We start from the raw sequence: 114756 nt of genomic DNA, 5'->3' as shown, positions 1-114756 counted from the left end.
GGCGTGGCTCAGGCCGCTGTGATCGCAGAGCCTCCCGGCGGTGATCGACGCGAACTCGGCGTAGACCTCGGCCGCGGAGCCGTAGGCGAACTGCTTGGAAAACCCCAGCCGGCGGCCCAGCTCCGCGAAGATCGCCCAGTCGGGGCGGGCCTCGCCGGGGGCCTGCCGGAAGGCATGCGACAAGGTGACCCGGCGCTCCGAGTTGGTCATCACGCCCTCTTTTTCGCTCCACTGGGCAGCCGGCAGCACCAGATGGGCCATCGCTTCGGTTTCGGTGCCCGCGTAGGCCTCGCTCAGCACCACCAGGGGGCATTGGGCCACGGCCTGACGCACCCGATCCAGCGACGGCAGGCTCACCAGCGGGTTGGTGGCTGCCACCCACCACAGGCCCAGTTCGCCGCGCTCCATCGCTTCGATCTGCTCCCACACCGAGAGCCCATCGCGCGCTGAGATCGCGCCGGGGGGAAAGCCCCAGTGCTGCTCGATCGCGGCCCGGTGGCTGGCCTCGTGGATCGAGCGGTAGCCGGGCAGCAGCGCAGCCAGGCCTCCGGCTTCCCGCCCGCCCATGGCATTGGGCTGGCCGGTGAGGGAGAACGGGCCGGCTCCGGGCTTGCCGATCTGGCCCGTGACCAGATGCAGGTTGATGATCCCCGCCACTGTGGCGGTGCCCTCCACGCTCTGATTCACCCCCATCGACCAGAGGCTGAGCACGCCGGAGCTGGCGGCCCAGAGTGCCGCCAGGCGCCGCAGCGCCTCCTCCTCGATGCCGCAGAGGGCGCAAACCCGCTCCGGCGTCCAGCCCGCCCAGAGGGCCGCCAGCTCAGCGAATCCATCCGCGCAGGCCGCCACCCGCTCCGGATCCACCGCCCCCAGCTGCAGCAACAGATGACCCACGCCATGCAGCAGGACCAGATCCGTGCCCGGACGAATGGCCAGATGCAGGTCGGCCGCTGCGCTGGTGGCGGTGGCCCTGGGGTCGACCACGATGATCTGCAGCGCCTCCTTCTGGTGCCGCTTGCGCTTGAGCAGCCGCTGAAAGAGCACCGGGTGGCAGTCGGCGGTGTTGGTGCCGATCAGCAGCACCGTGCCTGCTAGGTCGAGGTCGTCGTAGCAGCAGGGGGGGCCATCGGAGCCCAGGCTGAGCTTGTAGCCCGACACGGCCGAGCTCATGCACAGCCGCGAATTGGCATCGAAATTGTTGGTGCCGAGGGCCCCTTTGATCAGCTTGTTGGCGACGTAATAGTCCTCGGTGAGAAACTGGCCCGAGCCATACATCGCGATCGCGCCCGATCCACGCTCCGCCTGAATCACCTGGATCCGCTCCACCAGGATCGTGAAGGCCCGCTCCCAGCTGATCGCCTCAAAGGGTTGGTCGCGCTGCTCGCGCCACAACGGTGTGCTCAGGCGGTTGCGATCGAGGGTCTCGGCCACCGTGGCTCCCTTCACGCACACCTGGCCGAGGGAGGAAGGGTGCAGCCGGTCTCCGCGCACCGTCCAGGAATCAGCGCTGTAGGCAGTGGCGTCAAGAGCCGCCGCCGCCGGCTTGAGCTCCAGCCCACAACCCACCCCACAGTAGGGGCATTGGGCACGGGCAGAAGACAGCACGGAAGAAGGTTCGAACACCACAGCGACGGCCAACGGCTCCGTCGGAGCGCTCACCAATCGTGCCGGATGATCCTAACCAAGCCGTGCGATCACCAGGTGCCGGTGTCGGCGGAGTGGACGCCGAGAGGGTGTGGGTATGCAAGGTAAGAGGATGCTCCGCCTGATCACCTTGCGCCTGGACCATGGCGCTGTGGATTCCGTCAGAGGGTCAAGCCCACGCGCGATGCAGCAGCCCCTGCGCATGGCCGGCAGGCCAGCGAAAGAAGCCAGCCCTGCGGCGATAGCGGTGATCACTATCAAAGGTGTGGCTGCTGAGCAGCTGGTGACGGCAGCCACCAGGAGAGCCCATCAACGCGCAAGCTGCATCAGGGAGTGCCTCAGCATGGAAACCATGCGCAATTCATTCCACTTTCTCTGACCTTCTATAGGCTCGCTGTTTGGTGGCCAGCTGGCGATTGCCGGTTTGATTCGCAGCCTCTGATCGAGCAGAGTGCGACCATTCATGCGGTCATGGCTGCAGCTCACTAGCTGAATACATCAGTCTGTGCAGTTTGCCCCGCGCCATTTCCAGGGTGGGAATCGAGCGAGCTAGCCGTTGATCGGTGGCTGCTATTCCAAGTGGCTTGACGGGGCGCTGGCCGGCGAAAGCGGTTCGATCCAATAGTGAAACCATCGATCTTGAAAACTTCCTGCATCATCTGCATGCCATGATTTGCTCTTGCCCATGAAATGAATAATCCCATCGAAAAAGCTGGCATCGGCTATGCCTTTCGATGTGTTCCACTTCGGATCGAGCGTCAGCCAATCGCCTGCCAAGGCCATAGTCAGAGCATTCTGGTCCATTGGGTCAAGCACGTCTTGGTTGTCTTGAGCAATGTTTAGAGCATTGACCTGGATCTGGCGAAGTCGCCAGGCGTCCAAGTTCATCACGATGACTCCTGAATGAAGGTAGTGGAGAGGATCTTTCTTCTTTAGGTTTCAGCGGAGGCGTTGCTACTGTTCTGGGCTTGCGATGCCGCCGTCAGTAGCACAAGCGCTGTATTTACCTTCTAGATCCAGGATCTGCAAGTCGTTCAAGTCTGAGCAAGCGATCAAATCCGTATCCAGGTTAATGCAGCGGGGCACCCCGGCCAAGAGCCCGGAAATAAAGCAACGGGCATGGGTAGAGTTGCTCTTGACGGGTAGAGTGGTTCGAAAGTCATGGACTTTCACAAGATCAAAATCAATGAACTTGATGGTGCCTCAGTTCGAAGGTTGTCAAGAAGCGCAGAGTTGCTGCTTGTCTGCTGAAGATAAATCGACGCTGATGGCATAGATGTTGAGGGTTGTGCTGCAGGCTTCCAAGGCTGAGCGCACGGTGACCGCTGCTCCCCAGAGATCGTTGGCCGTTGCCGCAATGACAATCGTGGCCATTGCGCCTCCCATTGCACCTCAGGGCACCGCATGATGAAAACGTAGCTCGCCCTCTTGATTCAGCTCGTTACCATCGCGAACTGGCCACACGGTCTTGCATGGCTCCTGGCATTCCTTCGCGGTGCCCTGATTTCATGTGGCAGGCGTTCCAGGCAATCATCGTGTCGTGATCTGAACGCTGTTCGGCTGCCTTTGTGTTTCTGAGGCGGTGGGCCATGCGTTCGGGCGGGCGCTCAGGTGTCGGTAGCCATGGTCTGGCTGTGGGGCAGCCGCCTGTACGTTCAAAGTCGTCACCTTGAACGCGCCAACCGTGCCGATGCCGATGCCGCACCGCGCTTTGCGGTGGCGTGTTGCCCGCGCCACTGAAGAGGCTCGCCGGTCACGGGGCCTTTTGCCCGGAATGGGGCGCGGGATGGTGGTCGTCCTGGTGGCTGTGATCACGGCACCGGCGCTGGCCGCGTCCACCGGTGCCGGCGCCTTGATCAGCCAGCGGCCCCCCACCGACAGCAGCACGCGGCGGCCTTCATCACCGGCCTCGCTCGGACCTCTCCCCGCCAGTTGGCAGGGGGTTCTTCCCGGCGCGGGCGGCCCGGTCCGCTGGCACCTCGATCTGGCTGCCGATGGCACGTATCAACTGCGGCAGACGTTGCTGAGCCGGCCGAAGCCCCAGGCGTTTGATGCCATCGGCCGCTGGCGGCTGGAGCCCGGCACGGGGCGGTTGGAGCTCAGCCGTGGCTGCGAGCCCCCGCTGCTCCTGCAGCTGCTTGCCGCCGGGGCGGCGCTGCGCCAGCTCGACCCCCAGGTGGGTGCGGCCTCTGCCAACGCCAACGACCGGCTGACGCGCCTGCCCCAAGCCGCGCCCATCGACCCGCGCCTGCAGCTCACGGGTCTGTTCTCCTACATGGCCGATGCGGCCAGCATCCGCCTGTGCGCCACCGGCCAGCGCTTGCCCGTGGCGATGGAGGCCGGCTACCTGGCCCTGGAGCGTGCCTACCTGGCGGCCCGCCCGGCAGACCGACCGGGCCAGCCGCTGCTGGTGAGCCTGGAGGGACTGATCACCCAGCGGCCGTCGATGGAGCAGGGCCAGCCGCCACGCCGCACCCTGGTGGTGGAGAGCTTCTCGGCCCTCACCCCCGGCCGGGGTTGCCTCAGGGAGGCGCCCCCGCTGCGGGGCACCACCTGGCGGCTGGAGGGCCTTGGCGGCCAGAAGCTGGCTACGCCGCCTGGCGCTCAGCCGATCGAGCTGCAGCTCTCGGCCGAGCGCCTGCAGCTGGCCGGCAGTGGCGGTTGCAATCGCCTGATGGGCGGTTTCAGCCTGGAGGGGACAGCGATCCGCTTCCCCCAGCTGGCGAGCACGCGCATGGGCTGCAGCCCGCCGGTGATGGAGCTTGAGCAGCGCTACAGCGATGCCCTGGAGCGGGTGCGCCGCTGGCGCATCGATCAGCGCCATCTGCTGCTGCAGGACGCCAGCGGAACAACCTTGCTGCGCTTCCGCCCGGCTCCGCAGGAGGGGTGATCAGGGGCAGGAGTGACGGTCAAGCGGGGGAATCAGGCGGAGGGGCGATAGGCGAAAGGACAATCGGGGGCTGGTCGGATCTGGCGGGGGTGTTCAGCTCAGGCCGCTCAGAACAGTGCGATCAGAGCCTCGCGCCCCGATCCACGAGCAAGACCTCTCAAGCTGTCCCCCGATCAATGACCCCCCAGTCAGTGGAGCCCCAAGTGAATGACGCCCCAATCAATGCAATAAGGTCTGCCTATCTATAGGCAATTGACCGATAAGTTGGCGCCCCATAGGCTGCGATCCATTCGGTCAAGGTTCATGCAGGACACGCTCGCCAGCCCAACAAGCCCGACAAGCCCAATCACCGAGCAAGGCCGCGGTTCGCCCGACAGCACCCCACCTGCGGCCCCACCCCCGGCCACCCCTGCAGCCGCCACGATCACTGCCACCGGCAGCGTTCCCTGGCATCAGCTGTTCCGGCGCGTGCAGATCGTGCAGACCCTGGAGGCGGTGCAGGACCTGATTGCGGTGGCGCTGTGTGTGGGCCTGTTCTGGGTGATGGTGCTGCAGATGCGGGAGATCTACTCCACGCTGATGACCACGCCGCGCTTTCACGCCATCACAGCCGACATCCTGTTCATCCTCATCCTGGTGGAGTTGTTCCGGCTGCTGATCATCTATCTGCAGGAGCAGCGTGTGTCGATCGGGGTGTCGGTGGAGATCGCGATCGTGTCGGTGTTGCGAGAGGTGATCGTGAAGGGCGTGCTCGAAACCGACTGGCACCAGATCCTGGCCGTGTGTCTGTTCCTGATCACCATGGCGGTGCTGATGGTGGTGCGCGTGTGGCTGCCGCCCACCTTTGCCGGGGTGAATCCAGAAGCGCGGATGTCGGCGCGGGTCAGACTGGACCATCACTCCCCCTGAGCGTCTCCCTGGCCCCCCTCGGTGTGCTGTTGCTGCATGGATTCGCGGGGAGCCTGGATTCCGTGCGCGTGCTCGTGGCCCCGCTGAAAGCGCTCGGTGTACCCCTGGCTCTGCCCACCCTGCCGGGCCATGGCGGTGCCAGCCCCGAGGCGCTGCGGGGCGTGACCTGGCCCGCTTGGATGGCGGCAGCCAACGCTGCCATGGAGGAGCTGTGCACCCGGGCCGAGCGGGTGATCGTGGTGGGCAACAGCATGGGCGGGCTGATCGCCCTGCAGCTCGCCGCCGACCACCCGACCCTGATCGACAGCGTGGTGCTGGCTTCGGCGCCGATCCAGCTCGCGTCCCCGCTGGCCCCCGGTGGGGCCCTGGCCCCGCTCACGCCCCTGATCCTGGCTGTGCTGCCGCGCTGGCCGCTGCGCAAGCGCTACGCCGATCCGGCCCTGGCCGCCGGCGACACCAGCTACGTGTGGGCGCCGATCGGGGCGATCGCCACCTTGCTCGATTTCATCCGCCACACCCGCACCCGCCTCACGGCGGTGCGGGCCCCGGTGCTGATCCTGCAGGGCCGCCGCGACCCGGTGGTGGCGCCGGCGTCGGTGGCGATCCTGCTGCAGGAACTGGGCAGCCCGGCTGAGCAACGGCAGGTGGTGTGGTTCGAGCGCAGCCTGCACGAGCTGTTCCGTGATGGCGAGCGGGAGGCCGCCGCCGCCTGCGTGGCAGGCTTCGTGCAGCAGCGACTGGCCCTGGTGCCCCCCCCTGCATGAGCACAGCACCGCTGCGCTGCTGTCTGCTGAGCGGGGGGGGCAGCCGGCGCATGGGCACTGACAAGGCGCTGCTGCCCCATCCCGAGGGCGGCACCTGGCTGGAGCGCAGCCTGCGGCTGCTGCTGAGCCTGGAGCGGCCCGTCTGCCTGCTCAGCCGCCACCGCGCCCATCGCCTGCTGGCCCCGGCGCCGGTGGAGGTGATCGATGAGCCGCCCCCCTGGGAGGGGCCGCTCACAGCTCTCGCCCGCCTGATGGACCGCTACCCCGGCGACCGCCTGCTGCTCTGCCCGGTGGACATGCCCTGGCTCGATCGGCCCACCCTGGAGGCCCTGATCGCGGCCGGCACGGGGACAGGTGGCACGGAGGCAGCTGGCACGGGGGCAGGCGGGGCGGCCGTTCCCGCCGGCACCCTGCTCACCGCCCATGACGGCCGCCGGGATCAGCCCTTGCTGGGGATCTATCCGGCCACGGCGGCCAACCGTGCCGCCCTGCGGCTGTATCTGGCGGCCGGTGACCGGCGCCTGCTGGGCTGGCTGCAGCGGCGTGGGCACCGGCCCGTGCTGCTGCCGGCGGCGGCGTTGCGGAACTGCAACCGACCGGCGGCCTGGCCCGGCCCCTGGCTCGTCAGTTCCCAGAGCATTCCGCCAGGGTGAGCCGATGACCGGGCCCTCCTCGCCGTTGCCGCCTGCCTCAGCGGGCGCCCCACCCCTGCGCGACCGGCTGGGCCGCCCCCCCGGGGTGCTGCGCCTCTCGCTCACGGCCCGCTGCAACCTGGCCTGCCCCTACTGCTGCCCGGACGCCCAGGATCCGCCGGAGCTGCTCACCCTCGAAGAGCGGGTGCTGCTGGTGCGCGAGGCGGCGGCGCTCGGCTTCCGCACCCTGCGGCTCACCGGCGGCGAGCCGCTGCTGCACCCCGGCGTGGAAGCCCTGGTGGCGGCGCTGCGGCCGTTGCGAGAGGCGGCGGGCGCAACGCGGCTCGAGGCGATCGCTCTCACCACCAACGGTCTGCTGCTCACGGCGGAGCGGGCCCAGCGGCTGCGGCAGGCCGGCCTTGACCGGCTCACGGTGAGCCTGGATGGCACCGACGGCGCCAGCGTGGCCCGCATGGGCGGGCTGCGGGGCGGCGCGGCGGCCGGCGATCGGGCCCTGGCCACGATCCTGGCGGCCCTCGATCACGCCCGGGCGGCGGGCTTCGATCCGGCGGCGGGGGCGCTGAAGCTCAATGCCGTGATCACCCGCGGCCGCAACGACGACCAGCTGCTGCCCCTGGCGGCCCTGGCGCGGCAGCGCGGCATCGAGCTGCGGCTGATCGAATACATGGATGTGGGCAACCGCAACGGCTGGGCGCCCGAGCAGGTGCTGCCGGCCCAGGAGATGGTGCAGCGGATCGGCGAACGCTGGCCCCTGGAGCCGGTGGGCCGCAGCGCCCATGGCACCGCTGCCCGCTGGCGCTACCGCGATGGCGGTGGCAGCGGCGGCCCGGGTGGCAGCCACCTGGCGGTGGTGGCCTCGATCTCGGCGCCGTTCTGCGGCGACTGCAACCGCCTGCGTGTCACCGCCGACGGGGTGGCCTACAGCTGCCTGTTCGCCGCCACTGGCCTCGATCTCAAGCCCTGGCTGCGGCCCGGCCCGGATCCGGCCGGCCTGGGCGCCGCACTCAGCGGCCAGTGGCGGGCGCGCCGCGACCGCTACAGCGAGGAGCGTCAGGAGCAGACGCTGGAGGCCGCGCAGCGCCCCCATGCCGAAATGGCCTATCTGGGGGGGTGAGCGCCCTGTCGAGGGCGCAGGGATTGCGGAGCTTGAAGCTGGTGCTGCTCCAGCGGTTGAGCGTCACATCGACCACAAGCAGCTTGCGGTTCTGGCGCTTGTTCAGCTCGCTCATCACGATGGCCATGCCGGTCTCTGCCGCCTCGCGTCAGCGAGCCGATGCCTGCCGCCCAGCAGCCAGTCAGTGCAGGGCGGCAAGGATGGAATCAGCGTCGCGACCAGTCATGGCATGCCACGCCACGTGCGAAACGAAAGACTGAGAACGAAAGGAATCCTGAGCATATGTCCAGGACGATGTGCTCGGTTGCTGCCTTGCCCGGGGCTCATCTTTGGGGTGGCCCATCTCCCTCTTCCAGTTCGATTTCTGCACCAGGTGATAGCCAATACAGCCACACGAGCAAGGACATCGCTTCCAGTTAGGGCATGGCTTGCAGCAAGGAAATGGCTTGCAAGTATTGGCTTCAGGCGGATACGGCGATGAATTCCGTCACCGTGCACAGCCTCCCGTAGCCGCGGAAGCAGCTCAGCGCCGCTCGGTGGCGCTCGGCCGATTCGGCCATGCAGGCGTCGATCAGGCAGGTCACGGTGTAGCCGCGATCCGCCGCATCTTTCACGGTGTGGTCGATGCACTGATCCGTGAGCAGGCCCGCCACCACCAGTTCGGTGATGCCGATGTTGCGCAGCAGGTAATCGAGGTTGGTGGAGTTGAACGGCGACGAGGAGCTTTTGGGCAGCACCAGCTCATCGGCCAGCGGTGCCAGCGGGGCGATCACCTGGGCCTCCCAGCTGCCCGGCGCGAAACCCAGGCCCGAGCGCTTGTAGTCGAGGCTGCGGTCGCGGCCATCGGCGGTGAGGTTGGCGATCACGGTGTGGATCACCTCCAGGCCGCTGCGGCGGGCGTGGTCCAGCGCCTGCTCCAGTCGAGGCAGGACCGCCGCCTGGAAGTGGGCGTTGAAGCCGGGCGGCCGGGGAGATGGGGAAAGCTGGCTGGTTTCAGCGCTGCCCGCACGACCAGCCGCCGGCCCACAGGTGCCGTTCTGGACATCGACCAGGAGCAGGGCTGCGGGAGCCAAGGAAGCCGGGGCTGTGGCCACCACGATGGCCTGTGGCGCCGAATCGGGCAATGATTTCCGGGCCCGTGGCTGCCATGCCGTGCCGGACCTCCCCCCTCCCATCGCCAGTCGTGACGTGGCAGACGACCGTGCCGCTCTGCAGATGGCCGAGCTGCTGGAGCGCGGCCTGCGACGGTTGGCGATCACCTTTGTGAACCACGCCGGCTCGGTGCTGGTGAAGGGGGTGCCGTTGGAGCGGCTGGTGCTGGTGGCCAACCAGGGAGTGGGCTTTTCACCAGTGGCTGATGCCTTCGGGGCCACGGGCTTGATCGATCCGCAGCAGAGCCTGGCCCGGCCAGATGGTGACCTGCGCCTGAAGCCCGATCTCACGGCCCTGCGCCCCCTCGATCCGTCCTCCGGCTGGGCCTGGGCTCCCGGCGTGCGGCACGACCGCAGCGGTGGGATCAATGCCCTCGACCAGCGCGGCTTCTGTGCCCGGCAGCAGGCGTCTTTTGCCGCGGCCGGCCTGAGCGCCCTGGCTGGCTTCGAGATCGAGTGGATGGTGGGACTGCCCCAACCGGGCGGGGAGGCCGGCGGCTGGACCCCGGCGGTGATGGGCGGTCCCTACGGCGCCGATCGCCTGGTGCAGGGGCTCGATTACCTCACGGCCGTGGCCGAGGCTCTCGATGCGGCCGAGCTGCCCTGGCTGCAGCTGCATCCGGAGTACGGCGCCGGCCAGTTTGAACTGTCGCTGGCGGCGGCGACCCCGCTCGAGGCCGCTGATCGCCTCGTGGCGGCACGTCTGGTGATCCAGCAGGTGAGCCGCCGCTTCGGCTGGATCTCCAGCTTTGCCCCTGTGGTGACATCTGATCTGGTGGGCAACGGCGGCCACCTGCATCTGAGCGTGGCGGACCAGGGCGTGCCGCTCCTCGGTGGCGGTCCGGGCACCGCCGGCCTCACGGCACGGGGGGAGGCGCTGCTGGCGGGTCTGCTGGAGCAGTTGCCTGCCCTGATGCCCCTGGCCTGCGGCCTGGCGGTGTCGTATGTGCGGCTGGCGCCGGGCCGCTGGGCGGCACCGTTTCAGGTGTGGGGGGTGGAGAACCGGGAGGCGGCCCTGCGGCTGGTGCCGGCCGACGGGGGCGAGCCCGGCCACCTGGAACTCAAGGTGGCCGACCTAAGCGCCAACCCCTATCTGCTGATGGGCGCGGTGCTTGGGGTGGCGCAGGACGCCCTGCGGCACCCCCGGGTCCTGCGCCCGCCGCTCAGCGGCGATCCCGCCTCGGTGCCCCCAGCCGAAGCGCCGCGGCTGCCCAAGTCGCTCTCGGAGGCGCTGCTGGCGTTGGAGGCCAGTCAGGTGTTGCGGGAGGTCATGGGGGAGGTTCTGCTGCGTACCGTGGCGGAGTCACGCCAGGCGGAGGTGCGCCGCAGCGAAGCCCTTTCCGACGAGGCCTTGATCGCCTCCACCCGCGCTTGGCCCCTCACTGGACTCTGAGCATGAATGAATCGAGCGCCATGCCCCCCCATTGAGACCCACGCCCATGGACCCCCTTCAGGCCTCAGCAGTGCTTGAGCAGCGCAGCTTCGCCAGGAGCTATCACCTGGCGAAGCTGCTGCGGTCAAGCGGAATCCTGGCTGGCTTCGGTGAACAGCGCCTCCCCCCCCATGACGACGGTCCGCCCTTCGCGCTGCGCGGTGTCAACGGGGTAGCGCCGCCCGGTTTCGGCGGGCATCCACGCGATGCCCGCGGCGGTGACGGCATTGCGCCCGCTGCCCTGTGTGGTGGATCGACGGGGTGGGCCCTGCCGGAGCACCCGCTGATGTGGCGCCTGGCGCCATCGTCGGCCTAACCGGTGGCGACAGGCCCGCTGCGCACCAGCACCGGCACCCGCTTGAAGGCTGGCGTGCCGCTGCGGTGATCGATGGCGGCGCGGAAGATCGCGTTCACCTCCGGGTAGAACATCAAGCCGGCGCCGGCGCGGATCTCGCCGGGAATCACTTCCACGTCGCTGAGGGCGCCGGCTTCGCCCTGCACGGTCACGCGCTGGTGGGCGCGCAGGCCGCAGCGGGCCAGATCGCCCCGGTTCATCATGATCGTGTTGCGGTGCGGCATGCCGCGGTAGGCATCGCCCGGCTTGTACACCACGGTGTTGTGCTGGGAGTAGCTGCGGGCGGTGATCAGGGCCAGCACCAGGCCCGCTTCCCCCGGCGCCAGGCCGCCGAAATGGGCCGGCTCAGGCAGCGTCAGCGCCGGCAGGGGTGTGGGCTCCATCCGTGCTTTCCCCGACGGCGTGGGGAAGCTGGGCTGCTCGAACACCCGCCCCGCCACGCTGAACTCACGCTTGGTGGCATCGATCGTGGCGATCGCGCCGTAGCCCGGCACGGTGCGGGCGATCAGCTCTCGCACGTAGACGGGGTCCTGCAGGCGGCCCCAGTCGATTGGATCGCTGCCCAGCCGCCGCCGGGCCAGCTCGGCCAGGAAGCCCAGCTCGCTGATCAGGTCGGCGTGCTTCAGGTGTGAGCGGCCCGGATCGTTGAAGCGCACGAAGTTGTTGCCCGATTCGGTGGTGGTGGCGTGCGGCGTTTCGAAGCGGTTGAACACCGGCAGCACCAGGGTGCGGCGGCGCCCCAGCCCGTGGAAGTGCCCCTGGTTGGGCTTGGTGGCCAGGTAGAAGATCGTGTCGATGCGGCCGAGCGCCTGCTTCGCTTCGCTGGAATCCGGGTTGGCGCCCCAGAGGTTGCCGCCGAGGCACAGCAGGGTGTCCACCGCACCGGCGCCGGCGGCCGCGATCAGGGCGCGGGTGTCGTAGCCGGGCACGCGGCTGAGCGGGCGGCCCAGCAGCCGCTCCAGCGCCTGCTGCATCTCGGCCCGCAGCTTCACCGTGACGCCCATCGAGCCGAAGCCCTGCACGTTGGAGTGGCCGCGGATCGGCATGGTGCCGGCCCCGGGCTTGCCGGCGTTGCCGCTCAGCAGCGCCGTGTTGGCGATCGCGTGCACGTTGGTGGTGCCGTTGCTGTGGTGGGTGATGCCCATCGCCCAGGCGAACACCACGCCCTTGGCCCGGCCGATCACCGCAGCGGTGTGGCTGAGCTCCTCGCGGCTGAGGCCGCAGCAGGCAGTGATCGCCTCCCATGGGGTGGCGCGCAGCTGCTCCAGCACCGCCTCGGAGCCTTCGGTGTGGTCGCGCAGGAAGTCGTGGCGCACCTGGCCCGCTTCCAGCAGCGCCTTCTGCAGGCCCAGGAACACGGCCGTATCGCTGCCGGGCACCGGCTGCAGGAACAGCGTGGCGATCTCCGAGCCCCGCAGCATCGACTTGATCGGAAAGGCCGGCGAGCCGAACTTCAGCAGCCCCACCTCCAGCACCGGGTTGATCACGATCACGCTGCCGCCGCGTTCACGCAGGCGGATCAGCTCGTTCATCAGCCGCGGGTGGTTGGCGGGGGCATTGGAGCCCACCAGCACCACGCAGTCGGCCTGCTGCAGGCTTTCGAGGCTCACCATCGAGGTGCCCGAGCCGAACACCTCGCCCAGCCCCACGGTGGAGGGGGCGTGGCAGAGATCGGAGCAGTCGGCCAGGTTGTTGGAGCCCATCGCCCGCAGCAACAGCTGCAGCAGGTAGGCGGCCTCGTTGGAGGAACGGCCGGAGCTGTAGGAGGCCACCCGCTCCGCTGGGCGGCGGAAGGCGGCGTCGGCCAGCTCGAACACGTCGTCCCAGCCGAGGCGCTCGTAATGGCTGCGGCCCTCGCGCAGGATCAGCGGATGGCTGAGGCGGCCGAGCCGGTCGGCCTCGAGCGAACTGAGCTGCTGCAGCATCGCCAGGCTGCGCTCGGCGAACACCCCCTCCGGCACCGCCGGCTGCAGTTCCGCCGCGATCGCCTCCACGCTCTTGAGGCAGCGCTGCAGCGGCTCGCCCAGCTCATCGACGAAGCCACCGTTCTGACCGCCCGTGCCCCAGGCGCAGGAGAGACAGGCGCTCTTGTGCAGGAGGGTCTGCCAGAGCAGGGGGCCACGGGGCGAGAGGGTGGCCTTGGCCCAGCCGTCGATCACCGGCCAGCCGCCGCCGATCGTCGGGGTGGCTGCATTCGCTGCAGAAGAGTCGTTGCCGGGCTCCATGCCAAGCCGCCGCCTGAGGAATGTCCACTCTGGCGGGTGTGGCGGCGGCCGTGCTGGCATGGAGCCCCGGCGGCCTCAGGGCCGCGTTGGCTCTTCGCGCCTGGTTGGCTGCCCGCGGGCTCTTCCGGCTGTCCTGAGCTGTGGGTTCCCGCCCGCTCGAAGGTCTGAACGATGGGCCTGTCCCTGGTCATTGCCTAAGGCACCAACGGGGACATTCCCCCGATGCTGGCCCTGGCCAGCGCCTGGCTGAGAGTCAGCGCAGCGGTAGTGACGCCGCAAGAACAAACAATGGGAAACCATGGTATAAAGATTATAAGAAGGTGCGCTTATGTTCCGGGCGTTCCAGCTTTGTCATCATCTCGGCGTGAAGAAGGGCTGCAACTGCGTGCAGTGCCGCAGGCCTCTGTGTCTCTCATGGCCGCCAGTTGTCGGTGGTTCTGATGGTTGAGCATCGCGCGTGGCAGTCGCAGGGTGTTGCTGAATCTTGCCGACCTGGCATCACACTGGAGCCTGCTATGCAGGGGTTGAGATCATTGACCTCAGAGGGGCTGTCTGCCGGTACTGCTCGACGGGTTCTGGTCTATGGGCATTGTTCTGCGGGCATTGCTCGAGTGGCATTCTTCTGCCCGCTTTGCGCAGATGGGCTTGGCCAGATCGTCTTCCGTGCTGGCGACAGCTCTGGTGTGATCCGACGTCTCATGGATCAGATTGTGCCTTGATCGGTCCTTTTCTGCTTCTTGATTGCTCTGCCATCCACTTCAGCCTGGATTCTGCTCGGTGCCTGCTTTCTGCTGATTTCCATGGTTTCAGGCCGGGTCGGGGCGAGCAGCTCTGGCCATGGCTGCCTGCCTCGTTCAGTGTTGGCATCGATCTGGATCGGTGGCTAAGGGTGGTTGCAGAGCTCTGATGCGTTCTGCTTCCGCTTCGCGTCTGTTGTCGTCTGAGCACCACTGAACCCTTGATTCACCCCTGCGGATCGCCCCAAACGACAGGCCCACATCGCGATGGAGCATCCCGCCGGGCCACAGCCCGGCAGCTCCCAGCCGCACCGGTTGTGCTGAAACAGCTCGCCTCCACCCAGTTCGCGTCTTGCAAGCTCGCGTCTCCACAGTTCGCGCCGCCGGCCGCAACGCCACAGCACCCCGTCCAGCAGACCGCTGCCGCCGCCACCCGGCTGGAGCGCTCGGCGCAGCCGGGCGCTTCCGAGCGACCCCTCTACCTGCTGCTGATCAGCCTGCATGGCTTGATCCGCGGCCAGCAGCTCGAGCTGGGGCGTGATGCGGACACCGGTGGGCAAACCAAGTATGTGGTCGAGCTGGCCAAGGCACTGGCGCAGCAGCCGCATGTGGAGCAGGTGGATCTGGTCACGCGGCTGGTGGTGGATGCCGCCGTGAGCGACGACTATGCGCAGCCCATCGAGCCCCTGGGGGAGCACTGCCGGATCGTGCGCCTGCCGGCGGGGCCAGAGGCTTACATCGCCAAGGAGCAGTTGTGGCCCTATCTCGGCAACTTCGCCGATACCCTCCATGCCTGGCTGAAGCAGCAGCCGCGCTGGCCCGATCTGATCCATACCCATTACGCCGATGCGGGATATGTGGGCGTGCGGCTCGCCAACCTCACCGGCCTGCCGCTGGTGCACACAGGCCATTCACTCGGGCGTGATAAGACCCGCCGCCTGCTGGCTGTGGGCATGGCGATTGAACAGATCGAAGCCCGCTATCACATGATTGAGCGCATCAGCGCCGAGGAAGATACCCTCAGCCACGCGAGCCTGGTGATCACGAGCACGCGGAATGAGATTGAAAGCCAATACGAACTTTACGATTACTACACGCCTGAGAAGATGGCGGTGATTCCGCCCGGCACCGATCTCCAGCAATTCTTTCCGCCCAGCCCGGAGCCTGCCGCCGCCGATCCGTCGCCTATCCAGCAGGAGATCAACAAGTTTCTTGCCGATCCCACCAAGCCGATGATCCTGGCGCTCTCCCGGGCGGATGAGCGCAAGAACATCATTGCCCTGCTGGAGGCCTTCGGCCAAGAGCCGCGTTTGAAGGCGATGGCCAATCTGGTGATCGTGATGGGCAACCGCGACGACATCCGGGAACTCCATGAAGGGGCCCAGCATGTGCTCACGGAGATCCTGCTGGTGATCGATGCGCTCGATCTCTATGGAGTCGTGGCGCTGCCCAAGCACCATCAATCCTCGGAGGTGCCGGCGATCTATCGATCGGCCACGGCCTCAAGGGGCGTGTTCGTGAACCCGGCGCTCACCGAACCCTTCGGCCTCACCTTGCTGGAGGCCGCCGCCAGCGGGCTGCCCCTGGTGGCCACGGATAATGGCGGCCCTGTGGACATCCTCGGCAACTGCCGCAATGGCTTGCTCGTGGATCCCACCGATCGCGCCGCGATTGCCTCAGCGCTGCTGGCGATTCTTGCGGATCCCCAGCTCTGGGCCCGCTATTCCCAGCAGGGGCTGATCAACATCGCCCGGTACTACTCCTGGGAGGCGCATGCCAGCCGTTACCTCACGGCGATCCGACCGATCATTGAGCAGCACCGTCCACCGGAGCGCCCCCCTGCCAGCGGCAGGATCCGCCAATCGTTTGATCGCGCCATCTTCACCGCGGTGGATAACACCCTGCTCGGCGATGACGAGGGACTCGAGGCACTAGTGAAGGTGATCACGGCGCACCGCCGTGCCTTCATGTTCGGCGTCGCCACGGGGCGACGACTGGATTCAGTGCTGATGCTGCTGAAGCGAAAGGCCATCCCAGCTCCCGACATTCTGATCACCAGCCTGGGGACGGAGATCTATTACACCGGCCAGTTGTTCACCGATGTGGCCTGGAACCGGCACATCAACCATGCCTGGACTCCCCAGGTGCTCAAGCGGGTGATGGATGAAATTCCCGGCCTCACACTGCAGCCCAAGAGTGAGCAGAGCCGCTACAAGCTTTCTTATTACTACGACGCCGCCCACGCTCCTCCCATTGAAGACATTCATGGCCTGCTGCATCAGCAGGAGCTTTCCGTGAATGCCACTTATTCCTTCGGGCAATACCTCGACATCGTGCCGGCACGGGCGTCCAAGGGACAGGCTTTGCGCTACGTGGCCAGCCAGTATGAGATTCCCCTGGAGCAGATCCTCGTGACCGGTGGCTCCGGTGGCGATGAGGACATGCTGCGAGGCAACACGCTGGGGGTGGTGGTGGCCAACCGGCACCAGGAGGAGCTCGCCAACCTCAGCGAATGGCAGCAGGTGTATTTCGCCGCCGGCGCCCATTCCTGGGGCATCCTTGATGCGATCCATCACTACAACTTCTTTCAGCGCATGAGCTGCTCCGTGGCGTGAGGTCTGTCGCGCCCTTGGCGCGGTTGCTGATCGCCACCGATCTTGACCGCACCCTGCTGCCCAACGGAGCTGCCGAGGAATCGCCTCTGGCGCGCCCTCTCTTCGCACGGCTGGCGGCGCGCGCGGAGGTCACGCTGGCGTATGTCACCGGCCGTCATCGGGCCCTGGTGGAGGAGGCGATCACCACCTATGCGCTCCCTGAACCCCAGTGGGTGATCAGTGATGTGGGCAGCCGCCTCGACCAGCTTGATCGTGGCCATTGGCAGCCCTGCGCGGCATGGCAGCAGCACATCCGCCGCGATTGGCCTGGCTGTGTGTCTGCTGATCTGCAGGCTTTGTTTGTGGATCTTCCCCAGCTTGTGCTGCAGGAGAGTGATCGCCAGAGTGCCTGCAAGCTCAGCTTTTATGTGCCTTTGGGTGTCGACCTGGAGGCGTTGAAGCTGCTGATGCTGGAGCGCCTGGCCGGCCACGGCGCCGCCTGCAGCTGGATCTACAGCGTGGATGAAGCGAAGGGCACGGGGCTGCTGGATGTGTGTCCTGCCAGTGCCACCAAATGGCACGCCCTGGAGTTTCTGATGCAGCGCACCGGCTTCGATCTCAGCGACACGGTGTTTGCCGGCGACAGCGGCAATGACCTGCCGCTTCTGGTCAGCGCGGTGCCGGCCGTGCTGGTGGCCAATGCCCACCCCGCGGTGATCGCGGAGGCCACGGCAGCCGCGGGCCGCAGCGGCCATCCCGAGGCGCTGTATCTCGCCCGCGGTGGCTTCATGGGCATGAACGGTCACTACAGCGCCGGCCTTCTGGAAGGTGTGGCTCACTTCCATCCCGGCGTGGCCCACTGGCTGCAGCAGTCGTGAGCCGCCCAGGCCTTTCGGCTGGATGCCGTCTGCCGCCGCTGGCGCCAACGCTGCTTTTTGTGGTGCCCAGGCTGCTCCGGCCTGGCGGCCGATCAGCTGTGACGGCTTCCCCTTGGTCGCGCTGCTCTAGCGTTCATCCAGGCAACGATGCACTGCGCTCAGCCAACTGCTGCTACCAGCAGGCTGCCTCCCATCTGACAGCACCGAGGGTGATTCGGTTGCTGTCACGTTCTGTTCTTTCGCCAGGCCAACGAACCCCCAGCTCCTGCGGCCCTGCCCAGCGCTGCTGCTCCGGCTCATGACCGCACGGCCGGCACAGCTTCGCTTTCGCCAGCGCCCGGCACTGATGCCGTCCTGTTTCGCTGCCTCTCGTTTCGCTGCTTCTTGTTTCGGCCATGTATGAACAGATTTCCCATTCGCTTCTCAATGCGATCCTCGATGATCTGAAGCCGGAGATTCGTCGCCAGGATCTGCGGCACTTCTATACACGGCTGGGGGCTAACTTCTTTGCGATCCACTCGCTCTTCTCCACGCTTTACGGCCATCGCGACGACTTCGCTGATCAGATGTTGAAGCTGGTTGAAACGATGGCGATGGGCTATGTCGACCGGTCACCTGAATCTGAACGGTTGGACATCAATCGGGAAACCGATCATAACTGGTTCCTGTCTCAGCGCTGGGTGGGCATGGCGCTCTATACCAACGGTTTTGCTGATGATCTGGCTGATCTGAGCCAGAAGGTTGGTTATTTCCAGGAGCTTGGCATTAACATGGTGCACGTGATGCCAATTCTGGAATGTCCCGTGGGCAAGAGCGACGGCGGTTATGCGGTCAGCAATTTTCGCAGAATCGATGGCCGTGTGGGGGATCTGGCCGATTTCCAGGCGTTGTCGGAGCAGTTCCGTGCCAATGGCATCCTGTTGGTGCTGGATATCGTTCTGAACCACACCTCGGATGAGCACGTCTGGGCCTTGATGGCCAAGCAGGGTGATCTCGAGCATCAGGAGTATTACTACACGTTCGCAGATCGGCGTATCCCCGATCTGTTTGAGCAGAGCATGCCGGAAATCTTTCCTGAAACCGATCCAGGCAACTTCACCTGGAACGAGGAGATGCAGCGCTGGGTGATGACCGTGTTCCACAACTATCAGTGGGATCTAAACTACAGCCATCCGGCTGTGTTCATCGCCATGCTGGATATCGTGCTCTTCTGGGCCAATCAGGGCGTGGATGTGCTGCGGCTCGATGCGGTGGCGTTCCTGTGGAAAAAAATAGGGTCTTCCTGTCAGAACGAGCACAAGGCCCACCTGATCCTGCAGCTGCTGAAGGATTGCTGCCAGGTGACGGCCCCTGGGGTGCTGTTCATCGCCGAGGCCATCGTGGCGCCGGTGGAGGTGGCCAAGTATTTCGGAGAAGATGCCATCGTGGCCAAGGAATGCGAGATCGCCTACAACGCCACGCTGATGGCCCTGCTCTGGGATGGCATCGCCACCAAGAACACCCGGTTGCTACGGGAAGGGATCAAGAGCCTGCCCAGCAAGCTCGATCGTGCCACCTGGCTCAATTATGTGCGCTGCCATGATGATATCGGCTTCGGTTTCGATGACAGCGACATCAGGGCAGCGGGTTACGACCCCTCAGCACATCGCAGGTTCCTGGTGGATTATTTCACCGGCCACTACGACGACAGCGCCCGGGGCCTGGTCTTCATGCGCAACGAGGCCACCGGCGATGCGCGCATCTGTGGCTCGCTGGCTTCGTTGGTGGGGCTCGAAGCCGCTCTGGAGCGGCAGGATGCGCGACTGACCCGGCAGGCCATTGATCGCATCCTGCTGCTGCATGGGGTGATCCTCTCCTTCGGCGGCATCCCCCTCATCTACAACGGTGACGCTCTTGGTGTGCTCAACGATTACAGCTTCCGCGACGACCCCGACAAGCACGAAGACAGCCGCTGGGTGCACCGTCCGAAGATCAACTGGCAGCAGGCCGAGCAGCGCAAGCAGCCGGGCACGGTGGAGTTCGAGATCTTCACGGCCATGCAGCGCATGATCGCCATCCGCAAGCAGACCAGCGCCTTCGCCGACTTCAACAACCGCGAACTGCTGCCCGTGGCCAATGATCACGTGCTCTGTTATGCGCGCTCAGATGGTCAGCAGGGCGCCAACAGCGTGGTGGTGCTGGCCAACTTCGATGCCAGCCCACAGCAGGTGGAGCTGAGCGATCTGTGCCGCCATGGCATGCAGCAGGGCCTCAGCCATGGCGCCAATCCAGGCTTCAACAGCCACTGCACTCTCACCGATCTCTACACCGGTGCCGCCCCCACCCAGTTCGACGGCGGCATCGTGCTGAGCGGCTATCAGTTCTATTGGCTGTGCCAGCAAGGCTGACGATCCTCTCGGCTCAGCCCGCGCCCCCCTCCAGCAGTGTGATCGGGTCGCCTACCGCCACCGGCCCCGGGGTCAGCACTGACAGGCGGATGCCGGCGATCACCTTGTTGTGGCGTGCTGTGGCCCGCAGGATCTCGATGTCTTCCGGCAGGCCGCACTGGGCCAGGGTGGTGATCACGCAGCGAGGGCAGGCCGTGTCCACCTGCAGCAACGCCCGCTTACCGATCCGCAGGCGGTGGCCTAACCAGGCCTCCTCCACGAACCCCTCGTCGCCCTCCAGTGGCGCCATCAGCAGGTTGGGACGGAAGCGCTCCACGGCGAAATCGAGGTCGGGCTCCAGCTGCCGCAGGCGGTCGAGCGTGGCGGTGCTGATCGCATGGATCGGGCAGGAATCGAAGAAGGTGCCGGCGGGCAGCACCAGCTCATTCACCACGTCCTGAAACTCCCGCTCCTGCACCGGCGGCCAGTACTGATCCAGGCTGGCGCCCTCCTGGGGCCGATCCAGCAGGCTCACCTGCCGGCCCAGCCACGCCGACAACTGGGCGCCCGCCTCCGGATCACTGGTGAGCAAGGGCGCCGCCTCCGTACCGGCCGCCCGATCAGCCGCGGCGCTGATCGCGGCGGCTGGCAGCGCCTGACCCGGCAGCGGTGGCGCCATGAACTGAGCCTGGTACTGGAGCAGAGAGCGCCACAGGCGCGGATTCTTGGCGCTGGCCACCCGGCCGGTGGCATGGTCCCAGAGGGCATAGGCGCGGTCGCCGCAGATTCCCCCTTCGCCCACCTCCACCTGGGGCAGGCACTCGCCCAGCATCGATTTCACCGGATAGCGCCAGAGCGCTTCCACCCGTCCCACCAGCCTGCCGTTCATGGGATCCGCCCAACGGCCTCATCCAAGCGTTCAGCGGCGCCGAATGCCGTTCAGGGCGTACCGCCGGTGCCGGAGTTACTGGCGGAGCTCGTGCCGGTGCCGCTGTTGCTGGTGCTGGTGCTGGCCGCCGGGCTCCAGGCCGGGGTGTGGGGGTCCTCGCGCAGCCGCGGCAGCAGCTGCACCAGGTTGCAGGGCCGGGTGGCGGGGTTCAGCTGGGCGCTGATCAGCCGGTCCCAGGCGGTGCTCACCGCATCGAGCGAGCCGGGCAGCACGAAGATCACCGTGCCGTTGGCCACCCCCGCCAGGCAGCGGCTCTGCAAGGTGCTGGTGCCGATCGTCTCGAAGGAGAGCTGGCGGAACAGCTCGCCGAAGCCCTCGATCGTCTTGTCGAGCAGGGGCGCGACCGCTTCCGGTGACCCATCGCGGCCGGTGAGCCCGGTGCCCCCGCAGCTGATCACCACCTGCACCGCCGCTGTGGCGATCCAGCGGCTCACCACCGCCCGGATCGCGTAGCGGTCGTCGGGTACGCACAACCGCTCCACCAGCTGGTGGCCTTCGCGCTCCAGGCGATCGCGCAGCGCATCGCCGGAGGGATCGTCGGCGCTGGGGTCGGCGCTGCGCCGGTCGGACACCGTGAGCAGGGCGATGGCGAGACTCACAAGGCAACGCGCGGCGACGGCCTGAGGCTAGGCAGCGCGGCGCCTGGGGCCCCCGACCCGCGCTCGGCAGGCCTGGGGCCAGGCCCATAGCCTGGGCGGATGGCACTGAGCGCGGCACCGAGCGAAAGCTTTGAACTGATCGTCGTCGGCGGCGGCCATGCGGGCTGCGAGGCGGCGCTCGCGGCGGCGCGGCTGGGCATCGACACCGCCCTGTTCAGCCTCAACATCGACCGCATCGCCTGGCAGCCCTGCAACCCGGCGGTGGGTGGGCCGGCCAAGAGCCAGCTGGTGCATGAAGTGGATGCGCTCGGCGGCGTGATCGGGCGGCTGGCCGATGCCACCGCTCTGCAGAAGCGGGTGCTCAACGCCAGCCGGGGGCCGGCAGTGTGGGCCCTGCGCGCCCAGACCGACAAGCGCGCCTATGCCCGCCAGATGCTGCAGCTGCTGCAGCACACGCCGCACCTGCATCTGCGCGAGGCGATGGTCACCGGCCTGGAGGTGGCTGACGACCGGGTGATCGGCGTGCGCACCTATTTCGGCAGCGTGTACGCCGCCGGCGCCGTGGTGCTCACCACCGGCACCTTTCTGGGCGGTACGATCTGGGTGGGCAACCGCTCCATGCCCGCCGGCCGCGCCGGCGAAGCCCGCGCCGAAGGGCTCACCGAGGCGCTGCAGGCGCTGGGCTTCCGCACCGACCGCCTCAAGACCGGCACGCCGGCCCGGGTCGATCGACGCAGCGTGCGCCTCGATCAGCTGGAGGAACAACCCAGCGACGCTGCCGATCGCTTCTTCTCCTTCGATCCGGCCGCCTGGGTGAGCGGGGAGCAGATGGCCTGCCACATCACCCGCACCACCGCGGCCACCCACCAGCTGATCCGCGACAACCTCCATCTCACGCCGATCTACGGCGGCTTCATCGACAGCAAGGGGCCGCGCTACTGCCCCTCGATCGAAGACAAGATCGTGCGCTTCGCTGACAAGGACTCCCACCAGATCTTCCTGGAGCCGGAGGGTCGCGACACGCCCGAGCTCTACATCCAGGGGTTCTCCACCGGCCTGCCCGAACGGCTGCAGCTCGAGCTGCTGCGCACGCTGCCGGGGCTGGAGCAGTGCGTGATGCTGCGGCCCGCCTATGCGGTCGACTACGACATCCTGCCTGCCACCCAGCTGTTGCCCTCGCTGATGACCAAGCGGGTGGAGGGGCTGTTCAGCGCCGGCCAGCTCAACGGCACCACCGGTTATGAGGAGGCGGCGGCGCAGGGGCTGGTGGCGGGGCTGAATGCGGCGCGGCTGCTGCGCGGCCAGAGCCCCGTGCACTTTCCGCGCGAGGGCAGCTACATCGGCACCTTGATCGACGATCTGGTCACCAAAGACCTCAAGGAGCCCTACCGGGTGCTCACCAGCCGCAGCGAATACCGGCTGGTGCTGCGGGGCGACAACGCCGATCGGCGCCTGACGCCGCTGGGCCATGAGCTGGGATTGGTGGATGGCCGCCGCTGGCAGATCTTCGAGGCCAAGCAGGCGGCGATCGCGGCCGAGCAGCGCCGCCTCGACAGCGTGCGGCTGAAGGCGTCTGATCCTGCCGCCGCCGCTATCGAAGCGGAAACGGGCGCGCCGATCCGCGGCTCGATCACCCTGGCCGATCTGCTGCGCCGCTCCGGGGTGCATGCCACCGATCTGGTGCGCCACGGTCTCTGCGATCCGCAGCTGCCGGCCGATGTGCGCGACAGCGCCGAGATCGATGTGAAATACAGCGGCTATCTGGCCCGCCAGCAGCAGGAAATCGAGCGGGTGCGCAAGCAGGATCACCGGCCGATTCCAGACGGCATTGATTACGCCGCCATCGCCACCCTCTCGAAGGAGGCGCGTGAGCGCCTGGCCGCCGTGCGGCCGCTGAATCTGGGCCAGGCCGCACGCACGCCCGGCGTCAGCCCCGCCGATGCGAATGCCCTGCTGCTGTGGCTGGAGCTGAACCGGCGGCAGGAAGCCGCAAAACGGACGTCAGTGCCTTAAGCTCGCGCGTCACTCACGCCTGGGCCTGCGCTTTCATGGCGACCCCCCCTTCAGTCCCCACCTCCAGAGCCTTCTGGGATCTCAAGGCCGAGCAGGTGGTGCACCGGGTGTTTGCCAATGGAGCCAACCGCACCAGTGTTGGCCTGCTCGACCATACGCCGATCGATGTGGTGGTGAGCGAGGCCCCCCCGCGCGCTCCGGCTCCGCCTCCACCTTCACGGGCTACCCGCACAGCCACCACAGCCCTCTGGCACCGCCCCTGGCTACCGATTCTCGCGGCCCTTGCCCTGGTGGGGATCACCTCCTCGCTGCTGCTGTGGCGCAACTGGCAGGTGGCCAACCGCGCGCTTGATCAGGAACGCAATCTCAAGCTGCTGGAGCGGCTGCGAGATCTGGTGCCCGCCGCCGCTGAACCGGCAGCGTTGCCTGCTGGTCAGATTGCAGGAGCTGCCCCCACCCTTGATCCCAGCCTGCCGCCGCCGCCGCTGGAAGAGCCGTGGGTTCAGGAGCTGGCGCCCCTCTCTGGTGGCACCGCCGGCCAGGCCTCCACCGCGCGGCCGCTGCGGGTGCCCGTTAGCGGCACCATCACCCGCCCAGCCCCCGCCGCTGCTGCTGCTGGTGGCAACGGCTGGGCGGTGGGCGACACCGTGGGTGCCTCCGCCACCCCCAGGGTCGCTGCTCCCCCGTCGCCGGCTGGTGCAAGCGCGGGCCCTGCCCCCGAGCTGATGGGAGTGGTGCAGGTGCAGGGCCGATCCAGCGCAGCGATCTTCCAGGTGGGCGGCACAAGCACGAACGTGTCGGTGGGAGAGCCGATCGGCGCCAGCGGCTGGCGTCTGCAATCCGCCAGTGGCGATTCGGTGGTGATTGAACGCCAGGGCAAGCAGCGCCAGGTGAGCATCAGCAACGATGGCCTCTGAGCTGATGTGACTGCTCAGCCAGTTCCCCCGCTCTCATTGCCCAGGCTGGCTTCGTAGCCTGAACCACCGGTGCTCAGCCCGATGAGCGGCTCACTCTGCTCGACCCCTGCCCGATCGCGCGAGGAGCCAATCCCCGGCGACGACGGCTCCCCCTTCCCCTCACCGCATGCCCTGTGGTCGGCGTCGCGGGCGGCCATGGAGGCCGGCTGCACGGCGGCGGGCCTCAGCGGTGCCTGGCAATTGCTGCTGCTGGGTGATGGCAGCCCCACCCGCCACCTGCAGCTGCTCACCGGCGCTCCGGTGGAGGTGGAGCTGATCGCCATGGCATGCGATGCGGGGGATGGCAAGCGGGTGCCTGCAGAAGTGGGTGGTCTGGCCTCGCCCTTGCTGCGGCGTCAGGTGTGGCTTCGCTGTCACGGAGAGCCGCTGGCCTGGGCCGAAAGCTGGTGGAACCAGTCGCAGGCCGAAGAAAATCTCCGCGACCGCCAGCTGCCGATCTGGCAAAGCCTGACGGCGGATCGCGCCGAACTGTTCCGTGAAGTGGATGGGTTGGCCCAGGTGACAGAACCTTGGCTGGAACAGGGTTTTGGCTGCAGCGGTCCGTTCTGGAGCCGCCACTACCGCTTCTTTCGCGGCGGGCGTCAGCTCACGGTGATCCGCGAGGTCTTCTCCCCGGCACTGGAGCGTTGGCTGGGCCCCAGTCAGCGCTGTGAAGAATCATCAACATTGTTGCCAGCCGTCACACGGACGCATTGACAAGTTGCGAGTTGCCCCAGCCCGGGCACCATGTTGATGTTCCACGTCGGTTCGCCCGATGGCCCCGTCCACGTCCTGGCTCAGCCTCACCGATCTGGGCCGCCTCTACGGCATCTCCGCCATCTACTGCGGCCGCCTGCTGTGCGAGGTCGGTCTGCGCGACCACGACGGACGCCCCAGCGCCGAGGCTCTGGCCAGCGGCTTAGCCCAGGTGGCCTGCTCCAGCCACCGCAATGTGGACACGCTCTGGCATGAAGAAGGCTGCCGCGCCGCACTGGAAGCTCGAGGCCAAGTGCCCCTTGCGCAGCGCACGCTTGTGGAGCAGTGGGCCGAGCTGCTCTGGGCGATGAAGCAAGGATCAGCGGCGATCAGCACCTCTGCCGAGCAGATGGCCGAAGATCTCCCCGGTGAGCTGGTGGAGCCTGTCAACCAACAACTGCGTGTGAACGGCTGGGACTTCCAGGTGCCCCGCACCCACCACAGCGGTGGCGGTGCCGGCGCCGGTGAAGGCCATGCCAATGGCACCCCCCGCGCCCGCAACCATCCTGATGACCTGGCCCGTCGCCGCCGCAAAGCGGCTAGCTGAAAGCCTGCCGGGTTCAGCCGAGCCGCAGGGCTTCAGCCTGTTGGCGGGTCTTCTCGAGCAGCTCGCGCAGCCGGTCTTCGTCGGTGTGGCTGAGGCTGGTGCGCAGCAGCTTGGCGTGGGGGGCGAAGCTGCGCAGGCGCTCCACCACCCGGTCAGGGGTGGCTTCACGCACCAGCAGGCAGAGGGCGGCGCTGCCCTTCGGCAGGGTTTCGCCCACCTCACGCAGGAAGCCGTCGCTGATGCCCAGATCGCTGAGCGCGCCCGAGGCGGCACCGACACCGGCGCCCAGGGCAGCACCCAGCAGCGGGTTGAGGAACAGCAGCCCCACCAGCGAGCCCCAGAAGCCACCGCCCAGCGCGCCGGCGGCGGTGAGGTTGATCGCCTGACGCAGATGCACCTCCCCGGCGGCATCGTGCTCGACCACCACCGCATCTTCCAGTGAGATCAGATGCTCCTGCTGGATATTGACAAGCTCGCGACGTACGGCGTCAGCGTCCTCGGTTTTCGGAAATCCCACCACGATCAGGTTGCTCATGGACGCAGATCCTTGGAAGCGGTTGATCACCATTGAATGTAGGTGGCATGCGGTGGCGCTCCGCTGGTGGACTGCGTTGAGGATTCGCGGCTGCCCCGCTCAATCCCGCCGGCGGCTGGAGCGGGGCAGGGGGCGCTGGGGCGTGCGTGCCGGCGGCAACGACGGCGGGGTCTCGCTCCCAGCGGCTGCCCCGCTGGGGCGCTGCCAGCGGGGCAGGCGGAAGTTGTCGTCCTCGGGCCAATCGTTGGTGTCGGGCGCGGGTGGCAGCAGCGGGGCGCTGCGACGGGAGATCGCCTCCAGTGGCCGCCGCCCGCCACTGGCGGTGGGGCCAGCCGGTGTTGCGGCCGGGCCGCTTCCCCTGTCCCACTCCCTGGCCGGCTCAGGCGCTCTGCCCATGGGGCTGCGGCTGGCGGGTTCCCGGCTGGCGGTGCGGAAACGCTCGTCGGTGGGAAGGTCGCTGCGGCGGCGGGGTGGTGGGGTCTGCGCCTCCCGCTCCTGGGGGGAGGGGCGTTCCTGCCAGGGTTCGGGCCAGTCGTCGTCGCCTTCGAGGAACCAGTCGAAGCGTTCGCCCACCCAGCGACCCAGACCATCCAGGCCCGGTCGTGCACCGGTGCGGCCCCCGGCTCCACGCGCCTGGCCACGCGAGCCCGGGCGAGCCCCGGACACGCCGTTCACCAGCTGCCGCCCCGCCACCATCCATTGATCGAAGGTTCCGCCCGCCGTGGGCGATCCCTGGCGGCGTCTGCCGCGGCGGGAAGGGTCACCGGAACCGTTCATGGCTCTGTCCTGTGTCCGTCCTGATGGGCCCGGCTCTTCCCTAAGAACCGTTTCGCCTTGACCCTAACGGCTGAGGCGCAGGGCCCAGCGGCGGCGCAGCCAGCGTTCGCGGCCCAGGCCCACCACGGCGATCGCCAGGCCGCCGCATTGCAGCACCCCCAGGAACAGTTCCATGCCAAGGGCGCGATCCATCGGCGAACCCTAGGCGCCACCGGGTTCGAACAGGAGCTGGCAGCTGGCATGCCACTGGCCGCCGTGCAGCCGGTCGCAGCAGAGGCGGCAGGCCACGCCCCGCACCCGCCGCCGGTAGGGCGCCGTGACACCGCAGCTGGGGCAGCGGGCGATCCAGCGCACCGCACTGACCGGCACCGGGTAAGAGTGGCGCAGGCTCACCTCGAACGCCGACTGGGCGGCGTTGATGCGGGCCATGCGGGCGCGGAAGTGGGGGCCGTGCACCTCGCGCACCCCCAGCACCCGGTCGATCCAGGCGTGGATCATTTCGTGGCAGAGGGTGCCGAGCGTGGCCTCGCGGGGCAGCGGTTCGAGCACCGGCCGCGACAGCACGATCTCGCACAGCGGGGTGCCGTCGCGCTGCCGGCCGCTGCGGTAGAGCCCGGCGGTGCGGTTCATGCGGGCATCGCTCCAGCGCACCGCCACCAGGCTGCGGCCCTGCGGCGCCAGGGTGCCGTCGAAGTGCTCCCGGTTGAGGCGGTGGAACAGCGGAAGCAAGGACTCCAGGGGCATGCCGCTTCAGGGCGTTGTCACCAGGCCGGCAGTCTGGCGGGGCCGTCGGTCAGACTCCAGGCTCAGGATGCGCGCTTTCGCCATGGATTGGGGTCTGGCACAGACGATCGGCACCAAGGCCCTGTTGGCCGGTGCCGGGGCCCTGCTTCTCTACTGGACCTACACGGCCGTGAAGCTGGTGATCAGCGCCCGCGGCATCAACCCGCTGCTCAAGCAGTTCTTCACCCAGGTGGCCTCGGGCCAGATCGATGGCGCCTATCTGCTCACCACCAAGAACTACCGCTCCCACGTGAACCGGCAGCAGTTCATCCGCTTCCTGGCGGGCCTGCAGCTCAACAAGTACCGCAACCTCAAATCCGGCCGGCCCCGCATCCAGGACGGCCAGATCATCCTCACGGTGAAGCTGAAGTCGGAGGCAAAGGACGAACTGCCGCTCGATTTCACCTTCGTGAAGGTGGAGGAAGCCTGGCGGGTGGACCGCATCAACAGACTCGCCGCTGCCTGACGCTCCATCCCGCCGCTCCTTGCCAGCGCCGCCTCCCATGCCCGACGCATCGCCTGAGGATCGGGCCGAGGAATTGCGCCGCCTGCTGCAGCGCGCGGCGCACGCCTACTACGTGCTCGATGCCCCGGAGCTGGAGGACCCGGTCTATGACCGGCTTTATCGCGAGCTGCTGGAGCTGGAGGCGGCCCACCCCGAACTGGTGCGTCCCGATAGCCCCACGCAGAGGGTGGGCGGCGCTCCCGCCGAAGGCTTTCGCACGGTGGAGCACCGCGTCGGACTGCTGAGCCTCGACAACGCCTTCGGCTTGGAGGACCTGGAGGCCTGGTATGGCCGCCTGCTGCGCGCGATCGATCGCTTGCCCGAGGTCGGTGCACCGCTGCCCGCCCTGCCGATGGTGGGCGAGCTCAAGATCGACGGCAACGCCCTCGCTCTCAGCTACGCCAACGGGGTGCTGGTGCGGGCCGCCACCCGCGGTGACGGGGCGTGGGGCGAGGAGATCACCGCCAACGTGCGCACGATCCAGAGCGTGCCGCTGCGGCTGCAGCTGGATCACCCCCCGGCCTGGGTGGAGGTGCGCGGTGAGGCCTTCATCCCCGACGCCACCTTCAGCGCCATCAATACCGAGCGCGAAGCCCGCGGCGAACCGCCGTTCGCCAACCCCCGCAATGCCTGCGCGGGCACCCTGCGGCAGCTCGATCCGAAGGTGGTGGCCGCACGGCGTCTCGATTTCTTCGCCTACACCCTCCATCTCCCTGAGGAGTGGGATCCGGTCGGCGCCGGCGGGACCAGTGATCCGGCCCGGCCCACCAGCCAGTGGGCCTCGCTGGAGTGGCTGCACTCCGCCGGCTTCCGGGTCAATCCCAATGCCGAACTCCTGCCCGACCTGGCCGCGGTGGAGGGTTTCTTCAGCGCCTGGGAGGAGACACGGCGCTCCCTGCCCTACGCCACCGACGGGGTGGTGGTGAAGCTCAACGACCTGCGACTCCAGGCCGAGGCCGGCTTCACCCAGAAGGCGCCGCGCTGGGCGATCGCCCTCAAGTACGCCGCCGAGGAGGCCCCCAGCCGGCTGCTGCGCTTGGTGGCCCAGGTGGGCCGCACCGGGGTCGTGACGCCGGTGGCGGAGTTCGAGCCGGTGGCGCTCGCCGGCACCAGCGTCAGCCGCGCCACCCTCCATAACGCCGACCGGCTGGCCGAGCTCGATCTCCACGCCGGCGACACGATCGTGGTGCGCAAGGCGGGTGAGATCATCCCAGAGGTGGTGCGGGTGCTGGTCGAACTGCGGCCGGCAGGGGCAACGCCGCTGGCCCTGCCCCAGGCCTGCCCGGAGTGCGGCTCTGAGCTGGTGCGCGAGACGGGGGAGGCGGCCACGCGTTGCGTCAACAGCAGCTGCCCGGCGATCCTGCGCGGCTCGCTGCGCCACTGGGTGAGCAAGGCGGCCCTCGACGTGGATGGCCTCGGCAGCAAGCTGATCGAGCAGCTGGTGGACCGAGGGCTGGTGCGCTCGATCGCCGATCTCTACCGGCTCGACGCCGCGCTGCTGGCCAGCCTGGAGCGGATGGGGGAGAAGTCGGCGTCGAATCTGGCGGCGGCGCTGGAGGCCTCCAAGGCCAAGCCTTGGCATCGCCAGCTCTATGGCCTTGGGATTCACCACGTGGGCGAGGTGAACTCCAAGGCGCTGGCCAGGGTGTTCCCCTCGGCCGCTACTCTCGCCACGGCGGCATTCGAGGCCCCGGAGGCGATCACCGCAGTCCATGGCATTGGCGTCGAGATCGTTCAGTCGCTGCAGCAGTGGTTTGCCATCCCCGCGAACGAGCGCCTGCTCAACGACCTGGCGCAGCTGGGTCTGACGCTGGCCAGCACCGGCGCCGTTCCTGACGGAGGCGGCAGGTCCCAGTCCCAGCCTCTAGCAGGAAAGACACTGGTGCTCACGGGCACGTTGCCCAGCCTGACCCGGCACCGTGCCCAGGAGCTGATCGAGGCCGCCGGTGGCAAGGTGACAGGCTCGGTGAGCCGGAAGACGAGCTTTGTGGTGGCTGGCGAGGAGGCGGGAAGCAAGCTCGGCAAGGCCGAGAGCCTGGGTGTGGCCGTGATCGACGAAGCAGGCCTGCAGGCCCTGCTCGCTGCAGAGCCACCACGGTCCTCCGAGTCGGACTGAGCGTCTCACCGGTCTCCTCAAGCCTTCGGGGCAGGCGACAGGCGCGTCAGCAGCTTCGCTGCGACGGTCACGGCCGTTGCTGTGCGTGACCAGGCTGGCAGGCGCACCGCCCTCCGCTGGACAGGGCGGATGACGCCACAACCTCGCTGACGCAGGGGGACGTTCTCACCCTGTGCCGACATAAGAGTTTTCTTGCCAATTTCCTTCCGTCCTCTTACCGCCGAACTTTTACTGTTCATTCAGTTCAGCCATTCAAGCTGAACAGGCGGACAGATGACCCATCTGTTGACTGCACGGCTAATCATGCAGTACAGGCAGAGGCGTCGACTGACCATCATTATCCCCGTCCCAAATTCTAACCAGTCAAAGGAGAACACCATGGCAACTGAATCTTCGACCAATGCAGCCCTGTTGGGTCTGAATCTGCTGTCAGGGGCAGATAGCTTCCTCACTGATCTCACCCCAGAGGATGAGGCCTCCATTTCAGGTGGCAATGGCAGGCGCCGCCGCAGCCGCCGCAGCCGCGCCAGCCGTCCCACCCGCGCCAGCCGTCCCAGCCGCATGAGCGGATTGTCCTGACGTTCCCCTAGGCCGATGATCCAGGGCTTGCAACCCCTGTTGGGGAAACCGACAGTGGCGCATCCCTGAGAACAACTTTGGGACCTGTCGAGGTTTCGAGATTGTCAAGTGGCATTCTCGAAATCTCGACTTGGAGCAAGTCTCAGTCCATGGTGGAAGTGCTTGGAATGATGAATGCCTGACGATGCCTCTACGCCTGGAATCTTCTACCATCCTTGATTACTTGGTTCAGCAAGGCCTTTGCGGCCCTGATGATGAAGTGCTGAGTGTCAAGGCACTCTCAGGCAAAAATCTCAATCTCCTGGTGCAGCTCTCCACAGGCGGCAGCCACCATGGGATGACAACCAGCCTATTGGTCAAGCAAGCACCGTTTCGGGATGAGGAAGGACCCAAGCAGAGTTTTCTCGAAGAGTGGCGCATCTATCAATTGCTTGATACCGATGATCAGCTCCGCGAGCTGCAGCCCATCATGTCCGAAGGGGTGAATTATGATGCCGTCAATGGCATCCTGATTCTCCGATTTTTAGAAAAGTATTGGGATCTTGGCAAGTTCTACTCGGGCTCCCAGCAGTTTCCCCTGCGCGTCGCCACCGCACTCGGAATCGGCCTGGCTACGCTCCACCAGGCAACATTTCAACGTCGGGACTATCAGCTCCAACTCGCTCCGGAATACACCCGTATGGAGGGGGACAGGGGCAATGGGCCTGACTTCTGTGGTGAATTGGAGAATCTGACGCCTGGTCTCTTTCGGCGAGTGTCGCTGGATGGCCTCATGTTCTACAAGCTTTACCAGCGCTCTGCCCACCTTTCGGAAGCGCTCTCTCGTCTGCAAGCAGATTACACACCATGCTGCCTGATTCATAACGACCTCAAGTTTGGAAACATCCTGGTTCACCAGGATTGGCCTCGGTGGGAGCCCTCGCCCCTGCCCACCTCCTTGGCGGCTCTGCACCTCCCTGATCAGCAAGGAGTCATCCGGGTGATTGATTGGGAGCAGTGGGCATGGGGCGATCCGGCATTCGATGTAGGGGCGATAATCACTGAGTATCTGAGAATCTGGCTTCAGAGTCTTGCCCTCAGCAGGGATATTGATCTTGCTGTCTCGCTGCAATTGGCGGCAGTGCCGTTGCAGACACTTCAGCCCTCACTGGCCGCCTTGATCAAGGCCTATCTGGCACAGTTCCCTGCAATTCTTGAGGTTTTTCCTGACTTTCAGGAACGGGTGCTGCGGTTTGCTGGCCTGGGGTTGATCGAGGTGATTCAGGAACGGTTGTTTTACCGAGAACCATTTGGCAATCTGGAGATTTCCATATTGCAGGTTGCAAGGTCGCTGTTGTGTCATCCTGAAGCCGCCATGTCAACGGTGTTTGGTGACCTCGGTTCGCACTTCTCAGGCATCGAGCCTCCAGATTCCCCTCCTAGTGAGATGGTTCACGTTGCCTTTAGCAAAGCCCATTGCACCAACAGCCATCCAGCTTCGCACTCAGAGGTGTTCTTGCCCCGTTGGCTGCAGCACTATTCCCTCGATGCAGCGCTGACCGATTTGACTGAGAATGTTCGTATCGATCCTCCTCTGATTGAACATCCGTCTTACGCACTGCTCGATGTCACTCAAGTGCGAGGCAGTGCCGCCTCTGAAACGGAGGCAGAACGGTACAATGCTTTGCCAGATGAGCTAAAGCAGGCGGATCTATTGCGTCAGCTCAGGAATTATCTGTATGACATCTACTTCAGCGGGGAGCAAGAATCGCGATTGTCAATGCCTACGCTTAACACAGAGTACAAGAACAGCACCTATGCAGGCTTGGATCTTGATTTCATTGGCCAGATCCAGGCGGCCAATAGCGGCACAGGGTGCGTCGACCCCAACTGGGTCGTGACCCGAGTGGAGGGAAGCCGTTACCAGGTTCAGAAAGATGGTCTGCATCTTTGGATTGATCCCACTGCCGATCTGGCGTTGGGTTCGTCCGAGGGATCTGTTGGCACTCGATTGTCCTTGCGTCTGCCCAATTCTTCTTTCGTTGGGGAGTACTACATGGCGGTTGGCAATGGTGGACAACCTGCCACTGATCAGGCTTCTTTTCACCTCTTCTTCCATGTCACCGTGGAGGGGGCGATCCTGCTGATGGAAATCTTGAGCTGCGAGCTCAATCGCGAATCCTGTCCATTTACTTTGAAGGTCCTCGCCGAGCCTTTGTCCTATGGGCGCTTTGATGCTGCAATTCTGACTCTGGAATCCAGGCACTATGTGAATCTACGGGCCGTCTTGCAGCATCACTACCCCAGGCTCCGCCCTCACTTACAAGATCCGATCCCTCTCTTCACCGCGCCACTTGCCCCTGGCATCGGACTCGCCGAAGCCCCTGGAGATGCACAAGGTTTTGGCCTGGGCCGCTGCAAGATCCTGGCGCGGGCACTGCTGGCTGCTGAGCCCTTCCCCAGGCCTCGGCAGTGGGCCATCCAGCAACACTTCGCTGAGCACAGTCTGGATTGGCAGCGTCCCCATCTCAATCCGGGATCCCGTGCTTCCTATCCACCACTGGATCTCCGTGACTGTGATGAGGTGGCCGCTGCGAGCGATGCTCTGTGCCACCCTCACTGACCCCATCACGCTCTCACGGCCTTCCACTGGAAAGTGGCCCAGGCTTTGTGTCGTGGAAGCTCTGGAGATCAGGCTGCAGTGCCGTTTCTACGCTGAGGACAGCATGAAGGATCATCTCGCGGCGGTACCATGACGGTTAGCCCATGCACGCCTTTCTGTTGCCATGACTCAGTGGAGGTTCTTTGCCGATCTGCTATGCGCGTGTTAGTAGTTGAAGACGATGCAGGTATCTCCAGGTTCATTCATCAAGGGCTGGGGGAAGCGGGATACGCCGTTGATCTTGCCTTGAATGGCCGCGATGGCGTGAACTATGCAATGGCAGCTGATTACGATGCTGTTGTTCTCGACGTCATGCTTCCTGTACTGGACGGCCTGAGCGTCCTTAGGGAGCTGCGGAGACAGGGATTAAAAACACCAGTTCTGTTGTTGACGGCGTTGGACACCGTCCAGGATCGTGTGCTGGGTTTGGATGCTGGCGCAGATGATTATTTGATCAAGCCGTTTGACTTCACGGAGCTGCTGGCCCGGTTGCGAGCTCTATTGAGGCGGCCTCCCCTTCAGACAGACGTGTTGCTCAAGGTTGGGACCCTTGAGATGGATACCGCCCAACGGGTGGTGAAGCGTGGCAATCGGCTCATTGATCTGAGTCCGCGGGAGTTTTCTCTCTTGGAGTACTTGATGCGTCACTCCAACCAGGTGTTGAGTCGGACGCAAATTGCCCAGCACGTCTGGAATTTTGACTATTATGGAGACTTCAAGGTTATTGATGTCTATATTGGCTATCTCCGGCGAAAGCTTGATCAGAATGAGCCATTCTCTTTGATTCAGACTGCTAGGGGAGTGGGTTACTGCATCAGGGCTGATGGTGAGGCTCAGCTTTCCGACCCATAGCCCCAACGTTTAAACCGCCATGAAGCTTTGGAAACCCTGGCACAATCTCAGGTTTCGCCTGGTCGCCTGGTACAGCCTTCTGGCGGGTCTAACTATGCTGGGCTCCGATCGCTTGATCTATCACGAGTTTCAGCGAACGCTGCTTGAGCAGGTTGATGGCGCCTTGAAGGTGAATGCCATCCAAGCCTTGAAGTCCCTTGATGACGAAGTTAACACCTTGGTGTTCGATCCACGTAAGGATGCGCCGATCATTGCGTCATTGTTGAGTGATGCTGGTGTTGTGATTTTGTTGCTTGGGAATGATGGCGCTGTGAAGGAGCGTTTCGGCGATTCGTCCATGCTTCCGGCTCACCAAGTCGTAAAACCTGGCTTTGAGACCGTGCTGACTGGGGAAGGGCGCTGGCGAATGTATACAAAGGAAATCCTTACGAGTCGTGGAAGGCCATCGGGATGGCTGAAGGTGGCTCGTTCTCTTCAGCCCATCGACACCACCTTGCAGAACCTCTCGAATCGCTATCTGCTCAAGCTTCCTATTCTTCTTGGAGTGGTGGGCTTGGGAGGTTACTTCCTGGCGAGCCGTGCGCTTAAGCCGGTTGTGCAGATTACGCAGATATCGAAGCAGATCAGGGTTAGCGGAAATCTGGCTCAGCGCATTCATTACCGTGGAACTTCTAATGATGAACTGGCTCGCCTGGCCATGATGTTTGATGAGATGATGGATTCACTGCAGTCGGCTTTTGAGTTCGAAAGGCGGTTTCTGATGGACGCTTCTCATGAGCTTCGAACACCGCTGACGGCTCTTAAGGGCCGGCTGCAAGTGACGCTGCGTCAACCCCGCACCGTCGCAGACTATCAAGAATCTCTCCACTTGATTGATCATGATGTTGATCGTCTGATTCGTCTTAGCAGTGATCTTCTGCTGCTATCTCGGCTGGAACAGGGCCACCGGTATGCTGATCAGGATCTCATTGACTTGAGCGATCTGCTGGCTGCAGTTGCTGTGCAGGCTCAACCTTTGGCTGATCTTGCGGGCCTTTCTTTCCGCACATTCATCGTCCCCAATCTGTTGATCCAAGGCAGCCCAGATCATCTGATTCGTCTCTTTCTTAATCTTATTGAAAATGCCATTAAGTATATACCTGCTCCGGGCCGCGTCAGCGTGGTTGCTGCCATTCAGCAAGGCTGCATTCGTGTTGACATCAGTGACACTGGGGTTGGAATCGCGCCGGAACATCTACCCCATCTGTTTGAACGTTTCTACCGTGTCGAGAAGTCGCGCTCGCGTGCGACGGGTGGCACAGGCCTCGGGTTGTCCATCGCCCAGGAAATTGTCCATCACCATCACGGCACGATCACAGTCCAAAGCCAACCTGGCCATGGCACCACCTTCACGGTCAGTTTTCCCCTCGACGTCAAACGGGATGGTTTGGCATCAGCCTGATGGATGACCTCGGCGGTTCGCTGGATCTGTCGATCCAGATGCATCCCTTGCCTTCCAGTCGGTCCGATGGGATGCAATGGCTGCGGCAAGCTGGCTTGCACTGTCAAGATTCTGATCGGTGTGATCGAGCTGTGGCCGGCTATCGATCCGCGGCTGGTGTGGGACACCGAGATGGTCTACTGGCGCCCCAGCACTTCCTTCGGTAGCAGCTTCCTGCACGCACTGGAGCCGAGGCTTCCAGGTTTGCTCCACGTTGCTGATGGTGGAGATGACTGCCCAGCTCCTTCATGCCGCGGTGCCCACGCTCGCACGTCTGTGGCACCAGCTGGTCTACAGCTTCCATGCGCAGAGGCTCTCGTCAGGACGGACTCAACGGCTGGCGATCGGTGGCTGCAGAGCGGCCACCGGCTCACCCGCAAGGCATGGAGCGAGCGGAAGGCCAGGACCCCGGTAGGGGAGTGCAGGCCGGGCGCTACGGGCAGCGCCCTCGCAGGAAGGCCATGGCCGCTGGGTCCGTGGTGAGGGCGATGGCCCGCCCATAGCTCTCCCGCGCCTCGGGCCAGCGGCCGAGCCGGCTGAGCAGCTCGGCCCGCAGCGCCCACCAGGGTTGATAGGCGGCCGCCGCGGGCACGGCGGCGCCGAGCGCTTCCAGTGGCACCAGCCCTGCGGCTGGACCGCGCAGCTCGGCCAGCACCGCCAGCCGGCTCACCTGCGCCCCCAGGCTGGGGGCCAGGCGGATCAGGCCGTCATAGAGGTGCAGCAGCGCCGGCCAGTCGACCCGGCCGTGCACGGCCCGCTGGGCATGCACCGACTGGATCGCCGCCTCCAGCTGGAAACGCCCCATCCGCCCCTGGGCCGCCGCCAGCCGCAGCTCCGCCTCGGCCTCCGCCTGCAGCGGCCGCGACCAGAGCCGCATGTCCTGCTCCTGGAGCGGCACGTAGGCGCCATGGCGGTCGCGCCGGGCCGGACGGCGCGCCTGGGCATGCAGCAGCAGTGCCAGCAGCCCCCGCCCCTCCGGTTCCTGCGGCAGCAGCTCAACGCAGAGCCGCGCCAGCTGGACGGCCTCCTCTGCGAGCCCGTCGCTGCCGCCGCCCGCTGCGCCGGGTTCCTCCCAGCCCGTGCCGAAGGCCGCGTAGATCGCCTGATGCACCGCCGCCGCCCGTGCCGGCAGGGCGTGGGCGGGGGGCAGCACGAAGGGAATGCGGGCCTCCCGGATCTTCGCCTTGGCACGCACCAGCCGTTGCCCCATGGCGGCGGGAGCCACCAGGAAGGCGGCCCCGATCCGGGCGGCATTGAGGCCCAGCACCGTCTGCAGCATCAGCGGCGCCTGGATGGCCGGATCGATGGCGGGGTGGGCGCAGAGAAACAGCAGCCGCAGGCGGTCGTCGGGGATGGCCGCCGCTTCGCCCGCGCCGGCACTCGGATCGGTGGGCATGGTGAACGCCTCCTCGAGGAGGAGCGGCAGCAGGCGCTCCTGGGTGCGGGTCCGCCGGTGGCCATCGAGCCAGCGCCGCCGGGCGGTGACCAGCAGCCAGGCCTCCGGACTGCGGGGCACCCCCTGGCGGGGCCAGTCGGCCAGGGCCGCCAGGAAGGCCTCGCTCAGGGCGTCCTCCGCCGCGGCGGGATCGCCGCAGCGGGCCGTGAGCCAGGCCACCAGCTTCCCGTAGGAGCGGCGGGCGGCCTGCTCGGCGCTGCGCGCCGCCTCCACTCAGCTCCCCTCCATCGCCAGCACGGGCCGCACCTCCACGGCGCAGCGGCCGGCGGCGGGACAGCGCGCCGCCCAGGCCAGGGCGGCATCGAGATCGGGAACATCGATCAGGAAGAAGCCGCCCAGTTGCTCCTTGGTGTCGGGGAAGGGACCGTCCTGCACCTGGGCGGTGCCGCCCTGCAGCCGCACGGTGGTGGCGGTGTGGGTGGGGTGGAGGCATTCGCCACCGCGATGGGCGCCGGCCTCCGCCAACGCCTGGGCGTAGGCGGCATAGGCGGGCATCAGGCTGGGGCGATCGGCGACATCCTGCTCGGTTTCGTAGATGAGGACCGCGTAGTTCATGGGACGCGAAAAGAAGGGGATGGCCCCGGGTCGGGGTTCACCTCCATGACGGACGGCGGCGCCCCATTTCGACAGGGTGGGAGGGATGGATGCGGGATAGGGAGTGACGGAGCAGGTTGGGGTGGGGTAGGGGACGGGTGATCCGTTGCCTTCACACGTAGGTTGTCGGCGATCCTTCCGCTGTTTCGTGATGGCCCCGCGCCGCTCCAGTTTCCTGGCCGATTTTCAGGCCTTCATCAACAAGGGCAATGTGGTCGATCTCGCCGTGGCGGTGGTGATCGGTGGCGCCTTCGGCAAGGTGGTGGATGCGGTGGTGAGCCTGGTGATGGGCAGCCTGCTCACGCCTGCCCTGAAGGCGGCCAACGTCGATTCGATCAATGCCTGGCCGGCTGGCGCCGTGATCGTGGCGCTGATCAACTTCCTGGTGATCGCCTTCGTGGTGTTCCTGATCGTCAAGGCCATCGAGGCCACCAAGCGCAAGGAGGAGGCCAAGGCCGAGGCGGCCGCCGTCCCCGATGTGCAGGCCCAGCTGGCCTCAGCGGTGACCCGCCTGGCGGACGCGCTCGATCGCAAGGGGCTCTAGGCCTGCGAGACCACGCTGGTTGGGCGCGGCATGCCCTCGCCCTCGCCCTTCACGGCCAACGTCCTGGCTCAGCCCTGTGGCTCCCCGGCACTCCCGGCTTCAGCCACCCAGTTCTCGAGAACGAGGCCTGGATAGAGCTGGAAATCGGCCAGGTTGTTGGTCACCAGCGTGACGCCCAGCGCGAGGGCATGGGCGGCGATCAGTTTGTCGAGCGCATCGCGGCGCCGTTCGCGGCTGGCCAGGCGAATGGGACCATAGGCGCCGGCGGCGCGGCCATCGAAAGGGGCGACCGGCACCTCCAGCAGAAACTGCTGCAGGGCCAGGCGGTTGCGCTCCACCTGGTCCCCCGAGGCGATCACGCCGTACTCAAGCTCTGCGGCGGTAATGGCCGAGATCAGCACCTCTCCCACGCGGCAGCGAGCAAAGCGCTCTGCCACCTGGGGGGGCTGGTGTTTCATCAGGTAGATGCAGATGTTGGTGTCCAGCAGGTAGAGGGGGCGAAGGCTCATGGCTGGCTGATCAAGCGCCCCTCACAGCTGCTTCCCTCAAAGCTGCTCTGCTCCCAGCTGCTCTGCTCACAGCCGTGCGCGTCACAGCTGTTCCCGCTCCGCCTGCTCCTGATCCCCGCGGCCTGCTGCCAGGAAATCCGGCGAAAAGCTTGCCAGGGCCGACAGAGCTCCGGTGATCGGCTTGCCCGCAGGGCGGATGCGCAATTCATCCCCGACCCGCTCGATTTCGAGCTCCAGGTCGCTGCGTGCATAGGCCAGCTCAGCAGGGATGCGCACGGCCTGGGAATGGCCGTTGCGAAACAGGCGGGTGGTGGCCATGGCCAGCATGGATGTACCTGTGCATCCTAGGCGGTTCCGGCTCAGTCCAGATCCGCCAGCCGCTGCCAGACGACTTCCGGTGGCCAGCCTTTCCGCCACGGAATCCCGCAAGCGGCTGAATGCCCTCAACGACGAGGTGACCTCCTCCCACGAGCCCGTGCAGATCACAGGCAAGCGCGGTAATGCCGTGCTGCTCTCGGAATCGGATTGGCAGCCCGTCCAGGAGACCCTCCATCTGGTTTCGATTTCGGGGATGCGCGAATCCATCCTCGAGGGCCTGGCTGTGTCGGCGGAAGAGCTCAGCGATCAGCCGGGCTGGAGCGTTCGCTTCACACGGCAAGCCCAGAAAGACGCCCACAAGCTTGCCGCTGCATCTCCTGGGCCTTGAAGGCCAAGACCCAGGAGATGCCCCTTCTGCTGACAGATGATCCCTTCCGCCAACCTCCGCCCATTGAGGCGTTGGTGGGTGATCTACGCTGGGCTTTCTCCCACCGTATCAACATTCAGCACCGGCTCGTGTACCAAGTGCTGCGTGAAGAACGCATGGTCAAGATGTTGCGGTTGTGGACCCACTACGGATGAGGGTGAAAGGACTGGGAATTCAAGCCAGCCGTCCGCTCAGGGGATACAAACCAGCCGTCCGTTCAGGAATCGATGTCCTTGTCATGACGAGCTCTCGGGCTCTGTCTTGTGCCAGTCGATCAGGGAATCTGAGATTGGCAGGGAATAAGTCAAGTCGCCCGTAGAGAGAATGGGACGACAGAAGAAGTGACTTCACTGGGTCGTATTCATGTTGGAGGTATTGCTTCAGGTTGTGCGATGGCAGCGGTGGCAGTGGGTTGAGAAAGCTCGGGACGACCGCTTGAATAGAGATAGCTAGAAAGCAAGCAAGTCCGATCAGCAGCACACTGGATCGGCCACGAAGGAGAAAGTGATTCGTCCGCATCGGCGTTACCAGCACTCGGTTGAATGCCATTAGCCGAGTGCTGAATAACCCCTTGAAGCTCCTGGAGTTTTGACTTGGCCAACGCGTCGTGGTTGCATGCAGCGATGTGGGCGTAGAGAAGGGTGCAGAGCCAGAGAAGATCTTGGGTTAGGTAGTCGGGCAGCTGGCGGTTATGACTGCTCTCGCTGAATGCAGGCATGTTTTCGGATTCGAGCCTCTCGCCTAGCTGGGCTGAGGTGGACTCATCATTCAGCGCTTCTCGAATTAGCGCCGGAATCCCATTTGCCTCGCTTCTCCAGCGCGTTTTGTAATAGGTTGAGAGCGTTCCAGATGCTTCGCAATTGCCTGATGTTCTTTGGTATTTATCGATGTCAATAGTTCCGCCTAAATACGTACCAATTCCTTTGGGTGAGCGAGCATACTGATTGTAGTCAATGCGTTCTAATTTGCATCGATCAAGTGACCCCCGATTTGGACGCGTGTGATCGCGCTCAATCTGCTCTTTCATCAGAGCTGCCGGGATCATGTTCTCAATCTCCTTGCAAGGCAGCACGATGAAGCGTTCGTTGAGCTGCTGGGCAAAGAACAGCTCGCGATCAGCCTTTCCCTTGACATCCCCATCCGCGAGAACGATGGCTGTTGCGCACAAACTAGGCACATTTGTAGCTCTATCTGCATTGGCTTGATCTTGATCTTGATCTTGATCTTGATCTTTCTCAGAGGCATCCGAGAAAAAACTGAAGTGCGTGAGATTTCCACCGCTATACTCAACAAAGGCGTAGTGGCGATCTTCCTTGTATTGCCCTAGCCGCGCGGCAAGACTTTTGCAATCCTCATCGCCACGCGTTTGTAAATACTGAATAAATGCCTCCATGTACGCCCTCAGATATGCGCAGTCACTGATTCCCTCCACCCAGATGGTGGCATTGGCAAGGAAGGTGGCCGAAGGTCGTACTCCAAGCTCCAGCAAGGTCTGGCGATCCCTCAGGTTGGAGGCACGAATCCTGAACCTGGGTACTGACGGAGTGGAATTCACGGCAGCATTGCTGGTGGACTGGCCAGAATCAGGCAATGACCCGCTTTCGATTTGTGAAAAGCTGAAGATGCTTACCAACTCGTTTTCTTCCAGCAGATCAAGCAGGTGATTGGAATGGGTGGTGAGAAAAAATTGGTGCCCTTTCATGCGGTGGTAGGTCTTGAGCACCTCCAGGAAGGTGCGCTGCAGGGAAGGGTGCATGCAAAGATCAGGCTCTTCTAGAAAGAACAGGCTGCCTTGTTCGGTTTCAGTGATGATCGGATAGGTGCAGATGATCAAGCTCTGCATCCCGTCGCCGAGATCATGAATAGGATACTCTTGGTTGTTTCCAATCTTGATATGCACCACATCGTTTTTGCCCTCCTCAACGGGTATCAGTGTTGTATCCTGGCCAGCAAAGAAGTTCTTGGAGAGAAAACGCTCATACTCTCTAACAGAATCTCTTTTCACCTGTGTTTTTGCTAGAAGGCGTTCGCGTAGATCGTTAAAGAGACTGAGGCCCGTGAAGATCTGTTGATCGCCAAAGCCTCTGCGCTTCTGCAAATCCCCGCTTGCTGAAAAATAATCGTGAATAGTGCGCTGGCGATACCAATCATTATCAGCCATATTGATCAGATCAGCTATCTCTGGCTTCAAGGGTGGGCGCATTCCACGCAGTATCGGCACATAGCACCGCTTGACATTCTCAAGGCCTGCTAGTTCTTCCTTTATTCCGCAGCAGCGAATTTTCTGCTTCAAATCTTGAAGCATGCAAAGCTCATTAGGCCTCAACTGGCGACCACGACGCGTTCCTGTGCTTATTAGATTGTCAAGCAATTGAACATGGCCTCGTAGGATCGTCTCATTTCGCAGAATCCATCCATTCTTTGGTATTTGATCTGCCGCGTTTTCTTTGCCCGTTATAGTTTGGATCCAGGTTGCTATGTCAACTCCAAGTTCAACCTTGACATCTTGGCAGTCTTTGGTGGTTGCTTTGAACTTAGCTGATGTCTGGCTCTTAAACAACTCTCGCATTAATCGAGACTTGCCTGAATTGTTGGCGCCCACAAGGATCGTAATCGGCGCCAGTTCATCCAGTTCCAAGGTGCCAAGGGTCGTGATGGCCTGTTGCTCCTGATCCTTGCCACAATCCATCACGTATTGCCCCACTACCTCCCCCTCTAGGCAGATGCCGCTGAACCACGGCACATGCACGACCTGCCTGTTCCCCTCAACCACGGCCCATCGGCAGCAAGTCCCCAGTCTGCCGGTGCCTCAGAGCTAAACCTCCTCCTGAGGGGGATTAAGGAGTGCCCAGCACCGATCCAGCCGTAAGCGCTGGAGACCCAGGGCATGCCAGAAAGAGAGGGAACCTGCAGCTCCAATCCAGTGCAGCCACCTGGGCATCACCATCCTCAAGCTTCATCAGAAGCAAGAAGCTGCTGCACGTGGGCGACAGCGGGCACAGAATCCGCTATCAGCAGCCCGGCAACAGGATGGTGAGCAGGAGCAGCAAGGGAACGAGCGGCAAGGGCAAGGGCAGGGGCAGGGCGCTCAGCGGCAGCAGCGAATCCGCCTTCCAGGTGCCCGGCACCACGGTGTTCGTGGGCCGTCAGCGGCGCGAGCAGGCCAGCATCGACATCATCACGTTCAGCGCCGAGACGATCCAGGAATGGCACCAGGCGGACTTGGACACCTGTAACGCCTGCCACGCCGGTCCGACGATCAGCTGGATCAACGTGAACGGCATCCACGACACCGCTCTGATCGAGCAACTGGGCGATGCCTTCGATCTGCACCCCCTGACCCGCGAGGACATCGCCAACACCTCCCAACGGCCGAAGTGGGAGGAGTTCGATGGCTATGCCTTCCTGGCGATGAAGATGCTCGACGACGCTGGAGCCGACCGGGGGGTGACGGTCGAGCACGTGAGCCTGATCCTCGGTCCCACCTGGGTGCTCTCGTTCCTAGAGGACGAGGGTGATGTGTTCGAAAGTGTGCGCCAGCGGCTGCGCACGGCCAGCGGTCGCGTGCGCACGATGCCGGCCGACTACCTGGCCTTCTGCCTGATGGACGCTGTGGTGGACCACTACTTCCTGGCAGTGGAGCGGATCGGCGAGGGGGTGGAACTGATCGATGAGCAGGTGATCAGCCATCCCGATCCAGGCGACATCAAGAAGATCCACCGCCTCAAACAGCAGATGCTCACCTTGCGACGTGCCGTGTGGCCGCTGCGGGAGGTGGTGGGGGCGATCGTGCGCAGCGAATCGGATCTGCTGGGCAAGCGCACCAACGTGTTCTGGCGCGATCTCTACGACCACACCGTGCAGGTGATCGACATGGTGGAGACCTCACGCGATTCTCTGGCCAGCCTGCATGACACCTACCTCTCCAGCCTCAGCAACCGCATGAATGAGGTGATGAAGGTGCTCACCGTGATCTCCACGATCTTCATCCCCCTCACCTTCCTTGCTGGTGTGTACGGCATGAACTTCGAGCACATGCCCGAGCTCAAGTGGAAGGAGGGCTATTTCGTGGTCTGGGCGGTGATGGTGTCGACCGGTGTGCTGCTGCTCATGTATTTCCGGAAGCGCCGCTGGATCTGAGCCAGGCCCAGCTTCGCCGCGCAGCTCATCGGGCCAGATCGGCCAGTCGCTTCTGGGCCAGCTGCTTCTGGGCTTCCTCCTCCGCTATGGACGCGGAATTGTGCCACCACCTCGGGAGGCTTCTTGCCGGCGAAGATAGGGCTTGCCAGGTGCGCGCTGAGGTCCTTGATCTCCGCGTCGGCCTTGGCGATATGGTTCCCCAGTTGGTCGTGCATGGCCCCGAGACCCACAAGGCCCTCGATCCCCAGCAGCACCTGCCGCTCGCCGCTCACCGCCCCAATCCACCGAGTGGTCGAGCCGCCCCAGCTGGTCCACGATCGTGCTGCCACCCCCATGCCACAGGGCTGGCGTCCCTGGCCGGGGCCCGCCCGGAGCTGACATTGATGCTGGACGGTTCAGCCCGATCGAGTGATGCTCGGCTTCGGCGGCAGCCGAGGGCCCCTGACAAAAAAGGCCCCTCACAGGAGGGGCCGAGGGCTGGGCTCGCGACGGGCCGATGGGATCAGATCACCGGGTCGGTCTGGACGATCAGATCGATCTGGCCCCCTTCCACCAGGTAGCCGGAACCGTTGATGTTGCCTCCACCGAGGCTGTGGGCCTGGACGTTGGCCAGGAAGACAGTGCCGGGTGCGGCGCCGTAGATCGACGAGACATCGATGATCCCCGAGGATTCCCAGTTGCCGACACCGCTGCTGCTGGGGTCTGTGACCACACCGGGTTGGCTCTGGCCGTAGGCCGTGGGGACGGCGGTGCGGTCGATCTGGGCCCACCGCTCCGAGGGCACGCCCGTGACCGGATCGACAGGCCCGCTGGGGTTCAGCTTCCAGATCGAGGCCTCTTCGGTGCCGAAGTTGCCGTTGGCGATGTCGAGTCCACCGCCGTTGGCACGATCCTCCTGCAGGTAGAGGGAACCATCAGCGCTCCAGGTGAGGTTGTCGGGGTTCCGCAGGCCCGTTGTGGGGTCAGCGAGGCGATCGGCGTCATAGATCACCCGCAGGCTGCTGGAACCGCTGCTGGCCAGGCGGCCATCGGCGGTGAAGGCATCGGCGAAGCTCAGGGTGTAGACGTTGCCGTACAGGTCGCCGCTGCTGAAGTCCTTCGTGCCCGTGGAGACGAAGGCCACCTGCTGTCCGTTGAGGGGGTTGACCTCCCCGTCCTCGATGCGGCTGAGCTGCAGGGCCCCGAGGTCGGTGGCCAGGGTGCGGATCTCGGCATCGGTGAGGTCGGCGTAGCTGGCCTTACCCGCCGGCTTCTCGATCTTGACCCAGCTGCCGGCCAGGGGAGCCCCAAGGGCCAGGGCCTTGAGGTCATCCGAATCGGGACCGGCGGTGGCGTCGATACCGGATTCCGCCAGGCCCGTGGGCACGAAGGTGTAGAGGGCGCCGTTGGCTTCCGCCAGGCCGTTGCGCTCCAGGAAGCCACCGGCCGTCTTCTCGCCGACCCAGAGTCGCAGGGGAGCCTTGGCGTCATCGAGGAGCAGCACGGCGACCGTGTTGGCGTTGCCGGTGTCGATCAAGGTGGCGGATTCCCAGGTGCCTTTGCCGAAGGCATTCACCTGAATGAGGTCGTTGCTGGCCGTATCGAGGGCATAGAAGGCGCCGCCGCCACCGCCGAACACCTCCTCACCGGTGAGGAAGATCCGATCAGCGAAACCGCGGCCGGCGCCGAAGCTGTTGGCCTCCACCAGGTTGGCGGAGCAGAAGCGATCGAAGCCGTTGGTATCGGTGCCGATCACCCTGTCATAGGCGAGGCCACCGCTGAGGATCCGTGACTGGAAGCCGTTGGCGGCGTTGTCGTCGGCATCGATGTCAACGATGAAGCGGCTGATGCGGGCACCGTTGACGGAGGAGTTCAGGCCTTCGGCGGTGTAGGCGTAGCCCGCGCTGGCGCCGAGTTCGTGGTTGACGAGCAGGGTGTAGGTGCCATCGCCATTGCTGTAGGCGCCCTGTCCATCGAAGATGCCCGGCGGCACATAGACGCTGCTGCCCGGCGCGGTGCCGTTGGTGAACTCGCCGTTGGTGATCAGGCTGGAGATCGTCAGCTCCGCCCCACCGGCCACGTCCTTGAGCATGGTGGAGGTGAAGCTGCCGGCGCCGGCCACCGGGGGCGCGGCGATCAGGGCGCCGAGATCGAGGATGTTCAAGGTGTTGGACACCTCGTTGGAGACCACCAGCAGGTCCCGCCTGGTGGGGCTGTCCTTCGCGTCGATCACGAGCAGGCCCTCGGGGGACACGCTGCCGGCCAGCACGGTGCTGGTGACGAAGCTGGCCTGGGCTGGGTCGGTGATATCGAACACCGCCAGCAGGCTGCTGGTGCCGCGTTCGGCACTGACGATCGCGTAGGTGCGGCCGTTCAGCTTCGTGACCACGACACCTTCGGGCTCGACGCCCTTGTCGTCGCTGCGGGTGTCGTCGTAGACGCCGGCGGCGATGGCGACGGTCTGCAGGGTGTTGCCGCTGTCCCAGACGAGGGCACCGGTGGTGGCATCGAAGATGCTGACGCTGCGGCTGCCGAAGGCGGTGAAGGGAGCGGTGGTGTCTTCACTGAGAGTCTTGAGTCGACCCAGGCGCCGGGTTTCGTCGAGGTAGAAGCCGGGGGTTCCGGCGGTGCCGTACTCACGGCCATCCCCCTCATTGGCGGTGATGAAGTAATCCTTTCCCCTGGTGCTGAAGGCGGCCAGCCCGTCCGCCATCCTCAAGCCCACCACGTTGTTGCCGAGAACGGGGTTGATCAGGGGCGTTCCGGTGCTGCTGCCAGCGGGAGGGGGACCGTCCCGATCGCTGATGTCAACGAGCTGGGTGCTGAAGTCGACGCTGCCGAGGGCGAAGATCGCCTCGATCGTGTTGGTCCTGAGGTTGACCTTGGCGACGCCGTTGTTCTCCTGCAGGGTCACGTAGGCGGTGTTCCCCAGGATCGAGACGTACTCAGGCTCGATGTCGGTGGCCTGGGTGGTGCCGGCTGGCCCGGAGATGCGGATCCCGCTGGGCAGGGTCAACCCGGCGAAGCTCAAGTCGGTGTAGCTGAAGGTCTCCTTGCCGGGCCTGCCCTTGATGTCGATGATGCCGATGCTGCCGGGGCGGTCAATCGCGTAGTTCGCGATCGGCTCACCCTCGTTGGCGATCACCAGCTTCTTGCCGTCCTTGCTGAAGGCGATGCCATCGGGCAGGTAGCCCACCTCCACGTCCTTCACCAGGGTGAGGGTGCCGGATCTGTCGATCCGGTAGAAGCGCACCAGCCCCTTGCCGGCACTGGTGGCGTAGTCGTTGGGGGAGAGGGCGACTGCCACGAGGTCGTCGTAGGTCGCCACCGACTGGCTGATGTAAGCGCCGAGGGACACCCGCTGGAGTAACCCCGGTGCCAGGGGGTTGCTGGCATCGGTGACCTGCAGGGTGCTGCCGCCACCGGAGGAGAGCAGGAAGAGCTTGCCGCCCAGCCTCACGTAGGCGGAGATTTCCGTCTGGAACTGCTCAGTTGGTGCGGCGCCTGGGGCCGGAGGCGTCGGCGAAAGGTTGAGGCTGGCCAGAAGGGGATCGGCCGGTGCCGGGGGCCTGCCGCGCCCGCCACGCTCGCCGTCACGACCACGACTACTGCTACTGCTACTGCTGCTACTGCTGCTGCTGAGGCGATCGTCATCGCCGACGTCATCCTGCACATCGTTGAAGCGGGGCTGCCGGGAGGCGGCGAACCCTGCCGGGGACTCGGCGGGAACCTTGGGCTCCTCCTGCGTCGGGAACGGCGTCAGGGAGGGAAGCTCCGGGCTGGAGGAGCGCTGGGAGTAGTCGGATTCCTCCAGGAAGGGGAACTCGGACCGGGTCGCGGCGGTAGACACGAACGTGATCGGCAAGGGGATCCCTAGAACCCTCAGCCAGCCACGGCCCCGGCTCGTTAACGACGGCTTATGAGGGCATTAGCACGTGCATCAGGCTCCAAGATCCGCCAGCCGCTGCCGCGCCAGGGCGGCCTGGGCTTCAGCTTCCGCCAAGTTGGCCTGGCACTCGGCCACTACCTCCGGCGGCGCCTTGCCGGCGAAGTTGGGGTTGGCCAGGCGGCCGGCCAGGCCCTTGATCTCCTTCTCGGCCTTGGCGATGTCTTTCTCCAGCCGGCCGCGCAGGGCGTCGAGATCCACCAGGCCCTCGATCGGCAGCAGCACCTGAAGCTCGCCGCTCACCGCCGCCAGGCAGCGAGCGCTGGCACCACCGCTGGTGTCGCGCACCTCCACCGACGCCGCCCGGGTGAGGGCGGTGATGTCGCCGCTGCCGGCGCGCAGCACGGCGGCCAGCTCCGGCCGGCCGGTCACGAACACCACGGGTGCGGCCTGCGAGGGCTTGAGCCCGGCCACGGCGCGTAGGTTGCGCACCACCCGGATCGCCTCGATCAGTTCCGCGAACTGGGCTTCCAGGGGGGCGTCGAGGGCGGCGGCGTCCACCACCGGCCAGGCCTGCAGCGCCAGGAAGGTGCCCTCGGGGGCGCCGGTGAGGCCGTGCCAGAGCTCCTCGCTCAGGTGCGGCATGAGCGGATGCAGCAGCACCAGCAGCTCGTTCAGCACCTTGGCCAGCACCTGGCGGGCCACGCGCTGATCCGCCAGCACCTCAGCGCTGAGCGGCTCGCCCTCAACGGCGGGGCGGGGGTTGAGGCGCCGCTTGAGCAGTTCGATCGTCCAGTCGCACACCTCGTTCCAGGCGAACTCGTAGAGGCCCTTGGCGGCCTCGCCCAGGGCGTAGCTGCCGTAGCGCTCTGCCGTTTCGCCGTTCACACGCGCCAGCCGCGACAGGATCCATCGGTCAGCCAGGGTCAACGCGGCCGGATCAGGCTCTCCAAGGCTGGCGGGCGTTTCGCCGCCCAGGTTGATCAGGGCGAAGCGGGTGGCGTTCCAGAGCTTGTTGGCGAAGTTGCGCGCCCCTTCCACCGTGGCCGAATTGCCGCTGGCGCGGTCGTAGTCGAGGCGGATGTCCTGGCCGGCGCCGGCCACTTCGCGCACCAGGGCGAAACGCAGGGCATCGGCGCCGTAGCGCTCGATCAACGGCAGCGGATCGATGCCGTTGCCGGCGCTCTTGCTCATCTTGCGGTTGTTCTCATCCCGCACCAAGCCGTGGATCATCACGTCGCGGAAGGGGATCCAGGTGTCGCGGCCGCCCACCGGCACGCCGTCCTCCTGCAGGAAGGCGCCGGCCAGCATCGTCATGCGCGCCACCCAGAAAAAGATGATGTCGAAGCCGGTGACCAGCACGCTGGTGGGATACCAGGTGGCCAGATCGGCGGCGTTCGCATCGGGCCAGCCCAGGGTGGAGAAGGGCCAGAGGCCGCTGGAGAACCAGGTGTCGAGCACGTCGGGGTCCTGCTCGAGCTGCAGCGGGCGGCCTGCCGCCCGGCTGGCGGCGCCGAACTGCGCCTCGGCCTTGGCCTGGGCCTCCTCGGCGTCGCGGGCCACCACGTAGGGGGTGGCGTCGCTGATCACGCCGCCGGTTTCACTCACCACGAACCAGGCGGGAATGCGGTGACCCCACCAGAGCTGGCGGCTGATGCACCAGTCGCGGATGTCGGTGAGCCAGTCTCGGTAGACCTTCTCCCAGCGCTGCGGCACGAAGCGGGGTTCGCCTTGATCGAGCGCTGCGCGGCAGCGGGCGGCCAGCGGCTCGGCCCGCGCGAACCACTGGGTGGAGAGCAGCGGCTCCACCGGCACCTTGCCCCGATCGGAGAAAGGCACGCTGTGGCGGTGCGGCTCCACCTTCACCAGGAACCCTTCCGCTTCCATTGCCGCCACCACCGCCGCGCGCGCCTCGAAGCGATCCAGCCCGGCGAAGCGGCCGGCGGCGGCGTTCATCGAGCCGTCCTTGGCCATCACCGTGATCAGCGGCAGGCCGTGGCGGGCGCCGATCGCGAAGTCGTTGGGGTCGTGGGCGGGCGTCACCTTGACGCAACCGGTGCCGAAGGCCGGATCCACGTGCGCATCGGCCACGATCGGGATCTGACGCCCCACCAGCGGCAGGGTGATCGTGCGGCCCACCAGGGCGGCGTAGCGGGGGTCGTCCGGGTGCACGGCCACGCCGGTGTCGCCCAGCAGGGTTTCGGGCCGGGTGGTGGCCACCACCAGATGATCCAGGCCGGCGGCGTCACCGGCGGCCTCACCCGCGGGGCCCTCGCTGAGCGGGTAGCGGAAGTGCCAGAGGTGCCCGTCGAGCTCCTTCATCTCCACCTCCAGATCGCTCACCGCCGATCCCGAGGCCGGGCACCAGTTCACCAGGTATTCGCCCCGGTAGATCAGCCCCTGCTCGTGCAGGCGCACGAAGGCCTCCACCACTGCTTTGTTGAGGCCGGGATCGAGCGTGAAGCGCTCGCGCCGCCAATCCACCGAATAGCCGAGCCGGCGCAGCTGGCCCACGATCGTGCCGCCGCTCTCGGCCTTCCAGGCCCAGGCGCGCTCGAGGAAGGCATCGCGGCCCAGGTCGTCCTTGCTGCCGCCTTCCGCCTTGATCTGCTTCTCCAGGATCGACTGCACCGCGATCGAGGCGTGGTCGGTGCCGGGCAGGCACAGCACGTTGCGACCGCGCAGGCGCTGGAAGCGCACGATCGTGTCGATCAGGGCCGTCTCGAAGCCGTGACCCATGTGCAGGCTGCCGGTCACGTTCGGCGGCGGGATCACCACAGAAAACGGTTCGCCGGGAGCGTTGGGGTCGGGGTGAAAGGCGCCCGCCGCCTCCCAGGCCGCCTGCCAGCGGGCTTCCGTGCCGCTTGGGTCGTAGGTCTTAGGCAGGGCCTCGGCGGCAGCGGCGCCATCAGGGCTGGGGGCGGCGGAGGCCTCGGTCACAGCTGGGGTCAGGGAGATCCGTCCATGCTCTCAAAGGATGGCGAGCCAAGCGGCGGGGGCGCCCGGTACGCGAGCGAGCACGCTTCCAGCCCACCGGATCTGGGGGATTGCGGCGCCGGAACTGCGAGAAAGTTGCCTGCACGCAGCCGATTCCATGCAAGAAGTCCGCCATTATGGACATTTGCTCTGAAGAATGTCCATAATGGCGAAATGCCAAGCAAGTCCCCGGTCGTCTTCCCGCAGGAGCAAAGGCTGCTTTCCCAGTTGGGCGAGCGGCTGAGGCTCGCACGCCTGCGGCGCAAGCTGAGCAACGCCGTCGTGGCGCAGAGGGCCGGCATCTCCAGAACGTCGCTCTACAAAGTGGAGGCGGGCGACCCGGGAGCCACCTTGGGCACTTACCTGCGCGTGATGGCGGTCCTCGGCCTTGAAGCCGACTTCAATGCTTTGGCGGCAGACGACAAGGTGGGCCGCAGGTTGCAAGACCTGGTCTTCAAACCGCCCGCATCACTGGCGCGGCGCAGACAAGCCTCCGCCGATGCACCCAAGGCTCCTGGCGGCCGCGCGAACGGCACGGGGAACGCATCATGAGCGGCCAGGACAACGCCGTAGAGGTGTGGCTCGACTGTGACCTGGGGCCGCCATGCCGGGTCGGCACCCTGGCGCATGACCGTGGGCAGATCCGCTTCCAATACGAACCAGCGTGGCTAAACGACGCCCGCGCGTTCTCGATCGACCCGGACCTGTCGCTGGACAACGCACCGTTCTTTCCCAATCCCGAGTTGGGCAACTTCGGCATCTTTCTGGACTCATCGCCGGACCGTTGGGGGCAGACATTGATGAAGCGTCGCGAGGCCCTGCAAGCGAAGGACGAGAAACGTCCTCCGCGGACGCTGTACTCGTGGGACTTCCTGCTCGGAGTCCAGGACTTCACCCGGCAAGGCGGCCTGCGCTTTCGGGAGGTCGGAACGCAGGAGTTCCTGGGCAACGAGACGATGGCCGCACCGCCCGTCACCACGCTGCGGGATCTGGAGGCGGTCGCGTATCAGCTCAGCGACCGGCGCATCGACGACCTGGACGCGCTGCGCAAGTGGTTGGCCGTGCTGGTTGCACCGGGTGCGTCCTTGGGTGGTGCACGCCCGAAAGCCAACTTTAAGGACGCAGACGGTTCGCTTTGGATCGGCAAGTTCCCAGCGCGAAACGACGACCGGGACGTCGGCGCCTGGGAACACGTCGTGCACGGCTTGGCGCAGAAAGCCGGCGTGGACGTGCCAGAAGCCAAGGTCGTGCGGTTGAGCAACGCGTTCCATACGTTCTGCGTGCAGCGCTTCGACCGCGCCAAGGGCATGCGGCGCTTCTATGCCTCCGCGATGACCTTGCTTCGCAAGGAGCAGAGCGAGGGCGCAAGCTATCTGGAACTGGCCCAGCTCCTTCGGACGCGAGGCGATGGTGCGCATACGAGTGCTGACCTGGAGCAGTTGTTCCGCCGCGTCGCATTCAATGTGGCGATCGGCAATCGCGACGACCATCTGCGCAACCACGGATTTGTGCTGGCCGATAACGGCTGGCGTCTCGCACCTGCATTCGACGTGAACCCCAACGTCGATAAGGCAGAACACGTCCTCAACATCGACGACTCGGACAACCGGCCGAGTCTCACAACGGTGCTATCCACCGCGCTGTTCTATGGGCTGGATGAAGAACGCGGAGGGCAGATTGTTGAGGATGTTGTGAGTGCCATCGATGGATGGAAGCTCGCGGCAAAGAAGGCCGGCATCGCGCGTAGCGATATCGAACTCACCGGCAGCGCGTTCTCTGTGCATGCGGAGTACAGGTCAGGCTCTGCAGCTTGACGCGTCAGCCGATCGCTTGCCATCACCTGGCCGGAAGGAGGCCTTGGGGCATCCAAGGCCTCCTTTGGAGATCTATCCCATCTGTGAGCGCCTGGTGGGGGAGCCCTTCTTTGCGGCCATGGCCGCCCGCTGCGCGAGCGAACACGCTTCCCCTTCACCGGATCTGGGGGATTTCGGCGGCGAGCTGCCGGCCTTTCTGCGCGCCTTCACCCCAAATGGCACCGGGTGTTCAACGCCCCCGATGAGACCGGCCTCGACCTCACGGCCCTCTCCCGCGTGCCTCCAGAGCAGTGGGAGCACCTGGTGTTCCAGCTGCCTCAAGCCAGTGCGCTGCTGGCCTCGGCCTATCCGGTAGACCTGATCTGGGCCGCCAACCAGCCAGACGCCACGGATTCCAAACCGATTGATCTGGATCAGGGCGGCGCGACCCTCCTCATCTGGAGAGATGGCGTGGACACGCGCATGGAGCGGCTTGACGCTGAAGCGTGGCAGCTGTTGCAGGGTTTTGCCGCCCGAACGAGCTTTGGCAAACTCTGCTGTGGGCTGGATTCAGGGAGCAACTCGCTGAAGGCGGATGGACAGGGGCTCATGGATGCCGCTGTGTTGCTGCCGATGGTGGTGGCGCGGGGTTGGGTGAGTGGGTTTGAGGTGGGCTGCAGCTGACGTCCCGTAGGTGGGGAGCTGCAGGAGGTCGTGGTCTGAATGGGTATCCCGTGCCCAGCAGGTTGATGGGTGGGGGTGAACACAGGGCAGACGCTGCACGTCAAGCTCAAGGCCAGCTGGAAGGCTCTGCTCGCTTTGATGAGCCAGCGGGCCTGGGCGGTCCGACCTTGCGAACCGGATGCAGAGCGTCTTTAAGTTCCCGCTGAGTAGGGGCAAGGGGATTGCGGGCTTAAAGCTAGATGCTTAGGGTGCTTCTTTGGTTGATCCAACGCCCCGCACCACCTGCTGGCGGAAGCGGGCGAAGCTCGCTGTAGCCGGTCTGGTGGATGTGGATGTTATGCGGCATCTTTGTTAACGCAGCCACTGATTATCTGCTTTCGCTCCTAATAGGATACAGCGAGCGCATTGCTAGGCAACCGCTTCGCACCCGACAGGCTACACGCTACGTCACCACCTTGGAATCCACGCTCCTGTGCAATGACGTGGTGAGTGTGGTCAACTAAAGATAGAGCTAACTGCACCGCTCACCTACCAGCGCAAGGCCTCCTTCGCAGCCCGCGCATCCGCAGCTTCACCCTCTCTAAACCACATGTCGGCAATGGCAGAAAGCATGTTGGCTGTGCGAGGAAACTCCGGTATGCCACGCGCCCAGCGTTTCGCTTGGTCGGCGAGCATCCGCTCTTGCTGGCCTCCCTCATCAATAGTCTTGATGTAGGTGCCCCGCATATTGAACTGCTCGATGCGACAAGCCTGCTCGACTTCGTCGGAAGAAAGGTCCTCGAAGAGCTGCCGCACAGCTCTGTGCGGCCAAGTTTGGTCGTCTGGGTCCGCCGGCGCGTGGGCCAACAGGTGGCCGATGCGAGCGTCTGTGATGGCGCTTCGGTCAGCTAGGGTCGCCCGTTGGCGTACCTCATCAGACCAAGCCTTCAGCGTCTCGAAGTCAACTCTGTCGTCAACCTGACCGGGCAAGACGTTCAAGCCGTTAAGGAGTTCATAGGCTGCGGTAGCCATCTTCTGTTCCTGCTCCGAAACGATTGGTGCTTCACTGTTAGCAGGCTTGAACACAGTGCAGATTATCGAGACAAAGAACTCTGGGCTCTCGACTAGCATCTTGTGAAGTGTTAATGGCTGCTTTCTTCTATGGAAAAAGGGCAAGTAGGCAAACTCCATCCGTGCTAGGTCTTCCCGTGATACATCATGCCGTTTTTCCAGCTCTTCGAAAAGGTGTTCTACATAGTATCCAAGCATCACCCCGCCGCCTCCTGTAATCGCATTGATTTCAGGTATGGCCGCTTCAAGCAAGTTCACCATCGAGGTGGAAGCTATATCCTGCAACCGCTCATGGGTCGCTTCAATCGCCGCGATTGTACGTCCGCAAGCACGGTATCGGGCGATGGCATACTCCATCTCTTCGGATGTTCCACGAAAGCCGAAAGCACGCTTTAGGCGCCAGTACGCATTGTCCACATCAGCACCGAAGGACGCAACCATGTCCCAGGTTGGCTTTCCGTCCTCCAGTGCAATGAAGAGGCGTGCTGTCTCTTCTGCCGAGAGGCTGAGTTCAGTTATTAGTCGGTCAAGGGCCTTCATCCACGTAGGACCCAAGGACGAAAAGGTTTGGGCCACTACTACCGAAGCCAGGGACTTTGCCTCTCCTGTCAGTGCTAGGAGCTGCCTCACCAGTGATGAAGCATCCTCCTCCCCGAGGGCAAGCATGGCCAGTGACTCAGCCATCTGTTGTGGCAGCTTGACTCTCGCTGCCAGTTTGGTCAGGCCTGGAACCCCCTGAGCCGCCCAAATCCCATTTAGTGCCTCCAATCGAGCGGCCTGAATTGCTGAATGTGGGTCGTCTTTATCATGAGATCCCAATACGTCAGGCATCCAATCGTCGAAGAGCCAGGTTGTAGAAAGAAGAGGGTCGTTCGGTTGAAATTTCGAAACCAGAGCATCCAAACGGCCGAGGCTCTCGTCCTGTATAGCCCAGTCAACGCCTCTGTAGGCACGCTGCCGATTCACCTCTTTGCGCAGCGCATCCCACGTGGCGAAGCGTTCGTCGGCACTTTGTCTGTCAAGACAGTCCTCCAGCCCCCTTACGACATGCTCAAAGCTATTGGGCCGAAGTTGGCCAAGAACGCCAATCAATGTCTGCCACCGCTCAGGCACCAGCTGTGCATGCTCGACTGCTAAATCAACCACGGCAGCTTGTGTCGCCCAGACGATGCCGTAGGTGAGCGTCTCTTGTCCTCCCGGTGAGGCTTCGGCGAACTTTGGCTTCTGCGTAGGACTCACGCTGCCGTGAGCCTGTGGCAGTAACTTAACAAGAAGAGGCCAACCAATAGATGGCACTTTTCGAACGACGTGAGACAGAACTCCGATACGCTGCTTGTGTCCCGCATTCGTGTGCGGCGACCAAGAAAGCAAAACGTCACGAAGACTGTTCAATGGACGATTGGTAAGCTTGCCGCCTGGGTCAATCGCTGCGAGCTTGGCCAAGCACATCGCTGCGCGAAGAAGATGGCCTTCATCCCAGGCAAGAAGTTCCAGGGCCCAAAGAACTCCGGTATGAGCGCTCGCGGGCGCGAAGAAGTCGTCGCGCTCGGCGAAGATGGGCCTGATTCTCTCGGCGTCGCCCTCAAGCAGACGCTCGAGGGCCTCAAAGAAAGGGATAGGAGCAGCCTCCGCGAGCAGCGGGAGTTGGCCTCGCAGGCTTTCAAGCAAACGGTGGTCAGTAGACAGGTTCGGCAGGCCGCGCACTATGTCGTCAACGAAACGCTGAGGCGACGACCCTGTTACGACAAACCCTGCTTCCTCATGGAGCGCAGCCATATGGAGCAAAGTAGTCATCAGCCCATCGCGGAGCCATCGACTATGCGCGTCACGTTGAGGCTGCGTGAGACTAAAGACTTCGTCAGCTTTGGGAGGCTCAACCACACGGGAGAACACAATCTTGGCTTGTTCGGCAAATCGAGCCAGATGTTCTCCACCAATAAGTTGCCCTAGATTCACGAATGCGTCTACAGATGACCTCATGGCCCACACGTCATCGACCCGGTCTACGGGCGGGTCTTTTAGTCTTGTCAGGCCCCTCAATGGCGCCTCAACCTCCTCATAGGTAGCCTTTCCGCCTAGCGTCACTAGCACGTCTGTGTCAGCTTGTACTGATGGTTGCCATGCGCCGGCAAGTAGCGCAGGTATCAGCGCCTCCGCAGCCTGCAGCCATTCCGGTCGCTCCGCCGTTCCGCTGGGCTTCTGACGGGCCAGCACTGCCAGGCTCCTACCGCATCGACGAGCCAACTCATAGCCTTCAGCCTCAGTGATCCCCATCGAGACGAAGGCCTTCGCCAATTCGGAATTCGTGGGCCTAGCGAGAACATCATGCTGGCCTCGTTGTTCATCTGCACCGGCACTAATTACCGTCGGGCCTGCCTGCGCTAACAACCCGACAAGTTGCCGCGCTTGGCCTCTCGGCATGAAGATCAAGCCCTTCTTTGAGGCCAGTTGTCGAGCAGCCTCGACACTATCGACGACCATGGCTCTGCCTTCCAAGAAGGACCGGGTCTCTGGGGCGGCTCGTCGAATAGCGGCAATTACGAATGCAATGACCTCGTCGGCGGAGTCTGCGGCAAATGCCAACCGACTGCCACCCTCCGACATTCGAAGAAGGAGCTCTGATGCTTGTGCTTCTCGGCCGGCAAGCACAACTTCATCGGTCAGAGTCGGCGAGAAGCGCGTGGAAAACTCGTCCCAGAACTCGCATGAACTACACGCACCGGTAGTAGGCGCAAGGCCAAGCTCATACCTTGCATAGCGTGCAGCGACAGCAGGGTGTCTATCCAGCCAGTGCTCTAGGGCAACGCCATCGAAGAACTCAACGCCCTTCCACTGCTCAAGAGCCCGCTTCTCACTAAGCCAATCCGAAATATGTTTGTTGGGGCGATCCCAGGTCCTCGGTGTCGCAAATACAAATGTTGTGTTCGCTCTGACAGCCGCGCCGACGTCCTCAGTTCTTTTTTCAAAGTCGTCGTCAGCCTTCGCCACCACATCGGCCGTGACGCCAAACTCCCAGATTGAAGCCCCGTCAGGAACGAAGGGAGGAAAGCCTGTGGCCTCAAGAACCCCATCAAAGCCTCGTACCTGCCCCTTGTCACGATTTGGGAACCGATACTCGGTGATGTTCGTAGCGGATGCGCTGATCAAGTCAGCAATGAGGCCAGGAAACGTCGTTCGAGCAGTAATCCTGTTTGACCATTCTTGAAGGTCTTGCGCAGAGATCCACCTCATACCTACCTCAGTTTGATCAGCAGGGCGATTGTCAGCTCATCTTACTGAATGGAGCGATTCGGACAAAAACTGGCGAATCACCACAGCCCATTAGTTGTTGGACGACCATGGTCTAGGCAATGGAACGGCGCAAAGAAAGAGCCCTGCACAAAAACTGACTTTGCTGCGCAGTAGGACACTTGGCCGCTCCTCGCTGATAGGCCGTCTCTATAGGGCCAATCCCACGTGGAGTTTAATGCCGCATAACGCTCATCATCGCCCGCCTGCACACGCTTTGGCTGCTGAGCAGGAGTTGAGTGGCGGCTCAGGTGAATGATGATGTTAGACCTCACTCTATAAGCCTCTGAAAGGCAGCTTGGATCCCCTCTTTGGGAAACAGCGCATCCATGCTCCCTTCTGTGGGAAGCAGGTTGGTCACGAACTCGCGAAGACCTGTAGTTGTAACAACTTCGACGTGCGAGATGCTGACCGTGGCACTCGCCAGCTTCGTGCCGATTCGGTAGCTCTTACCTACGTAGCATGAGCAACGGTTTACCCTTTTCGGTTCGGCGGTTCGGTTTCCATCGTGATCATACTCGACCGACCAAAGACGGCCGTCTGGAACCACGACGAACGCCAGAACTGCAGATAGATATCGAGGATTACCTGGCTCGCCGTCGCCGTCCCAGTAGATGCGTTCGGCTAACTCTTGGCTTGAACTCAAGCACTGGCCCCATTTTTCATAGATTTCCGAGTCGTTTGAGGAGATCGATCCATCGAGGGATCGCCCAATCTGAGCCGTACTCTTCCCAACCGGTTCATTGGGTCTGTAGAAAGCATGTGCGTATTCGATTCGAAGGGTCCGTGCACGCGAACGGTACATGCCTAGGTCTAGACCCCGTGGGCCAGAGGGCGGTTCTGAGACCACAGCGATGTCGTTATAGCTCTCGGACTCATGCCGTGGTACGCAGGAAATGAGAACAGGGAAATTGTCGCGAATGTTCTTGCATTCCACAGCGAGCCTGACTTTATAGTGCCCATTTACATGGACTGCACGGATATCGAACTCTCTTGTCTTCGATGTAGCGGGATCCTCATACAGACCCCCATGCTCGCACTCAAGTCCCGACGACCTAAGCAGATTCAGTATGGTCAACTCGAAACTGAAGTCAGAGTAGCCCGAGAGATATTCGAGAAAGTCGCTAGCTTGTACTGGGTCAGACTTCAGTTTAGCCATAGTTGCAAGCGGGGCATTTTACGTTGTTGCGAGGCCTAGCGTTTGCCGTCACCACGCCGCAAGGAGATTGAGGGTTCTATGGGCTTAATGCGGTGGCGGATCTGGTGCATGGTGATGTCAGGCATTTGGCAGTCGAGCTAAAGGCCCACGCCAATGAATGTAGTCTTTGCCTTTGGGAGTGATCTCTATCAGGCTGTTATCTATTGTGATCAACCGATGGGCTTGCAGGGCGTTGATAATGTTCTGGCGTTCCTCCATGCTTGGAATAGCGGGCAGCCAGAGCGTATCAAAGAACGAAAGCGAGGGTCGTGTAGTCAGTGACGCAAACCAGTCAAGAACTTGCTGAGTCCGAAAAGCAAGAAAATAGTTGAGATATCGATACTCCCATAAATAAGACTGAGCGCGTTCGGCCTCTAGGAGTTCGCTTATCTCTTTGATTTGGTGCTGGCTAAGATCTCTAGGCAATTGCAGGTTAGAGGACTCTTGAGCCGGTGCTTTCAAAGGTGGCTTGGCTTCTGATGAGGCCTCAAGCCTTGCGGTCTGAGAGGTACTTAATTCAATGCCACCTGGAAACCTGATTTTGGCAATACGCTGAAATAGAGCCTTCAGATCATTCCGAAATACTACTACAAAGATTATAGTGACGCCACCAGCTACTGCCTGTGGCGAGAGAAAGATCCTTAGAAACTCTAAAGCAAGTTGAAGCATGGTCAAAGAATACTATGCCTATAGACTAACGCCTAATCTGTCCTGGCTGTGGAGTACGGGGGGAGGATGTTGATTGGGCAGAGGACTGCAGGCTTGGAAGGCATCATTGTTGAATCGGCTGTCTCGGCGGCTGGCACTTGATTACCATTTCTTCACTTCATTATGGTGCCAAAGTCTGCTTCGCCTTGGTTGATATAAGAACACAATGTTCCATTTCCGCGATTTTCCGCTATATTAAGTGGAATGTCATAAAGATCAAGAATCAACTGTTCGATATACTTTGTCATGCGATTCTCCATGAGAGTAAAAGTGAAGCAAGTGATCTCGTCCTGAATAAGCCGCTTCCTCTTCGAATGCTCCCAGATGCGCGCCTTCACTGCACCTTTGCCGATATACAATGCCTTGCCATGATAAAGCTCATGGATTGTACAGTAATCGCCCTTCTCCCAAAGCATGTAGATGCCTGACTCGTTGCTCATCTGCCAGTCATGAAAACAAGGGTCTGGAAAGCCGACAAACCAACCAATATTCGAGTGTGCAATGTGGCGCATTGTGATACTAAAGTTTGTCTCTGACGCGACCATCTGGTCAAATCGTCTGCCTTCTGTGCCGCAAGAGCAAGTGCAGACTTCGAAGCATGCGGGGCTCATTTTGGTATGCCTAACGCTCAAGATCAGCGGCGGACGGAATTCGTGTGAATGCAGATGCTACTCATCCCGCCCGCTGCATCTTGATGTTAGCCCGCTGTGCGGGATGCGAGCTATTGGCTTCAGACAAGAATCTTCTTCTCGACCAAGTATCCGTACAGGCCATCACAAATAGAAGAAATAGCATTGCCTTGACCGTGTAGGACCCCATAGTCGTGAAAGAGGGTGTTTCGTACTCTGTATAACCGCTCTGCGAACGTAGAATCGGGCTCATTTATGCCAAGAGCCATGAGCAACGTGTCTGCTGCAGCGAGGGTTGTAGGGCACTCTGGTGTTAGGACTTTTTTTATCCGGGCCTTCTCGCGAGTTGCATCCTGAAATTTCTCCAGAATCTCTCGAAGTTCCACCTTAGATGGATTTGCGTTGCCTAGGAAATTTGTTCGGACCTCGGCAACGCGAGTATCGAAGTCTTCTCCCATCAAATGCTCTACAACCTGATAGAGATAGAAGAATCTGAGGAACGGATTATTACAATAAGGAACCAGCGTCCCCAGAATCGTGATTACGTAGTCCGGTAGGTCCTTTGTGTCCCTCAGTTTTAGTGTCGACCCGTCTGTGGGTGGTGTCGATATGAGTTCAGTCGGAAGTTCTTCCGACGAGGGGAACACAAGACCGTGAGCGCATAATGAGATGGCGTAGTCCCTTGCAAAGGTACTTGGAGAAGAGATGTACTTGTTCCAAGTGATCAGGTAAAGAACGTCCTGCCTGAAGATTCCGTCTCTTGAAGTCGCAACCAGCCGTTTCTCGCTTGTGAGCTCATAGTGGCCCTCGAAAGATGCGCGACAAACAGTATCAGCTATCAATAGGTTATATGCACAGTATGCCGGATTACTGCTATTTGGGTTTTCCGGGGAAAGAATGGCTGAGCCTGGGATCACAAAGCCACAGGTTGGCCCTCGCCCAAGCGCAATCGTACAGAACTCGGCCTCGGCCGGCTCGCGGTCTGACACGACAACGTGAACCGAATATTCTGACCGCAGAATTTTCCCAACCAGATCTTGATTCCAGTGGTTAGGGACGTGAATATCCACGAGCTCGGCATCAGGCCTGCGAAACGTCAGGAATTTGGCGCGAGTAACCTTCACCTCTGACATCGCGCTCAAATGCCGATTCGAGTGGCGCTTTTAAATCCCTCATTTAATGCGCGCGCCATATTCAAGTAAGCACCCGACTCTTCCCAAAATAGCATCTTAAAGAATTGTCGAAAGAACAAGCGCTGGGCGTTGCCAATTCTCTTCGCTCGGCTGTTGAGGGTCTGCATGAGTTCGTTGAACTCAAGCATAAATTCTTCATGGTCCATGCCAACTACTAGGTTGTCAATATCTAGTGTGCCGAACGATGTTGTTTCGTCCTCGTCTCTAAGCATCCCTATGGCAGCGCCAAATCCGGATATTGCCTGAGCTCTTTTGAAAACCTGAACACCTGAAGTTCCCCAAACCTTGGCACTCGTTGGCTCGTCAGGATCGTCGACGGGTTGTTCGGTTGGATGCTTCAAGTCAAAAGACGTGATCTTTTGAATAAGCTGATTCCACGTCGTGAGGAAATCTGTAAAGACATCGTAGCGATCGTTCTCCTTGGCGAGGCTTTCAAGGCTAGATATGTTGTCAAGGATGTCGCCGCGATCTAGAGGCGATTCGCTTCTCTCAAGGTACGAATTCAGGCCTTCGATAACGTCGCGGAAGTTGTAACAGTTCGGCTGCCGGGCTCTTCTGGCGTCAGCTTCGCGAAGCAGTGTGATTCCTTCAATCTGAACGTCCAGATAGTCTTGATACATGATCTCAATCTGATGCCGCACCGACATCGGCGTCTGGCCAGTATTTAGGGTGAGCATTCGATAGAGAATTCCGATTTTATTGATGCCTTCATAGATCTCGCAACGCATTGTTCGATCTAGGAATGCCTGTTGAACGTCGGGCTGTCCTGCGGTCTCTGATTCAACGTCCATGAGCGTGAGGCTTCGCTGTAGACCGTCTAGAAGAACAAAGTGATCGCTATCGTTGCGAATGGCATCATGGAGACTTGCTTCGAGTGTTCCCGCAGGCTTTGTGTACGCGAGCACCACAGGTGGTATTACGCACCCTTGCAGCATGTCAGTCTTGAGAAGGGAGTAGACGGTTTTCGAGCTCCGTACCCTGCGGCGTTGAAAGTTGTTCTTGCGATAGATCTTCTTTGCAAGCTCCAAATAGTCGCGGATCGACAACTCGATGAGCACGCTCTTCGCCGAGACCTTCTTGTCTTCGAGGATGGATTTGATCTGCATGCGGTTGTCAGCGTTGTTCGATGGAAGCGACTAGGATCGGGATTCTCGCATGCGCGTAAGCGACCGCTATGGCGTTTGAGTGCTGCGGCGATAGCCGGACCTGGCCTTCAGCGGGCTAACGCTGAATGGGCGGGTCCGGTATCCACGCCACGCTTGGACTTTTGACAGTATATGCACCATTGCATTCTCTGCCTCTTGTCATTGAACCAACTGTGGTGCAACGATCCAGCCCTTTGAAGCAAATGCGTGATGGGATCTTATGCGGATCCGTTAACCATTTATTCGCCTTCGTGCGTCTCGAACGCTTTACCCTGAACCTCCTTGGTTCGCTCCATGCCGAGAATCTGATCGGAAGTGCACAGTTCGACTGACACCGGGGTCGAAGGCTTGGGGCAATTGGGTCTCACTACTCCCCCACCCATGCCAACGCCTCCCCATCCCCCAGCCCCTCAGCCAGCCGCAAGCCGAGCGATGTAATCCTCCCGCCTTCCGGCGTTGATCCAGCCCGTAGCGATGGTTTTGGTGTGCTCGTGGCTCACCCGGCCGCGGTGGATGTGTGAGATGCCCGCAGGGAAGATCGCCAGGGTGCCTTTCACGGCTTCCACGTGGTGGTCTTGCCAGTGGAATTCGGTGCCGCCATCGGGCACGTCGTTGCAGGTGAGGATCCAGGCCAGCAGGCGGCGGTCCGGCTCGGTGGCCTCGTCGCTGGTGGTCCAGTCGCAGTGCCAGGCGTGGAAGGCTTCGCCGGGGGCGTAGCGCTGCAGGTTGAAGATCCGCAGCACGAACAGCGACTCGCTGCGGTCGATCGCCACCAGGCTGATGTCGGTCGACACCTTGGCGGGCGCTGCAGGTCGGTGCGGCGCTCGAAGTAGGCGCAGATGCCCTCGGCGAGGGTCTCGGCGGACCCGTCGGGGATGGGGACAGGGCAATCAGCCCGTGGCCGCAAAGGGACTCAACTCAGCAGGGCCAGCTCCTCCGGGAACGGGGTCGCCGCCAGCAGCTCGACCAGCCCGAGCTGCTGACGCCAGGCGGCGATCGGCAGCGCCCAGCCTTCTTCCCAGCGCATCGCCAGCAGGGTGGGCCCCAGCCGGGCCACCTCCAGGCCGAAGCGAATGCCATTCCAGAGGCGCTCGTTCTCCTCGGGCACCTCGAAGCCGTGGAAGATCCAGGCCGTCAACACGGCGGCAGAGGCAGGCTGGCGCAGGGCCGAGGCGTAGTACGCCGAACCTGCGGCCTCCCCGGGCACGTCCACGGGAATGGCCAGCACGGTGTGATGAATGTCATGGGTGAAGCGCAGCCGCTGTTGCAGGTAGGCGCCGGGGCCGTCCATGCCGGAGGTGTCCGGTGGTGGTGGCGCATGCAGCCCGAGCCGATCGAACCGCGCCTGATAGAGCTGGCCGAGGCTGCCGTTCGGCAGGGAACGCAACTCCGCGGCCGAGGGCCAGGGACCCCAGTAGCGCTCAGCGGCGAGGGCGCTGAGGGCGGGATCCTCCAGCAACTGGGCCCGGCCCAGATCCCCCAGAGCCGAGCTGCCGAGGGCATCCAGCAGGGGCACCGCATGGGGGAACACATGCTCCGGATCATGGGCCGTTTCGAGCAGGGCGATGGCGGCCCGCAGGGTGCGGCGGCGGAGGTCGGGATCGATCTTCATCGTGCGAATGGAGCAGGGGCAGGGGACGACGCCAGCGGCCCCAGGTCATCCTCTCGCCGGCCGGCGTTGATCAAGCCGGTGGCGAAGGCCTCTGGATCGCTGTGGGCGATGGCCACCAGGCTGATTGAGGTAAAGCAACCCTTTGAACTCAGCCGCGCCGCGAAGCGGCGTTGGCTGGAGTGAATTGTTGGCACCTTCACGCCGATTCAATCAGCGTCTTCAGCTGAGCCAGCTCCTTGTCCACAAGGGCTACCTGCTCCTCAAAGAACTCTCGTGAGAAGGAAGGCGGCTGAAAGAAGGTGATCATGAACTCACAGCCACTACCGTTGGCGACCAAGCGTGCTGGAACCGTCCAGCTTGCATCGGGAGAGTTGAAGTCATGATCGAGGGTGCCGAAGTCCGCATTGGGGCGGATACGCAACTTGGCCATGCCAGCGGGGGTCTCCATGTCCCACCACGGGCCATCTGAGGGTTTCACAGACTTCACGTTGACGATGGCCCATCTCGGCCAGTTGGCGGCATCTGCGAGGAAGGCGAAGACCTGCTCCTGTGGCGCGTCTATCGAAACGGTTTTCGTAATGGCGTATGCAATCATTGGTGAACCATACGTGGATCCGTCGTTACAGCCTAACGCTCGGCATTGGCTGATGCTTCAATGTGCCGACCGCCGCAAGACGTTGTCAGGCGTCGTCAGCGCCCAAACTCCCGTTCTGGCTTGTTGACGCTTGTGCCGAGTGCTTGTCGCCTCGAGGCCCTGCCTTGGCTCCTTCAAAGTCGCTCTCCAGGTCATCCAGGGCGTCTATCACTTTGCGGAACTTGTTTCCGAATTCGGTAAGGGTGTATTCAACTCGCGGCGGCATCTCCGGGTACGACTGCTTGTCCAAGACATTGAACTCGACGAGTCGACGCAGGCAGTCGTTGAGCACCTTCGCCGAGAGCCCTTCGATGCTGCGCTCCATCTCGCCTGGGCGGTTCACTCCGAGCACCACGAGCTGCAGCACCGTTAGCGACCATTTGCAGCCGATGACAGTTTCAACCATCCTGCCAACGTGGCGAGGGGCCACGCGACGAGGCAGTTTCTTATCGCCTGATTTCATCGCCTGATTTCAACGTATGACACCACTTTGTTCCCACCCTACCAAATTGTGCCTGCTTGCTGGATGACGGCGTGGGCATCAGAGTTTTGCCAGCCAACATCCTTTTCACAATGAGCGATGCAGTGATGGACTTCTCAGGCAAGAAGCTCTTGGTCATCGGGGGAACGAGTGGTATTGGGAAGAAGGTCGCTCAGCTCGTTCTGCAGCGAGGGGGATCGGTGGTTGTGGTTGGGCACAGAGAGGATCACATCGATGCGGTCGTCAAGGAACTCGGCCCATTCGGGGTGATCAACACAGAAAAGGCCGATCTCACCAACGTTGCTGAAACGGACGACCTGCGCTCCCGGATCGAGAGCAAGCATGCAGACACGGACCTCCTTGTGAATGCTGCCGGGGTGTTCCTCCCCAGGACATTCCTTGAACACTCAGAAGCCGACTATGACAGCTACTTCAGCATCAATAAGTCGCTGTTCTTTATCACGCAGACAGTTGCGAAGACCATGGTGGTACGGAACCTCGGCGGCAGCATTGTGAACATTGGATCAATGTGGGCCAAACAGGCCATAGCCGCAACTCCATCCTCGGCCTACTCCATGGCAAAAGCTGGCCTTCACTCGCTGACCCAGCATCTCGCCATGGAGCTGGCTGGTGCTCATATCAGGGTCAATGCGGTGTCCCCCGCCGTTGTTGAGACAGCCATCTACGAGGCGTTCATTGACAAGGAGAAGGTCCACTCGACGCTTCAGGGGTTCAACGACTTCCACCCAATCGGACGTATCGGTAGTCCGAAGGACGTCGCTGAAACCATCTGCTTCCTGCTATCCGATCGAGCCTCTTGGGTGACAGGCGCGATCTGGGATGTGGACGGTGGAGTGATGGCCGGGAGAAATTCCTATCAGTGAGCCTGGTGGTGTCCGTTATGACGAAAGCCCCTGGCGGCGAACGGTTGTGAGTGGCACGCAGCCTCGCTCAAGAAGCAGCCGCCTAACGTTCCAGATCAGCGGCGGGCCATGACTTTTGCATAGCCGGCATCATTCGATCCCGTCTTCTGTATCTTGATGTTAGGCCCCCTTCGCATCGCCAGTAGAGTGAGCTTCGACATAATCCTTAAGCACAGCATCCATGCGAGCTTGCCAGCCAGCTCCTGAGGCTCTGAAATAGTCAATAACCTCAGGACTATATCGGATTGAAACAAGCTTCTTTTTATTCGCCAACTTTGGACGACCGCGCAGCACCCGAATAGGGACCATCGCGCTCATCTGCTCGTCTGTAAGCGGAAGGGCGTCAGGATCTGACTCCGCTGCCGCTGTAATCAACTTATCTTCCTCAAGTGTCGGCATCTTCAGGCTGATCTTCTTTAATGGCTTTGACATAGTGGCGGACCTCGCGGCGATTAGCTCTGCGTAGACTAATGATTCTCCTTGCCGGCTCGCGATCTACAAAGGCTACAAAAAAGAGTATGTCTCCAATTGGAGCCAAGGCAATCATCCTTGCTTCACCATAGTCAGCCCGATTATCAATCCAGACGAGTGCTGCATCCCAGTCGAGCTCAGCTGCGGCCGCCAAGGAGAGGCCGTGCTTGCTCAGATTGGTCGCGTCCTTGCCAGGGTCGAAATCAAACCGCACGCTTTATCGTAGCTACGAAAACACTACCCGTCAACTTTGGCTCAACGGGCGGCCTTCAGGCGGGCCTCATCCTGAATGGGAGGGTCCGGTATCCACGACAAAGCCTTCCCATCCCCCAGCCCCTCAGCCAGCCGCAAGCCGAGCGATGTAATCCTCCCGTTTACCGGCGTTGATCCAGCCGGTGGCGATCGTCTTGCTGTGCTCATGACTCACCCGGCCGCGGTGGATGTGGGAGATGCCCGCCGGGAAGATCGCCAGGGTGCCTTTCACGGCTTCCACGTGGTGGTCCTGCCAGTGGAATTCGGTGCCGCCGTCGGGCACGTCGTTGCAGTAGAGGATCCAGGCCAGCAGGCGGCGGATCGGCTCGGTGGCCTCGTCGCTGGTGGTCCAGTCGCAGTGCCAGGCGTGGAAGGCTTCGCCGGGGGCGTAGCGCTGCAGGTTGAAGATCGGCAGCACGAACAGCGCCTGCTCCGGCGCGCACTGGCGCAGCAGCGGACGCTCCTGCAGGTAACGCTCCAGCCCGGCGTTCACGCCGCGCACGATCACCTCGGCCAGGGCGAAGGCCTCCGGATCGCTGCGGTCGATCGCCACCAGGCTGATGTCGGTCGACACCTTGGCGGGTGTGGCGGCAGCACTGATGGCAGCGGCAGCATCGGCGCCGGCCTGCGGTTCGCCGAAGGCCACGCCGCGCCGTTGCAGGTCGGTGCGGCGCTCGTAGAAGGCGCAGATGCCGTCGGCGAGAGCCGCATAGCCGGCGTTGCGGTAGGTGCCGATCAGGTTCATGAGTGGACAGCCTCGCTGGCTTGGGCCCAGGGCACGGCCACCAGGCCGTCCAGCTGCTGCCAGCCGGCTGGATCCGCCACCACCAGCTCGCTGAGCCCCACGCGGGCCAGCGCCTCGGCCACCCGCTCGGGCGGCAGCGCGCCAGCGCCGGGCAGGGGCAGCAGCACCACCTGCGGGTCGGCCGGATCGGCCAGCAGGCGCAGCTCCAGGTCCTCGAGCGTGCGCTCGAAGAACGTCTGCCGCAGCGTGCGGGCCAGGGCGGGCCCCAGCGACGCCGCGAACTGGCGCAGGCCCTCGTCGTCGCCGCTGCAGCCGCAGTTGAGTGCCAGCCAGATCATCAGCTTGGCCCAGCTTTCGGTGGTCCACAGCGGCGGAAAGCTGCTGCGGTGCTGGCGCACCAGCTCGCCGATGGCGAAGTGAAACAGCGCCGCCTGCAGCTGTTCAGGGGCGGATGCCGTGGGAGGGGCTGACATTCAGGGTGCAGCGTGGCCTGCCGCCAACACTGCCACCGCCAGCGGCCGGCTCGCCTGGTACACCTCCTGGCCGAACACGTTCTGCACCACGAACAGCAGCACGAAACCGATCACCGCCGCGATCAGGGGCGTGGTGATCCAGCCGGAGGCGATGCCGCCCAGCACACCCCAGCGGATCTGGCGCACCCCCTTCATGCCCTGCAGCAGGCCGATGCCAAGCACCGAGCCGATCACCGCCTGCGAGCCCGACACCGGCAGCAGCGGAATCGTGGGCAGCCCCCAGCCCTGCAGCAGGCTCTCCAGCGCCGTGGAGGAAAACAGAAACAGCACCAGCGAATGCGACACCACCACCACCAGCGCCGCCAGCGGGGAGAGGGTGAGCAGGCTGTCGCCCACGGTCATCATCACGCGGCGGGAATAGGTGTACACACCCACCGCCACGGCGATGGCGCCGATCAGAAACAACTGCTCCACCGACGACACCTCCAGCGGCCCCAGCCGCAGCTCACGGAACGGTGAGGCCTCCACGAAGAAGCCCATCACATTGCCGATGCCGTTGGCGCCGATTGCATAGGAGCCGAAGATCCCCGCCAGCAGCAGGCCGCTGCGGGTGTTGCGATCGAGCGAGAGCAGGTGGGGCTTGGTGAGGCTGATCCACGCCACCAGCAGCTTGTACATCACCATCGCGAAGATCGCCCCGAGCACCGGCGACACCACCCAGGTGGCCGCGATCCGGCCCAGCGTGCCCAGGTCGGTGGGGGAGCCGCTGAACAGGTTCCAGCCGATGATCGACCCCACCACCGCCTGGCCGGTGGAGGCCGGCAGCCCCACGGCGCTCATCCAGGCCACCGTGAGCGCAGCGGCCAGGGCGGCGGTGAAGGCCCCCGGCAGGGCGTTGATCGCCCCCAGCTGGCTGAGCCCCTCTGCCGCGCCGCTGCCGCTGGTGACCGCCCCGATGATCACGAACGTGCTGCAGAGGAAGGCGGCGGTGGGGAAGCGGATCATCCGCGTGGCCACCGCGGTGCCGAAGGCGTTGGAGGCGTCGTTCGCGCCCATCGACCAGCCGAGGAACAGGCCGCTGGAGAGAAAGATGAGCGTGACGATCAGGGCCATGGTCAAGGCGGCGGCTCAGAGGGATCGCTTGATCGCGAAGATGGAGAGGTCGTCGCCGATGTTCTCCGCCTTGTCGGCCAGGCCATCGAGCATGGCCGCCGTTTCCCGCAGCAGCGTGCGCTGCTCGAAACTCAGATCGGCCGCCACGATCCGGCGCTTGAGCTTGTAGGCCAGTCGGTCGGTTTGGTCCTCGAACACCCGCACCTCGTTGAGGTGGTCGCGCACCGCCGCCGGGGTGCGGAAGAAGGTGCGCGCCGCCACCAGCACGGCCTGCACGCCGCGGACCGCCATCGCCGTGAGTTCGGCGAAATCGGCGCCGAATTCCGGCAGCCGCTGCGGTTGCACGATCATCAGCTCCTCGAAGTCGTCGCCCATGTCATCGAGCAGGGCGAACAGGCTGCCGAGCAGCCGCAGCACATCGCCGCGGGCATCAGGCAGCAGCATTTCGGTGTAGAGCATGGTCACGATCGTGCGGCGCAGTTCGCTGCAACGCCGTTTGATCTCGGTGAGCTGGTTGAGCTTCTCCAGGCAGATCGCTTCTTCTTCACTGCCGCAGAGATAGGCCTTGAGGCCCAGCTCCCCCACGATCACCCCCTCGGCGATCTTGTCGAGGAACTCGTCGATCAGGCCTTCCAGGAAGCGGGTCTTGCCGAACAGCGGTGGAGTTTCATTCGCCACCTGTCACCCTCTCCCCGATCCAGCCGTGCCTGCACCGTACCCGCTGCCGCCGGGCCCGACCACGGCGCCGCTCAGTCGTCGAGGGCCACCAGGTCGCGCAGCTGGCCGGGGTCGAGCCCGCCGAGCCATTCCTCGCCGCTGCCGATGATGTCTTCCGCCAGGCGGGATTTCTCGCGGATCATGCGGTCGATCTTTTCCTCCACCGAGCCGCTGGTGATGAACTTGTGCACCATCACCCGGTTGGTCTGGCCGATGCGGTAGGCGCGGTCGGTGGCCTGGTTCTCCACCGCCGGGTTCCACCAGCGGTCGATGTGGAACACATGGCTGGCGCGCGTGAGGTTGAGGCCCACCCCACCGGCCTTCAGCGACAGCAAAAACAGCTGCGGGCCGCGCGGATCCTCCTGGAAGCGGTCGACCATCGCCTGCCGCTCGCTCTTGCTGCTGCTGCCGTACAGGAAGGGCACCTCCTGGCGGAAGCGCTGCTGCAGGTGGGCCTGCAGCAGGTGGCCCCATTCGGCGAACTGGGTGAACAGCAGCGCCCGATCGCCCGCTTCGATCACCTCCTCCACGATCTCGTCGAGGCGTTGCACCTTGGCGGAGCGGCTGGCGAAGCCGTTGCCTACGCCGGTTTCCTTCAGCGCCAGCGCCGGGTGGTTGCAGATCTGCTTCAGCCTGGTGAGCAGCGCCAGCACCTGGCCGTGCTTCTGGCCCAGCGGCGCCCGGGCGATGGTGTCGAGGCTGTCGTCCACCGTCTTGCGGTAGAGCGTCACCTGCTCCGGCGAGAGCCCCACCCACTCGTTCAGCTCCACCTTTTCGGGCAGGTCGGAGATGATCGATTTATCGGTCTTGAGGCGCCGCAGGATGAACGGCCCCACGCGCGCCTTGAGGTCGCGCAGGGAGGCGGTGTCGCCGTAGCGCTCGATCGGCAGTCGGTAGCGCTGGCGGAAGAATTCCTCCTCGCCCAGCACGCGCGGGTTGAGGAAATCCATCAGCGCCCACAGCTCACTCACCCGGTTCTCCACCGGCGTGCCGGTGAGGGCGATGCGGAAGCGGCTCTGCTTGCCCGCCCGCGCCAGATCCCGCGCCGACTGGCTCTGCTTTGAGCTGGGGTTCTTGATCGCCTGCGCTTCATCGATCACCATCCCCTGCCAGTCGATCGCCGCCAGCAGTTCGTTGTCGCGTTGCAGCAGCCCGTAGCTGGTGAGCAGCAGATCCACCCCCTTGAGCGCCTTCTTCAGGGCGGCGTCGGTGGCGGGGCGGCGCGGACCGTAGTGCTCGCGCACCTCCAGTTCGGGCGTGAAGGCCGCTGCCTCCCGCTTCCAGTTGGTGAGCACGGAGGTGGGCGCCACCAGCAGCACCGGCCGCTTCAGCTCCTGCTCCGCCTTGAGGTGCTGCAGGAAGGCCAGCAGCTGGATCGTCTTGCCCAGGCCCATGTCGTCGGCCAGGCAGGCGCCCTGGTCGAAGCGGTGCAGGAAGGCCAGCCAGCCCAGGCCCCGTTCCTGATACGGGCGCAACTGGCCGGCGAATCCTTCCGGGGCGGGCAGCGGATCGGGGGCCTTCTGCTGGTGGTATTGCTCCAGCACCGCCTGCAGCCGTGGCCCCGCCGTGAAGCGGTGCACCGGCAGCCGCTGCAGCGTTTCCCCTTCGTTGCCCGTCACCCGCAGGGCATCGTCGAGGCTGAGCGGTGGATCGAGGGCGCAGAACTTCTCGGCGTTGCGCAGATCGCCAGGCCGCAGCTCGATCCAGGCCCCCTTGTGCTGCACCAGCGGGCTGCGCTTGCCCGCCAGCCGCTCCAGATCGCGCAGGCTCAAGGTGACGCCGCCGATCATCAGCTCCCAAGTCCATTCGAGCGATTCGCCCAGGCTGAAACCGCGCGAACTGGGCGGCAGATCCGCCGTGATCGAGAGCCCCAGGCGGCTGGCCAGGCCGCCGCTCAGGCTCGGCGGCAGCACCACGCCCACGCCCACGTCGCGCAGGCGGGCGGCGGCGGTGCGCACCAGCACGAAGGCTTCGGCGGGGGTCAGCGCCATCTGCTCCGGCGTGGCCGTGTCGAGGCCGCGCTCGATCGGCTCGAACACCTGCAGGGCCCGGCCCAGGCCCTCCAGCAACAGCTCACCCGGCTGCTGCACGGCGATTTCGCCCAGCTGCACGGTGCCGGCTCCGGCCGACCACACCGCTGTCGCCGCCATTTTCAGGCTCGGATCGGCTTCCCCCTGCAGGCTGAAGCGCAGCGGCCAGAGCTCGTCGCCTTCCGCCGGAATCTCCAGCTCCAGGCAGGTGTGGGCCGGCGCCACACGGCCGGCCACCGCTTCCCGCCAGTGGTGGGTGGCGGTTGCGAGCCGTTCCGCGTCCTCCGCCGAGAGGTCGAGCCGCCCATCGCCGGGGCCGAGTGCCCGCTGCCAGGCCGCCAGCAGTGGATCGAGCCCCTCGGTGGCGGGGGTGAAGCTCTCGCGCATCTGGCCATCGAGCAGATCGGCGAGGATCGCCACCACCCGCAGCCGGCCGGATCCCGGCCGCCAGCAGGCCAACGGCGCGGCGCCATTCCCGACGCCCATGCCGGCACCTAGACCACCGCCAGCACCTCCGCCACCGCCAGGGCCGTTGCCGGAGGGGGCCAGCGCCGCCACCGCCACCTGGGGCAGCTGCGCGGCCAGATCTTCCAGCCGGCGGCGATCTTCCTCCCGGTTCAGCAGCGGCACCCAGCGGGCCCGGCCGCCTGCGCCGCCGGCGCTGGGCTCCACCTGGGGCAACCAGCGGCCGCGGGCGATCAGGCTGAGCGCCCAGCGCTGCAGGTGGCTCCACCAGCGCAGTTCATCGGCCAGATCGGGGTGATGGCCGGAAAGGGGCAGCTGCCCCAGCCAGTCGGCGGCGGCGGCGGGCTTGAGCCAGAGGCCCTCCACCTGCCACGGCCACCAGCTGAGCGCTTTCGGGATCGGCTCACCGGCCTGCAGCGGCAGGCCACTCCAGGGGCCGCTGGCGCTGCTCTTGCTGCCGCGGGCGTTCTGGCTGCGGCTCGGCAGGGTGAGCGTGGCCACGGCGGGGCGGAAGGCCTCCGACCAGAGCTCGTGCTCCTCCAGCCAGGCGCCCAGGTCGTCCTGGTCGAGGCTGAGCGGGTGGGGCTCCGGCGTGCGTTTCGGCGTCACCGGCGCCGCCACCCGCCAGGTGTCGGCCCAGATCAGCAGACCGGGCCGGTCGAAGCTGCCCACCGTCGCCCCTGCGGCGATACCGGAAGTCAGCCAGGTGGCATGCAGCAGGCTCATGGCCGGGGGGTCAGGGCCTGATCAAGGCCGAAGTGCGGGCAGCAGACGCTGGGCACCTTGCAGCAGCAGGGCAGCGCCCGCGACAGGCAGCCAGAGGGGCAGCCAGGCACGGATCAGCGCCATCATCAACGACGACAGCCCCGGCGCCAGGCCCTGGCCCCACGCCAGCGGCCCGAACGGGGGCAGATCCAAGGCGGCGCCAAGGCTGAGGATGCCGCACACCGCCCCCACCAGCCCCGCCTGCAGGTGCCCGTCATCCGGGTCGACGCGCTGCAGGTGAAAGGCCAGCAGGCCATAGAAGAAGCCGCAGCCCCCGGCCCGCAGGGCCGGCTCCAGGCCCCCGCCCAGGCCGAGAGCCGCCGCCGCGCCCCCGGCCAGCAGCGCCCAGCTGATCGATTGCAGCCGCAGGCGTGCGCGGGGCTGTGGCGTTGGCCTGGGCTGCGCCGGAGGCTGGGGCTGGTCGGAGGCGGGCAGCACAGCGACGGCGGGGCGGGCGCAGCGTAAGGTGCCGCCCCGGATCCGGTCAGGGGGGCGCTCGCCGAAGATGGGCGCTTCGCATTGTTTCGTCGCGACGGGCCATGGCTGCCGCACCTTCTTCCAGCGCCTCCCCGGCCGCCCAGCCGCGCCCCCGCAGCGGCGCCGAGATCCGCGAGGCGTTCCTGGCCTTCTACGCCGCCCGCGAGCACCGGCGCCTGCCCAGCGCCTCGCTGGTGCCGGACGACCCCACCGTGCTGCTCACGATCGCGGGCATGCTGCCCTTCAAGCCGGTGTTCCTGGGGCAGGCGCCGCGGCCGGCGGCGCGGGCCACCACCAGCCAGAAGTGCATCCGCACCAACGACATCGAGAACGTGGGTCGCACGGCGCGGCACCACACCTTCTTCGAGATGCTGGGCAACTTCTCCTTCGGCGACTACTTCAAGGCCGAGGCGATCGCCTGGGCCTGGGAGCTCTCCACCGAGGTGTTCGGCCTGGATCCCCGCCACCTGGTGGTGAGCGTGTTCCGCGAAGACGATGAGGCCGAAGCGATCTGGCGCGAGGTCGTGGGGGTGAACCCGAAGCGGATCATCCGCATGGATGAAGCCGACAACTTCTGGGTGTCCGGCCCTACCGGCCCTTGCGGCCCCTGCTCGGAGATCTACTACGACTTCCACCCCGAACGCGGCGATGACGCCATCGATCTGGAGGACGACAGCCGCTTCATCGAGTTCTACAACCTGGTGTTCATGCAGTTCAACCGCGATGCGGAAGGAACGCTCACCCCCCTGGCGAACCGCAACATCGACACCGGCATGGGTCTGGAGCGCATGGCCCAGATCCTGCAGGGCGTGCCGAACAACTACGAAACCGATCTGATCGTTCCGCTGATTCACACCGCTGCCACGCTGGCTGGCGTCGATTACAGCCAGCTTGAGGAGAAGGGCCGCACCTCGCTCAAGGTGATCGGTGACCACAGCCGCGCCATCACCCAGTTGATCTGCGATGGGGTCACGGCGTCGAACCTGGGCCGCGGCTATATCCTGCGGCGCCTGCTGCGGCGGGTGGTGCGCCACGGCCGCCTGCTGGGCATCGATCAGCCCTTCCTGCGCACCATGGGCGAAGCGGCGATCGCGCTGATGGCGCCGGCCTTCCCGCAGCTGCTGGAGCGGCGTGAGGCGATCCTGGCCGAGCTGGGCCGCGAGGAGGCCCGCTTCCTCGACACGCTCGAGCGCGGCGAGAAGCTGCTGGCGGAGGTGCTGGCCTCCCGCCCTGCCGCCATCAGCGGCGCCCAGGCCTTCGAGCTCTACGACACCTACGGCTTCCCGCTGGAGCTCACCGAGGAGATCGCCGAGGAGCACGGGCTCACGGTCGACCGTGACGGCTTCGAGGCGGCGATGGAGGCCCAGCGGCAGCGGGCCAAGGCGGCGGCCGTGAGTGTGGACCTCACCGTGCAGGGGGCGGTGGCGGCCGCGGCGGCCGACCTCCCCGACACCCGCTTCGAGGGCTACGGCGCCCTGGAGCATCCCAGTCAGGTGCTGGCGCTGGTGGTGAACGGCAGTCCGGCCGAGCGGGCGGTGGCGGGCGAGGCGGTGCAGGTGGTGCTGGATGCCACGCCCTTCTATGGCGAATCCGGCGGGCAGATCGGCGACCGGGGCCTGCTGCTGGGCGGCGTTCTCGGCAGCGAGGGTGCCGGTGACGCGGGCGTGATCGTGCGGGTGGAGGCGGTGAGCCGCCTGCGCAAGCAGTTCGTGCATCAGGGCCGGGTGGAGCGCGGCAGCCTGGGCCTCGGTGATCGGGTGATCGCCCGGGTCGACCGGGCCTGCCGCCGCCGCGCCCAGGCGCATCACACCGCCACCCACTTGCTGCAGGCGGCGCTCAAGCAGCTGGTGGATCCCGCGATCGCCCAGGCGGGCTCGCTGGTGGATTTCGATCGCCTGCGCTTCGACTTCCACTGCCCCCGCGCAGTGAGCCGTGAGGAGCTGGAGCGGGTCGAGGAGCTGATCAACGGCTGGATCGCCGATGCCCACGAGCTGGAGGTGCAGGAGATGGAGCTGGAGCGGGCCCGCGCGGCCGGGGCGGTGGCGATGTTCGGCGAGAAATACGACGCCCAGGTGCGGGTGGTGGATGTGCCGGGGGTGTCGATGGAGCTCTGCGGCGGCACCCATGTGGCCAACACCGCCGAGATCGGCCTGTTCAAGATCGTCAGCGAAACCGGCGTGGCGGCCGGCATCCGCCGCATCGAGGCGGTGGCGGGTCCGGCGGTGCTGGCCTACCTGAACGAACGCGAGGCGGTGGTGCGCGAACTGGGCGACCGCTTCAAGGCCCAGCCCGCTGAAATCGTGGAGCGGGTGAGCGCCATGGCCGAGGAGCTCAAGGCCACCGGCAAGGCCCTGGCCGCCGCCCGCGCCGAACTGGCGCTGGCGAAGGCGGCGGCGCTGGCGGCCCAGGCGGAACCGCTCGGCTCCTTCCAGCTGCTGGTGGCCCGCCTCGATGGCGTGGAAGGTGCCGGTCTGCAGGGGGCGGCCCAGCAGCTGCAGCAGCAGCTGGGCGAGGGGGGTGCGGTGGTGCTGGGCGGCCTGCCCGATCCCGCCGACCTCACCAAGGTGATCCTGGTGGCCGCCTTCGGCGCGGCGGTGGTGCAGGCGGGCGCCAAGGCGGGCGCCTTCATCGGCACCATCGCCAAGCGCTGCGGCGGTGGCGGTGGCGGCCGTCCGGCCCTGGCCCAGGCCGGCGGCCGCGACGGCGCCGCCCTGCCGGCGGCGCTCGATGAGGCGCGCGCCGCCCTGGCCGCCGCCCTGGGCTGAGCGGGCGACTTGAAATGCATCGAGCTGCTTCCCGCTCTTTCCCAAGGCGCTGAGGTAGCGGCGCTCCTGATCCGACCGCATTGCCTCGCCTCTAAAACCCTTCATCCGACGCAGACGCCCGCTTCTGGATGGCAGCTCCGCTGTGTCTCAGGGGCGATCGGCCGCTCCACCTCCTTGTCCATCGGCAGCTCCACTGCGTTCGCCCACTGTTGCTTGGCCGCGGCCCGCTTCGGCACGGTCTGCGGCTGCATCCCCGGCAGCCGCTTCCGGGCGTTCCGCGGTGAAGCCCAGCGTGGTGAAGAGCTGCTGCATCGCGCGCAGCAACTGGTTCTGCTGGGCCAGCCGGCTTGCCAGCTCCAGCCCCTCCAGCTCGGCCCGGCGGCCGCTCACCAGTTGTGCCAGGCGCTCCATCAGCTCTGGGTTGTCCTGCAGCAGCGGACCGATGTGCTCGCGGTTCACCTCCAGCAGCAGGCATTCCTCCTGAGCCTGCACCGTGGCGCTGCGCGTGCTGTCGGTAAGCATCGCCATTTCGCCGAACAGGGCCCCCGCCTCCAGGCTGGCCACGTGAATCGGCGCTTCCCCAGGTTTTTGCTTCCACACATCCACACTCCCCTTCACCACCTGATACATCGCCCCACCCCGATCCCCTTCGCGCACGATCACCTCTGCCGCGGCATAGCGCACGCAGCGGATGTGGCTGGCGAGGCGATCAATCTCTTCCTCATTGAGTGCTTTGAACAGTGGATTGAGTGCCAGCAGGCGCCTGCGCTCCGCCTCGGCGCTGCTCACCGGCTGGCTCGTCTTCCCCTGCGGAGCCTGGCGTCGCAGCTCGCGCACGGGATAGGGAATGCTCTGCCCTGCGCGCTCGAGCCGGTACCAGATCTGTTCGAGCAGATCGCTCCGCAGCGACAGCTGAGCTGCCAGACCACCGGGAGCCTGATACACCACGATGTCGTAGAGAATCGCGCTGTCGGCGAACTCCTTCACCCACACGATCGGCTCCGGCTCCCCCAGCACGCGCGGATGCTGACGCACGCTCTCCAGCAGCAGCTGCCTGGCCTGGGTGGTGGGGAAGGCGTAATCGAGGCCGATGCTGAAACGGTTGCCCATGAAGCCGAAGGCGCCATGGTTGCGCACCACCTCGGAGGTGATCTTGGTGTTGGGAACGATCACCAGGGTGCCGGTGAGATCCCGCAGGCAGGTGTCCCGCCAGTTGATCTCCACGATCACGCCGGCGGTGCCATCTTCGAGCCAGACGAAATCCCCTTGCTGGAAGTGCTCATCGAGCTGCAGTTCCAGGCCGGCGAACAGATCCTTGAGCGGTTCCTGGGCCGCCAGGCCGATCATGGCGGTGAGCACGGCCGAGGTGGTCACCAGGCCGAGCAGGTCGAAGCGGGCCAGTTCCTTGAACACCACCACGGTGGCTACCGTGCCGCTGGTCAGCATCAGCAGCTGCAGCAGGATTTCCGGTGGCCGGTTCCACAGCTTCAGGGCCGCCGGCACCTCCAGGCCCACCCACAGCAGCAGCCGGATCGCGGCATAGATCAACACCAGCTCATCGAGCAGGGCGAACCAGGGCCGGTATCCCAGCGGCATCACCAGCGGCGACAGCGAGCGGCTGATCGCCCACACCACGGTGGCCACCGCCGGCAGCTGCAGGGGAAATGCCGGCCAGCGCCCCGCTCTGCAGAGATTGCGGGACAACAGCAGCAGGGCCAGGCTGCTGAGGGCGATCAGCCACACCTGCAGCGGATGCATGGGGAGAGGGCGGTGGCGGAGGGTGCAGCCCCGCGAGGAGAGGGCCTGCCGGCAGCACCCTAGGGGTCATGCCGACGGGGAACCACGAAGATCTGACCCCATGCGTCTGGAGGCGGCAAACAGCCGTTCAGGCCCCAAGCTTCAGAGGGGCGTGACCGCCCTGCCCCACTGAAAGCCCTGCGATGCGTCGCGCCCTCCCCGCTCTCACCACCGCTGCCTGCCTGCTGCCGGCCTGCCTGTTACTGGCGCGGCCGGCCCTGGCGCAGGCACAGCCGCTTCGCTGCGACGGCACCACGCTGGAGGTGCGGGGCAGCGCCGAGCTGAAGCGGGCTGCCGACCGCTTGCGCTTCTCCCTGGAGCTGCAGGCCGAAGCTCCCGGCAACGACGCCGCCCTGGCGCAGCTCCAGACGCGGCTGGCGGCCGTGCGCACCGCCCTGCAGGCGTTGCAGGTGAGCGAGCTGGAGGTCACTTCGCCCACCACCTGGTCGCGGCCGGCCACCAAGCAGCAGCCGGCCGCGATCCAGGCCCGGCTGCAGGTGAGTGGCGAGCTCGCCCCGGCCCGGCTACAGGCGCTGATCCGCCAGGTGGGCGGGCTGCCGGGGGTGCAGCTGGCGCCGGTGAGCACCCAGCCGTCGGCGGGCGGAGATGCGGCCGCCCGGCGCCAGCTGCTCAAGGGGGCCTACCAGGACGCCCTCACCCAGGCGCGGGATCTGGCTGACGCGATCGGCCTGCGCACGGTCACCCCCTTGGGCGTGGTGCTCGAAGGCGGCATGCGCCCCATGCTGATGAAGGCCGTTGCCGCCGAGAGCGTGGGCTTTGATCCGGCCGAACTGCCCGGACCCGTGGATCGGCTGGCGCTGCAGGCCACCTTCTGCGCCCGTTGAACGTGCCAGGGTCTGCGCTTGCTGAGCCGTCTGAAGGGCGTGCCGTCATGCTGATTTTCTGTAGCGATGACGGAGCCAGCCATGCTGTCGGGCCTTGCGCACAGCCTCTCGGGTCTGGAGCTGTTTCTGTTGCTGGCGATGGGGCACTTCGTCGGTGATTTCGCCCTCCAGAGCGATCGCATGGCAGTGGAGAAATGCAGGGGCCGCGATCACACCCTCCCCTGGTCGTGGTGGCTCACCGCCCACGCCGGCGTCCATGGCTTTCTGGTGGCCCTCCTCACTGGAATCGTCTGGCTGGGTGTGGCCGAGTGGCTGGTGCATGCCCTGATCGACTGGGGGAAATGCGCGGGCTACTACAGGCTTGGCCTCGACCAGACCCTTCACTTGCTCTGCAAGTTGCTCTGGGCGTTCAGCGCCGTGCATATCGCTGCCAGGTTGGCGCTCTCCTGAACCGGCCAGTGCCTGATTCGCTGCGAGACAGCGCAGCCGGCTGCAACACGCGCAGGCGCTGGTGGAAATCCTGCCCATCGACTCAGATCCCGATCGGGTCGCCGTGCTCCTGCGCTCCGGGGTGTGTCTCACCGACGCCGAGGCCTTCCTCAAGCCCGAGCAGCTCGATGACGTCGACATCGAGCGCTACCTCAGCCCTGCCGCCTCCTGCTGAGCCGGTGGTTCAGCGGGCCTGCAGATAGGTGGTCTGCCGCAGGCTGGTTTCCAGGTGATCCATCAGGCGGCGGGCATCGCCGATGCCCAGCTGCCCCTGGGCGATCGCCGTTTCGCTGGCCATGCGCAGCCGCTCCAGCAGCAGCTGGGGGTCGTGCTCCATCGCCTGCAGCACCTCGGCATTGGTGTCGCCGCGCACCACGTGATCCACCCGGTAGCCGCCGCCGGGCGCCAGGCGGATGTGCACGGCATCGGTGCTGCCGAACAGGTTGTGCAGGTTGCCCATCACCTCCTGGTAGGCACCGGCCAGGAACAGGCCGATCCAGTAGGGCTCACCGGGCCGCAGCGGGTGCAGTTCCAGCAGGGTCTTCACCTGGCCCCGGTCGATGAAGCGGGCCAGCTTGCCGTCGGAATCGCAGGTGAGATCGGCGAAGCTGCCCAGCCGGCCTGGCCGCTCGTGCAGCCGTTGCAGCGGCATCACGGGGAACAGCTGATCGATCGCCCAGGTGTCAGGCGCCGAGCGGAACACCGAGAGGTTGGCGTAATAGGTGGAGGCCAGGGCCGCCGGCAGGGTGCGCAGCTCCTGGGGAATCGGCGTTTCAGGCGGCAGCAGGGCCAGCCGTTCGGCGATCGCCTGGCAGCAGGCCCAGGTGAGCTGCTCGGCCAGGCCCCGCTCCGGCAGGCCCAGGTAGCCGAGGCGAAAGGCCGCCATCGCGTCGTCCTTGAACTTGAGGGCGTCGTTCCAGGCCTCCTGCAACCGCTCCAGGGCCAGGGCGATCGCCGCGGGGTCCGCGGCCGCCACCGCCTCGATCCCCGCATGGGTGTCACGCAGGTTGCGCAGGATCAGGGCCTCCTCGCCGCTGGCCGCCGGCACGGCGCCGGGAAGGCCGCTGGCCCCCAGCACGTCGAACACCAACACCGAGAAGTGGCTGGCGAGGGCCCGGCCGCTCTCGCTCACCAGCGTCGGCACGGCGATGCCCGCGCTGTCGCAGCACTCCCGCACGGTGGCCACCACGTCGTTGGCGTAGTTCTGCAGCGAGTAGTTCTTGGAGGCGGCCGTGGCGGTACGGCTGCCGTCGTAGTCGACGCCCAGGCCGCCGCCCACATCCAGGTAGCCCATCGGTGCCCCCAGCCGGGTGAGCGCGGCATAGATCTGCCCCGCCTCCTGGAGGGCGTCCTTGAGCACGGCGATGTCGTTGATCTGGCTGCCCACGTGGAAGTGCAGCAGGCGCAGCTCGCCCAGCAGGCCGGCGGCGCGCAGGGCCTCCACCGTGGCCAGCAGGTCGGGCACCGACAGGCCGAACTTGGCCTTCTCGCCCACCGAACTGCCCCAGCGGCCGGTGCTGCGGGTGGCCAGCTTGGCGCGGATGCCGATCAGCGGCGCCGCCCCCAGGTCGCGGCTGGCGCTGATGATCCGCTCCACCTCATCGGCCTGCTCGATCACCACCACCGGCTGCCGGCCGAGCCGCCGGGCCAGGATCGCCGTCTCGATGTAGCGCTGATCCTTGTAGCCGTTGCAGATCAGCAACGCCTGGGGATCGTTCACCAGCGAGAGCGCGATCAGCAGCTCCGCCTTGCTGCCGGCCTCCAGGCCGAAATGCCACTGCCGGCCGCTTTCCACCAGCTGCTCCACCACGTGGCGCTGCTGGTTGCACTTCACCGGAAACACGCCCTGATAGCGGCCGGCGTAGTCGTATTGGGCGATGGCGCGCTCGAAGGCGCCATGCAGCCGCTCGAGGCGGTCCTCGAGGATGTCGTCGAAGCGGATCAGCAGCGGCAGGCTGAGGTTGCGCCCCCGCAGCTCCTGCACCAGCTCCACCAGATCGAGCGAGCCGCCGCGCTCGCCGCGGGGCTGCACGATCACGTGGCCGCGAGCGCTCACCGTGAAATAGGGATCCCCCCAGGCTTCTAGGCCGTACAGGCGGCTGCTGTCGGCCACGCTCCAGGCCAGGCCCGACGGAGCGGCGGCAACGGTTTCAGCAGGCATGGGCACGGGGCTGGAAAGAAGCGGCCCAAGGCAGCTTAGTCAGCGGAAACAGGCCAGGTTCAGGGCGTCGCAGGCGTCAGCTCCCAGTCGAGCGCGCTGCCACGCCCCCGTCCCGGGCGCCTCCTCTGCCCACCACCCCTGCAGGCCGAGCGCCGGCCCCGCCGGGGCTCGGTACCTCAGCAGAAACAGGTCCAGCCGATGACATGGCGCCCGCCCGCATCGGGGTTGCTTGCCAAGCGGCAGCCCCAGCGCGGACGATGGCCCCATTCCCCAGAGCAACTGCCATGGCCACCGAACGCACCTTCCTCGCGATCAAACCGGACGGGGTGCAGCGCGGGCTGGTGGGCGAGATCCTGGGGCGCTTCGAGCGCAAGGGCTTCAAGCTGGTGGGCCTCAAGCAGCTGGTGCCCAGCCGGGAACTGGCAGAGAGCCATTACGGCGTGCACCGGGAACGGCCCTTCTTCGCCGGCCTGGTGGCTTTCATCACCAGCGGCCCTGTGGTGGCGATGGTATGGGAGGGCGATGGTGTGATCGCCAGTGCCCGCAAGTTGATCGGCGCCACCAAGCCCCTGGAGGCGGAGCCGGGCACGATCCGCGGCGATCTGGCCGTGAACATCGGCCGCAACGTGATTCATGGCTCTGATGCGGCGGAAACCGCCGATTTCGAGATTGGCCTCTGGTTCGAAGCCTCCGAGCTCAGCGATTGGACGCCGGCTGATCAGGTGTGGCGCGTCGAGCCCTGAGCCTTCATCCTGAGGGCCGTAACAGCGAGCTTGATGCCGCGCTCCGCCAGCCTGGCTTACGCCGCAGTTGTTCTCACCGGTGTGTCGCTGGTGGCGGTGTTAGGCCTTTCCGGCGGGGCCCCGGCCACCGTGCAATTGCCCCGGGTGATCGATGTGGCGGAGCGACCCGCCTTCATCAAGCCTCCCGGCCGAACGGAGCAGAAGGCCAACGCGGGCCAGGTGCTGACGTCCCGCACGGAGATCCGCACCCAGCGCCCGGGTCGGATGCAGGTGCAGCTGGCGGATGGCAGCAGTTTCCGCCTCGGCGGTGATGCCCTGCTGCGGCTCGATCCGGGCGGCCCCTCCCTGAAGCGCGGCCAGATCATTGCCTGGATCGATCCGGACGGGACCCGCCTCCTTCCCCTCAGGGTTCGCACCCGGGTGGGAACGGCCTCGATTCAGGGCACCACGGTGTTCATCGAGGATTTTCCCAGCGAAGTTCATTTTCTGAGCTGGGAAGGAACCGTGCAGGTGAGCGCCAGCGATGGCCGCCGCTTCACTCTCAATAGTGGAGAGATCCTCACCGCCACCACCACAGGCACTTGGGTGGGCCCCCGCCGGCTCAGCGTTGAGGAGGCGCGCGTGCGCCGCCGCACCAGTGTGCTGATGAATGGCTTCTCCGCCCCGATGGCAACCTTGCCGGTGATCGAGCGCGAGCTAGGCCTCGACCGTTGAGGCTGCTCGGGCCGGGTCGGTGGCGGAGGCTCTGGTGGCTCGCCTTGGCCTTGCCCCTGCTGGCTGGGCTGGATCATGAGCCGGCCACACCCGCAGGCCAGGCCCTGCAGCTGGCCGATGGCCAGATCGCCGCGCTCTGGTTCCGGTTGCGCGGCACCCGCCCGGCTCCTCCGGATCCAGTGCTGCTGGCCATCGATGCTGAATCGCTCCAACTCGCGGCCCTGCTCAGGCCGGCCGACCGGGCTGCGTCGCCGCTGTGGCGGGAGATGGGCCCCTGGCCCTGGCGAAGGGCCCTGCAGGCGCAGGTGATCGCCAGGGTGCTGGAGCAGGGGGCGGCCAGAGTGCTCGTCAACATTGAATACAGCCAGCCCAGCCCGTTCGGGCCGGCCGATGACGCGGCCTTCCAGGCGGCTCTGGCGCCCTGGCGCGAACGGGTGCATCTGGCCGTCCGCTACGGGCGCACTGAACGGCAGGGGGTGGCGCAGGTGGTCCTGGCAAAGCCGCTGCATGGCCTCGGGGCACCCGGGCTGACGATCCTGCTCCAGTCCCCGCAGGGGATGGCGGAGGCTGTGCCGGGGCAGGCCTGGCTCGACCAGCACCTGGCCGGTTTCCCGCTGCCCCACCCGCGCCCGATGGCCTTTCTGGTCAACGACCGGCCGCTGCCTCGGGCCCCGATGGGCCTGAATTACATCGGCCCCTCCGGCAGCCTGGCTCGGGTGCCCGCCTGGCAGGTGCTTGACACCCCCCCCGGCTTCTGGCGCGGCCGCACGGTGCTGTTCGGCGCCACCACCCCGGAGTTGGGGGATCAGCAGGAAACTCCCTTCGGTCCCCAGAGCGGCACCGAGGTGCTGGGAGTGGCGATCGCCAACGCCCTGTCAGGCCAGGGGCTGCACACGCTCCCATTGCCGATTGAGGTGGGGCTGCTGCTGTTCTGGGGGATCGGCGCCTGGTGGTGGCTCAGCCGCAGCAGCTCCGCTGGTCACACCCTGCTGATCACGTTGGTGATGATCGCGATGGCGCTGCTGGCCGGCTGGGGGCTCTGGGCAGGAGCGCTGCTGCGGTTGCCCCTGGCTGCCCTGCTGCTGGCCACGGTGGCGGGAGGGGGACTACTGGCGGTGGGGCAGGTGCTGGTGGAGGGCCGCGAACGGGCCTACCTCCACCAGTTGCTGTCGCGGCGTGTGTCGCCCGCCCTGCTGCACGACATCCTTCGCAACCCCGGGCCGATCTGGACTCAGGTCGGCGGCAGCCGCGCCCGCTGCGTGGTGCTGTTCAGCGATCTGGTGGGCTTCACCTCGCTGAGTGTCGACATGCCCGCCACCGAGCTCTTCACCCTGCTCAACCGCTACTTCGAAGTGATGGCCAGCGCCGTGCTGGCGGAGCAGGGCCTGCTCGACAAGTTCATTGGTGATGCGGTGATGGCGGAATTCGGCGTGCCCCGCAGCCGCGGCGATCGCGAGGAGGCCCGCGCGGCGGTGCGGGCGGCGCTGGCGATGCAGAGCGGCCTGCAGGCGCTCAACCGGGAGCTGGCCGCGGTGGGCCGGCAGCCGCTCCGCCATGGCATCGGTCTGCACGTGGGCGAGGTGACCGCCGGCAATCTCGGCGCGGCCCAGCGGCTGGAGTTCACCGTGGTGGGGGCCACCGTCAACGTGGCCAGCCGGCTGGAGGGGCTCACCCGCCGCTATCCCGAGCAGCCGATCCTGATCAGTGGGGAGCTGCTGGCCCTGCTGCCCGGTGAGCTGGATGTGGTGCCTCTGGGGTCGCACACGCTCAAGGGCTGGCCCCAGCCGCTTGAGGTGTTCGGCCTGCGGGGTGTGTGCGGGCGGATAAACGTTCCAGAATGTCTGGATGGCCCTTTTCCGTTGCCTGTTCCGGGCGCGGGAGATTGACGGCGCCGTTCGCTTCGCCTGATTCAGGATTCGCCATGCCCGCTCTTGCTGCTTCCGCCGGTGATCTCCTGGCCGCTCGGCTGAGCCTGAATTCTCTGCTGCGCCCAGCCGCCCTGCTGAGCCTGGCAGCCGGGGCGGGTCTGGCTCTGTCGAGCTCCCCTGTGCGCGCCAACGAGAAGGCCACGGTGCGGGAGATTCTTGATGGCAAGGAGCTCTACATCGACGACCGTCAGGCAAAGGTGAAGCAGACGGCCATCACGCCGCAGGAGATCAGCACGAAGAACAGCCGCGCCCAGCTCGGTTTCGCCTCCGGCGCCGCCGGACGGCTCAACCGCTTCTCCCAGCTGCGGCTTGGCAGCACCTGCTTCCTGCTCAGCAAGGGCCAGGTGCTCGTCTCCGGCCCGCAGAGCGGCTGCACCCGCTCCTCACGGCTGAGCGTGCGCGGCACCAACTATGTGCTTCAGGTCGACGACGACGGCATCGCAGAGCTCTCGGTGCTGGAGGGCTCTGTGGAGGTGGAAGCGCTCCGGGATGGCACGCCGACCGGCGCCCCACCCACCACCGTGAACGCGGGTGAACGCCTGCGCCTCTCGCCCGCCGGTGTGGTGCTCGCCCTGCTGCGGCTCACCAGCGGTGATTACGGCTCCCTGATCAACGGACCACTCTTTCAGGGCTTCACCACACCCCTGCCGGCGATCGGGTCACTCGAGAGCTACATCCGCTCGTACGTGCCTGGGGTGTCGCTGCCCTCCGCGCCAGTGTCGGTCCCGTCGATTCCGAGTTTCGGCCTGCCGCGGTTGTTCTAGTGGGGACCCGGCCGGCTGCCGCGACTGCCCGCCCCACCATGCCGGCCGGCACCGCTAGGCCGGCCGGCATGGTGGGGCGATGAAGCTGAGCACCCGGCGGCTGCCGTTGCTGTCGCTGGCGCTCGTGCTGGCGGTGGGGGCCTTGGGGGGGTGGCCACCGGGCCGCTGGCGCGCCTGGGAGCGCTCGATCGAGCAACAGCTGGTGCTGTGGCGCGGTCCGCGCCAGCCACCGGCGGCGGTGGTGGTGGTGGCGATCGATGACGCCACCCTGCAGCAGGGTGGCTGGTTCGTGAGCCAGAACCGCGCCACCATTCCCCCCTGGGCCCGCGGCATCGGCACCCTGCCCTGGCCCCGCACCGCCTATGGCCTGTTGGCCGAGCGGCTTTTGGAGGCAGGCGCGGCCGGTGTGGCGATCAATGTGGTGTTCGCCGGCCCCAGCAGCCAGGGGACCAGCGACGACCGGGCCATGAGCCGCCTGCTGGAGAAGCAGCGCGGGCGCGTGGCACTCGCGGCGGAGATGCTCGAACCGCAGGACCCCGAAGCAGGCAGCGGCCTCACCCTGGTGCGCCCGGAAGCCTTCATGGCTGCGATCGGCGGCCCCGCCCAGCTTGGGCTCACCAATGTTCTGCCCCAGCAGGAAGGGGCGCCGGCCTTCCACCCCGAGGCCTACGGCCGCGGCCTGCTGCCGGCCAATGGGGTGGAGCCGTTTCCCTCTTTGGCCGGCACCGCGCTTCGGCTGCTGGGGCGGCCGAGCCTGCAACCCGACCAGCACCGCGCCCTCAACGTCTACGGCCCGGAAGGCACCTTCCTGCGCCTTTCCGCCTGGGAGGTGCTGGACCCGGAGCGCTGGCGCCGCCATCCTCGCCGCGCTGCCGTGCAGGGCGCCCTGGTGCTGGTGGGGCCGGTGGTGTCGCAAGGGGAAGGAGGCAATGCCACCCCGTTCGGCAACCTGTCGGGGTTGGAGCTGCTGGCTACCGCCACGGCCAACTCCCTGCAGGGCGATGGGCTGGCTCCGTGGCCGGAAGCCCCCCTGGCCCGGGCGTTGCTGGCGGCCTTGCCGGTGCTGCTGGTGGCGCTGGCGGCGTTGCGGGTGGCGGCGCTGCGCTGGCGGCTCCTGGCCCTGGGTGTGGTGCTGGTGGTGCAGCTGACGGCGGGGGCGGTGCTGCTCGCCCGCGCTCACCGCTGGCTGCCGCTGCTGGCACCGGTGAGCGGCCTGGTGCTGCTGGGCCTGCTCTACGGCGGCGACGCCTACCTGCGCGAGGAGCGGGAACGGCGGCGCCTGAGGCGCACCTTCGAGCGCTACGTGGCTCCCAGTGTGGTGGCCGAGATCCTGGCCGATCCGGCGGCGGCCGATGGCATGCTGCGCGGCCGGCTGCGGCCGGTCACCGTGCTGTTCTCCGACCTCAAGGGCTTCACCCAGCTGACCCGCCTGCGCAGCAGCAACGGCGAGATCGAGCTGCATGTCCAGCAGCTCAACCGCTACCTCGGCGCCATGGTGGAGGTGATCACCGCCCACGGCGGCACCATCGACAAATTCATCGGTGATGCGGTGATGGCGGTGTTCGGCGCTCCGCTCAGCCGGGGCCAGCAGGCAGAGGCTCTGGCGGCGCTGCGCTGTGCCACCGCCATGAAGGCCGAACTGGCGCAGCTCAACGCCCGCTGGGCCGAAGAGGGCCTGCCGCCCTTCGCCAGTGGCATCGGCCTCGCCAGCGGCGCGGTGATCGTGGGCCAGATCGGCAGCCCCCAGCGGCTCGAATTCACCGTGATCGGCGACACGGTCAACCTGGCCAGCCGCCTGGAGGGGCTCACCCGCCAAGTGGACGCCGGCCTGTTGTTCGATCAGGCCACCGCCGATCTGGTGGCGGAGGTGCTGCCGGTCCAGGGGCTGGGGGAACGGCCGGTGAAGGGGATGGAGGCGCTGCCGATCTACACCCTCGGCCCGGCGGTGCGGCCTGCGGAAGTCGGCGGCTGATCTGCGCGGCCCCCCGCAAAAGCCCGGTCCCAGCGGAAGGGGGCCAGCAGTTCCGGCACCGCGGTGGAGCCCAGCAGAAGCGGCACCAGCAGCTCGGCGGTGATCGCGGCCAGCAGCACGCCGTTGCGGTAGTGGCCGGTGGCCAGCCACACCCCCTCGATCGGGCCGGCCCCCAGCAAAGGCGCCTCGTCCGGGGTGCCGGGCCGGAACCCCCACCAGCGCTCCATCGGCGGCCAGCCGGCGGCGGCCGGCAGCAGGGCGGCCAGGTTGTCCTCAAGCTGGCGCTGCCCCTGGGGGGTGAGCCCGTCCGCGAAGCCGGCCTGCGGCTCGGCGGTGGCCCCCACCACCACCAGGCCGTCGTCACGCGGCACCAGGTAGGTCCCGGGGCCGAACACCACCCGCCGCAGCGCCTGGCGCGGTCCCTGCAGCGACAGCATCTGCCCCTTGACTGGATGGACCGGAAGCGCGGGCAGCAGGTCGGCGCTCCAGGCGCCGCAGGCCAGCACCGCCTGCTGGCAGGCCAGGCGCCGCTCCTCCCCGTCGGCGCCCCGCAGTCGCACGCCGGTGAGGCGGCGATCGTGCAGCAGTTCCAGCACCTCGGCACCCTCCTCGAAGGCCACACCCCGCTCCACGCAGGCGCGCTCCAGGGCCCGCATCAGCTGGCGGCGGTTGTCGATCTGGCCGTCCTGGGCGAACAACAGGCCGGCCTGGAAGCTGGGTCCGATGCCGGGCACCTCCGCCTCCAGCCGCGTGCGATCGAGCGCTTCCCCCAGCGCGGCCGTTGGGTAGGTGTCGCGCTCACCGACGGAACGGAAGGGCACCACGATGCCGCAGGCACGCAGGCCGCAGCGCAGGCCGCTGTCGGCTTCGATCTGGGCCACCCAGGTCGGAATTTGCTCCAGGCTGGCCTGGCCGAGGGCGAGCAGCGGGCCGCTGAGTCCCTCGGCATGGGGGGCGAGCATGCCGGCGGCCACGAAGCCGGCCGCCTCGCTGCGCCGGCGGCTGAGCACCTTCACCGCCAGACCCCGACGGGCACATTGATGGGCGACGGCCAGGCCGATCAGGCCACCGCCGAGGATCAGGAGTGGGTCGCTGGCCGCTGCCGGCATGGCTGGGCGGGGAGATCGCACAGCTCTCTAGTGTTCCAGCCGGCGGCACAGCCAGGGCAGGCTCAGGCCCTGCAGGCTGAGGTTGAGGAACACCACCACGAAGATCAGTCCCTCCACCAGATCCTCCAGCCGGGGCAGCTCGGCGGGGGGGATGCCGGGCAGGGAGGGCAGGACCTGGGTCACGCTGTAGCCCAGGGCGATCGGCACCGCCCCGCGCAGTCCGCACCAGGCGATCAACACGCCTGCCTGCCAGTCGAAGGGCGACCAGGGCTGAAACACCCACACGCTCAATGGCCGGGCCAGCAGCATCAGTCCGAGGGCCACCAGCGCTCCGGGCAGGGCGGCGCCAGGGAGGCTGCTGGCATCGATCAGCACACCGAACAGCAGAAACACCGTGATCTGCATGGTGGTGTTGAAGGGCTCCAGGCTGTGCTCGAGCAGTTCCGGCGTGATCAGCTTGTTCTCGTAGATGTTGTTGGCCAGAAACAGACCCGTCACGTAGGTGGCGATGAAGCCGGAGCCCTCCAGCAGGGTGGCGAAGCCGTAGGAAGCCAGGGCGATGGAGATGCCCACCACCAGGATCTGGTCCTTGCTGGTGATCAGGTGATTCAGCGCGTACTGGGCCAGATAGGTGAGAATCAGGCCCACCAGGATGCCGCTCCCCACGCTCTTGATAAAGGCCTGGAGCTGATCCAGCAGGGCTCCACCTTCGCTGCCCCCCTGGCCGGTGAGCCCCACGATCAGAAACAGGAACAGGATCGCCGCGGGATCGTTCACCGACGACTCGAACTCCAGCAGTGAGCGCACCCGCACCGGAATGCGGTCCTGCACCACCCGCAGCACGCTGAGGGTGGCGCCGGCGTCGGTGGAGCCGAGGCAGGCTGCCACCAGCAGCGCCACGCTCAGGGGCATGGGTTGGCCCAGACCATGGAACACCGCCCAGATCAGGCCTCCGAGCAGCAGCGACGACACGGCCACTCCGCCCACCGCCAGCAGCACGCCGTAGCCCAGGAAGCCCCGGATGTGCTGGGTGTCGGAGTTGAGCCCGGCCACGAACAGCAGCATGCTCAGGGTCACGGTGTGCAGGGCCTCCACCGCCTGCACCGTCAACAGTCCGGCGCTGGGCTGGATGGCGACCCCCAGCACCAGGATGCCGAGGATGGCAGGCACCCGCAGCTGCAGGGCCAGCCGGCTGGCCACCAGGGTGGCCAGGTAGGTCACGGCGATGGCGGCGAGCAGGCCATGCAGCGGAATCTGCAGGCCGGTGGCTATGGGCCCGGTTGCGGTCATGGGTGGTGGCCAGGGGTGGGGGTTGGGGGCAGCGGCTTGGGCAGCGCGGCGAACCAGTGGAACAGGAACGGGGAGAGCAGCAGCAGGCAGAGCAGGTTGGGCAGCACCACCAGGGCCTCCAGCAGTTCGGCCACCTGCCACAGTCCATCGCCGCTGCCGGGGGCCAGCAGCACCAGGGCGCCGCACCAGCAGCCGCGGAACAGTGGCCGCCAGCGCAGGCCTGTAAGAAACACCAGACAGCGCTCCGCCACGACGCTGGCGGTGAGGATGGTGCTGAAGGCGAACAGCACCAGCGCCAAGTGGCTGATCCAGAGTGAGCCGGGTCGTGCCCAGGTCATGGCGGCGTTCACCACGCTGAACGGATCGCCGCCGCTGCGGTAGGCGCCGCTGGCGATCACCAGCAGGCCGATTGCGCTGCAGACGGCGGTGTCCACCAGGTTTCCCAGCATGGCCACCGTGCCCTGGCGGAGCGGATCGGCGGGCCAGGCGGTGGCCTGCACGATGGCGGCGCTGCCGGTGCCGGCCTCATTGGAGAACACCGCCAGGCGCACGGCGGCACTCACCGTCACCGCCACGCTGCCGCCGGCGATGGCGCTGGGGGCGAGGGCTCCGTCCAGCACCTGTACGAGCACCTGCTTCAGCTGGTCGAGGTGGTCCAGCAGCAGCACCGCCATGGCCAGGCCGTAGCCCAGCACCATCAGCGGCACCAGCACCACGGCCACGCGGGCGACGCGTTTCAGTCCGCCACTGATCACCGCCGCTGTGGCCAGGGCCACCACCAGGCCGGTGAGCAGGGGCGGACTGCCCAGGTCGAGGGCCATCACCCGGGCCAGCTGGCGCACCTGCAGGCCGTTGGAGGAACCGAAGGCGGAGACCACGGTCATCGCTGCGAACACCGTCGCCAGCCAGCGCCAGCGCCGGTGCAGGCCGCGGCGGATGGTGAGCATCGGCCCCGCCAGCACGCTGCCATCGGCCAGGGGGCGGCGGAACTGGACGGCCAGAACCGTCTCCGCAAACTTGAGGGCCATGCCCACCAGCGACACCGCCCACAGCCAGGCCAGCACCCCGGGCCCGCCCAGGCTGATCCCCAGGGCCACGCCGGTGATGTTGCCGATCCCCACGGTGCCGCCCAGGGTCACCAGAAAGGCGCTGCAGCTTTCCAGCTCGCCCTCTGCAGCCCCAGGGGCGGGGCCGGGGTGGCGCAGGGCCCGCCAGAGCTGGCGCAGGCCGAAGGGAATCAGCCGCCAGGGCGCGAAGTTGAGCCCCAGGCAGAGGAATACCGCCACGAAGCACACCCAGTCCACCAGGAGGTCCCAGACAAACTGGTGGATCGTTGCAACCAGTTCCATAGGATCGGCCCTGATTGGCAGGCGATGGGCTCATGGTGGCTGATGGGACGGCACACGCTGAAGCAACCGGACCCTGGGAGGCCGTGATCGGCCTGGAAACCCACGTGCAGCTCGGCACCGCCAGCAAGATCTTCACGGCCGCCTCCACCAGCTTCGGCGACGACCCCAACACCCACATCGACCCGGTGGTGCTGGGCCTGCCGGGCACGCTGCCGGTGCTCAATGAGAAGGTGCTGGAGTATGCGGTGAAGGCGTCCCTGGCGCTCAATCTGCAGGTGGCCGAGCACAGCAAGTTCGACCGCAAGCAGTATTTCTATCCCGATCTGCCGAAGAACTACCAGATCTCCCAGTTCGATCAGCCGATCGCCGAAAACGGCTGGATCGAGGTGGAAGTGGCCGAGAAGGGCAAGGACACCTACCTGAAGACGATCGGCATCGAACGGCTCCACATGGAGGAAGACGCCGGCAAGCTCGTGCACGCCGGCAGCGACCGTCTGGCGGGCAGCACCCACTCCTTGGTGGATTACAACCGCGCCGGTGTGGCGCTGGCCGAGATCGTCAGCAAGCCCGATCTGCGCACCGGCCGGGAGGCGGCGGAGTACGCCTCCGAGATCCGCCGGATCATGCGCTATCTAGGCGTCAGCGACGGCAACATGCAGGAAGGTTCGCTGCGCTGCGACGTCAACATCTCCGTGCGCCGCGGGCCCGATGAACCGTTCGGCGTGAAGGTGGAGATCAAGAACATGAACTCCTTCTCCGCCATCCAGAAAGCCTGCGATTACGAGATCGCGCGCCAGATCAAGGCGATCGAGGCTGGTGAGCCGATCCACCAGGAAACGCGGCTGTGGGATGAGAGCAAGCAGCTCACCAAGAGCATGCGCAGCAAGGAGGGCAGCAGCGACTACCGCTACTTCCCCGAGCCCGATCTCGGCCCGATCGAGGTCACTCCGGCGCGGCGCGAGGCCTGGCGGGCCGAACTGCCCGAGCTGCCGGCCGCCAAGCGTCACCGCTACGCCGAGCAGCTGGGGCTGTCGATCTACGACGCCCGCGTGCTGACCGAAGAGCGGGGGATGGCCGAATACTTCGAAGCGGCGGTGGCGGCCGGCGCCGATCCCAAAGGCGTGGCCAACTGGGTCACCGGCGACATCGCCGCCTATGTGAATGCCAATCGCCTCTCGCTGGCAGAGCTGCCGCTCAAGCCGGAGCAGCTGGCTGAGATGGTTCAGCTGATCGAATCCGGGGTGATCAGCGGCAAGATTGCCAAGGAACTGTTGCCGGAGCTGCTGGAGAAGGGCGGCTCCACCAAGGCGATCGTGGCCGAACGGGGCCTCGGCATGATCAGTGACCCGGCGGCGATCACGGCGATCGTGGAGGAGCTGCTGGCGGCCCATCCCGAGGAAGTGGCTGCCTTCCGTGGCGGCAAGAACAAACTGCAGGGCTTCTTTGTGGGGCAGCTGATGAAGCGCACCGGCGGCAAGGCCGACCCCAAGCTCGCCAACCAGATCCTGATCGCCAAGCTGAACGGCTGAGGTCCGAGCCTGAAGCCTCGCTGAGTGTTTCGGGCCTGGACACTCCCTGGGTCCACCGCCAGAGGGGAAGAGTCTGCTGGGTCGCTGGGGCTGCTTGGCGCTGAGCTTTGAGCCTCGCTGGGCCTGCTGTCCTGCTGAGCCACTGGCGTTGGGGTCCAACGGCTCTTCTAGCCGCACAGCCAGTCGCGTCGGCTGTTCCTTCAGCTGTGCTGAGCGCTGGTGACTCATGGAGTCGCCGGTCAGGTGCCTTGGCGTGCCACCTCCGGTAGGAGGCCCCCCGCCACGACGCTGCATCACAGCTCGCCTCCCCTCTGGCTGGCTCGCCGTGGCCCGGCCTGAAGCAAAGCCTGAGAAAAAGGTTTGCAAAGCCTGAGAGCACCATGTATGTTTGGTGTCGATTGGCACAGTCTTCCGGCCATTGCCCGGCTGCAGCCCTCCTCAGGCGGCCCACGTCCTGAAAGATCCATGAGAGCGGGTCTCTCAGTTCACGCCTGAAGGCCAGCCGTCGACTCCACGGCGTTTCCGCCCTCAGGGGTGCAGCACCCGCCGGCCCTTTCACGAAAACATCATCTGATTAGCAATGCCTGCAGCTTCCGACATTCGCGCCAGCCACGACCAGCGGTTTGGCACCTGGATCACCAACCCCGACACGCTGACCACTGCTCGCCCATCAGGCAACAGCATTACCGCAGGCATCCCTTGGGTTCACGTCGATTTTGACGGCCACGTAACCGGGCCGACTGAAACCACAACTGTGTCTCGCTATCAGGCAACAAACAGCAACTACACGCTGGATCAGCGTCGCCAGGTGCTTGAGGCCCTCGACAGCGCTTACGCTCCGTTCAACGTCAGGTTCACGACGGACCCCAATCCATTCCCCGGCGCCGGACCCTATGCCGGGAGGCTGCTGGTTGGGGGAACCATGACCAGAAACGGCCTTGGCCTTTTTGGCGTGCCTGGAATTGCCCGGTCAAACTCATTCAGAAGCGCAATCAGCAACCCTATCGCCGCCGTTCAGTGGAACACAAACCCACGGAGCACAAACCTACCGCTGACTGTTAGCTCAGTGGGTTTTTTCGCTGTTCACGAAATCGGCCACACGCTTGACTTTCGGCACAAAGGCCTGCTGGCTTCCAGCACGCAAGCAGCCGAGGAGTATTATGACGGGCACCTAACGGCGGCTGGTAATCGCTGGGTTCCATACATGGGGAAAGCCCCAGTCGGCGTGAATGTGTTTCCGCAGTGGAGCCAGGGCAGCTATTTCAGGAACGGTCGCCCCGCTTCAAACTCTGTCGATGAAGTGGCAGCCCTGACGGCCCGACTCGGCGCAAGGCCTGACGATTTCGCGGACACGATCACCGGCGCATTGCCCACTCGCAGTGTGGGTGACGGTCGGTTTGTATCTGGCACCATCGGCACCAGAAATGACGTGGACATTTTTAGGTTCCAATGGAACGGCGGGCCGCTCAGTCTTCGGGTTGATCCCGCTGGTGCTGTCATGGGGGCAGGGACGCAGATTGCCTTCGGCGCGACCGACGACGTAAGCGGCCTCAACTTACAGATGGACATTCTCAGCAGCAACGGCACCGTGGCGTTCACGTCATCGCCAACCAACAGCAAAGGCGCAGCTTTTACTGATCTAAACCTATCGGCTGGTACGTATTTTGTCCGCGTGGATGGTGTGGGGGAGGGCAGCTTCACCGGCGTCAATAGCACCGGCTTCGATGACTACGGATCTCTCGGCGGCTACACGCTGAGCGGACTGCTGTAATGAACGCCCGCCTCGCCCTCCAGGCCATCGCTCAGCGTGCCTTAGCGCAACGTGATGCCGACCGCCTGCGGGTTGCCCAGGAACTTGATGCTGCTGACGAACTCAACCACGATGGCCCGAAGCTCATCATCCTGATCGCCAAGCTGAACGGCTGAGGTCCGAGCCTGAAGCCTCGTTGGGCCTGCTGTCCTGCTGAGCCTCTGGCGTTGGGGTCCAACGGCTCTTCTAGCCGCACAGCCAGTTGCGTCGGCTGTTCCTTCAGGCGTGCTGAGCGCGGGTGGCTGATGGAGTCGCCGGTCAGGTGCCGTGGCGTCCCACCTCCGGTAGGAGGGCCTCCCCCGCCACCACGCTGCATCACAGCGCGCCTCCCCTCTGGCTGGCTCGCCATGGTCCGGCCTGAAGCAACGCATGATGAAAGGGTTTGTAAAATCTGAGAAAAGCATGTATGTTTCCTGGCGATTGGCCCACTCTTCCGGCCATTGCCCGACTGCAGCCCTCCTCAGGCGGCCCATGTCCTGAAAGATCCATGAGAGTGGGTCTCTCAGTTCACACCTGAAGGCTGGCCGTCGACTCCACGGCGCTTCCGCCCTCAGGGGTGCAGCACCCGCCGGCCCTTTCACGAATCTCCGCAGCGAACCCCACGTGACCACCGCTCGCCCCGGCCTCCCCGCCCCGTTCTCCCGCCCAACGGGGCAGCCGGTTGCCGTCAGCGCCGTTCTGGATGGCGCCGCTTCGTGTCTATTCGTGGTGTTCGCGATCAGCGCCCTCACGCTGTTCCTGCCGCTCGATCCCACCAATCCCACCTGGCAGCTGAGAGTGGTCGGCGGTGTGATCCAGGCCGCTCCCCTGGCTCTCGTGGGCTTTCTGCTGCTGCATGGGGCGGCCCATCTCGATCCGGAGCGTTCCCGCTACACGTTGCGATTGGCCACGGCGCGGCAGCGGGCCCTAGTGGCAGCCTTGGGCTTCGTCCTGCTGGTCCCCCTGCAGGCCACCGCTCTGTGGACACTGTTCACCGCAGATGCGGATCAGCTCGCCCAACGCAGGGCCAGCACTGAAGCCACGTTCGTGGCCCTGCGCAGCGCCGTCGGTGAGGCCACCACGCCCCAGGAGCTGCAGCGAGAGATGCGGGTGCTGCGGGGCCCGGCCATCAACGATCAGCAGCTGGATCAGCCGATCGCGGCCCTACGAACCCAGACCCTGCGCAATCTTGACCGCACCCAGGCGGTGATGGACCAGAAATTGCGTGGCCCCGATCAGAAGGGGATCATGGAGCTGGTACAGAACGGCATCCGGATTGGCGTGTCCGGGCTGGCCTTTGCCTTTGCCTTCGCGCTAGGCGCGCTCCAGTGCCGTCCTGCGAGCGCACGGCGGTGCCGAAGCGTCATGGGCGTTTTTTCCCGCCCGCGTTCGCATGACCTCGTGCCGTCTCGCGTGCCGGCCTCCTCCGTCACCACCCGGCGTTAAGCGTTTCCAGCCTGCTGCGGCTCCAGCCAGGTTTCACAGGCGAGCAAGGGCTTAGCGCCTTTCGCCCGTCGCCTCCAGCCCGAGCGCCCGCCCCAGCTGGCTCGCCAGGCTTTCGGCGCCTTGGCGGTTGTCGATCAGCACATCGGCAAGCGAGCGCTTGCGCTCCAGCGGCCACTGGGCAGCGATCCTGGCGTCGGCGTCGGCAGCCGTGGTGCCATCGCGCGCCAGCAGACGTGCCCGTTGTTCGGCTGGTTCACAGTCCACCAACCAGATTTCCGAGCAAAGCGACTCCAGGCCGGCCTCGAACAGGAGAGGGATCATCAGCACCACGGCCGGTTCCTCTGCAAGGCCCGCCAGCTCCTGGGTAAAGCGCTGGCGCACCAGCGGGTGCACCAATCCTTCCAGCCAACGGCGCTCCACTGGATCGCTGAACACCAGCCGACCGAGAGCCCGCCGATCGAGCGTCTCAGCGGGATCCGCTGCGGCACCTTCAGCACCTTCGGCACCGCCGTCTTCGCCCTGCCGCGGCACCAGCACCTGGGTGCCGAAGCGTGCCACCACGGCTTGGCTGCCGGCGGTTCCGGGAGCGAGCGCCTCCCTGGCGAAGAGGTCAGCATCAAGCACCGGCACTGCGAAGCGGGCCTGCAGCAACTGGGCCACGGTGCTCTTGCCCGTGGCGATGCCGCCAGTGAGGCCGATGCGGCGCTGGTGTGTGGCCATCAGGCTCGCCTCAAGTCGCAGGGTGACTGTGGAGCGCTGGTCTCACGCCGGCCCTCAACGGCTCGCTTCGGGGAACTCGAGCAGTCAGCTGACGCAGCATGTGCTTGAAGAGTTGAACGGTGAACCCACCGGCATCCTGTTGGCGGATAGCCATCGTTCCAGCGAGGCTGTAAACCAGCCAGCCCATCCTTACGCATTCGTGCCATCAGATTCATTGACTGTTTCGATCGTGAAATGCGCAGTGATGAGCTCAGTATTGAACTGCTCGATCGGACAATCCTTGATCGACGGCATTTTCTCTCCGGAAAGCACCCGGCACATCGCGCTTGAGTGCAGTTTCGACGGAATCACTCTAAAGCCAGCCACAATCAGGTGTCAACAGTGTTCGGTTTCGTTCAATCGCCACCTGAAAGCAATCTCAGGTCACCGGCTTTTTGTCGAAATAAATGACTATGGCTGCGGAACAAGCTAGCGCCAAAGACCACTCAAGTTCATGCCAGTTCATGCCGGCCAGGGTGTGGCTGCATGCTTTTCATCATGTGCTCAAGTGGTTTGCCCAGGCCCCGCGCCCCCGGCTGGCCGCCTGCCGCCCCCGAAGATGGCAACAGCTCCAACAGGCGCCCCATGACCCGCATCCCCGCCCCCTGGCAGCCCGTGCCCGGCGGTCTCACCGCCCCCAGCGGTTTCCTGGCGGCCGGCAGCACGGCCGGGCTGAAGGCCTCCGGCAAGCCCGATCTCTCCCTGTTGCTGGCACCGGCAGGGGCGGTGTGCGCCGGCAGCTTCACCACCAACCGGGTGCGCGCTGCCTGCGTGGATCTCTGTGAGCAGCGGCTGGCGGCCAGCGGCGGCCGGGCCCGCGCCGTGCTCACCAATTCAGGCCAGGCCAACGCCTGCACCGGCGCGCGCGGCCTGGCCGACAGCCTCACCGCCACCGCCGCCCTCGCCGCCCGGCTGGAGCTGGCGCCGGAGCAGGTGCTGATCTGCTCCACCGGGGTGATCGGCGTGCCGATCCCGATGGACCCATTGATCGCGGGCCTCGATCCGCTGGTGGCGGCCCTCAGCCCCGAGGGCGGCGCCGCCGCCGCCACGGCGATCCTCACCACCGACCTGGTCGACAAGCAGATCGCCCTGGAGGCCAACCTGGGCGGGCGGCGCGTGCGCCTCGGCGGCATGGCCAAAGGCTCGGGGATGATCCACCCCGCCATGGCCACCATGCTGGGCTATCTCAGCTGCGATGTCGGTGTACCGGCCGAGCTGTGGCGGGGCATGGTGCAGCGGGCGGTCGACCGCTCCTTCAACGCGATCACGGTGGATGGCGACACCAGCACCAACGACACGTACCTGGCCTTTGCCGCCGGTGAACCCCTGAGCCCCGAGCACTACGAGGCGCTGGAGGCCGGCCTCACGGCGGTGTCGCAGCACCTGGCCCGGGCGATCGCCCGCGACGGCGAAGGCGCCAGCTGCCTGATCGAGGTGCAGGTGGAAGGGGCCGCCAGCGAGGCCGGCGCCCGCGCCATCGCCCGCACCATCTGCGGCTCCTCGCTGGTGAAGTGCGCCATTCACGGCCGCGATCCGAACTGGGGCCGCATCGTGGCGGCGGCGGGCCGCGCCGACGTGCCCTTCGATCCCGAGTCCGTGGCGCTCTGGCTGGGGGCGCACCAACTGATGGCCGCTGGCCAGCCCCTGCCCTTCGATCGCCCGGCCGCCTCCCGCTACATGGCCGATCGCGCCGCCGGCGCCTATCTCGATGACGACACCGTGGCCATCCGGCTGGTGGTGGGCGACGGCCCCGGCCACGGCCTGGCCTGGGGCTGCGACCTTTCGGATCAATACGTGCGCATCAACGCCGACTACACCACCTGAATCCCGCTGGCACTAGCGGTTTGCGCGAATCTTGCCGGCATTAGATCGCTAAGGTCAGCGCACCGATTCCTGGCCCGATGGCGATTCAGCTGCGTGAATCCCGGATGCATGTCATCCGCTGGATTCTCACCACCGGCTGGCTGTTGATCATCGCCTCGCTGTTCTTCGACCCCTGGAGCGCCGCGCTCACCGATCCGGGCCACCCCTGGAGCCCGTTGCGTCTGAGTGAGGCCTGTGTGCCGGTGCAGGACCGCTGCCTGGGCGAGCAGCCTTATCCGCTCGGCACCACCCTCTTCTGGGGGGCGGTGGTGCCCTCGGGAATCTTCATCCTGCTGGTGTTCGGCCATGAGCTGTGGCGACGCATCTGCCCGCTCTCCTTCCTCTCCCAGATCCCTCGCGCCCTGGGCCTGCAGCGCCAGATCGCCAAGCTCAATCCCCGCACCGGCGAGCGGCGCCCCCAGCTGGCCAAGGTGCCCGCCGATTCCTGGCTGGCCCGCCACTACTCGAGCGTGCAGTTCGGCTGGCTGTTCGCGGGCCTCTGCGGCCGCATCCTTTTCTTCAATGCGGATCGCCTGGTGCTGGCCGCCTGGCTGCTGGGCACGATCGCAGTGGCGATGCTGGTGGGTTGGCTGTACGGCGGCAAGGCCTGGTGCCAGTACTTCTGCCCGATGGCGCCGGTGCAGAGCGTGTTCTCCGCCCCCTCCGGGCTGCTGGGCAGCAAGGCGCACCTGAGCGAGCAGCCGATCACCCAGTCGATGTGCCGCACCACGCTGCCCGATGGCAGCGAGCAGAGCGCCTGTGTGGCCTGCCAGCAACCCTGCATCGACATCGACGCCGAGCGCATGTACTGGGCGCGGATCACCACACCGGCCTTCGCCTTCGAGCGTTATGGCTATGTGGGGCTGGTGCTGGGCTACTTCCTCTATTACTACCTGTACGCCGGCAACTGGGAGTACTACTTCTCCGGGATCTGGGTCCGCCAGAGCGACCAGCTCGCCACCCTGCTCAGCCCCGGGCTGTTCCTGTTCGGCCAGGCCATCCCCATCCCCCGCCTGGTGGCGGTGCCCCTGGTGCTGGGGCTGTTCACCTGGCTGGGGGTGGTGGTGGGGCGCTGGATCGAAGCCGGTGCGCGCTCCCGCGAACGGCGCCTTGCCGCCCGCAGCGGTGCCATGCCACTGTCGCCGGAGCAGCTCCGCCACCGCATCTTTGTGGTGGCCACCTTTCTGGTGTTCAACTTCTTTTTTCTGTTTGCGGGTCGGCCGCTGCTGCGGCTGCTGCCGCCCTGGGTGCAATACCTCTTCGACGGCGCCCTGGTGGCCTTCAGCACGCTGTGGGTGTACAAGGCCTGGCGCCGCAACCCCGAGATCTACAGCCGCGAGAACCTGGCCAGCCGCTTCCGCAAGCAACTGGAGCGCCTCCAGCTCGATGTGGGCCGCTTCCTCGATGGCCGCACCCTCGGCGACCTCAACGCCCACGAGGTGTATGTGCTGGCCAAGGTGCTGCCGGGCTTCAGCAGCGAGAAACGCCACGAGGCCTACAAGGGCGTGGTGCGTGAGGCGCTTGAGGAGGGCTACGTGAGTGTGGCCACCAGCCTGGAGGTGCTGCAGCAGATGCGCCGCGAGCTCGGCATCTCCGATGAGGAGCACGAGCAGCTGCTCGAAGAGCTGGGGGTGGAGGATCCCACCCTGCTCGATCCCGCCAACCGCCGCAGCCTGGAGGATCAGGTGCGGCTCAGCGGCTACCGCAAGTCGCTCGATCGACTGATGCGGCTGCAGAGCCGTGCGCAGGAGCAGGGCGACACCAAGGCGATCCGCTCGCTGCGTCGCCGCTACGGCATCACCGCCGCGGAGGAGGAGGAGATTCTGGGCGGGCTGTCGCCGCAGGCCAGCGCCGCCCAGAAGGCTGAGGTGCTGCTGCAGCGCCTGCCGGAACTGATCGAGGCCTTCCGCGCCCTGCAGCAGCCGTCGCTGCCGGAGGCGCCGGTGGTGCGCGCCCTGCTCAGCGGGCACATCCGCCACCGGGAACAGCTGAGCCTGCGGGCGATCCTGTGGGCCCTGGCCACCCTGCAGCAGGATCCTGCCGTGCCCGCCCTGGTGGCAGATCTGCAGAAGCTCTCGCCATTGGTGCTGCTGGAGCTGCTGGAGCAGGAGCCGTGGCAGCAGCGCCTGCCGGCGGAGGTGCTGGCGGCACTCACCCAGCCGGGCACAGGCGCCAGCTGCTCGCTGGTGGTTCCCCTGCCGGTCACCCTGCACCACCTCGACACCCTGCTGCAGGACCGCAACCCGCTGATCCAGGCCTCCGCCCTGTTCCTGATCGCCCGGCTGGACGGCCCGAAGGGCCAGGCCCAGGCAGCGGCGCTGCGCGGTGGCGCGTCCGCCCCGCTGCTGGCAAACACGGCCGAGCGCCTGCTGGCCCAGGGCGATACGCCGTCCAGCCTCGAGGCCTGCCCTGAGCTCGAAAAGCGGGTGGTGCTGGCCACCTGCGAGGCGTTCCGCGGCCTCCACCTCGACACCATCAACGCCCTGGCGGAGGTCTCTGAGCTGCGCCGTTACAGCGCCGGCGCCCTGATCACCGAAACCGGCGACACCTGCCGCGAACTGCTGTTGCTGATCGAAGGCGAAGCCCTGGTGCACTACCGCGATGGCGACCCCAGCGCTGATGGCCCAGGCACCCGGCAGGAGCGCTTCCGGCCGGGCCAGATGCTCGATGAGCTCGAGGTGCTCACCCACAGCGCCACTGAGAACACGATCACGGCGGCGCAGGAGGGCACGCGCCTGCTGGCGGTGCCAGTGGATGGCTTCGATGCCCTGCTCGATCGCGATCAGGACTTCGCCAAGCGCGTGCTCGAACTCGAAACGCGTCAGCTGCAGCGCTTCATGGGCACCCTGCCTGCTGCGGTGGCCGGCTGAGCGCCGTCACCCCCCTGCAAGCACTGTGCCCACTGGATCAGCCGAACACATTCAGGAAGCGCTGGATGATCACCGCATTGCTGATGTCCACGAAGAAGCCCGATACCAGCGGCACCACGATGAACGCCCGCCGTGCGGCCCCATACTTCTGCGCCACCGCCGACATGTTCGCCATCGCCGTGGGTGTGGCCCCAAGTGAAATGCCGCCGAAACCGGCGCAGATCACGGCCGCTTCGTAATCGCGGCCCATCACACGGAACACCACGAACAGCGCGAACAGGAACGACACCACGAACTGGGCGGTGAGGATGGCGATGATCGGGCCCGCCAGCGAGGCGATGGTCCACAGCTGCAGGCTCATCAGCGACATTGTCAGGAAGATGCCCAGGGCGATGTCGGACACGATGGCCAGGGATCGTGCCGGCGCCAGCTCGCGCACCTTCACCAACCGCGGCACGGTGTTGGTGAGAAAGATCGCCGCGAACAGGCAGCACACGAACAGGGGCAGATTGCTGCCCACGGCCTGCAATCCCTCGAAGAGCAGTTCACCCAGGCCCAGGCTCATGTTGAGCCAGAAGAGGGTCCGCAGCAGCGTGAAGTAGGTGACCCGTTCGAGCGCGTTGCTCTCGGCGGCGGCGTCTTCCACCACGCAGGGAGTGGGCTGGAGCTTGTTGCGCTGGATCAGCAGCCGGGCGATCGGCCCGCCCATCAGCGAGGCGAGCACCAGGCCGAAGGTGGCGCAGGCCACGCCGATTTCCAACGCATTGCTGATGCCGTGCGTTTCCGCGAAGCGGGGAGCCCAGGCGATGGCGGTGCCGTGGCCGCCCAGCAGCGATACCGAGCCGCCCAGCACCCCCACCAGGGGATTCAGGCCCAGCACTGTGGCTACGCCGATGCCGGTGAGGTTCTGCAGCAGCATGAACACCACCGTGGTGGCGATCAGGATCAGCAGGGGTCGTCCGCCGGAGAGCAGGGTGCGGATGTCAGCGTTGAGGCCGATCGCCGCAAAGAAATAGAGCAGCAGAAAATCACGGGTGAGCAGGTTGAAACCGATCTCCAGCCCGGAAATCGCATGAACCACCGCCAGCAGCACACACACCAGCAGGCCACTGGTCACAGGCTCGGGAATGTTGAACTCCCTCAGAAAGGCCACCTTCCGGTTCAACCAGCGGCCGACCGCCAGCACCACGATGGCGATGTTGAACGTGGCGAAGCTCTCGAATTGCATGGCGGGTGGGGATCAGGGCAGGAGTGGCTCAGGCCGGCCGTCGCCTCAGTCGCATCCCTGCACGGAGATCCGGTAACTGAAACCCACGGCTGCGGGCCTGGTGCTGGAGCCCACCCGGAAGTTCATCAGGTTGGTGCGCTTGCCCGGCACCGCCTGAAACGGGCCGAACTTCCGGCCGGTACCCGGTTCAAAGGTGGGGGTTTCATTCACCACCTGCAGGCTGGTGCCATCGGTGAAGCGCATGAAGGCGGCCACCGGGAAGGTGGCCCGTTCGGTCGAGGCCGACGTGAAGAAGAACTGATAGCTACGGAAGGGCTGGTCCACGATGAAATCGGTGTTCCAGTTGGTGCGGCCCAGCAGCCGGTCGGGGCCGATCCGCTTGGACACCACCGGCTCGCCGCTGCCGCCGAGCGGCATCAGAAAGCGGCAGCGGGCCTCGGCGCTGGTGGTGCTGGCGGCGGCCACCATCAAGGCGGTGAGCAGGATCGGTGGGATCAGGCGCATCGAAACCATGGGAGAGCTCGCATCCAGGCAGCAGCATGGCAGTCTGCTGGAGATGCTCAGATCCCGGCACCTGAAGCGAGGAACCCGTGAACCGAGGGGAACCAGGAGCGAGGGCCACCTGCACAGGGGAACGCCTAGATCGTGGTGCTCGCTGCTCGTGACAGAGCCTGCGGCAAGACTCTTCAGCGAAGAGGCTCAGTGCAGACGTTCAGCGCGGAGCTTCAGTGCAGAGGCTCCACCCTTACTCGTCTCCGCCCCTACTCATCGCCTGCGGGTGTGAGAGCGATGGCCTCCTGCTGCTGGCGTTCCGTATGGAGCCAGAGGGCAATCATGCCCGCGATCGGGATGGCTAGAAACACCCCCAGCAGACCAGCGACCCGCTGACCGATGAAGAGCGAGAGAAAGAGCAGCACCGGATTGAGCTCCATCGCCCTGCCCATCACCCTGGGGCGCACGATGTTGTCCTGAATCTGGCCGAGCAGCAGCGAAGCGATCAAGGCCCGCAGGCCGATCTCTCCTCCCTGGGAGGCAAAGACCATCACCGAGACCAGCACGATGCCGAGGGTGGCCCCGATGCCGGGGATCACATCCAGAACCCCCACGATCACCGCCAGGATCAGGCTGTACTTCACACCCAGCAGGGGAAAAACCACAGCCGTCGAGACGGTCAGAAACACCATCAGCAGCAGCTGACCACGGATGAACCCCAGCACGCTCTGCAGAAAGGTGTGGGCAAAACGATCCCGGTGGGCTTCCGGAATCAGCCGCAGAAACCCTTTCCAGAGCTTCTCCCCATCGATCAACATGTAGAGGCTGATCACCGCACCGAAAATCCCGGTGAACACACCGGAGAACACGGTCTGCAGCAACCCCAGCCCCGTCAGCAATCCCTCCTGCAGCAGGGAGGTGATTCTGTCGAATCCATAGGCTTCGAGGTAGCCGTGCAGAGGCGTGAGATCCTGCTGCTTCATCCTGCTCTGCAGATCCAGCACCAGGCCCTGGCCCTGGTTCAGCACCTGCAGGCCAATGCCGGTGACGAAACCGATCAGGAGGAGCAGGGCGCTGAGAGAAACGATGGCAATCGCCCATCCCCGTGGCAGATAGCGGCTCAGCCAGGTCACCGGGATGTTGAGCAGCGCCGCCACGATGGCGGCAGCGGTGAACACCGCAATCGTGCCTGAGAAGTAGTCGAAGATCAGCACCGTGACGCCAACGCAGGCCACCAGCAGGAGATACCGCACGAGATTCGTGGTGCTGATCATTGGTGGCTCTCTGCCCTGGAGGCGAACAGGTTCAGGCCCAGGGCTTCCGAGAGAAAACGGGCCGTGAGCTGGCCGCGCACGCTGTTGCCCGCCTCATCGAGCGGTGGCGCGTAGGTGGCCAGGCCACCCTTGCCCGGTGCCACCGTGATCATGCCGCCGGCCACGCCGCTCTTGCCGGGCAGGCCGGTGGCGTAGAGCCAGTCGCCGGAGGTTTCGTAGAGCCCGGCGGTGACCATCACCGCCAGCACGTGCTGGCAATGGATGGCATCGATCACCTGCTCCCCTGTGATCGGCTGGCGCCCGCCGTTGGCCAGCGTGGCCGCCATCACGGCCAGGTCGGCACTGGTGACCCGCAGCGAGCATTGACGGGTGTAGAGATCGGTGGCCTCTTCCGGATCCCACCAGAGGCGCTGCTGAGCGCTCAGCAGGCTGGCGATGCCGGTATTGCGGCGGTTGGTGGCCAGCTCGGAGCTGTACACCTCTTCATCCACCTCCAGTGGCCGGCCGGCGAAGCGGGAGAAGCCGGCCTCGATGAAGGCCCACTTCTCCTCGGGCGTGGTGCCTGGCGCCAGGCTGGTGGCGGCGATGGCGCCGGCATTCACCATCGGATTGGAGAGCCCTTCGCTGCTCCGCTCCACCGCCAGCACCGAATTGAAGGGCAGCCCGGTGCTGTTCACCCCCAGTTTTTCGCGGGCTTCGTCTTCACCGATCGCCTGGCAGATGAGCGCGAACTGAAACGGCTTCGAGATGCTCTGGATGCTGAAGGAGGCGCGGGAATCGCCCGCTTCGATCAGCTGCCCGCCGCAGCCGGCCACGCAGATGCCGAACTGCTCGGCATCGGCGGCGGCCAGGGCGGGGATGTAATCGGCCACCTTGCCCTCTCGCACCGGCGCAAAGCGCTGATGCGCCTCCAGCACCAGTGCCTCCACCACCTCGGCGGAGGGCAGGTGGCCGGTGGAGATCCACTCGGAAACGGTGTGCATGGGTGAACGGCTGGTGGTGGGGCGGTGGCGACCGGCGCGTCAGGCCGCGTCCAGGTTCTGCTCCCAGACGAAGCTGGGCAGCCGGTGCAGGGCTTCCCGCTGGGCGCTGCTCCAGGTGTCGATCATGGCGGCCAGTTCCGGCGCCTCCGCCTCGAAGGTGACGCGATGGGCCACCGAGTGCTTGTTGCGGGGCACGATCGCCAGCTCAAACGGCGGGCCAACGGTGAGGTTGGAGCGGTGGGTGAGTACTTCCGAGATCAGGCAGAGCCGGGCGGCATCCTCCAGCGACAGATTGGTGGAGCCCACATTGTCGAGCGGCGGCTTGCCGTACTTCGATTCACCGATCTGGAGATAGGGGGTCTGCGGCGTGGCCATCACCGCATTCCCCTGGGGGTACACCATGAACAGGCCGTGGGGTTCGGTGCCGATCTGCCCGCCCAGGATGAAGGTGGCCTCGGCACTGGTGCCCGCCTGCTGCAGAGCGGCCCGGTGCTTCTCCTGCACCGCCACGCTCACCGCGCCGATGTAGTTGGCCGCTTCGAACAGGTAGTGGCAGGAACGCAGGTCCTCACCAGTGCTGGCTTGGCTAGCGATCTCCTGGTCAAGGTCGCGCTGGATGTGGTTCACCACCGCCTGAGTGGTGGCGAGATTGCCGGCGGCCAGCAGCACGAACAGCCGATCGGAGGCCGGCTGAAACACAACCATCTTGCTATAGCTGGAAATATAATCAACTCCGGCATTCGTGCGGGAATCAGAAGCAAAAACCAACCCTTTCTCCAGCCAGTAACCGATGCAATAGGTCACCTTGAATGGTCTGCAAGAGCAGCAAAACCCTAGCGTCGAGGGAGATGTGAGCCACAGGACATCGCCAAGATTCCGCCGCTGTGCTCAGCGATCCGCCCAGCCCACGGTCTGGCACCCAAACGGTCACCTGCCGGCCAGCCGTGGCGGCTCCGCACAGGCACGGGCAGGATGGGGGCCTTCCAACCGTGACCAATGACCCAGGCCGGTGCGCGTCGCAGGTCAAAGCGTCCCGCCAGGGGCGCCGACGCCGATTCCGCCGGCCGCTCCGGCGCACGAACTCCCGGCGCCCGCCCGCCGGCCCAGCCCCCTATTCCCGGCTGGACGCTGGCGCTGGTGGCGGGAGTTGCCTTCGGGCTCGGCTACGGCCTCACCGGGCGCCTGCTCGATCTCCGTCCCGATGGCACGGCCCGCCTTGGTGAGAGCTTTGAAGTGAGGCCCACCCCTGGCACCAGCCTGGAGAGCCTGCGCATGCGCTTCGGCACCCCCAGCGAAGCGGTCGAAGACCTGGGCCTGCTGGAGCAGGAGCAGCGCCGCCGCGAGGAACAAGAGAAGCGCGAGGCTGCGGCCCGGGCCACCCCGGCGCCCGCCGACCCGAAGGCCAGCACCCGCGAGGAGCCGGTGCCGGAAGCGCCGCTGTTGCCGGCCGAGCCGCCACCTCCTTCCGATTCGGTGATCACGCCCACTGAGCCGCCGGCGGCGGCGGATCCCAACGGCACAACGCCCTGATCTGCCACAGTTTCGCCAACCAACGGCCCCCGCATGAGCGCGCCCCAATCCATCGTTCAGGCCGCCATCAACAGGTTGGGTGCCCGGCTTGGCAGCAGCCTGGTGGAAACCGCCGCAGCCCTGGCGGTGCTTGCCCAGGAGGCGCCCGAGCGGCTGCGCCAGGAATGGAGCCTCTTCCTGGAAGAGGTGGAGGCGGAGGCGGAGCGGCTGGAAACCGATCCGGCGGCTGGGTCGGCGTCGGCATCAGGCGTTGCTTCCGGCGCCATGGACGCGCAGTCGGTGGCCACTGCCGCCTGGGGCACGCCTCAGGAGCAGATCGATGCCCTGCGGGCCCAGGTGGCGCGCCTGTCGCGCCGCCTTGAGGACCGGCCCTGATGGGGCGCCTGCTGCAAGGGTGGCGGGGCCTGTCCCGTTCGTTGCGCATCTGGCGCGGCGTGCTGCAGCTGTTGGCCGGGCTGTGGCTGGATGGCCGGGCCTGGTCGTACCGGGGTAAGGGGCCGCCGAGCGCGGAGCATCGGGCTGTGCGTCAGCGCCAGCGTGCCCGCTGGCTCACCAACGAGCTGCTCAGCCTGGGATCGGCCTTCATCAAGTTGGGCCAGCTGCTCTCGGCTCGCCCCGATGTGCTGCCCGCCGGCTGGGTGGAGGAGTTGGCGCACCTGCAAGACAGGGTGCCCGCTTTCCCCTTCGCCACCGTGCAGCGGCTGCTGGAGGAGGAACTGGGCGAGCGCTGCAACGAGATCATCGATCTGGCGGAGCTGCCGCTCGGCTCCGCCAGCCTGGCCCAGGTGCACCGCGCCAGCCTGCGCAGCGGTCGCCAGGTGGTGTTCAAGATCCAGCGGCCGGGGCTGGAGCGGCTGTTCCGGCTCGATCTGGAGGTGATGCAGCAGGTGGCGGCGGTGCTGCAGCGCCATCCCCGCTGGGGCCAGGGCCGTGACTGGGTCTCGATCGCTCAGGAATGCCGGCGCGTGTTACTGCGGGAACTCGACTTTCGCCTCGAAGCTGAACATGCCGCCCGCTTCCGCCAGCAGTTTCTGGATGATCCCGGCATCCGTATTCCGGCGGTGATCTGGGAACTGAGCACCCGCCGGGTGCTCTGCCTCGATTATCTCCCCGGCATCAAGATCAACGACCGCCCCGCCTTGGTTGAGGCGGGCATCGATCCTGCGGCGGTGGCGGAAAAGGGGGCGGCCAGTTATCTCCAGCAGCTGGTGCGTTTCGGCTTTTTCCACGCCGATCCCCATCCCGGCAACCTGGCGGTGGCCAGCGATGGCGCCCTCATCTATTACGACTTCGGCATGATGGGCCAGCTCTCCTCGCGCCTGCGCGGGCGGCTGGGCCGCATGGTGCGGGCCGCTGCCGCCCGCGACGCCGGCGCCCTCGTGGAAGAGATGCAGGGGGCGGGCGTCATCGCCGCCGGCATCGACGCCGGCCCGGTGCGGCGCCTGGTGCGGGTGATGCTCACCGAGGCGCTGACGCCGCCTTTCTCCGCCAATGTGCTGGAGAAGCTCTCCGGCGACCTCTACGACCTGGTGTATGGCCAGCCGTTCCGCCTGCCGGCGGAGCTGATCTTCGTGATGCGCGCCCTCTCCACCTTCGAGGGGGTCGGCCGCAGCCTCGACCCCACCTTTAGCCTGGTGGCCATTGCCCGCCCTTACCTCCTCCCCCTGATGACCTCCGGCGGCACTGGACCCAACGATTTCCTCGGCGAACTGGGCCGCCAGGCCGGCGAGCTCAGCAGCCGCGCGCTGGGTCTGCCCCGCCGCCTGGAAGACAGCCTTTCACGTCTGGAGCAGGGAGATCTCCAGGTGCAGATGCGTGCCGGCGAAACCGACCGCATCCTGCGCCGCCTCGCCACCGCCCAGCAGGCGGCAGGTCAGTCGTTCTTGCTCGGAGGCCTGGCGGTGTCTGCGGCCTTGCTGGGCGCCAGCGCCAGGCCGGCCCTGGTGGCGGTGCCGTTGGTGGCGGCGTTGCCGGTCACGCTCAGTTGGCTGAAGCTGCAGGGCCGCCTGCGTCGCGATGGACGCCTGGAAAAACTTCCCGGCGCAGGCGGGTAGATGAACGGCGCAGCCGGTGATGAAGGTATCGGTGAAGATGCTTCGATCGGCACCCTGCTTTCTTGATCGTTCGGAAGGATTTGGGGCTCAGCGACAGAGCCGCTGCTCCTCTGTTCGAAGGGTCGATCTACGTTCCAGTTGAGGTTGAGCCTGTTTGCCGCACGTGGTGTTTGCCGCACTTGGTGGATGGGTTCATCTTTGGAGAAGGCCGGTTTCAAGTGAGTAACCATGAGTCGGAAGGCTGTGTGTAGTCAGGCTCTTGCTTCCAGTCATGATGTTGTCAATTGCGCCTGGTGCATGGCTCGTTGACACTCAACATGACCATCGTGTTCACGTCTTGTGTCTTAGGCAAGGCATTGCAATCTCGATGTGTGGACCCTGTTGCTCCAGCCGTTCTGCCGAATCCGATCAAGCGGAAGTCGTGGCACAGCCAGGGCGAGGCCGAACATCCGGCTTGATCGTCCAGACGATTCAGGCGCCGCTCCCTCTCTGTTCGCGCTCAGCCCCGGCCGCGCGGGCCCCGGTCTTCAGCGCCGGCGTAGATCGCCTGGCTGCCCAGTTCGTCTTCGATGCGCAGCAGGCGGTTGTATTTCGCCACGCGCTCGCTGCGGCTGAGTGAACCGGTCTTGATCTGGCCGGCACGGGTGGCCACCGCCAGGTCGGCGATGGTGGTGTCTTCGGTTTCGCCGCTGCGGTGGCTGATCACGCTGGTGTAACCCGCCCGACCCGCCAGGTCGATCGCCTGCAGGGTTTCGGTGAGCGAACCGATCTGGTTCACCTTGATCAGGATCGAATTGGCGATGCCCTGCTCAATGCCCCGCTGCAGGCGGGTGGTGTTGGTCACGAACAGGTCGTCGCCCACCAGCTGCACGCGCCCGCCCAGCCGTTGGGTGAGCAGGGCCCAGCCCTCCCAGTCGTCTTCGGCGAGGCCATCCTCGATCGACACGATCGGATAGCGGCTCACCAGCTTTTCGAGCTGATCCACCATCTCGGTGGCGCTGTAGCTGCCGCCGCCGAAGGCATAGAGCCCGTTCTTGTAGAACTCCGTGCTGGCCACATCCAGGGCCAGGGAAATCTGCTCACCCGGCTTGTAGCCGGCCTTCTCGATCGCCTGCACCAGCAGGGCGCCGGCGGCGTCGTTGCTTTCCAGATCCGGCGCGAAGCCACCTTCGTCGCCCACCGCCGTGGACAGCCCCTGGGCGCTCAGCAGGCCCTTGAGCGTGTGGAACACCTCAGCGCCCATGCGCAGCGCCTCGCGGAAGCTGGGGGCACCGTGCGGCACCAGCATGAATTCCTGGAAATCCATGTTGTTGGCGGCGTGGGCACCGCCGTTGATCACGTTCATCAGCGGCACCGGCAGCAGGGTGGCCATCGGGCCACCCAGATAGCGGTAGAGCGGCAGGCCCACACCGTTGGCCGCCGCCCGTGCCACCGCCAGGCTCACGGCCAGCACCGCATTGGCCCCCAGGGCCGATTTGTTGTCACTGCCATCGAGTTCGGCCATGGCGCCATCCACCGTGACCTGCTCCAGGGCGCTCAACCCACAGAGCGCCGGTGCGATCTTCTCTTCGATGTTGGTGACGGCCTGCAGCACGCCCTTGCCGAAGTAGCGGCTGCCGCCATCACGCAGTTCATGGGCTTCATGGGCACCGGTGCTGGCCCCGCTGGGCACGATGGCGTGGCCCTCGGCGCCGCCTTCGAGCCGCACCTCCGCTTCCACGGTGGGGGTGCCGCGGGAATCGAGCACCTCACGGGCAACGATGGAGTCGATCACGAGGTCGAGGGTGTCGATCACGATGGCCTCGGGGCAAACGGGTACGCGTGCGGATCTTATGGGGCACCCCCTCCCCCCGCGGCGTGCTGGTTGGCACAGCACTGGCTCCTGGCTAGGTTCACCGCGCGGTGGCACACGGCCAGAATGGGGCGATCCCGCTCCCCGTTGATGCGTCTGCTGCACACCATGCTCCGGGTGGGCGATCTGGAGCGCTCCCTCGCCTTCTATACCGAGGTGCTGGGCATGCGACTGCTGCGCCGGCGTGAGTACCCCGCCGGCCGCTTCACCCTGGCCTTCGTGGGCTACGGCGACGAGAGCGACACCACGGCGCTCGAGCTCACCCACAACTGGGACACCAGCAGCTACGAGATCGGCACCGGCTACGGCCACATCGCCATCGGTGTCGAAGACATTTACGGCACCTGCGCCGCCATCGCCGGCAAAGGGGGCCGCGTTGTGCGCGAGCCGGGGCCGATGCAGCACGGCAGCACCGTGATCGCCTTCGTGGAGGACCCTGACGGCTACAAGGTGGAGCTGATCCAGCGGCCCGCTGCTGCGGGGGCCGATGCAGCCGCCTGAGCGTTACCCCGACACCGCTGCCGCTGCCGCCGCCTCGCCGCCGGCCAGCCTCACGGCCGACCCCGACCGCTTCAGCGAGGCGGCCTGGGAGCTGCTGCTGGCCGGCCAGGATCAGGCCCGCCGCTGGCGCCATGGCCAGCTGGATGTGGAACACCTGCTGCAGGTGCTCTTCCAGGACCCGCGCTATGCCCCCTGGATCGATCCGCTGCCGCTGGATGCCGATCGCCTGCTCGATCGCATCGAGGCTTTCTGCGCCGACCAGCCGGGTGCCGCCGGGGAGGAGCTGTTCGTCGGCGACGCCCTCGAGGATCTGCTGGAGGCGGCCGATCGACGCCGTGCCGGCTGGGGCTCCCGCCTGATCGACGTGCCCCATCTTCTGCTGGCCCTGCTGGATGAGCCCCGCATCGGCGGCAGCCTGCTGGCCGCTGAGGGCCTGAGCGAGGAACGCCTGCTGCGCCTGTTGCGGCCTGAGGCTGGCAGTGGAGCCCGCCGCCTGGCCGTCCCATCCGCAGGCGTGGCGGTCGCTGATGCCGCGTCTACCCGCGCCGCAACGGCTGAGGCGGAGCGGGAAGACGGCGGGGAGGGAGAGGCTGACGACTGGATCGACGCCGCCCCCCCGGTGCCCTTCCCTTACCAGGGCGCCAGCCGCACTGGGGCTCAGGCTGCCCCTGCGGCCGCTCGCTCCGCTGCCCCCGCCGCTCCTCCGGCCACGCGCCCCATGGGCTCTGGCTCCGTCCGGGCGATCCCTGCGGCTGTCCCGGCCACCGGCCCGGCTCCCAGTGCAGCTCCCGAGGCCGACGGCGGTTCCGATGGCCTGCGGCTGGAGGTCGAGCCCTCTGCTCTCGAGCAGTACGGCCGCGACCTCACCGCCGCCGCCCGCGCCGGCCTGCTGGATCCGGTGATCGGCCGCGACACCGAAATCCGCCGCCTGATCCAGGTGCTCTCGCGCCGCGGCAAGAACAACCCGGTGCTGATCGGTGAGCCGGGCGTTGGCAAGACCGCCATCGCCGAGCTGCTGGCCCAGCGGATCGTGGCCGGCGAAGTGCCCGATTCGCTCAAGGGGATCCGCCTGATCGGCCTCGATCTCGGTGCCCTGATTGCCGGCGCCAAGTTCCGCGGGCAGTTCGAGGAACGGCTGCGCAGCGTGCTGGCGGAAGTGAGCGACCCCGATGCGGGCGTGGTGCTGTTCATCGACGAGCTGCACACCGTGGTGAGCACTGACCGCTCCAGCGCCGACGCCGGCAGCATCCTCAAACCAGCCCTCGCCCGCGGCGACCTGCGCTGCATCGGCGCCACCACTCCCGAGGACTACCGCCGCACGGTGGAGAAGGATCCGGCCCTCAACCGCCGCTTCCAGCAGGTGGTGATCCGGGAGCCCAACCTGGAAGTGAGCCTGCAGATCCTGCGCGGCCTGAAGGAGCGCTACGAGCTGCACCACGGCGTCACCATCACCGACGGCGCCCTGGTGGCGGCCACCCGTCTCGCCGATCGCTACATCGCCGATCGCTGCCTCCCGGACAAGGCGATCGACCTGATCGACGAGGCCGCCGCTCAGCTGCGCATGGAGGTCACCTCCAAGCCCCAGGTGGTGGAGATGGCCGAGGCTGAGCTGCGCCGCGTGGAGCTGGCCCTGCTTGCGGCCGAAGCCGCCCCGCTGGCCGAACGACTGCAGCGCCAGGAGGAGCGTCGCCTCGCCCTGGCCCGGCTGCAGGAGCTGCAGCACCGCTGGCAGGCGGAGCGGGAGCGGCTGGCCGAGCTGCGCGAGCTGCTCCAGCAGGACGAAGACCTGCGCCACGCCATCGCCGAAGCCGAGCGCGACGGTGATCTGGAGGAGGCGGCCCGTCTGCAGTACGACCAGCTCCACGGCGTGCAGCAGCGGCGCAACGCCCTCGAGGACGAGCTGCAGAGCGCCCAGCAGGGCGGGCTGGCTCTGCTGCGGGAGCAGGTGGAGGAGGGCGACATCGCCGATGTGGTGGCCCGCTGGACCGGCATCCCCATGCAGCGGCTGCTGGCCGGCGAACGCCAGAAGCTGCTGGAGCTGGAAGCACGGCTGGGGGAACGGGTGATCGGCCAGCCCGAGGCCGTCGCGGCCGTGGCGGCGGCGATCCGCCGTGCCCGGGCCGGCATGCAGGATCCGCGTCGGCCGGTGGGCTCCTTCCTGTTCCTCGGCCCCACCGGTGTCGGCAAGACGGAACTGGCCAAGGCGCTGGCGGCAGCGCTCTTCGACGAGGAGGAGGCCCTGGTGCGCCTCGATATGAGTGAGTTCATGGAGCGCAATGCCGTGGCTCGCCTGCTGGGGGCTCCGCCCGGCTATGTGGGCTACGAGGAGGGCGGCCAGCTCACCGAGGCGGTGCGGCGCCGGCCCTACGCCGTGTTGTTGCTGGATGAAGTGGAGAAGGCCCACCCTGAGGTGTTCAACCTGCTGCTGCAGGTGCTCGACGACGGGCGGCTCACCGATTCCCAGGGGCGCACCGTCGACTTCCGGAACACCGTGGTGGTGATGACCAGCAACCTGGCCAGCCGCGCCATCCTGGAGCGGGCCCGTGCCGGTGCCGCCGCTGGTGCCCCTGAGGCCTCGCCGCCGGATGTCCTGGCACTGGATGCCGCACTCGATGCGGCCGTGGAGCGGGCGCTGGCCTCCCAGTTCCGGCCCGAATTCCTCAACCGCATCGATGAGGTGATCCGCTTCCGCCCGCTGGCCGCCACCGACCTGGAGCGCATCGTTCGCCTGCAGCTGGCCGATCTGGCCACCCTGCTGGCGGAGCAGCGCTTGCAGCTGCAGGTGGAGGACGGGGTGGTGGCCTGCCTGGCGCTCCAGGGCTATGAGCCGGAGTACGGCGCCCGGCCACTGCGGCGCCTGTTGCGGCGCAGCGTGGAGAACCCGCTGGCCACTGAGCTGCTGGCCGACCACTTCAGCGGCGCCTGGGGCGTGCGGGTGAGCCTGGCGGATGCGGCCGAGGGCGACCCGGCGGCCCGCTTTCGCTTCACGCCGCTGGCCGGGGCTGGCAGTGACGTCCGGTAGGGTGTCTGTTTGCCGGTTCGTGCGATCGCACCGGTGCGCAGGCCACCGTGGAATCCCCTACCCGCTCCACCACCACCGAAACCTTGCCTGAGGCAGAGCCCACGCCGCCGGCAGGGGCGGCAGCCACGGGCTTTTTCCCCTCGCTGCTGGAAGAGCTGCGCAA

The 114756-nt window shown here is 65.6% G+C and carries 93 protein-coding genes and 4 pseudogenes (2 of these 97 cut by a window edge); 50 read left to right on the top strand and 47 right to left on the bottom strand.

The window, feature by feature from the left end:
- Positions 1-1659: the 5' portion of a molybdopterin oxidoreductase family protein gene (locus tag KBZ19_RS06245; RefSeq protein WP_399220107.1), read on the bottom strand. 540 nt of this gene lie to the left of the window's left edge; only the first 1659 of its 2199 coding nucleotides appear in the window; its start codon is at positions 1657-1659; its stop codon lies beyond the left edge, outside the window.
- Between the two features lie 169 nt (positions 1660-1828).
- Here KBZ19_RS06245 and KBZ19_RS06240 point away from each other — a divergent pair, with 169 nt between their 5' ends.
- Entirely contained in the window at positions 1829-2023 is a 195-nt protein-coding gene (locus tag KBZ19_RS06240; protein ID WP_255100276.1) for a hypothetical protein, read from the top strand.
- Positions 2024-2214: 191 nt separating this feature from the next.
- On the opposite strand, the pseudogene KBZ19_RS06235 reads toward KBZ19_RS06240, so the two are convergent.
- Both KBZ19_RS06235 and KBZ19_RS06230 read right to left on the bottom strand, forming a co-directional pair.
- Positions 2215-2559 (bottom strand): annotated as a pseudogene (locus tag KBZ19_RS06235) (glycosyltransferase); the annotation flags it as partial.
- A gap of 303 nt (positions 2560-2862) precedes the next feature.
- Complete coding sequence (locus KBZ19_RS06230; RefSeq protein WP_255100275.1) at positions 2863-3018, bottom strand: hypothetical protein; 156 nt, start codon at positions 3016-3018, stop codon at positions 2863-2865.
- Positions 3019-3430: 412 nt separating this feature from the next.
- Between KBZ19_RS06230 and KBZ19_RS06225 the strand changes: the two genes are divergently transcribed.
- From KBZ19_RS06225 to KBZ19_RS06205, 5 genes are all read left to right on the top strand, one after another.
- On the top strand, positions 3431-4534 hold the full coding sequence (locus KBZ19_RS06225; RefSeq protein ID WP_255100274.1) for an META domain-containing protein: 1104 nt from the start codon (positions 3431-3433) through the stop codon (positions 4532-4534).
- A 303-nt stretch (positions 4535-4837) separates the two neighbouring features.
- Positions 4838-5443 (top strand): phosphate-starvation-inducible PsiE family protein, encoded by a 606-nt coding sequence (locus KBZ19_RS06220; RefSeq protein ID WP_094512289.1) that lies wholly within the window; start codon positions 4838-4840, stop codon positions 5441-5443.
- A complete protein-coding gene (locus KBZ19_RS06215; protein ID WP_315856328.1) occupies positions 5362-6207 on the top strand; it encodes an alpha/beta fold hydrolase in 846 nt (281 codons plus the stop codon). The genes KBZ19_RS06220 and KBZ19_RS06215 overlap by 82 nt, the downstream gene beginning before the upstream one ends.
- Positions 6204-6860, top strand: coding sequence for a molybdenum cofactor guanylyltransferase (locus tag KBZ19_RS06210; RefSeq protein WP_255100271.1), 657 nt, complete (start codon positions 6204-6206; stop codon positions 6858-6860). The genes KBZ19_RS06215 and KBZ19_RS06210 overlap by 4 nt, the downstream gene beginning before the upstream one ends.
- A gap of 4 nt (positions 6861-6864) precedes the next feature.
- Positions 6865-7974: a GTP 3',8-cyclase MoaA gene (locus KBZ19_RS06205; RefSeq protein WP_255100270.1), complete on the top strand. Its 1110-nt coding sequence runs from the start codon at positions 6865-6867 to the stop codon at positions 7972-7974.
- 461 nt (positions 7975-8435) lie between these two features.
- Here the strand turns inward: KBZ19_RS06205 and KBZ19_RS06200 are convergent, their stop codons facing one another.
- The gene (locus tag KBZ19_RS06200) at positions 8436-9047 is read right to left on the bottom strand and encodes a cysteine hydrolase family protein (RefSeq protein WP_255100268.1); all 612 of its coding nucleotides are present in this window, start codon (positions 9045-9047) and stop codon (positions 8436-8438) included.
- 79 nt (positions 9048-9126) lie between these two features.
- Between KBZ19_RS06200 and KBZ19_RS06195 the strand changes: the two genes are divergently transcribed.
- Both KBZ19_RS06195 and KBZ19_RS06190 read left to right on the top strand, forming a co-directional pair.
- Positions 9127-10518, top strand: coding sequence for a glutamine synthetase (locus KBZ19_RS06195; RefSeq protein WP_255100267.1), 1392 nt, complete (start codon positions 9127-9129; stop codon positions 10516-10518).
- A 46-nt stretch (positions 10519-10564) separates the two neighbouring features.
- Positions 10565-10873 carry a hypothetical protein gene (locus KBZ19_RS06190; protein ID WP_255100265.1) on the top strand — a complete coding sequence of 103 codons (309 nt, stop codon included), beginning with the start codon at positions 10565-10567 and terminating at the stop codon, positions 10871-10873.
- Here the strand turns inward: KBZ19_RS06190 and KBZ19_RS06185 are convergent.
- Positions 10870-13137, bottom strand: coding sequence for an FdhF/YdeP family oxidoreductase (locus tag KBZ19_RS06185; protein ID WP_255100263.1), 2268 nt, complete (start codon positions 13135-13137; stop codon positions 10870-10872). The genes KBZ19_RS06190 and KBZ19_RS06185 overlap by 4 nt on opposite strands.
- A gap of 1054 nt (positions 13138-14191) precedes the next feature.
- Between KBZ19_RS06185 and KBZ19_RS06180 the strand changes: the two genes are divergently transcribed.
- The 3 genes from KBZ19_RS06180 to KBZ19_RS06170 all read left to right on the top strand — a co-directional run bounded on the left by KBZ19_RS06180 (position 14192) and on the right by KBZ19_RS06170 (position 19733).
- Positions 14192-16489, top strand: a complete 2298-nt coding sequence (locus KBZ19_RS06180) for an HAD-IIB family hydrolase (RefSeq protein ID WP_255100262.1) — start codon at positions 14192-14194, stop codon at positions 16487-16489.
- The gene (locus KBZ19_RS06175; protein ID WP_255100260.1) at positions 16486-17346 is read left to right on the top strand and encodes an HAD-IIB family hydrolase; all 861 of its coding nucleotides are present in this window, start codon (positions 16486-16488) and stop codon (positions 17344-17346) included. The genes KBZ19_RS06180 and KBZ19_RS06175 overlap by 4 nt, the downstream gene beginning before the upstream one ends.
- Positions 17347-17741: 395 nt before the next feature.
- Complete coding sequence (locus KBZ19_RS06170; RefSeq protein WP_255100259.1) at positions 17742-19733, top strand: alpha-amylase family protein; 1992 nt, start codon at positions 17742-17744, stop codon at positions 19731-19733.
- A 13-nt stretch (positions 19734-19746) separates the two neighbouring features.
- On the opposite strand, the gene KBZ19_RS06165 is transcribed toward KBZ19_RS06170, so the two are convergent.
- Together KBZ19_RS06165 and moaB are read right to left on the bottom strand one after the other, a co-directional pair.
- Positions 19747-20601: an MOSC domain-containing protein gene (locus KBZ19_RS06165; protein ID WP_255100258.1), complete on the bottom strand. Its 855-nt coding sequence runs from the start codon at positions 20599-20601 to the stop codon at positions 19747-19749.
- A 155-nt stretch (positions 20602-20756) separates the two neighbouring features.
- Positions 20757-21260 (bottom strand): annotated as a pseudogene (gene moaB, locus KBZ19_RS06160) (molybdenum cofactor biosynthesis protein B); the annotation flags it as partial.
- Positions 21261-21359: 99 nt separating this feature from the next.
- Here moaB and mnmG point away from each other — a divergent pair.
- The 4 genes from mnmG (at position 21360) to KBZ19_RS06140 (ending at position 25532) form a co-directional block, all read left to right on the top strand.
- Positions 21360-23273 (top strand): tRNA uridine-5-carboxymethylaminomethyl(34) synthesis enzyme MnmG, encoded by a 1914-nt coding sequence (mnmG, locus tag KBZ19_RS06155; protein WP_255100256.1) that lies wholly within the window; start codon positions 21360-21362, stop codon positions 23271-23273.
- A gap of 35 nt (positions 23274-23308) precedes the next feature.
- Positions 23309-24190, top strand: a complete 882-nt coding sequence (locus KBZ19_RS06150; RefSeq protein ID WP_255100255.1) for a hypothetical protein — start codon at positions 23309-23311, stop codon at positions 24188-24190.
- Positions 24191-24271: 81 nt separating this feature from the next.
- Positions 24272-24946 (top strand): chorismate lyase, encoded by a 675-nt coding sequence (locus KBZ19_RS06145; protein ID WP_255100253.1) that lies wholly within the window; start codon positions 24272-24274, stop codon positions 24944-24946.
- A 58-nt stretch (positions 24947-25004) separates the two neighbouring features.
- Positions 25005-25532 carry a hypothetical protein gene (locus tag KBZ19_RS06140; protein ID WP_198948272.1) on the top strand — a complete coding sequence of 176 codons (528 nt, stop codon included), beginning with the start codon at positions 25005-25007 and terminating at the stop codon, positions 25530-25532.
- 13 nt (positions 25533-25545) lie between these two features.
- On the opposite strand, the gene KBZ19_RS06135 is transcribed toward KBZ19_RS06140, so the two are convergent.
- The 4 genes from KBZ19_RS06135 to KBZ19_RS06120 form a co-directional block, all read right to left on the bottom strand.
- Entirely contained in the window at positions 25546-26067 is a 522-nt protein-coding gene (locus KBZ19_RS06135) for a DUF1269 domain-containing protein (protein WP_255100251.1), read from the bottom strand.
- 99 nt (positions 26068-26166) lie between these two features.
- A complete protein-coding gene (locus KBZ19_RS06130) occupies positions 26167-26844 on the bottom strand; it encodes a hypothetical protein (RefSeq protein WP_255100249.1) in 678 nt (225 codons plus the stop codon).
- A 63-nt stretch (positions 26845-26907) separates the two neighbouring features.
- Positions 26908-27036 carry a hypothetical protein gene (locus KBZ19_RS06125; protein ID WP_255100248.1) on the bottom strand — a complete coding sequence of 43 codons (129 nt, stop codon included), beginning with the start codon at positions 27034-27036 and terminating at the stop codon, positions 26908-26910.
- A gap of 9 nt (positions 27037-27045) precedes the next feature.
- On the bottom strand, positions 27046-27588 hold the full coding sequence (locus KBZ19_RS06120) for a SprT family zinc-dependent metalloprotease (RefSeq protein WP_255100246.1): 543 nt from the start codon (positions 27586-27588) through the stop codon (positions 27046-27048).
- 82 nt (positions 27589-27670) lie between these two features.
- On the opposite strand from KBZ19_RS06120, the gene KBZ19_RS06115 reads away from it, so the two are divergent.
- From KBZ19_RS06115 to KBZ19_RS06095, 5 genes are all read left to right on the top strand, one after another.
- Positions 27671-28093, top strand: a complete 423-nt coding sequence (locus KBZ19_RS06115; protein WP_255100693.1) for a hypothetical protein — start codon at positions 27671-27673, stop codon at positions 28091-28093.
- 37 nt (positions 28094-28130) lie between these two features.
- On the top strand, positions 28131-30248 hold the full coding sequence (gene ligA, locus KBZ19_RS06110) for an NAD-dependent DNA ligase LigA (protein WP_255100245.1): 2118 nt from the start codon (positions 28131-28133) through the stop codon (positions 30246-30248).
- A 763-nt stretch (positions 30249-31011) separates the two neighbouring features.
- Positions 31012-33429 (top strand): T3SS effector HopA1 family protein, encoded by a 2418-nt coding sequence (locus KBZ19_RS06105; protein WP_255100243.1) that lies wholly within the window; start codon positions 31012-31014, stop codon positions 33427-33429.
- Between the two features lie 195 nt (positions 33430-33624).
- Positions 33625-34320: a response regulator transcription factor gene (locus tag KBZ19_RS06100; protein ID WP_255100241.1), complete on the top strand. Its 696-nt coding sequence runs from the start codon at positions 33625-33627 to the stop codon at positions 34318-34320.
- Positions 34321-34339: 19 nt separating this feature from the next.
- Positions 34340-35761, top strand: coding sequence for a cell wall metabolism sensor histidine kinase WalK (locus KBZ19_RS06095; RefSeq protein ID WP_255100240.1), 1422 nt, complete (start codon positions 34340-34342; stop codon positions 35759-35761).
- Between the two features lie 472 nt (positions 35762-36233).
- On the opposite strand, the gene KBZ19_RS06090 is transcribed toward KBZ19_RS06095, so the two are convergent.
- Together KBZ19_RS06090 and KBZ19_RS06085 are read right to left on the bottom strand one after the other, a co-directional pair.
- Positions 36234-37469, bottom strand: a complete 1236-nt coding sequence (locus KBZ19_RS06090; RefSeq protein WP_255100238.1) for an RNA polymerase sigma factor — start codon at positions 37467-37469, stop codon at positions 36234-36236.
- The gene (locus tag KBZ19_RS06085; RefSeq protein WP_094512211.1) at positions 37470-37811 is read right to left on the bottom strand and encodes a YciI family protein; all 342 of its coding nucleotides are present in this window, start codon (positions 37809-37811) and stop codon (positions 37470-37472) included.
- Positions 37812-38001: 190 nt separating this feature from the next.
- Here KBZ19_RS06085 and mscL point away from each other — a divergent pair, with 190 nt between their 5' ends.
- The gene (gene mscL, locus KBZ19_RS06080; RefSeq protein WP_255100236.1) at positions 38002-38394 is read left to right on the top strand and encodes a large conductance mechanosensitive channel protein MscL; all 393 of its coding nucleotides are present in this window, start codon (positions 38002-38004) and stop codon (positions 38392-38394) included.
- Between the two features lie 68 nt (positions 38395-38462).
- Here the strand turns inward: mscL and KBZ19_RS06075 are convergent, their stop codons facing one another.
- Positions 38463-38903, bottom strand: coding sequence for a type II toxin-antitoxin system VapC family toxin (locus KBZ19_RS06075; protein ID WP_255100235.1), 441 nt, complete (start codon positions 38901-38903; stop codon positions 38463-38465).
- Between the two features lie 81 nt (positions 38904-38984).
- Positions 38985-39221 carry a type II toxin-antitoxin system VapB family antitoxin gene (gene vapB, locus KBZ19_RS06070; RefSeq protein WP_255100233.1) on the bottom strand — a complete coding sequence of 79 codons (237 nt, stop codon included), beginning with the start codon at positions 39219-39221 and terminating at the stop codon, positions 38985-38987.
- Between the two features lie 79 nt (positions 39222-39300).
- On the opposite strand from vapB, the gene KBZ19_RS06065 reads away from it, so the two are divergent.
- Both KBZ19_RS06065 and KBZ19_RS06060 read left to right on the top strand, forming a co-directional pair.
- Positions 39301-39609: a type II toxin-antitoxin system Phd/YefM family antitoxin gene (locus KBZ19_RS06065; RefSeq protein ID WP_315856327.1), complete on the top strand. Its 309-nt coding sequence runs from the start codon at positions 39301-39303 to the stop codon at positions 39607-39609.
- Positions 39606-39803 (top strand): Txe/YoeB family addiction module toxin, encoded by a 198-nt coding sequence (locus KBZ19_RS06060; RefSeq protein ID WP_315856326.1) that lies wholly within the window; start codon positions 39606-39608, stop codon positions 39801-39803. Before KBZ19_RS06065 ends, KBZ19_RS06060 begins: the two co-directional genes overlap by 4 nt.
- Positions 39804-40009: 206 nt before the next feature.
- Here the strand turns inward: KBZ19_RS06060 and KBZ19_RS06055 are convergent, their stop codons facing one another.
- Positions 40010-42421 carry an ATP-binding protein gene (locus KBZ19_RS06055; protein WP_255100231.1) on the bottom strand — a complete coding sequence of 804 codons (2412 nt, stop codon included), beginning with the start codon at positions 42419-42421 and terminating at the stop codon, positions 40010-40012.
- Positions 42422-42681: 260 nt separating this feature from the next.
- Between KBZ19_RS06055 and corA the strand changes: the two genes are divergently transcribed.
- On the top strand, positions 42682-43788 hold the full coding sequence (gene corA, locus KBZ19_RS06050; RefSeq protein WP_255100230.1) for a magnesium/cobalt transporter CorA: 1107 nt from the start codon (positions 42682-42684) through the stop codon (positions 43786-43788).
- A 502-nt stretch (positions 43789-44290) separates the two neighbouring features.
- On the opposite strand, the gene KBZ19_RS06045 is transcribed toward corA, so the two are convergent.
- Both KBZ19_RS06045 and KBZ19_RS06040 read right to left on the bottom strand, forming a co-directional pair.
- Positions 44291-47617, bottom strand: a complete 3327-nt coding sequence (locus KBZ19_RS06045; protein ID WP_255100228.1) for a choice-of-anchor I family protein — start codon at positions 47615-47617, stop codon at positions 44291-44293.
- Between the two features lie 90 nt (positions 47618-47707).
- Positions 47708-50593, bottom strand: a complete 2886-nt coding sequence (locus KBZ19_RS06040) for a valine--tRNA ligase (RefSeq protein WP_255100227.1) — start codon at positions 50591-50593, stop codon at positions 47708-47710.
- 210 nt (positions 50594-50803) lie between these two features.
- Here KBZ19_RS06040 and KBZ19_RS06035 point away from each other — a divergent pair, with 210 nt between their 5' ends.
- The 4 genes and pseudogenes from KBZ19_RS06035 (at position 50804) to KBZ19_RS06025 (ending at position 53106) form a co-directional block, all read left to right on the top strand.
- Positions 50804-51181 (top strand): helix-turn-helix domain-containing protein, encoded by a 378-nt coding sequence (locus KBZ19_RS06035; protein WP_255100226.1) that lies wholly within the window; start codon positions 50804-50806, stop codon positions 51179-51181.
- Positions 51178-52443, top strand: a complete 1266-nt coding sequence (locus KBZ19_RS06030) for a type II toxin-antitoxin system HipA family toxin (protein ID WP_255100225.1) — start codon at positions 51178-51180, stop codon at positions 52441-52443. Before KBZ19_RS06035 ends, KBZ19_RS06030 begins: the two co-directional genes overlap by 4 nt.
- A pseudogene (locus KBZ19_RS15200) lies at positions 52334-52630 on the top strand (putative DNA-binding domain-containing protein); the annotation flags it as partial. The gene KBZ19_RS06030 and the pseudogene KBZ19_RS15200, both read left to right, overlap by 110 nt.
- Positions 52631-52668: 38 nt before the next feature.
- Positions 52669-53106, top strand: a complete 438-nt coding sequence (locus KBZ19_RS06025; protein ID WP_255100224.1) for a hypothetical protein — start codon at positions 52669-52671, stop codon at positions 53104-53106.
- 528 nt (positions 53107-53634) lie between these two features.
- On the opposite strand, the gene KBZ19_RS06020 is transcribed toward KBZ19_RS06025, so the two are convergent.
- From KBZ19_RS06020 to KBZ19_RS05980, 9 genes and pseudogenes are all read right to left on the bottom strand, one after another.
- The gene (locus tag KBZ19_RS06020) at positions 53635-57303 is read right to left on the bottom strand and encodes a hypothetical protein (protein WP_255100223.1); all 3669 of its coding nucleotides are present in this window, start codon (positions 57301-57303) and stop codon (positions 53635-53637) included.
- A 1417-nt stretch (positions 57304-58720) separates the two neighbouring features.
- Positions 58721-59311 (bottom strand): hypothetical protein, encoded by a 591-nt coding sequence (locus KBZ19_RS06015; protein ID WP_255100222.1) that lies wholly within the window; start codon positions 59309-59311, stop codon positions 58721-58723.
- A 152-nt stretch (positions 59312-59463) separates the two neighbouring features.
- The gene (locus KBZ19_RS06010) at positions 59464-59862 is read right to left on the bottom strand and encodes a hypothetical protein (RefSeq protein ID WP_255100221.1); all 399 of its coding nucleotides are present in this window, start codon (positions 59860-59862) and stop codon (positions 59464-59466) included.
- 218 nt (positions 59863-60080) lie between these two features.
- On the bottom strand, positions 60081-61112 hold the full coding sequence (locus tag KBZ19_RS06005) for a hypothetical protein (RefSeq protein ID WP_255100220.1): 1032 nt from the start codon (positions 61110-61112) through the stop codon (positions 60081-60083).
- 5 nt (positions 61113-61117) lie between these two features.
- Positions 61118-62278: a hypothetical protein gene (locus KBZ19_RS06000; protein ID WP_255100219.1), complete on the bottom strand. Its 1161-nt coding sequence runs from the start codon at positions 62276-62278 to the stop codon at positions 61118-61120.
- A 449-nt stretch (positions 62279-62727) separates the two neighbouring features.
- A pseudogene (locus KBZ19_RS05995) lies at positions 62728-63194 on the bottom strand (2OG-Fe(II) oxygenase).
- 36 nt (positions 63195-63230) lie between these two features.
- The gene (locus tag KBZ19_RS05990; protein WP_255100217.1) at positions 63231-63929 is read right to left on the bottom strand and encodes a Coq4 family protein; all 699 of its coding nucleotides are present in this window, start codon (positions 63927-63929) and stop codon (positions 63231-63233) included.
- Positions 63930-64125: 196 nt separating this feature from the next.
- A complete protein-coding gene (locus tag KBZ19_RS05985; RefSeq protein WP_255100216.1) occupies positions 64126-64524 on the bottom strand; it encodes an SRPBCC family protein in 399 nt (132 codons plus the stop codon).
- An 85-nt stretch (positions 64525-64609) separates the two neighbouring features.
- A complete protein-coding gene (locus tag KBZ19_RS05980; protein ID WP_255100215.1) occupies positions 64610-64969 on the bottom strand; it encodes a helix-turn-helix domain-containing protein in 360 nt (119 codons plus the stop codon).
- Positions 64970-65082: 113 nt separating this feature from the next.
- On the opposite strand from KBZ19_RS05980, the gene KBZ19_RS05975 reads away from it, so the two are divergent.
- Complete coding sequence (locus KBZ19_RS05975) at positions 65083-65928, top strand: SDR family NAD(P)-dependent oxidoreductase (RefSeq protein WP_255100214.1); 846 nt, start codon at positions 65083-65085, stop codon at positions 65926-65928.
- 159 nt (positions 65929-66087) lie between these two features.
- On the opposite strand, the gene KBZ19_RS15195 is transcribed toward KBZ19_RS05975, so the two are convergent.
- The 8 genes from KBZ19_RS15195 to KBZ19_RS05940 all read right to left on the bottom strand — a co-directional run bounded on the left by KBZ19_RS15195 (position 66088) and on the right by KBZ19_RS05940 (position 73433).
- A complete protein-coding gene (locus KBZ19_RS15195) occupies positions 66088-66366 on the bottom strand; it encodes a BrnA antitoxin family protein (RefSeq protein WP_399220106.1) in 279 nt (92 codons plus the stop codon).
- Entirely contained in the window at positions 66353-66652 is a 300-nt protein-coding gene (locus KBZ19_RS05970; RefSeq protein ID WP_255100213.1) for a BrnT family toxin, read from the bottom strand. Before KBZ19_RS05970 ends, KBZ19_RS15195 begins: the two co-directional genes overlap by 14 nt.
- Before the next feature lie 123 nt (positions 66653-66775).
- Positions 66776-67435, bottom strand: coding sequence for a 2OG-Fe(II) oxygenase (locus KBZ19_RS05965; RefSeq protein WP_255100212.1), 660 nt, complete (start codon positions 67433-67435; stop codon positions 66776-66778).
- On the bottom strand, positions 67432-67908 hold the full coding sequence (locus KBZ19_RS05960; protein WP_255100211.1) for a protein phosphatase: 477 nt from the start codon (positions 67906-67908) through the stop codon (positions 67432-67434). Before KBZ19_RS05960 ends, KBZ19_RS05965 begins: the two co-directional genes overlap by 4 nt.
- Positions 67909-69021 carry an inorganic phosphate transporter gene (locus KBZ19_RS05955; protein WP_255100692.1) on the bottom strand — a complete coding sequence of 371 codons (1113 nt, stop codon included), beginning with the start codon at positions 69019-69021 and terminating at the stop codon, positions 67909-67911. It lies immediately after the preceding gene.
- A 15-nt stretch (positions 69022-69036) separates the two neighbouring features.
- Entirely contained in the window at positions 69037-69699 is a 663-nt protein-coding gene (locus tag KBZ19_RS05950) for a DUF47 domain-containing protein (RefSeq protein ID WP_094512167.1), read from the bottom strand.
- A gap of 71 nt (positions 69700-69770) precedes the next feature.
- Complete coding sequence (locus tag KBZ19_RS05945; RefSeq protein ID WP_255100210.1) at positions 69771-72959, bottom strand: DEAD/DEAH box helicase; 3189 nt, start codon at positions 72957-72959, stop codon at positions 69771-69773.
- A 21-nt stretch (positions 72960-72980) separates the two neighbouring features.
- Positions 72981-73433 carry a hypothetical protein gene (locus KBZ19_RS05940; RefSeq protein WP_261346351.1) on the bottom strand — a complete coding sequence of 151 codons (453 nt, stop codon included), beginning with the start codon at positions 73431-73433 and terminating at the stop codon, positions 72981-72983.
- 104 nt (positions 73434-73537) lie between these two features.
- Here KBZ19_RS05940 and alaS point away from each other — a divergent pair, with 104 nt between their 5' ends.
- Positions 73538-76240, top strand: coding sequence for an alanine--tRNA ligase (gene alaS, locus KBZ19_RS05935; RefSeq protein ID WP_255100207.1), 2703 nt, complete (start codon positions 73538-73540; stop codon positions 76238-76240).
- Between the two features lie 147 nt (positions 76241-76387).
- Here alaS and KBZ19_RS05930 read toward each other — a convergent pair whose 3' ends face one another.
- A complete protein-coding gene (locus tag KBZ19_RS05930; protein WP_255100205.1) occupies positions 76388-77998 on the bottom strand; it encodes a mechanosensitive ion channel family protein in 1611 nt (536 codons plus the stop codon).
- A 182-nt stretch (positions 77999-78180) separates the two neighbouring features.
- On the opposite strand from KBZ19_RS05930, the gene KBZ19_RS05925 reads away from it, so the two are divergent.
- The 3 genes from KBZ19_RS05925 to KBZ19_RS05915 all read left to right on the top strand — a co-directional run bounded on the left by KBZ19_RS05925 (position 78181) and on the right by KBZ19_RS05915 (position 79546).
- Positions 78181-78882, top strand: a complete 702-nt coding sequence (locus KBZ19_RS05925) for an SIMPL domain-containing protein (RefSeq protein WP_094512149.1) — start codon at positions 78181-78183, stop codon at positions 78880-78882.
- A 66-nt stretch (positions 78883-78948) separates the two neighbouring features.
- The gene (locus KBZ19_RS05920; RefSeq protein ID WP_315856324.1) at positions 78949-79332 is read left to right on the top strand and encodes a DUF3307 domain-containing protein; all 384 of its coding nucleotides are present in this window, start codon (positions 78949-78951) and stop codon (positions 79330-79332) included.
- Between the two features lie 61 nt (positions 79333-79393).
- Positions 79394-79546 carry a hypothetical protein gene (locus KBZ19_RS05915; protein WP_255100203.1) on the top strand — a complete coding sequence of 51 codons (153 nt, stop codon included), beginning with the start codon at positions 79394-79396 and terminating at the stop codon, positions 79544-79546.
- 9 nt (positions 79547-79555) lie between these two features.
- Here the strand turns inward: KBZ19_RS05915 and speA are convergent, their stop codons facing one another.
- Positions 79556-81532, bottom strand: a complete 1977-nt coding sequence (gene speA / locus KBZ19_RS05910; RefSeq protein ID WP_255100690.1) for a biosynthetic arginine decarboxylase — start codon at positions 81530-81532, stop codon at positions 79556-79558.
- Positions 81533-81816: 284 nt separating this feature from the next.
- On the opposite strand from speA, the gene ndk reads away from it, so the two are divergent.
- From ndk to KBZ19_RS05885, 5 genes are all read left to right on the top strand, one after another.
- Entirely contained in the window at positions 81817-82275 is a 459-nt protein-coding gene (ndk, locus tag KBZ19_RS05905; protein ID WP_094512141.1) for a nucleoside-diphosphate kinase, read from the top strand.
- A 33-nt stretch (positions 82276-82308) separates the two neighbouring features.
- The gene (locus KBZ19_RS05900) at positions 82309-82989 is read left to right on the top strand and encodes a FecR family protein (protein ID WP_255100202.1); all 681 of its coding nucleotides are present in this window, start codon (positions 82309-82311) and stop codon (positions 82987-82989) included.
- A gap of 50 nt (positions 82990-83039) precedes the next feature.
- Complete coding sequence (locus KBZ19_RS05895; RefSeq protein ID WP_255100201.1) at positions 83040-84875, top strand: adenylate/guanylate cyclase domain-containing protein; 1836 nt, start codon at positions 83040-83042, stop codon at positions 84873-84875.
- 35 nt (positions 84876-84910) lie between these two features.
- Complete coding sequence (locus KBZ19_RS05890) at positions 84911-85681, top strand: FecR domain-containing protein (protein WP_255100199.1); 771 nt, start codon at positions 84911-84913, stop codon at positions 85679-85681.
- A gap of 79 nt (positions 85682-85760) precedes the next feature.
- Positions 85761-87653 (top strand): adenylate/guanylate cyclase domain-containing protein, encoded by a 1893-nt coding sequence (locus KBZ19_RS05885; RefSeq protein ID WP_255100197.1) that lies wholly within the window; start codon positions 85761-85763, stop codon positions 87651-87653.
- Here KBZ19_RS05885 and thiO read toward each other — a convergent pair.
- The 3 genes from thiO to KBZ19_RS05870 are packed head-to-tail and all read right to left on the bottom strand — an operon-like array spanning position 87608 to position 91401.
- Positions 87608-88762, bottom strand: coding sequence for a glycine oxidase ThiO (thiO, locus tag KBZ19_RS05880; protein ID WP_094512125.1), 1155 nt, complete (start codon positions 88760-88762; stop codon positions 87608-87610). The genes KBZ19_RS05885 and thiO overlap by 46 nt on opposite strands.
- A gap of 27 nt (positions 88763-88789) precedes the next feature.
- The gene (locus KBZ19_RS05875) at positions 88790-90052 is read right to left on the bottom strand and encodes a cation:proton antiporter (protein ID WP_255100196.1); all 1263 of its coding nucleotides are present in this window, start codon (positions 90050-90052) and stop codon (positions 88790-88792) included.
- A complete protein-coding gene (locus KBZ19_RS05870) occupies positions 90049-91401 on the bottom strand; it encodes a sodium:alanine symporter family protein (protein WP_255100195.1) in 1353 nt (450 codons plus the stop codon). Before KBZ19_RS05870 ends, KBZ19_RS05875 begins: the two co-directional genes overlap by 4 nt.
- A 32-nt stretch (positions 91402-91433) precedes the next feature.
- Here KBZ19_RS05870 and gatB point away from each other — a divergent pair, with 32 nt between their 5' ends.
- From gatB to KBZ19_RS05850, 4 genes are all read left to right on the top strand, one after another.
- A complete protein-coding gene (gatB, locus tag KBZ19_RS05865) occupies positions 91434-92930 on the top strand; it encodes an Asp-tRNA(Asn)/Glu-tRNA(Gln) amidotransferase subunit GatB (RefSeq protein WP_094512113.1) in 1497 nt (498 codons plus the stop codon).
- A 580-nt stretch (positions 92931-93510) separates the two neighbouring features.
- Positions 93511-94701: a hypothetical protein gene (locus KBZ19_RS05860; RefSeq protein WP_255100194.1), complete on the top strand. Its 1191-nt coding sequence runs from the start codon at positions 93511-93513 to the stop codon at positions 94699-94701.
- Positions 94701-94856, top strand: a complete 156-nt coding sequence (locus tag KBZ19_RS05855) for a hypothetical protein (protein WP_255100193.1) — start codon at positions 94701-94703, stop codon at positions 94854-94856. Before KBZ19_RS05860 ends, KBZ19_RS05855 begins: the two co-directional genes overlap by 1 nt.
- A gap of 487 nt (positions 94857-95343) precedes the next feature.
- Positions 95344-96165, top strand: a complete 822-nt coding sequence (locus tag KBZ19_RS05850; RefSeq protein ID WP_255100192.1) for an HpsJ family protein — start codon at positions 95344-95346, stop codon at positions 96163-96165.
- A 51-nt stretch (positions 96166-96216) separates the two neighbouring features.
- Here KBZ19_RS05850 and coaE read toward each other — a convergent pair whose 3' ends face one another.
- Positions 96217-96885 (bottom strand): dephospho-CoA kinase, encoded by a 669-nt coding sequence (gene coaE / locus KBZ19_RS05845; RefSeq protein WP_255100191.1) that lies wholly within the window; start codon positions 96883-96885, stop codon positions 96217-96219.
- A 624-nt stretch (positions 96886-97509) separates the two neighbouring features.
- Between coaE and argJ the strand changes: the two genes are divergently transcribed.
- Both argJ and KBZ19_RS05835 read left to right on the top strand, forming a co-directional pair.
- Positions 97510-98748, top strand: coding sequence for a bifunctional glutamate N-acetyltransferase/amino-acid acetyltransferase ArgJ (argJ, locus tag KBZ19_RS05840; protein WP_255100190.1), 1239 nt, complete (start codon positions 97510-97512; stop codon positions 98746-98748).
- 104 nt (positions 98749-98852) lie between these two features.
- On the top strand, positions 98853-101657 hold the full coding sequence (locus tag KBZ19_RS05835) for a cyclic nucleotide-binding domain-containing protein (protein ID WP_255100189.1): 2805 nt from the start codon (positions 98853-98855) through the stop codon (positions 101655-101657).
- A 37-nt stretch (positions 101658-101694) separates the two neighbouring features.
- Here KBZ19_RS05835 and gltS read toward each other — a convergent pair whose 3' ends face one another.
- The 5 genes from gltS to KBZ19_RS05810 all read right to left on the bottom strand — a co-directional run bounded on the left by gltS (position 101695) and on the right by KBZ19_RS05810 (position 106339).
- Positions 101695-102885: a sodium/glutamate symporter gene (gene gltS / locus KBZ19_RS05830; protein ID WP_094512090.1), complete on the bottom strand. Its 1191-nt coding sequence runs from the start codon at positions 102883-102885 to the stop codon at positions 101695-101697.
- A gap of 45 nt (positions 102886-102930) precedes the next feature.
- Entirely contained in the window at positions 102931-103398 is a 468-nt protein-coding gene (locus tag KBZ19_RS05825) for a hypothetical protein (RefSeq protein ID WP_315855870.1), read from the bottom strand.
- A gap of 248 nt (positions 103399-103646) precedes the next feature.
- Complete coding sequence (locus tag KBZ19_RS05820) at positions 103647-104651, bottom strand: AI-2E family transporter (protein ID WP_255100188.1); 1005 nt, start codon at positions 104649-104651, stop codon at positions 103647-103649.
- Complete coding sequence (gene glsA / locus KBZ19_RS05815; RefSeq protein WP_255100187.1) at positions 104648-105634, bottom strand: glutaminase A; 987 nt, start codon at positions 105632-105634, stop codon at positions 104648-104650. Before glsA ends, KBZ19_RS05820 begins: the two co-directional genes overlap by 4 nt.
- Before the next feature lie 39 nt (positions 105635-105673).
- On the bottom strand, positions 105674-106339 hold the full coding sequence (locus tag KBZ19_RS05810) for a 20S proteasome subunit A/B (protein WP_255100186.1): 666 nt from the start codon (positions 106337-106339) through the stop codon (positions 105674-105676).
- A 291-nt stretch (positions 106340-106630) separates the two neighbouring features.
- On the opposite strand from KBZ19_RS05810, the gene KBZ19_RS05805 reads away from it, so the two are divergent.
- From KBZ19_RS05805 to KBZ19_RS05795, 3 genes are read left to right on the top strand one after another with little or no spacing between them, the layout of a single operon-like run.
- On the top strand, positions 106631-107164 hold the full coding sequence (locus tag KBZ19_RS05805) for a hypothetical protein (protein WP_255100185.1): 534 nt from the start codon (positions 106631-106633) through the stop codon (positions 107162-107164).
- 33 nt (positions 107165-107197) lie between these two features.
- Entirely contained in the window at positions 107198-107539 is a 342-nt protein-coding gene (locus tag KBZ19_RS05800) for a hypothetical protein (RefSeq protein WP_255100184.1), read from the top strand.
- A complete protein-coding gene (locus tag KBZ19_RS05795; RefSeq protein WP_255100183.1) occupies positions 107539-109218 on the top strand; it encodes an AarF/ABC1/UbiB kinase family protein in 1680 nt (559 codons plus the stop codon). The genes KBZ19_RS05800 and KBZ19_RS05795 overlap by 1 nt, the downstream gene beginning before the upstream one ends.
- A gap of 499 nt (positions 109219-109717) precedes the next feature.
- On the opposite strand, the gene eno is transcribed toward KBZ19_RS05795, so the two are convergent.
- Complete coding sequence (gene eno, locus KBZ19_RS05790) at positions 109718-111013, bottom strand: phosphopyruvate hydratase (RefSeq protein WP_094512066.1); 1296 nt, start codon at positions 111011-111013, stop codon at positions 109718-109720.
- Positions 111014-111160: 147 nt separating this feature from the next.
- Here eno and gloA point away from each other — a divergent pair, with 147 nt between their 5' ends.
- The 3 genes in view from gloA to secE are tightly spaced (at most 47 nt apart) and all read left to right on the top strand, a layout consistent with a single transcriptional unit that may run on beyond the window.
- The gene (gene gloA / locus KBZ19_RS05785) at positions 111161-111571 is read left to right on the top strand and encodes a lactoylglutathione lyase (protein ID WP_094512063.1); all 411 of its coding nucleotides are present in this window, start codon (positions 111161-111163) and stop codon (positions 111569-111571) included.
- Positions 111558-114593: an ATP-dependent Clp protease ATP-binding subunit gene (locus tag KBZ19_RS05780; protein WP_255100182.1), complete on the top strand. Its 3036-nt coding sequence runs from the start codon at positions 111558-111560 to the stop codon at positions 114591-114593. The genes gloA and KBZ19_RS05780 overlap by 14 nt, the downstream gene beginning before the upstream one ends.
- A gap of 47 nt (positions 114594-114640) precedes the next feature.
- Positions 114641-114756: the 5' portion of a preprotein translocase subunit SecE gene (gene secE / locus KBZ19_RS05775; RefSeq protein WP_198948268.1), read on the top strand. The gene runs 133 nt beyond the window's last position; 116 of the gene's 249 nt are visible here — the first part of the coding sequence; the start codon lies at positions 114641-114643; its stop codon lies beyond the right edge, outside the window.

The organism is Synechococcus sp. L2F, assembly GCF_024345695.1.
Classification (GTDB): domain Bacteria; phylum Cyanobacteriota; class Cyanobacteriia; order PCC-6307; family Cyanobiaceae; genus MW101C3.
Note: the sequence above shows the minus strand (reverse complement) of the source record. Positions and strands in the feature narration are given on the sequence as shown.

What these genes read in the sequence shown, in the direction of transcription:
- KBZ19_RS05800 (WP_255100184.1), top strand. Translation starts at nt 107,198, where the DNA reads ATGAGCGCGCCCCAATCCATCGTTCAGGCCGCCATCAACAGGTTGGGT.
- KBZ19_RS05965 (WP_255100212.1), bottom strand. Translation starts at nt 67,435, where the DNA reads ATGAACCTGATCGGCACCTACCGCAACGCCGGCTATGCGGCTCTCGCC.
- KBZ19_RS06205 (WP_255100270.1), top strand. Translation starts at nt 6,865, where the DNA reads ATGACCGGGCCCTCCTCGCCGTTGCCGCCTGCCTCAGCGGGCGCCCCA.
- KBZ19_RS06170 (WP_255100259.1), top strand. Translation starts at nt 17,742, where the DNA reads ATGTATGAACAGATTTCCCATTCGCTTCTCAATGCGATCCTCGATGAT.
- KBZ19_RS05860 (WP_255100194.1), top strand. Translation starts at nt 93,511, where the DNA reads ATGCCTGCAGCTTCCGACATTCGCGCCAGCCACGACCAGCGGTTTGGC.
- KBZ19_RS06210 (WP_255100271.1), top strand. Translation starts at nt 6,204, where the DNA reads ATGAGCACAGCACCGCTGCGCTGCTGTCTGCTGAGCGGGGGGGGCAGC.
- KBZ19_RS06150 (WP_255100255.1), top strand. Translation starts at nt 23,309, where the DNA reads ATGGCGACCCCCCCTTCAGTCCCCACCTCCAGAGCCTTCTGGGATCTC.
- KBZ19_RS06125 (WP_255100248.1), bottom strand. Translation starts at nt 27,036, where the DNA reads ATGGATCGCGCCCTTGGCATGGAACTGTTCCTGGGGGTGCTGCAATGC.
- KBZ19_RS06190 (WP_255100265.1), top strand. Translation starts at nt 10,565, where the DNA reads ATGGACCCCCTTCAGGCCTCAGCAGTGCTTGAGCAGCGCAGCTTCGCC.
- KBZ19_RS15195 (WP_399220106.1), bottom strand. Translation starts at nt 66,366, where the DNA reads ATGCCGACACTTGAGGAAGATAAGTTGATTACAGCGGCAGCGGAGTCA.
- KBZ19_RS06010 (WP_255100221.1), bottom strand. Translation starts at nt 59,862, where the DNA reads ATGCGCCACATTGCACACTCGAATATTGGTTGGTTTGTCGGCTTTCCA.
- alaS (WP_255100207.1), top strand. Translation starts at nt 73,538, where the DNA reads ATGGCTGCCGCACCTTCTTCCAGCGCCTCCCCGGCCGCCCAGCCGCGC.
- KBZ19_RS06240 (WP_255100276.1), top strand. Translation starts at nt 1,829, where the DNA reads ATGCAGCAGCCCCTGCGCATGGCCGGCAGGCCAGCGAAAGAAGCCAGC.
- KBZ19_RS06220 (WP_094512289.1), top strand. Translation starts at nt 4,838, where the DNA reads ATGCAGGACACGCTCGCCAGCCCAACAAGCCCGACAAGCCCAATCACC.
- KBZ19_RS06075 (WP_255100235.1), bottom strand. Translation starts at nt 38,903, where the DNA reads ATGAGCCTTCGCCCCCTCTACCTGCTGGACACCAACATCTGCATCTAC.
- KBZ19_RS06085 (WP_094512211.1), bottom strand. Translation starts at nt 37,811, where the DNA reads ATGAACTACGCGGTCCTCATCTACGAAACCGAGCAGGATGTCGCCGAT.
- gloA (WP_094512063.1), top strand. Translation starts at nt 111,161, where the DNA reads ATGCGTCTGCTGCACACCATGCTCCGGGTGGGCGATCTGGAGCGCTCC.
- gatB (WP_094512113.1), top strand. Translation starts at nt 91,434, where the DNA reads ATGGTGGCTGATGGGACGGCACACGCTGAAGCAACCGGACCCTGGGAG.
- KBZ19_RS05795 (WP_255100183.1), top strand. Translation starts at nt 107,539, where the DNA reads ATGGGGCGCCTGCTGCAAGGGTGGCGGGGCCTGTCCCGTTCGTTGCGC.
- KBZ19_RS05835 (WP_255100189.1), top strand. Translation starts at nt 98,853, where the DNA reads ATGCATGTCATCCGCTGGATTCTCACCACCGGCTGGCTGTTGATCATC.
- KBZ19_RS06140 (WP_198948272.1), top strand. Translation starts at nt 25,005, where the DNA reads ATGGCCCCGTCCACGTCCTGGCTCAGCCTCACCGATCTGGGCCGCCTC.
- KBZ19_RS05825 (WP_315855870.1), bottom strand. Translation starts at nt 103,398, where the DNA reads ATGGTTTCGATGCGCCTGATCCCACCGATCCTGCTCACCGCCTTGATG.
- KBZ19_RS05810 (WP_255100186.1), bottom strand. Translation starts at nt 106,339, where the DNA reads ATGGTTGTGTTTCAGCCGGCCTCCGATCGGCTGTTCGTGCTGCTGGCC.
- KBZ19_RS06100 (WP_255100241.1), top strand. Translation starts at nt 33,625, where the DNA reads ATGCGCGTGTTAGTAGTTGAAGACGATGCAGGTATCTCCAGGTTCATT.
- vapB (WP_255100233.1), bottom strand. Translation starts at nt 39,221, where the DNA reads ATGGCCACCACCCGCCTGTTTCGCAACGGCCATTCCCAGGCCGTGCGC.
- KBZ19_RS06035 (WP_255100226.1), top strand. Translation starts at nt 50,804, where the DNA reads ATGCCAAGCAAGTCCCCGGTCGTCTTCCCGCAGGAGCAAAGGCTGCTT.
- KBZ19_RS05890 (WP_255100199.1), top strand. Translation starts at nt 84,911, where the DNA reads ATGCCCGCTCTTGCTGCTTCCGCCGGTGATCTCCTGGCCGCTCGGCTG.
- KBZ19_RS06185 (WP_255100263.1), bottom strand. Translation starts at nt 13,137, where the DNA reads ATGGAGCCCGGCAACGACTCTTCTGCAGCGAATGCAGCCACCCCGACG.
- KBZ19_RS06230 (WP_255100275.1), bottom strand. Translation starts at nt 3,018, where the DNA reads ATGGCCACGATTGTCATTGCGGCAACGGCCAACGATCTCTGGGGAGCA.
- KBZ19_RS06030 (WP_255100225.1), top strand. Translation starts at nt 51,178, where the DNA reads ATGAGCGGCCAGGACAACGCCGTAGAGGTGTGGCTCGACTGTGACCTG.
- KBZ19_RS05875 (WP_255100196.1), bottom strand. Translation starts at nt 90,052, where the DNA reads ATGACCGCAACCGGGCCCATAGCCACCGGCCTGCAGATTCCGCTGCAT.
- KBZ19_RS05900 (WP_255100202.1), top strand. Translation starts at nt 82,309, where the DNA reads ATGCCGCGCTCCGCCAGCCTGGCTTACGCCGCAGTTGTTCTCACCGGT.
- KBZ19_RS05930 (WP_255100205.1), bottom strand. Translation starts at nt 77,998, where the DNA reads ATGCATCCGCTGCAGGTGTGGCTGATCGCCCTCAGCAGCCTGGCCCTG.
- KBZ19_RS05870 (WP_255100195.1), bottom strand. Translation starts at nt 91,401, where the DNA reads ATGGAACTGGTTGCAACGATCCACCAGTTTGTCTGGGACCTCCTGGTG.
- ndk (WP_094512141.1), top strand. Translation starts at nt 81,817, where the DNA reads ATGGCCACCGAACGCACCTTCCTCGCGATCAAACCGGACGGGGTGCAG.
- thiO (WP_094512125.1), bottom strand. Translation starts at nt 88,762, where the DNA reads ATGCCGGCAGCGGCCAGCGACCCACTCCTGATCCTCGGCGGTGGCCTG.
- KBZ19_RS06225 (WP_255100274.1), top strand. Translation starts at nt 3,431, where the DNA reads ATGGTGGTCGTCCTGGTGGCTGTGATCACGGCACCGGCGCTGGCCGCG.
- KBZ19_RS06115 (WP_255100693.1), top strand. Translation starts at nt 27,671, where the DNA reads ATGGATTGGGGTCTGGCACAGACGATCGGCACCAAGGCCCTGTTGGCC.
- KBZ19_RS05885 (WP_255100197.1), top strand. Translation starts at nt 85,761, where the DNA reads ATGAAGCTGAGCACCCGGCGGCTGCCGTTGCTGTCGCTGGCGCTCGTG.
- KBZ19_RS06135 (WP_255100251.1), bottom strand. Translation starts at nt 26,067, where the DNA reads ATGAGCAACCTGATCGTGGTGGGATTTCCGAAAACCGAGGACGCTGAC.
- KBZ19_RS06105 (WP_255100243.1), top strand. Translation starts at nt 31,012, where the DNA reads ATGCCTCTACGCCTGGAATCTTCTACCATCCTTGATTACTTGGTTCAG.
- KBZ19_RS06165 (WP_255100258.1), bottom strand. Translation starts at nt 20,601, where the DNA reads ATGAACGGCAGGCTGGTGGGACGGGTGGAAGCGCTCTGGCGCTATCCG.
- KBZ19_RS05990 (WP_255100217.1), bottom strand. Translation starts at nt 63,929, where the DNA reads ATGAAGATCGATCCCGACCTCCGCCGCCGCACCCTGCGGGCCGCCATC.
- KBZ19_RS06000 (WP_255100219.1), bottom strand. Translation starts at nt 62,278, where the DNA reads ATGCAGATCAAATCCATCCTCGAAGACAAGAAGGTCTCGGCGAAGAGC.
- KBZ19_RS05805 (WP_255100185.1), top strand. Translation starts at nt 106,631, where the DNA reads ATGACCCAGGCCGGTGCGCGTCGCAGGTCAAAGCGTCCCGCCAGGGGC.
- KBZ19_RS05955 (WP_255100692.1), bottom strand. Translation starts at nt 69,021, where the DNA reads ATGGCCCTGATCGTCACGCTCATCTTTCTCTCCAGCGGCCTGTTCCTC.
- gltS (WP_094512090.1), bottom strand. Translation starts at nt 102,885, where the DNA reads ATGCAATTCGAGAGCTTCGCCACGTTCAACATCGCCATCGTGGTGCTG.
- KBZ19_RS05980 (WP_255100215.1), bottom strand. Translation starts at nt 64,969, where the DNA reads ATGGTTGAAACTGTCATCGGCTGCAAATGGTCGCTAACGGTGCTGCAG.
- coaE (WP_255100191.1), bottom strand. Translation starts at nt 96,885, where the DNA reads ATGGCCACACACCAGCGCCGCATCGGCCTCACTGGCGGCATCGCCACG.
- KBZ19_RS06120 (WP_255100246.1), bottom strand. Translation starts at nt 27,588, where the DNA reads ATGCCCCTGGAGTCCTTGCTTCCGCTGTTCCACCGCCTCAACCGGGAG.
- mnmG (WP_255100256.1), top strand. Translation starts at nt 21,360, where the DNA reads ATGGCACTGAGCGCGGCACCGAGCGAAAGCTTTGAACTGATCGTCGTC.
- KBZ19_RS05945 (WP_255100210.1), bottom strand. Translation starts at nt 72,959, where the DNA reads ATGAGCCTGCTGCATGCCACCTGGCTGACTTCCGGTATCGCCGCAGGG.
- mscL (WP_255100236.1), top strand. Translation starts at nt 38,002, where the DNA reads ATGGCCCCGCGCCGCTCCAGTTTCCTGGCCGATTTTCAGGCCTTCATC.
- KBZ19_RS05920 (WP_315856324.1), top strand. Translation starts at nt 78,949, where the DNA reads ATGACGGAGCCAGCCATGCTGTCGGGCCTTGCGCACAGCCTCTCGGGT.
- KBZ19_RS05960 (WP_255100211.1), bottom strand. Translation starts at nt 67,908, where the DNA reads ATGTCAGCCCCTCCCACGGCATCCGCCCCTGAACAGCTGCAGGCGGCG.
- argJ (WP_255100190.1), top strand. Translation starts at nt 97,510, where the DNA reads ATGACCCGCATCCCCGCCCCCTGGCAGCCCGTGCCCGGCGGTCTCACC.
- KBZ19_RS05780 (WP_255100182.1), top strand. Translation starts at nt 111,558, where the DNA reads ATGCAGCCGCCTGAGCGTTACCCCGACACCGCTGCCGCTGCCGCCGCC.
- KBZ19_RS06145 (WP_255100253.1), top strand. Translation starts at nt 24,272, where the DNA reads ATGAGCGGCTCACTCTGCTCGACCCCTGCCCGATCGCGCGAGGAGCCA.
- KBZ19_RS06130 (WP_255100249.1), bottom strand. Translation starts at nt 26,844, where the DNA reads ATGAACGGTTCCGGTGACCCTTCCCGCCGCGGCAGACGCCGCCAGGGA.
- glsA (WP_255100187.1), bottom strand. Translation starts at nt 105,634, where the DNA reads ATGCACACCGTTTCCGAGTGGATCTCCACCGGCCACCTGCCCTCCGCC.
- ligA (WP_255100245.1), top strand. Translation starts at nt 28,131, where the DNA reads ATGCCCGACGCATCGCCTGAGGATCGGGCCGAGGAATTGCGCCGCCTG.
- KBZ19_RS05855 (WP_255100193.1), top strand. Translation starts at nt 94,701, where the DNA reads ATGAACGCCCGCCTCGCCCTCCAGGCCATCGCTCAGCGTGCCTTAGCG.
- KBZ19_RS06015 (WP_255100222.1), bottom strand. Translation starts at nt 59,311, where the DNA reads ATGCTTCAACTTGCTTTAGAGTTTCTAAGGATCTTTCTCTCGCCACAG.
- speA (WP_255100690.1), bottom strand. Translation starts at nt 81,532, where the DNA reads ATGCCTGCTGAAACCGTTGCCGCCGCTCCGTCGGGCCTGGCCTGGAGC.
- KBZ19_RS05985 (WP_255100216.1), bottom strand. Translation starts at nt 64,524, where the DNA reads ATGATTGCATACGCCATTACGAAAACCGTTTCGATAGACGCGCCACAG.
- KBZ19_RS05820 (WP_255100188.1), bottom strand. Translation starts at nt 104,651, where the DNA reads ATGATCAGCACCACGAATCTCGTGCGGTATCTCCTGCTGGTGGCCTGC.
- KBZ19_RS05925 (WP_094512149.1), top strand. Translation starts at nt 78,181, where the DNA reads ATGCGTCGCGCCCTCCCCGCTCTCACCACCGCTGCCTGCCTGCTGCCG.
- KBZ19_RS06095 (WP_255100240.1), top strand. Translation starts at nt 34,340, where the DNA reads ATGAAGCTTTGGAAACCCTGGCACAATCTCAGGTTTCGCCTGGTCGCC.
- KBZ19_RS06005 (WP_255100220.1), bottom strand. Translation starts at nt 61,112, where the DNA reads ATGTCAGAGGTGAAGGTTACTCGCGCCAAATTCCTGACGTTTCGCAGG.